110 protein-coding genes, 1 tRNA gene, 2 pseudogenes and 2 riboswitches (2 of these 115 running past the window's edge) are annotated in these 111519 nt (G+C 67.2%); of the genes and pseudogenes, 57 read left to right on the forward strand and 56 right to left on the reverse strand.

Annotation, left to right across the window (positions count from 1 at the left end):
* From Ga0080574_RS07060 to Ga0080574_RS07095, 8 genes are all read left to right on the forward strand, one after another.
* Positions 1-294 carry the 3' end of a transporter substrate-binding domain-containing protein gene (locus Ga0080574_RS07060; protein WP_076696469.1) on the forward strand. It extends 432 nt beyond the left edge of the window, so only the last 294 of its 726 coding nucleotides appear in the window; its start codon lies off the left edge, out of view; it ends in the stop codon at positions 292-294.
* Between the two features lie 50 nt (positions 295-344).
* Positions 345-1226 (forward strand): ABC transporter permease, encoded by an 882-nt coding sequence (locus tag Ga0080574_RS07065; protein WP_076696471.1) that lies wholly within the window; start codon positions 345-347, stop codon positions 1224-1226.
* An 88-nt stretch (positions 1227-1314) separates the two neighbouring features.
* Positions 1315-2121, forward strand: coding sequence for an ABC transporter permease (locus Ga0080574_RS07070; protein ID WP_076696474.1), 807 nt, complete (start codon positions 1315-1317; stop codon positions 2119-2121).
* Between the two features lie 114 nt (positions 2122-2235).
* Complete coding sequence (locus Ga0080574_RS07075) at positions 2236-3579, forward strand: glutamine synthetase family protein (protein WP_076696476.1); 1344 nt, start codon at positions 2236-2238, stop codon at positions 3577-3579.
* Positions 3580-3642: 63 nt separating this feature from the next.
* On the forward strand, positions 3643-4326 hold the full coding sequence (locus Ga0080574_RS07080) for a type 1 glutamine amidotransferase (RefSeq protein WP_076696478.1): 684 nt from the start codon (positions 3643-3645) through the stop codon (positions 4324-4326).
* Entirely contained in the window at positions 4323-5681 is a 1359-nt protein-coding gene (locus Ga0080574_RS07085; protein ID WP_076696480.1) for a glutamine synthetase family protein, read from the forward strand. The genes Ga0080574_RS07080 and Ga0080574_RS07085 overlap by 4 nt, the downstream gene beginning before the upstream one ends.
* 144 nt (positions 5682-5825) lie before the next feature.
* The gene (locus Ga0080574_RS07090; protein ID WP_076705759.1) at positions 5826-7127 is read left to right on the forward strand and encodes an NAD(P)/FAD-dependent oxidoreductase; all 1302 of its coding nucleotides are present in this window, start codon (positions 5826-5828) and stop codon (positions 7125-7127) included.
* A 120-nt stretch (positions 7128-7247) separates the two neighbouring features.
* Positions 7248-8459 carry a DegT/DnrJ/EryC1/StrS family aminotransferase gene (locus Ga0080574_RS07095; protein WP_076696482.1) on the forward strand — a complete coding sequence of 404 codons (1212 nt, stop codon included), beginning with the start codon at positions 7248-7250 and terminating at the stop codon, positions 8457-8459.
* Positions 8460-8500: 41 nt separating this feature from the next.
* Here the strand turns inward: Ga0080574_RS07095 and phaR are convergent, their stop codons facing one another.
* The 17 genes and pseudogenes from phaR to Ga0080574_RS07175 all read right to left on the reverse strand — a co-directional run bounded on the left by phaR (position 8501) and on the right by Ga0080574_RS07175 (position 24280).
* On the reverse strand, positions 8501-9049 hold the full coding sequence (gene phaR / locus Ga0080574_RS07100; RefSeq protein ID WP_076696484.1) for a polyhydroxyalkanoate synthesis repressor PhaR: 549 nt from the start codon (positions 9047-9049) through the stop codon (positions 8501-8503).
* 776 nt (positions 9050-9825) lie between these two features.
* Positions 9826-11091, reverse strand: coding sequence for an ATP-dependent Clp protease ATP-binding subunit ClpX (clpX, locus tag Ga0080574_RS07105; protein WP_076696487.1), 1266 nt, complete (start codon positions 11089-11091; stop codon positions 9826-9828).
* A gap of 153 nt (positions 11092-11244) precedes the next feature.
* Positions 11245-11877, reverse strand: a complete 633-nt coding sequence (locus Ga0080574_RS07110; protein ID WP_076696489.1) for an ATP-dependent Clp protease proteolytic subunit — start codon at positions 11875-11877, stop codon at positions 11245-11247.
* 110 nt (positions 11878-11987) lie between these two features.
* Positions 11988-12905 (reverse strand): cation diffusion facilitator family transporter, encoded by a 918-nt coding sequence (locus Ga0080574_RS07115; RefSeq protein WP_076696491.1) that lies wholly within the window; start codon positions 12903-12905, stop codon positions 11988-11990.
* Positions 12906-13055: 150 nt separating this feature from the next.
* On the reverse strand, positions 13056-13670 hold the full coding sequence (locus Ga0080574_RS07120) for a hypothetical protein (RefSeq protein WP_076696493.1): 615 nt from the start codon (positions 13668-13670) through the stop codon (positions 13056-13058).
* Positions 13671-13719: 49 nt separating this feature from the next.
* Positions 13720-14981: pseudogene (locus Ga0080574_RS07125) on the reverse strand (FCSD flavin-binding domain-containing protein).
* Between the two features lie 324 nt (positions 14982-15305).
* A complete protein-coding gene (locus Ga0080574_RS26720) occupies positions 15306-15440 on the reverse strand; it encodes a hypothetical protein (protein ID WP_257787899.1) in 135 nt (44 codons plus the stop codon).
* Between the two features lie 155 nt (positions 15441-15595).
* Positions 15596-16306: a c-type cytochrome gene (locus Ga0080574_RS07130; RefSeq protein WP_076696495.1), complete on the reverse strand. Its 711-nt coding sequence runs from the start codon at positions 16304-16306 to the stop codon at positions 15596-15598.
* 4 nt (positions 16307-16310) lie between these two features.
* Positions 16311-17516, reverse strand: coding sequence for a c-type cytochrome (locus tag Ga0080574_RS07135; RefSeq protein ID WP_076696497.1), 1206 nt, complete (start codon positions 17514-17516; stop codon positions 16311-16313).
* Entirely contained in the window at positions 17500-18777 is a 1278-nt protein-coding gene (gene soxC, locus Ga0080574_RS07140; protein ID WP_076696499.1) for a sulfite dehydrogenase, read from the reverse strand. Before soxC ends, Ga0080574_RS07135 begins: the two co-directional genes overlap by 17 nt.
* A 29-nt stretch (positions 18778-18806) precedes the next feature.
* On the reverse strand, positions 18807-20504 hold the full coding sequence (gene soxB, locus Ga0080574_RS07145) for a thiosulfohydrolase SoxB (protein WP_076696502.1): 1698 nt from the start codon (positions 20502-20504) through the stop codon (positions 18807-18809).
* Positions 20505-20604: 100 nt separating this feature from the next.
* The gene (soxA, locus tag Ga0080574_RS07150; protein ID WP_083716787.1) at positions 20605-21459 is read right to left on the reverse strand and encodes a sulfur oxidation c-type cytochrome SoxA; all 855 of its coding nucleotides are present in this window, start codon (positions 21457-21459) and stop codon (positions 20605-20607) included.
* 60 nt (positions 21460-21519) lie between these two features.
* Complete coding sequence (soxZ, locus tag Ga0080574_RS07155) at positions 21520-21849, reverse strand: thiosulfate oxidation carrier complex protein SoxZ (RefSeq protein WP_076696504.1); 330 nt, start codon at positions 21847-21849, stop codon at positions 21520-21522.
* Positions 21850-21882: 33 nt separating this feature from the next.
* A complete protein-coding gene (gene soxY, locus Ga0080574_RS07160) occupies positions 21883-22302 on the reverse strand; it encodes a thiosulfate oxidation carrier protein SoxY (RefSeq protein ID WP_076696506.1) in 420 nt (139 codons plus the stop codon).
* 37 nt (positions 22303-22339) lie between these two features.
* A complete protein-coding gene (gene soxX / locus Ga0080574_RS07165; protein WP_076696508.1) occupies positions 22340-22816 on the reverse strand; it encodes a sulfur oxidation c-type cytochrome SoxX in 477 nt (158 codons plus the stop codon).
* A 128-nt stretch (positions 22817-22944) separates the two neighbouring features.
* Positions 22945-23529 carry a thioredoxin family protein gene (locus tag Ga0080574_RS07170; RefSeq protein WP_076696510.1) on the reverse strand — a complete coding sequence of 195 codons (585 nt, stop codon included), beginning with the start codon at positions 23527-23529 and terminating at the stop codon, positions 22945-22947.
* A gap of 13 nt (positions 23530-23542) precedes the next feature.
* Positions 23543-24280, reverse strand: a complete 738-nt coding sequence (locus Ga0080574_RS07175; protein ID WP_076696511.1) for a cytochrome c biogenesis CcdA family protein — start codon at positions 24278-24280, stop codon at positions 23543-23545.
* Positions 24281-24355: 75 nt separating this feature from the next.
* Here Ga0080574_RS07175 and Ga0080574_RS07180 point away from each other — a divergent pair, with 75 nt between their 5' ends.
* From Ga0080574_RS07180 to Ga0080574_RS07190, 3 genes are all read left to right on the forward strand, one after another.
* A complete protein-coding gene (locus Ga0080574_RS07180) occupies positions 24356-24766 on the forward strand; it encodes a thioredoxin fold domain-containing protein (protein ID WP_076696513.1) in 411 nt (136 codons plus the stop codon).
* Positions 24767-24771: 5 nt separating this feature from the next.
* Complete coding sequence (locus Ga0080574_RS07185) at positions 24772-25116, forward strand: ArsR/SmtB family transcription factor (protein WP_076705763.1); 345 nt, start codon at positions 24772-24774, stop codon at positions 25114-25116.
* Between the two features lie 125 nt (positions 25117-25241).
* Positions 25242-26300, forward strand: coding sequence for a YeeE/YedE family protein (locus Ga0080574_RS07190; protein WP_076696516.1), 1059 nt, complete (start codon positions 25242-25244; stop codon positions 26298-26300).
* Positions 26301-26383: 83 nt separating this feature from the next.
* Here Ga0080574_RS07190 and Ga0080574_RS07195 read toward each other — a convergent pair whose 3' ends face one another.
* Complete coding sequence (locus Ga0080574_RS07195; RefSeq protein WP_076696518.1) at positions 26384-26971, reverse strand: riboflavin synthase; 588 nt, start codon at positions 26969-26971, stop codon at positions 26384-26386.
* A gap of 91 nt (positions 26972-27062) precedes the next feature.
* Here Ga0080574_RS07195 and Ga0080574_RS07200 point away from each other — a divergent pair, with 91 nt between their 5' ends.
* From Ga0080574_RS07200 to Ga0080574_RS07225, 6 genes are all read left to right on the forward strand, one after another.
* Complete coding sequence (locus tag Ga0080574_RS07200) at positions 27063-28355, forward strand: capsule polysaccharide biogenesis protein (RefSeq protein ID WP_076696519.1); 1293 nt, start codon at positions 27063-27065, stop codon at positions 28353-28355.
* Between the two features lie 96 nt (positions 28356-28451).
* The gene (locus Ga0080574_RS07205; protein WP_076705767.1) at positions 28452-29603 is read left to right on the forward strand and encodes a polysaccharide biosynthesis/export family protein; all 1152 of its coding nucleotides are present in this window, start codon (positions 28452-28454) and stop codon (positions 29601-29603) included.
* A gap of 2 nt (positions 29604-29605) precedes the next feature.
* The gene (locus Ga0080574_RS07210) at positions 29606-31636 is read left to right on the forward strand and encodes a capsule polysaccharide biogenesis protein (protein WP_076705765.1); all 2031 of its coding nucleotides are present in this window, start codon (positions 29606-29608) and stop codon (positions 31634-31636) included.
* A 95-nt stretch (positions 31637-31731) separates the two neighbouring features.
* Positions 31732-32076: a YbaB/EbfC family nucleoid-associated protein gene (locus Ga0080574_RS07215; protein ID WP_076696521.1), complete on the forward strand. Its 345-nt coding sequence runs from the start codon at positions 31732-31734 to the stop codon at positions 32074-32076.
* Between the two features lie 116 nt (positions 32077-32192).
* The gene (gene recR / locus Ga0080574_RS07220) at positions 32193-32786 is read left to right on the forward strand and encodes a recombination mediator RecR (protein ID WP_076696523.1); all 594 of its coding nucleotides are present in this window, start codon (positions 32193-32195) and stop codon (positions 32784-32786) included.
* Between the two features lie 96 nt (positions 32787-32882).
* Complete coding sequence (locus tag Ga0080574_RS07225; protein ID WP_076696525.1) at positions 32883-33332, forward strand: Dps family protein; 450 nt, start codon at positions 32883-32885, stop codon at positions 33330-33332.
* Positions 33333-33424: 92 nt separating this feature from the next.
* Here the strand turns inward: Ga0080574_RS07225 and Ga0080574_RS07230 are convergent, their stop codons facing one another.
* Positions 33425-34201: a DUF1013 domain-containing protein gene (locus Ga0080574_RS07230; protein WP_076696527.1), complete on the reverse strand. Its 777-nt coding sequence runs from the start codon at positions 34199-34201 to the stop codon at positions 33425-33427.
* A 142-nt stretch (positions 34202-34343) separates the two neighbouring features.
* On the opposite strand from Ga0080574_RS07230, the gene Ga0080574_RS07235 reads away from it, so the two are divergent.
* On the forward strand, positions 34344-34967 hold the full coding sequence (locus Ga0080574_RS07235) for a ribonuclease T2 family protein (protein WP_076696529.1): 624 nt from the start codon (positions 34344-34346) through the stop codon (positions 34965-34967).
* Positions 34968-35267: 300 nt separating this feature from the next.
* Here Ga0080574_RS07235 and Ga0080574_RS07240 read toward each other — a convergent pair whose 3' ends face one another.
* Positions 35268-35912, reverse strand: a complete 645-nt coding sequence (locus Ga0080574_RS07240; protein WP_076696531.1) for a sulfotransferase family 2 domain-containing protein — start codon at positions 35910-35912, stop codon at positions 35268-35270.
* 110 nt (positions 35913-36022) lie between these two features.
* Here Ga0080574_RS07240 and Ga0080574_RS07245 point away from each other — a divergent pair, with 110 nt between their 5' ends.
* The gene (locus Ga0080574_RS07245) at positions 36023-37648 is read left to right on the forward strand and encodes an AMP-binding protein (protein ID WP_076696533.1); all 1626 of its coding nucleotides are present in this window, start codon (positions 36023-36025) and stop codon (positions 37646-37648) included.
* A gap of 9 nt (positions 37649-37657) precedes the next feature.
* On the opposite strand, the gene Ga0080574_RS07250 is transcribed toward Ga0080574_RS07245, so the two are convergent.
* A complete protein-coding gene (locus Ga0080574_RS07250; RefSeq protein WP_076696536.1) occupies positions 37658-38746 on the reverse strand; it encodes an Acg family FMN-binding oxidoreductase in 1089 nt (362 codons plus the stop codon).
* Between the two features lie 170 nt (positions 38747-38916).
* On the opposite strand from Ga0080574_RS07250, the gene Ga0080574_RS07255 reads away from it, so the two are divergent.
* Positions 38917-39942, forward strand: coding sequence for a hypothetical protein (locus Ga0080574_RS07255; protein WP_076696538.1), 1026 nt, complete (start codon positions 38917-38919; stop codon positions 39940-39942).
* 69 nt (positions 39943-40011) lie between these two features.
* On the opposite strand, the gene Ga0080574_RS07260 is transcribed toward Ga0080574_RS07255, so the two are convergent.
* The 8 genes from Ga0080574_RS07260 to mutY form a co-directional block, all read right to left on the reverse strand.
* Positions 40012-41361 (reverse strand): SPOR domain-containing protein, encoded by a 1350-nt coding sequence (locus Ga0080574_RS07260; RefSeq protein WP_076696540.1) that lies wholly within the window; start codon positions 41359-41361, stop codon positions 40012-40014.
* Between the two features lie 66 nt (positions 41362-41427).
* The gene (upp, locus tag Ga0080574_RS07265; RefSeq protein ID WP_076696542.1) at positions 41428-42060 is read right to left on the reverse strand and encodes a uracil phosphoribosyltransferase; all 633 of its coding nucleotides are present in this window, start codon (positions 42058-42060) and stop codon (positions 41428-41430) included.
* Between the two features lie 150 nt (positions 42061-42210).
* Positions 42211-43209, reverse strand: a complete 999-nt coding sequence (locus Ga0080574_RS07270) for an adenosine deaminase (RefSeq protein ID WP_076696545.1) — start codon at positions 43207-43209, stop codon at positions 42211-42213.
* A gap of 11 nt (positions 43210-43220) precedes the next feature.
* Positions 43221-44426 carry a phosphopentomutase gene (locus tag Ga0080574_RS07275; RefSeq protein ID WP_076696547.1) on the reverse strand — a complete coding sequence of 402 codons (1206 nt, stop codon included), beginning with the start codon at positions 44424-44426 and terminating at the stop codon, positions 43221-43223.
* Positions 44423-45712, reverse strand: a complete 1290-nt coding sequence (locus Ga0080574_RS07280) for a thymidine phosphorylase (RefSeq protein WP_198039832.1) — start codon at positions 45710-45712, stop codon at positions 44423-44425. The genes Ga0080574_RS07275 and Ga0080574_RS07280 overlap by 4 nt, the downstream gene beginning before the upstream one ends.
* A complete protein-coding gene (locus Ga0080574_RS07285; RefSeq protein ID WP_076696551.1) occupies positions 45712-46104 on the reverse strand; it encodes a cytidine deaminase in 393 nt (130 codons plus the stop codon). Before Ga0080574_RS07285 ends, Ga0080574_RS07280 begins: the two co-directional genes overlap by 1 nt.
* 181 nt (positions 46105-46285) lie before the next feature.
* A complete protein-coding gene (locus Ga0080574_RS07290; RefSeq protein ID WP_076696553.1) occupies positions 46286-47428 on the reverse strand; it encodes an alkane 1-monooxygenase in 1143 nt (380 codons plus the stop codon).
* A 118-nt stretch (positions 47429-47546) separates the two neighbouring features.
* A complete protein-coding gene (gene mutY / locus Ga0080574_RS07295; protein WP_076696555.1) occupies positions 47547-48593 on the reverse strand; it encodes an A/G-specific adenine glycosylase in 1047 nt (348 codons plus the stop codon).
* A gap of 84 nt (positions 48594-48677) precedes the next feature.
* Between mutY and Ga0080574_RS07300 the strand changes: the two genes are divergently transcribed.
* From Ga0080574_RS07300 to Ga0080574_RS07325, 6 genes are all read left to right on the forward strand, one after another.
* Entirely contained in the window at positions 48678-49184 is a 507-nt protein-coding gene (locus Ga0080574_RS07300; RefSeq protein ID WP_076696557.1) for a DUF721 domain-containing protein, read from the forward strand.
* 41 nt (positions 49185-49225) lie between these two features.
* The gene (locus Ga0080574_RS07305; RefSeq protein ID WP_076696559.1) at positions 49226-49882 is read left to right on the forward strand and encodes a DsbA family protein; all 657 of its coding nucleotides are present in this window, start codon (positions 49226-49228) and stop codon (positions 49880-49882) included.
* A gap of 139 nt (positions 49883-50021) precedes the next feature.
* On the forward strand, positions 50022-50699 hold the full coding sequence (locus Ga0080574_RS07310) for an SURF1 family protein (protein ID WP_076696562.1): 678 nt from the start codon (positions 50022-50024) through the stop codon (positions 50697-50699).
* Positions 50700-52088, forward strand: coding sequence for a threonine synthase (gene thrC / locus Ga0080574_RS07315; protein ID WP_076696564.1), 1389 nt, complete (start codon positions 50700-50702; stop codon positions 52086-52088).
* Entirely contained in the window at positions 52085-53347 is a 1263-nt protein-coding gene (locus tag Ga0080574_RS07320) for a M16 family metallopeptidase (protein ID WP_076696566.1), read from the forward strand. Before thrC ends, Ga0080574_RS07320 begins: the two co-directional genes overlap by 4 nt.
* Positions 53347-53931, forward strand: a complete 585-nt coding sequence (locus tag Ga0080574_RS07325; RefSeq protein WP_076696568.1) for a GNAT family N-acetyltransferase — start codon at positions 53347-53349, stop codon at positions 53929-53931. The genes Ga0080574_RS07320 and Ga0080574_RS07325 overlap by 1 nt, the downstream gene beginning before the upstream one ends.
* 6 nt (positions 53932-53937) lie before the next feature.
* Here Ga0080574_RS07325 and Ga0080574_RS07330 read toward each other — a convergent pair whose 3' ends face one another.
* The gene (locus tag Ga0080574_RS07330) at positions 53938-54363 is read right to left on the reverse strand and encodes a helix-turn-helix domain-containing protein (RefSeq protein WP_076696570.1); all 426 of its coding nucleotides are present in this window, start codon (positions 54361-54363) and stop codon (positions 53938-53940) included.
* Between the two features lie 72 nt (positions 54364-54435).
* Here Ga0080574_RS07330 and Ga0080574_RS07335 point away from each other — a divergent pair, with 72 nt between their 5' ends.
* From Ga0080574_RS07335 to Ga0080574_RS07345, 3 genes are all read left to right on the forward strand, one after another.
* Positions 54436-54945, forward strand: coding sequence for a DUF2938 domain-containing protein (locus Ga0080574_RS07335; RefSeq protein WP_076696572.1), 510 nt, complete (start codon positions 54436-54438; stop codon positions 54943-54945).
* A gap of 129 nt (positions 54946-55074) precedes the next feature.
* The gene (locus Ga0080574_RS07340) at positions 55075-55899 is read left to right on the forward strand and encodes an MBL fold metallo-hydrolase (RefSeq protein WP_076696574.1); all 825 of its coding nucleotides are present in this window, start codon (positions 55075-55077) and stop codon (positions 55897-55899) included.
* A 123-nt stretch (positions 55900-56022) separates the two neighbouring features.
* A complete protein-coding gene (locus Ga0080574_RS07345; protein WP_076696576.1) occupies positions 56023-57438 on the forward strand; it encodes an FAD-binding oxidoreductase in 1416 nt (471 codons plus the stop codon).
* A gap of 88 nt (positions 57439-57526) precedes the next feature.
* On the opposite strand, the gene Ga0080574_RS07350 is transcribed toward Ga0080574_RS07345, so the two are convergent.
* On the reverse strand, positions 57527-58330 hold the full coding sequence (locus tag Ga0080574_RS07350) for a lytic transglycosylase domain-containing protein (RefSeq protein WP_076696578.1): 804 nt from the start codon (positions 58328-58330) through the stop codon (positions 57527-57529).
* 370 nt (positions 58331-58700) lie between these two features.
* On the opposite strand from Ga0080574_RS07350, the gene Ga0080574_RS07355 reads away from it, so the two are divergent.
* The 13 genes from Ga0080574_RS07355 (at position 58701) to Ga0080574_RS07415 (ending at position 70843) form a co-directional block, all read left to right on the forward strand.
* Entirely contained in the window at positions 58701-58913 is a 213-nt protein-coding gene (locus Ga0080574_RS07355; protein ID WP_076696580.1) for a Flp family type IVb pilin, read from the forward strand.
* 103 nt (positions 58914-59016) lie between these two features.
* Positions 59017-59226, forward strand: a complete 210-nt coding sequence (locus Ga0080574_RS07360; RefSeq protein WP_076696583.1) for a hypothetical protein — start codon at positions 59017-59019, stop codon at positions 59224-59226.
* 225 nt (positions 59227-59451) lie between these two features.
* Positions 59452-60309 (forward strand): Flp pilus assembly protein CpaB, encoded by an 858-nt coding sequence (cpaB, locus tag Ga0080574_RS07365; RefSeq protein ID WP_076696585.1) that lies wholly within the window; start codon positions 59452-59454, stop codon positions 60307-60309.
* 204 nt (positions 60310-60513) lie between these two features.
* Positions 60514-61932: a type II and III secretion system protein family protein gene (locus Ga0080574_RS07370; RefSeq protein WP_076696587.1), complete on the forward strand. Its 1419-nt coding sequence runs from the start codon at positions 60514-60516 to the stop codon at positions 61930-61932.
* A 23-nt stretch (positions 61933-61955) separates the two neighbouring features.
* Complete coding sequence (locus Ga0080574_RS07375; RefSeq protein ID WP_237219335.1) at positions 61956-62618, forward strand: OmpA family protein; 663 nt, start codon at positions 61956-61958, stop codon at positions 62616-62618.
* Between the two features lie 208 nt (positions 62619-62826).
* A complete protein-coding gene (locus Ga0080574_RS07380) occupies positions 62827-64062 on the forward strand; it encodes a CpaE/TadZ family protein (RefSeq protein WP_076696592.1) in 1236 nt (411 codons plus the stop codon).
* A gap of 15 nt (positions 64063-64077) precedes the next feature.
* A complete protein-coding gene (locus Ga0080574_RS07385) occupies positions 64078-65511 on the forward strand; it encodes a TadA family conjugal transfer-associated ATPase (protein WP_076696594.1) in 1434 nt (477 codons plus the stop codon).
* Between the two features lie 3 nt (positions 65512-65514).
* Positions 65515-66480, forward strand: a complete 966-nt coding sequence (locus Ga0080574_RS07390) for a type II secretion system F family protein (RefSeq protein ID WP_076696596.1) — start codon at positions 65515-65517, stop codon at positions 66478-66480.
* 13 nt (positions 66481-66493) lie between these two features.
* Entirely contained in the window at positions 66494-67468 is a 975-nt protein-coding gene (locus Ga0080574_RS07395) for a type II secretion system F family protein (RefSeq protein WP_076696598.1), read from the forward strand.
* Positions 67469-67472: 4 nt separating this feature from the next.
* Positions 67473-68030, forward strand: a complete 558-nt coding sequence (locus Ga0080574_RS07400) for a tetratricopeptide repeat protein (RefSeq protein WP_076696601.1) — start codon at positions 67473-67475, stop codon at positions 68028-68030.
* 30 nt (positions 68031-68060) lie between these two features.
* Complete coding sequence (locus Ga0080574_RS07405) at positions 68061-68921, forward strand: tetratricopeptide repeat protein (RefSeq protein WP_076696603.1); 861 nt, start codon at positions 68061-68063, stop codon at positions 68919-68921.
* A 4-nt stretch (positions 68922-68925) separates the two neighbouring features.
* Positions 68926-69423, forward strand: coding sequence for a prepilin peptidase (locus Ga0080574_RS07410; RefSeq protein ID WP_076696605.1), 498 nt, complete (start codon positions 68926-68928; stop codon positions 69421-69423).
* Between the two features lie 112 nt (positions 69424-69535).
* Positions 69536-70843 carry a DUF8689 domain-containing protein gene (locus Ga0080574_RS07415; RefSeq protein WP_076696607.1) on the forward strand — a complete coding sequence of 436 codons (1308 nt, stop codon included), beginning with the start codon at positions 69536-69538 and terminating at the stop codon, positions 70841-70843.
* Between the two features lie 35 nt (positions 70844-70878).
* Here Ga0080574_RS07415 and Ga0080574_RS07420 read toward each other — a convergent pair whose 3' ends face one another.
* A complete protein-coding gene (locus tag Ga0080574_RS07420; protein WP_076696609.1) occupies positions 70879-71280 on the reverse strand; it encodes a hypothetical protein in 402 nt (133 codons plus the stop codon).
* Positions 71281-71465: 185 nt separating this feature from the next.
* On the opposite strand from Ga0080574_RS07420, the gene Ga0080574_RS07425 reads away from it, so the two are divergent.
* From Ga0080574_RS07425 to cobJ, 8 genes are all read left to right on the forward strand, one after another.
* Positions 71466-71542: transfer RNA gene (locus Ga0080574_RS07425), tRNA-Met, on the forward strand.
* Positions 71543-71730: 188 nt separating this feature from the next.
* Positions 71731-71946, forward strand: a riboswitch (cobalamin riboswitch).
* Positions 71947-72041: 95 nt separating this feature from the next.
* Complete coding sequence (locus Ga0080574_RS07430; protein WP_076705769.1) at positions 72042-72455, forward strand: DUF1636 family protein; 414 nt, start codon at positions 72042-72044, stop codon at positions 72453-72455.
* Positions 72452-73507, forward strand: a complete 1056-nt coding sequence (cobW, locus tag Ga0080574_RS07435; RefSeq protein ID WP_076696611.1) for a cobalamin biosynthesis protein CobW — start codon at positions 72452-72454, stop codon at positions 73505-73507. The genes Ga0080574_RS07430 and cobW overlap by 4 nt, the downstream gene beginning before the upstream one ends.
* Before the next feature lie 47 nt (positions 73508-73554).
* Positions 73555-76860: a cobaltochelatase subunit CobN gene (gene cobN, locus Ga0080574_RS07440; protein WP_076696613.1), complete on the forward strand. Its 3306-nt coding sequence runs from the start codon at positions 73555-73557 to the stop codon at positions 76858-76860.
* Positions 76857-77990, forward strand: a complete 1134-nt coding sequence (gene cobG, locus Ga0080574_RS07445; protein WP_076696614.1) for a precorrin-3B synthase — start codon at positions 76857-76859, stop codon at positions 77988-77990. Before cobN ends, cobG begins: the two co-directional genes overlap by 4 nt.
* Positions 77987-78616: a precorrin-8X methylmutase gene (locus tag Ga0080574_RS07450; RefSeq protein WP_076705772.1), complete on the forward strand. Its 630-nt coding sequence runs from the start codon at positions 77987-77989 to the stop codon at positions 78614-78616. Before cobG ends, Ga0080574_RS07450 begins: the two co-directional genes overlap by 4 nt.
* Positions 78617-78630: 14 nt before the next feature.
* On the forward strand, positions 78631-79380 hold the full coding sequence (gene cobI, locus Ga0080574_RS07455; RefSeq protein ID WP_076696615.1) for a precorrin-2 C(20)-methyltransferase: 750 nt from the start codon (positions 78631-78633) through the stop codon (positions 79378-79380).
* On the forward strand, positions 79377-80126 hold the full coding sequence (cobJ, locus tag Ga0080574_RS07460; RefSeq protein ID WP_076696617.1) for a precorrin-3B C(17)-methyltransferase: 750 nt from the start codon (positions 79377-79379) through the stop codon (positions 80124-80126). The genes cobI and cobJ overlap by 4 nt, the downstream gene beginning before the upstream one ends.
* On the opposite strand, the gene Ga0080574_RS07465 is transcribed toward cobJ, so the two are convergent.
* Positions 80102-80857, reverse strand: a complete 756-nt coding sequence (locus Ga0080574_RS07465) for a cobalt-precorrin-6A reductase (RefSeq protein ID WP_076696619.1) — start codon at positions 80855-80857, stop codon at positions 80102-80104. The genes cobJ and Ga0080574_RS07465 overlap by 25 nt on opposite strands.
* On the opposite strand from Ga0080574_RS07465, the gene cbiE reads away from it, so the two are divergent.
* Genes cbiE through cobF form a run of 6 tightly spaced genes read left to right on the forward strand, consistent with a single transcriptional unit; the run spans position 80856 to position 85987 of the window.
* Entirely contained in the window at positions 80856-82052 is a 1197-nt protein-coding gene (gene cbiE, locus Ga0080574_RS07470; RefSeq protein WP_076696621.1) for a precorrin-6y C5,15-methyltransferase (decarboxylating) subunit CbiE, read from the forward strand. The two genes, Ga0080574_RS07465 and cbiE, sit on opposite strands and share 2 nt — an antisense overlap.
* The gene (locus Ga0080574_RS07475) at positions 82049-82417 is read left to right on the forward strand and encodes a cobalamin biosynthesis protein (protein WP_076696624.1); all 369 of its coding nucleotides are present in this window, start codon (positions 82049-82051) and stop codon (positions 82415-82417) included. The genes cbiE and Ga0080574_RS07475 overlap by 4 nt, the downstream gene beginning before the upstream one ends.
* Entirely contained in the window at positions 82414-83223 is an 810-nt protein-coding gene (gene cobM / locus Ga0080574_RS07480; protein ID WP_076696625.1) for a precorrin-4 C(11)-methyltransferase, read from the forward strand. Before Ga0080574_RS07475 ends, cobM begins: the two co-directional genes overlap by 4 nt.
* The gene (locus tag Ga0080574_RS07485) at positions 83216-84532 is read left to right on the forward strand and encodes a cobyrinic acid a,c-diamide synthase CobB (protein ID WP_076696627.1); all 1317 of its coding nucleotides are present in this window, start codon (positions 83216-83218) and stop codon (positions 84530-84532) included. Before cobM ends, Ga0080574_RS07485 begins: the two co-directional genes overlap by 8 nt.
* Positions 84529-85263 carry a uroporphyrinogen-III C-methyltransferase gene (cobA, locus tag Ga0080574_RS07490; protein ID WP_076696629.1) on the forward strand — a complete coding sequence of 245 codons (735 nt, stop codon included), beginning with the start codon at positions 84529-84531 and terminating at the stop codon, positions 85261-85263. The genes Ga0080574_RS07485 and cobA overlap by 4 nt, the downstream gene beginning before the upstream one ends.
* On the forward strand, positions 85256-85987 hold the full coding sequence (gene cobF, locus Ga0080574_RS07495) for a precorrin-6A synthase (deacetylating) (RefSeq protein ID WP_076696631.1): 732 nt from the start codon (positions 85256-85258) through the stop codon (positions 85985-85987). Before cobA ends, cobF begins: the two co-directional genes overlap by 8 nt.
* A gap of 255 nt (positions 85988-86242) precedes the next feature.
* Here the strand turns inward: cobF and Ga0080574_RS07500 are convergent, their stop codons facing one another.
* The 18 genes and pseudogenes from Ga0080574_RS07500 to trxB form a co-directional block, all read right to left on the reverse strand.
* The gene (locus Ga0080574_RS07500; protein ID WP_076696633.1) at positions 86243-86899 is read right to left on the reverse strand and encodes an energy-coupling factor ABC transporter ATP-binding protein; all 657 of its coding nucleotides are present in this window, start codon (positions 86897-86899) and stop codon (positions 86243-86245) included.
* Positions 86890-87678 (reverse strand): cobalt ECF transporter T component CbiQ, encoded by a 789-nt coding sequence (gene cbiQ / locus Ga0080574_RS07505; RefSeq protein ID WP_076696635.1) that lies wholly within the window; start codon positions 87676-87678, stop codon positions 86890-86892. Before cbiQ ends, Ga0080574_RS07500 begins: the two co-directional genes overlap by 10 nt.
* 3 nt (positions 87679-87681) lie before the next feature.
* A complete protein-coding gene (locus tag Ga0080574_RS07510) occupies positions 87682-88269 on the reverse strand; it encodes a NikL family nickel/cobalt ECF transporter subunit (RefSeq protein ID WP_076696637.1) in 588 nt (195 codons plus the stop codon).
* Positions 88266-88883, reverse strand: a complete 618-nt coding sequence (gene cbiM / locus Ga0080574_RS07515; RefSeq protein ID WP_076696640.1) for a cobalt transporter CbiM — start codon at positions 88881-88883, stop codon at positions 88266-88268. Before cbiM ends, Ga0080574_RS07510 begins: the two co-directional genes overlap by 4 nt.
* A 5-nt stretch (positions 88884-88888) precedes the next feature.
* The gene (locus tag Ga0080574_RS07520; protein ID WP_076696642.1) at positions 88889-89674 is read right to left on the reverse strand and encodes a DUF4198 domain-containing protein; all 786 of its coding nucleotides are present in this window, start codon (positions 89672-89674) and stop codon (positions 88889-88891) included.
* 143 nt (positions 89675-89817) lie between these two features.
* A riboswitch (cobalamin riboswitch) is annotated at positions 89818-90021 on the reverse strand.
* Positions 90022-90152: 131 nt separating this feature from the next.
* Complete coding sequence (locus tag Ga0080574_RS07525) at positions 90153-90455, reverse strand: SH3 domain-containing protein (RefSeq protein WP_076696644.1); 303 nt, start codon at positions 90453-90455, stop codon at positions 90153-90155.
* A gap of 86 nt (positions 90456-90541) precedes the next feature.
* On the reverse strand, positions 90542-92872 hold the full coding sequence (locus tag Ga0080574_RS26445; protein WP_237219336.1) for an amino acid adenylation domain-containing protein: 2331 nt from the start codon (positions 92870-92872) through the stop codon (positions 90542-90544).
* A gap of 323 nt (positions 92873-93195) precedes the next feature.
* Positions 93196-94404 (reverse strand): annotated as a pseudogene (locus tag Ga0080574_RS26450) (condensation domain-containing protein); the annotation flags it as partial.
* Positions 94368-94622: a phosphopantetheine-binding protein gene (locus tag Ga0080574_RS07535; protein ID WP_076696646.1), complete on the reverse strand. Its 255-nt coding sequence runs from the start codon at positions 94620-94622 to the stop codon at positions 94368-94370. The gene Ga0080574_RS07535 and the pseudogene Ga0080574_RS26450, both read right to left, overlap by 37 nt.
* A complete protein-coding gene (locus tag Ga0080574_RS07540; protein ID WP_076696648.1) occupies positions 94619-96250 on the reverse strand; it encodes a (2,3-dihydroxybenzoyl)adenylate synthase in 1632 nt (543 codons plus the stop codon). The genes Ga0080574_RS07535 and Ga0080574_RS07540 overlap by 4 nt, the downstream gene beginning before the upstream one ends.
* Positions 96251-96319: 69 nt before the next feature.
* On the reverse strand, positions 96320-97702 hold the full coding sequence (locus tag Ga0080574_RS07545) for a beta-propeller fold lactonase family protein (protein ID WP_076696650.1): 1383 nt from the start codon (positions 97700-97702) through the stop codon (positions 96320-96322).
* A gap of 184 nt (positions 97703-97886) precedes the next feature.
* The gene (locus tag Ga0080574_RS07550; RefSeq protein WP_198039783.1) at positions 97887-98810 is read right to left on the reverse strand and encodes an alpha/beta hydrolase; all 924 of its coding nucleotides are present in this window, start codon (positions 98808-98810) and stop codon (positions 97887-97889) included.
* On the reverse strand, positions 98810-99760 hold the full coding sequence (locus tag Ga0080574_RS07555; RefSeq protein ID WP_076696655.1) for a TRAP transporter substrate-binding protein: 951 nt from the start codon (positions 99758-99760) through the stop codon (positions 98810-98812). Before Ga0080574_RS07555 ends, Ga0080574_RS07550 begins: the two co-directional genes overlap by 1 nt.
* A gap of 12 nt (positions 99761-99772) precedes the next feature.
* The gene (locus Ga0080574_RS07560; protein WP_076696657.1) at positions 99773-101044 is read right to left on the reverse strand and encodes a TRAP transporter large permease; all 1272 of its coding nucleotides are present in this window, start codon (positions 101042-101044) and stop codon (positions 99773-99775) included.
* Positions 101038-101622 carry a TRAP transporter small permease gene (locus Ga0080574_RS07565; protein ID WP_076696659.1) on the reverse strand — a complete coding sequence of 195 codons (585 nt, stop codon included), beginning with the start codon at positions 101620-101622 and terminating at the stop codon, positions 101038-101040. The genes Ga0080574_RS07560 and Ga0080574_RS07565 overlap by 7 nt, the downstream gene beginning before the upstream one ends.
* 70 nt (positions 101623-101692) lie before the next feature.
* The gene (locus Ga0080574_RS07570; protein WP_076696661.1) at positions 101693-103990 is read right to left on the reverse strand and encodes a FepA family TonB-dependent siderophore receptor; all 2298 of its coding nucleotides are present in this window, start codon (positions 103988-103990) and stop codon (positions 101693-101695) included.
* 333 nt (positions 103991-104323) lie between these two features.
* Complete coding sequence (locus Ga0080574_RS07575; RefSeq protein WP_076696663.1) at positions 104324-106402, reverse strand: bifunctional sulfate adenylyltransferase/adenylylsulfate kinase; 2079 nt, start codon at positions 106400-106402, stop codon at positions 104324-104326.
* 205 nt (positions 106403-106607) lie between these two features.
* Positions 106608-107612 carry a thioredoxin-disulfide reductase gene (trxB, locus tag Ga0080574_RS07580; protein ID WP_076696665.1) on the reverse strand — a complete coding sequence of 335 codons (1005 nt, stop codon included), beginning with the start codon at positions 107610-107612 and terminating at the stop codon, positions 106608-106610.
* 191 nt (positions 107613-107803) lie between these two features.
* Between trxB and Ga0080574_RS07585 the strand changes: the two genes are divergently transcribed.
* On the forward strand, positions 107804-108304 hold the full coding sequence (locus Ga0080574_RS07585; protein WP_076696667.1) for an Lrp/AsnC family transcriptional regulator: 501 nt from the start codon (positions 107804-107806) through the stop codon (positions 108302-108304).
* 9 nt (positions 108305-108313) lie between these two features.
* On the opposite strand, the gene Ga0080574_RS07590 is transcribed toward Ga0080574_RS07585, so the two are convergent.
* From Ga0080574_RS07590 to lgt, 5 genes are all read right to left on the reverse strand, one after another.
* A complete protein-coding gene (locus Ga0080574_RS07590) occupies positions 108314-108994 on the reverse strand; it encodes a Hint domain-containing protein (RefSeq protein WP_076696669.1) in 681 nt (226 codons plus the stop codon).
* A 354-nt stretch (positions 108995-109348) separates the two neighbouring features.
* Positions 109349-109492: a hypothetical protein gene (locus Ga0080574_RS26195; protein WP_198039784.1), complete on the reverse strand. Its 144-nt coding sequence runs from the start codon at positions 109490-109492 to the stop codon at positions 109349-109351.
* Between the two features lie 158 nt (positions 109493-109650).
* The gene (gene pgeF, locus Ga0080574_RS07595; protein ID WP_076696671.1) at positions 109651-110406 is read right to left on the reverse strand and encodes a peptidoglycan editing factor PgeF; all 756 of its coding nucleotides are present in this window, start codon (positions 110404-110406) and stop codon (positions 109651-109653) included.
* On the reverse strand, positions 110403-111464 hold the full coding sequence (locus tag Ga0080574_RS07600) for a class I SAM-dependent methyltransferase (protein WP_076705774.1): 1062 nt from the start codon (positions 111462-111464) through the stop codon (positions 110403-110405). Before Ga0080574_RS07600 ends, pgeF begins: the two co-directional genes overlap by 4 nt.
* Positions 111461-111519: the end of a prolipoprotein diacylglyceryl transferase gene (lgt, locus tag Ga0080574_RS07605; RefSeq protein ID WP_076696673.1), read on the reverse strand. 829 nt of this gene lie beyond the right edge of the window; only the last 59 of its 888 coding nucleotides appear in the window; the start codon falls outside the window, past its right edge — the gene reads right to left on this strand; it ends in the stop codon at positions 111461-111463. Before lgt ends, Ga0080574_RS07600 begins: the two co-directional genes overlap by 4 nt.

Raw genomic sequence — 111519 nt, forward strand, 5'->3', positions numbered from 1 at the left:
CTGCTGGAATTCGCCACCGCCGACGAGATCGTCGCGGCGCTGCGCAACGGCGAGGCCGACGCGGTGTTCTTCGACACCGATTACCTGACGCCGATCGTCGAGGAATCCGCCGGCGAGCTGATCTTCGTGGGCGAGCCGGTGGTGCTGGGCCGCGGCACCGGCATGGGCATCCGCGAGAGCGATACCGAGCTCAAGGATACGTTCGACGCCGCGATCACCTCGATGAAGGAAGACGGCTCGCTGAACGAGTTGCTGGTCAAGTGGTTCGGCGAAGGCACCGACATCTACGAATGATGTGAGACAGCGGCGGCGGGCGCCCTGCCCCGCCGCCGCGGATCGCGCGCATGTTCTCCTTCTGCACCGACCCTTCGGTCCTTTCGACCCCGGCCTGGTTTGCCTGCTATTTCACCACGGGCAAGCTGATGCTGTTCTATGGCTCCTTCGGGACGGTGCTGCTGCTGCTGGCGATCACCGCACCGGTGGCGCTGGCCTTCGGCTTTGCCGGCGCCTCGGCGGCGCGGGCGCGGTTTGCACCGCTGCGCTGGCTCGGCAAGATCTATATCGCCATGGTGCGCGGCGTGCCGGACATCGTCTTCTTCCTGTTCTTCGTGATCGCGCTGGATCAGGGGCTGGAATATCTGCGGCACAAGATCAAATGCCCCGACTGGGATCAGCCGATCCGGCAGGGCTCGGATTTCATCGTCTGCCAGGCGGCCAAGCTGCCGCTGTCCACCGCGCCGCAGATCTGGCACGAGATCTACGGCTTCTCTCTGGCGGTGCTGACCTTTGCCATCGTCTTCGGCGCCTTTGCGGCGAATGTGCTTTTCGGCGCCATGCGCGCGGTGCCGCACGCGCAACTCGAGACGGCGGAGGCTTATGGCATGACCCATCGCCAGACCTTCTGGCGCATCCTCATCCCGCAGATGTGGGTCTATGCGCTGCCCGGCCTGTCGAACCTGTGGATGGTGCTGATCAAGGCGACGCCGCTGCTCTTCCTGCTGGGGGTCGAGGACATCGTCTACTGGGCGCGCGACCTGGGCGGCGCCAAGACCGCGCGCTTCAGCGATTACCCGCATGCGGACTGGCGGGTGTGGTATTTCCTCGGGCTGCTGATCTTCTACCTCGCCTTCACCCGGCTGTCCGAGATCGCGCTCGCCCGCCTCATGAAGAAACTCACCCACGGTCAGGCGACCATGGGCGGCGAAGCCCAGAGGAAAGCGGCATGATCCGGCCCCATCCCCCCGCCCCGGACCTGATCCGGGGCCTCAGCGGCGGCCAGGAGGCCCAGGGTCGAGCCCGGGTCGGGAGGCGCGCATGAGCTGCTGGGACGTGGTGGCCGATTACGGGCTGCGCTCGCTGGGCATCGGCGAGCGGCTGCTGCCGCGCGACGATTTCACCGTCTGCAAACAGGTGGTGCTGATCGGCTCTGGGATGATCTGGAACGTCTATTTCGGCGTGCTGGCGCTGGTCTCGGGCTTCTTCCTCGCCACGGCGGTGGCGGTGGGCAAGGCCTCTAAGATATTCTGGCTGCGCAAGCTCAGCGAATGGTTTATCTTCGTGTTCCGGGGCTCGCCGCTCTTTATCCAGTTCTTCTTTGCCTATTTCCTGTTTCTCAGCCTGAAATCGCTCTCGCCGATCTTCGATCCGTTCTCCTCGGCCTGGCTGGGGGCGCTGGTGGTGCTGTTCCTCAACACCGCCGCCTATTCCGGCGAGATCTTCTACGGCGCGCTGCTCTCGGTGCCCAAGGGCGATATCGAGGCCGCCGATGCCTATGGTTTTTCCGGCTGGCCGCGCTTTCGCAAGATCGTCTGGCCGACCATGCTGCGGCTGGCCTGGCCCGCCTATACCAACGAGGCGATCTTTCTGTTCCACGCCACGACGCTGGTGTTCTTCTCGGGCTTTCCCGCCTGGCAACAGCGCGGCGACGCGCTCTATTACGCCAATTACTTCGCCGACAAGACCTTTAACCCCTTCGTCGCCTACCCGATCCTCGCGGGCTATTTCATCGTGCTGACGCTGCTGGTCATCGCGCTCTTCGGCGCCATCAACCGCCGCCTCAACCGGCACCTGCCGCAGGCGCGGCAATCGCGGGTGCGCTACCGCCCCAACCTGATGCGCTGAGCCCGCCCTTTCATCTTTCCGTCAAATACTCCCCCGCCGGAGGCGTCCTGCCGCTTGCCAGCCGCGCGTGGCACCGTTACGCTGGAATTTGATCAAATTCCCAACTGGTGACCCATGAACGACCCCAAAAGCTGGCTGCGCAAGAACCCGCAGGTCCGCACCATCCGCGCGGCGGCCTCCGACCTCAACGGACAACCGCGCGGCAAACGCGTGCCGGCGCGCTTTGCCGACAAGGTGGTCGAGGACGGCACGCGCTTTCCGCTCTCGGTGCTCAATCTCGACATCTGGGGCGAGGATATCGACGACAGCCCGCTGGTCTTCGAGACCGGCGACCGCGACGGCGTGCTCTGGCCGACCGAACGCGGGTTCGTGCCGATGCCCTGGCTGGAGGCGCCCACCGCGCTGCTGCCGATCTGGATGTATCGCGAGGATGGCCGCCCCTTCGAAGGCGACCCGCGCCACGCCCTGGCCTCGGTGCTCAAGCGCTATCGCAAGAAGGGCCTGACGCCGGTGGTGGCGATCGAGCTGGAATTCTTCCTGATCGACGACAGCGGCAAATCGCTCCAGGTGCCGCTCTCGCCCCGTTCGCAAAAGCGGCGCAAGGCGGCGGAGGTGATGTCGATCCGGGCGCTGGACGCCTTCGACATCTTCTTCACCGATCTCTACGACGCCTGCGAGGATATGGACATCCCCGCTGATACCGCGATCTCGGAGGCGGGGCTGGGCCAGTTCGAGCTCAACCTGATGCACCAGCCCGACGCGCTGCATGCCGCCGACGACGCCTGGCTCTTCAAGATGCTGGTGCGCGGGCTGGCGCGGCGGCATGGCTTTGCCGCTTCCTTCATGGCGAAACCCTATGAGGACTACCCGGGCTCTGGCATGCATGTGCATTTCTCGGTTCTGGACGAGGACGGCAACAATATCTTCGACGATGGCGGCCCGAAGGGCACAGACACCATGCGCCACGCGGTGGCCGGGCTGATGGGGGCGATGCATGACAGCACGCTGATCTTTGCCCCGCATCTCAACAGCTACGACCGGCTGGTGCCCGAGAACCACGCGCCCTGCGGCATCTCCTGGGCCTATGAGAACCGCACCTCGGCGATCCGCATCCCCGGCGGCAGCCCCAAGGGACGGCGGATCGAGCATCGCGTCGCCGGCGGCGACGTGAACCCCTATCTGCTGCTGGCCACGCTGCTGGGCGCGGCGCTGATCGGCATCGAGGACGGGGTCGAGCCGCCGGCGCCGATCACCGGCAATGCCTATGCGCAGGAGCTGCCGCTGATCCCCGGAAGCTGGGGCGCCGCCATGGACGCGTTCGAGGCCAGCACGGTGATGCCGCGCATCCTGCCCGAGGGGCTGATCCGCAACCTGCTGCTGACCAAGCGGCAGGAGCTGCATTTCATGTCCGAACTCTCGCCCGCCGAACAGGTGGAAATCTATCTCGACACGGTCTGAGCCGGGCCTTGCCGCATGCGGGCGGCAGGGATAGGTTCGGGCCGACACAGCTATCGGTGCTTCATGAAAATCGGCATTCTGCAAACCGGCCTCGTGCCGGAAATCCTGGCGCAAGAGACCGGGCAATACCCCGCCATGTTCGAACGCCTGCTGGGCGGTCAGGGCTTTGACTTCCAGACCTGGTCGGTGGTCGAGGGGGAGTTGCCGCCGGGGCCGGACGCCGCAGACGGCTGGCTGATCACCGGCTCGCGCCACGGCGCCTATGAGGATCACCCCTGGATCGCGCCGCTGGAGTCGCTGATCCGGGCGATCTACGACAGCGGCCGCCCGCTGGTCGGGGTCTGCTTCGGCCACCAGATCATCGCCCAGGCGCTTGGCGGCAAGGTCGAGAAATTCGACGGCGGCTGGACTGTGGGGCCGACGCTCTACCGCTATCCCGACGGGGTGAAGCTGGTGCAGGCCTGGCATCAGGATCAGGTGACCGAGCTGCCGCCCGGCGCCGAGGTGGTGGCCTCTGCCGAGCGCTGCAAATACGCCGCCCTGCTCTATCCGGGCCATGCCTATACGGTGCAGCCGCATCCCGAGTTCGACGCGGCATTCGTGCAGGGGCTCATCGACCATCGCGGCCCGGGCGTGGTGCCGCAGGAGCAGCTCGACGCGGCGGCGGAGAAGCTGCCGCTGCAACTCGACAGCCCCGATCTCGGCGCGCAGTTCGCGCGGTTTTTCAAGGAGGGCCGCATCGCATGAGCGACTGGACCGAACAACTGCCCGACGCCGCTGCCGCCTATCTCGAAGGCCGCCGGCTCGACGAGGTGGAATGCATCGTCGCCGACCTGCCGGGCATCGCCCGGGGCAAGGCGGTGCCGGCGTCGAAATTCGCCCGCCAGGCCTATTTCCACCTGCCGGATTCGATCTTTTACCAGACCATCACCGGCGAATGGGGCGAGGCCGCCGGCGAAGAGGGGTTCATCGAGCGCGACATGATCCTGAAGCCGGACATGTCCACCGCCAGCGCCGCGCCCTGGACCGGCGACTGGACGCTTCAGGTGATCCATGACGCTTTCGACCGCCACGGTGAACCGATCCCCTATGCGCCGCGCAATGTGCTGAAACGCGTGGTGAAGCTCTACGAGGATCAGGGCTGGACCCCGGTGGTGGCGCCGGAGATGGAGTTTTTCATCGTCGCGCGCAATCTCGACCCGGCCAAGGATATCGAGCCGATGATGGGTCGCTCGGGCCGCCCGGCCGCCGCGCGTCAGGCCTATTCGATGACCGCCGTCGACGAGTTCGGCCCGGTGATCGACGATATCTACGATTTCGCCGAGGCGCAGGGGTTCGAGATCGACGGCATCACCCAGGAGGGCGGCGCCGGGCAGCTCGAGATCAACCTGCGCCATGGCGATCCGGTGAAGCTTGCCGACGAGGTGTTCTTCTTCAAGCGGCTGATCCGCGAGGCCGCGCTGCGCCACGATTGCTTTGCCACGTTCATGGCGAAACCCATCGCCAACGAGCCGGGCTCGGCCATGCATATCCACCATTCGGTGATGGAGACAGCGACCGGGCGCAATATCTTTTCCGGACCGCAGGGCGGCGAGACGGATGCGTTCTTCCACTTCATCGGCGGTTTGCAGACGCATCTGCCGGCGGCGGTGGCGGTGATGGCACCCTATGTGAACTCCTATCGCCGCTATGTGCGCGACCATGCGGCGCCGATCAACCTGGAATGGGGCCGCGACAACCGCACCACCGGCATCCGCATCCCGCTCTCGGGGCCGGACAGTCGGCGGGTGGAGAACCGGCTGGCGGGGATGGATTGCAACCCCTATCTCGGCATCGCCGCCTCGCTGGCCTGCGGCTATCTCGGGCTGATGGAGGAGCGGCGCCCGTCGAAACAGTTCCGCGGCGACGCTTATGAGGGCGAGGGCGATATTCCCCGCGTGCTGGGCTCGGCACTGGATCTCTGGGACGAGGCGGATGCGCTGCACGATGTGCTGGGGCCGGAGTTTGCGCGGGTCTATTCGATCGTGAAACGGGCGGAATACGAGGAATTCCTGGCGGTGATCTCGCCCTGGGAGCGCGAGCACCTGCTGCTGAACGTCTGATCTCGCGGAGCGCTTGCGCGCGCAGGGTGTCTCGGCGCCCGGGAGGCGCCTCGGAGCGGGTGGCGCGCTGACGCCTCGCTGAGAGCGCACGCGCATGTGGTGCGGCTGCGGTTGAGTATTTGAAGAAAGATGAAGGGGCTGGCTGTGGACCTGCTGTTTTCCAACGACCGGCGCGGGCATTATCCCCAGAGCTGGTATGCCGCGACCGCCGACGATCTGCCCGCCTTTCCGGCGCTGGAGGGGGCGCAGCGGGCGGATGTCTGTATCGTGGGCGCGGGCTTCACCGGGCTTTCGGCGGCGCTGCACATGGCGGAGGCCGGGCTCGACGTGGTGCTGCTGGAGGCGCATCGGGTGGGCTTTGGCGCCTCGGGGCGCAATGGCGGGCAGCTCGGGTCCGGGCAGCGGCAGGATCAGGTGACGCTGGAGCAGATGGTCGGGCGCGACGATGCGCGCCATCTCTGGGCGCTTGGCGAGGAGGCCAAGGATCTGGTGCGCGACCTGATCGCGCGGCACGGGATCGACTGCCACTATCGTGACGGCGTCGCCTGGTGCGGCTCGCGCCCGGGCGAGGTGGCGCATCTGCACGAGTATGCCGCGCATATGGGCCGGCATTACGGCTATGAGATCGAGGCGCTGGATGCGGAGGCATTTCACGCGCTCTGCCCCTCGCCCGATTACAGGGGCGGCGTGCTGGATATGGGCGCGGGCCATCTGCACCCGCTGCGCTTTTCGCAAGGATTGGCGCGGGCGGCGGCGGGGGCCGGGGCGCGGATCTTTGAGAACAGCCTTGTCACCGATGTGCAGGAGGGCGCGGAATGTACCGTGCAATGCGAACACGGCACGGTGCGGGCGGCGCAGGTGATCTATGCGGGCAATGGCTATCTCGGACGCTTGCAGCCGCAGGTGGCGCAGCGGGTGATGCCGATCAACAATTTCATCGTGGCCACCGAGCCGCTGGGGGAGCGCGCCGGGGACGTGCTGACCCGCGATGTGGCGGTCGCGGATTCGCGCCATGTGGTGAACTACTTCCGGCTCAGCCATGACGGACGGCTGCTCTTCGGCGGCGGCGAGAGCTATGGTTACCGCTTTCCGAAAGACATCGTCGCAAAGGTGCGCAAACCGATGCTGGAGATCTTTCCGCATCTAGAGGATGTGCGCATCGACTATGCCTGGGGCGGCACGCTTGGCATCACCATGAAGCGGCTGCCCTTTCTGGCGCGGCTGGCGCCGAACGTGCTGAGCGCTTCGGGCTATTCCGGCCACGGGGTCGGCACCGCGGTGCATGCCGGGCGGCTGCTGGCCGAGGCGGTGCGCGGGCAATCGGCAGGGTTCGACGCCATGGCCGCCCTGCCCGTGCCGGCCTTTCCCGGCGGCACCGCGCTACGCACCCCGCTGCTGACGCTCGCCATGACCTGGTACGCGCTGCGCGACCGGATCGGCCTCTGACACTGTCGTAACCTTGCGTCACATGCGCTGAAACCGTCCCGCGCCCGGGACGGTTTTCACTTGGCTGTCACAGAGCCGGTGTTTAAGCTTTCACAAAACCAATATTCGGGATTTTGAAAGATGAGCGCTCTTCCGAACATGCATCACGCCGAACCGATCCCCGAAGAGGCCCGCGCCGAGATCGAGCGCCTGCTGCAATCGGGCGATCTCTTTCGCTATACCGCGCCGGAAGATGCGCCCGTGGCGCTGCTCGAACGGGAATTCGCGGCGCTGATGGGCAGCAAATACGCGCTTGCAGTGTCGAGCTGTTCGGCGGCGCTGTTCCTGTCGCTGAAGGCGCTGGGGCTGCCGCGTGACGCGCGCGTCCTGCTGCCGGGCTTTACCTTTGCCGCCGTGCCCTCTTCGGTGGTGCATGCGGATTGCGTGCCGGTGCTGTGTGAGGTGGGTGACAACTACCGCGTCGATCTGGCGGATTTCGAGGCCAAGCTCGAGGGCGTCTCGGCGGTGATCATCTCCCATATGCGCGGCCACACCTCGGATATGGATGCGATCATGCGGCTCTGCGATGCGCGCGGCCTGCCGGTGATCGAGGACGCGGCGCACAGCCTCGGCACGGTCTGGGGCGGGCGCAAGATCGGCACCATCGGCAAGATCGGCTGCTTCTCCTTCCAGAGCTACAAGCTGGTGAATGCCGGCGAGGGTGGCATCCTGGTCACCGACGATGCCGATGTGGTGGCGCGCGCGGTGATCCTCTCGGGCGCATACGAGCATAACTGGAAGAAGCACATGGCGCGCGGCGACAACCGCGCCGATCTGGAAGAGGCCTTTGCCCGCTGGCAGAACCGGCTGCCGCTCTACAATCTGCGCATGTCGAACCTGTCGGCGGCGGTGATCCGGCCGCAGTTGCCGCAGATCGAGCGCCGGGTCGTGGAGGGGCGGCGCAACCACGATTTTGTCGCCGAGCGGATCAATCTCAGCCCCTGGATCGAGGTGCCGGAAAAGCTCGGCCCCGAAGAGCGCGCGCCGGATTCGCTGCAATTCAACCTCGTGGGCATGAGCCGCGACGAGATGCGCGCCTTTGCCGATACCGCCGAGGAGATGGGGGTCAAGGTGCAGGTCTTTGGCCTCTCGACCGACAATGCCCGCGCCTTCTGGAACTGGCAGTTCATGGGCGAGATCCCCGAACTGCCGCGCACCCGCGCCATGCTGGAGCGCGCCTGCGATACGCGCCTGCCCGCACGTCTGACGCTGGAGGAGTGCGCCGGCGTGGCCGATGTGCTGGTCGCCGCCGCCGAGGCGGTGATGGGCGAGACCCGCGCCTACGGCACCTGAGCAGGTGCCGGGAGGGGCGGAGGCCCCCCGCCCTCCCCCGCTTACTTGTCCATCTTCGACAGCTTGGCCTGAAGCTCGGCGAGCTGCTTCTTGATGGCGTCGAGATCTTCCTCTTCGGCCTCTGCGCCTTCGGGGCCGGACCACTGGTTGCCCATGCCGCCGGTCATCGCCTTGAGAAACGCCTCCTGCTGCGCCTGCATGGCCTCGAGCCCGGGGATCTTGGGCATCATCGGGTTCATGTGGCTCACGCTTTCGGCCCATTTCGACTGGCTGTCGCGGAAGGCCTCGAAACTGGCGGCGAGGAACTGCGGCACCACCGAGGTCGCCTGGGTGGTGTAGCTGCGCACGAGATCGGTCAGCACATTGATCGGCAGCACCGACTCGCCCCGGCTTTCATGCTCCGCGACGATCTGGAGCAGGTATTGCCGAGTCAGATCGTCGCCGGATTTCAGATCCACGATCTGCACGTCGCGCCCGTCGCGGATAAAGCCTGCGATGTCCTCCAGCGTGACGTAATCGCTCGTCTCGGTGTTGTAGAGACGACGGCTTGCATAGCGCTTGATCAGCAACGGTTTTTCTTTGTCAGCCACGTGTCGCCCTCCCTGGGATGCAGCGTTGCAGAAAAAGCCTATGCGAGCGCAGAAAAAAAGAAAAGCCTTGCGTTGAAGGATTTGAACCGCGCGGTTCAACGGTCTGGCGACGGGTGATCGTGTTGCGGCGCATGACGCCGTCAGCGTCATCAGGAGGCCGAGCGCTGCGCTACGCCGGGAGCTCCGCGCGCGGCCTCCTACACCAAGCGTTGGGACACTACCAAGTTGATATTTTTCTCGAACGTGCCATTCATGATGCATGGAAATCCAAGCGATCTTCGATAAGAGCTTTTCTGGCCCTCCACCCGATGCGGTGTGGATTGTGGAAAGCGCCTCCAACCGAAAGTGGTTTGCGTCGGCAAAGTCCAATCTTGATCCGGGCAGCGCACTTTTCTCGTTGGAGCGATATCGTTCGGTCGATACCGCTTTGTCACGTGGTTTGGGGCATCAAGGATCATTTTCCCCGGTGGCAACGAATACTCTTTCTCGGCTTGCCGCCCGCGCTTTTGGTTCCCTCCGAAATAGAGCAAGAAGGCTGCTGGCTACGGCGACCAAACGCGTCGTTTTAAATCGTACATAAAACTCCGCTCCGTCCGGCACAGCCGGCATTCCCGCCCCGACACCTCCAAAGGCCCCTCAGGTCGCGCTCACCCAAAATGGGCTCATATAGCGCTGCACCATTGATGTATGCCCCATGCCGAAAGCCTGCGCCACAAACGGCAAAGGGCGGGCCCTATGAGCCCGCCCTTCGATTCAATCCGTACCCGTGGCGGCGCTCAGCCGGCGGAGGTGCCCTCTTTCTTCTGATCGGCGTAGATCATCAGCGGCTTGGCGTCGGAGGTCACCGCCTCTTCGTTCACCACCACCTCGGTCACGTCGTCCATGCCCGGCAGCTCGAACATGGTGTCGAGCAGGATACCTTCGAGGATCGAGCGCAGGCCGCGTGCGCCGGTCTTGCGTTCGATGGCCTTCTTGGCGATGGCCGAAAGCGCATCGTCGGTGAAGGTCAGCTGCGTGTCCTCCATCTCGAACAGGCGCTGATACTGCTTGATGAGGGCGTTCTTGGGCTGGGTCAGGATGGTGACCAGCGCGTCTTCGTCGAGATCCTCCAGCGTCGCGATCACCGGCAGACGGCCGACGAATTCCGGGATCAGGCCGAATTTCAGCAGATCCTCGGGTTCGAGATCCTTGAAGACCTCGCCCACGCCGCGCTCTTCGGGGTCGCGCACATCGGCACCGAAGCCCATGGCCGAGCCCTTGCCGCGCTGCGCGATGATCCGGTCGAGACCGGCAAATGCGCCGCCGCAGATGAAGAGGATGTTGGTCGTGTCCACCTGCAGGAATTCCTGCTGCGGATGCTTGCGCCCGCCCTGCGGCGGCACGCTCGCAACCGTGCCCTCCATCAGCTTGAGCAGCGCCTGCTGCACGCCCTCGCCCGAGACGTCGCGGGTGATCGAGGGATTTTCCGACTTGCGGGTGATCTTGTCGACCTCGTCGATATAGACGATGCCGCGCTGCGCGCGCTCGACATTGTACTCGGAGGCCTGAAGCAGCTTGAGGATGATGTTCTCCACATCCTCGCCCACATAGCCGGCCTCGGTCAGCGTGGTGGCGTCGGCCATGGTGAAGGGCACATCGAGGATGCGCGCCAGCGTCTGCGCCAGCAGCGTCTTGCCGCAGCCGGTGGGGCCGATCAGCAGGATGTTCGACTTCGCCAGCTCGATATCCGCGGATTTCTGCGAGTGGTTCAGACGTTTGTAATGGTTGTGCACCGCGACCGAGAGCACGCGCTTGGCCATCATCTGACCGATCACGTAATCGTCGAGCACTTCGCAGATCTCGCGCGGGCTGGGCACCCCCTCGGAGGACTTCAGGCCAGCGCCCTTGGTCTCCTCGCGGATGATGTCCATGCAGAGCTCGACACATTCGTCGCAGATGAAGACGGTCGGCCCCGCGATCAGCTTGCGAACCTCATGCTGGCTCTTGCCGCAGAAGCTGCAATAAAGGGTGTTCTTGCTGTCGCCGCCGGAATTCGTCGCCATATCGCACCTTTCGGGGCCTGTTCTCCGCGTTGGCTGTGCCAGACTGCCAGCCAAAGGCCCATCAACTTCGCCAATTCTGCAAAGCTTAGGCTACAGCCCTGCGCTCTACAATCCGAAAAACGCCCCGCCGCCCGCAGACGGCGGGGCGAAAGATCACGATTTGGCCTCTTCCGCGGCGCCGCGGCTGTCGACGATATCGTCGATGAGGCCCCATGCCTTGGCATCCTCGGGCGCCATGAAGTTGTCGCGCTCCAGCGCCGCCTCGACATTTTCCAGCGTCTGGCCGGTATGTTTCACGTAAATTTCATTGAGGCGTCGCTTCAGCTTCAGCGTTTCCTCGGCATGAATCATGATGTCGGTCGCCTGGCCCTGGTAGCCGCCGGAGGGCTGGTGGACCATGATGCGGCTGTTGGGCAGCGAGAAGCGCATGCCGGCCTCGCCCGCCGTCAGCAGCAGCGAGCCCATGGAGGCCGCCTGGCCGATCACCAGGGTCGAGACCTTGGGCCGGATGTACTGCATGGTGTCGTAGATCGACAGGCCGGAGGTGACGACACCGCCGGGGCTGTTGATATACATCGAGATTTCCTTGGACGGATTCTCCGCCTCCAGGTGCAGAAGCTGCGCCACGATGAGGCTCGACATGCCGTCATGCACCGGACCCGAGACAAAGATGATCCGCTCCTTCAGCAGGCGCGAAAAGATGTCATAGGCCCGCTCGCCGCGGCTGGTCTGTTCGACCACCATGGGCACGAGGGTGTTCATGTATGTTTCGTAAGGGTCTTTCATATCCGCCTGCCTGCTGTTGTCCTGATTGGCCTATCCCGTCAGTCTTACCGGATTCTTAGTATCCGCCCCGGAGGGCCGCAAGGGCTCGTCGCGGAAATGGCATCGCGCGTTCAGCTTCCGCCCCAGTCCTGAGGGGCGGCGCAGGCGTGATGCGCGCATTCCATTTCCAGCACCACATGGGCGATTCCAAAGCGCGCTTTCATGCGCTCCTTTACCGCGGCCTTGATCGTGTCGGCCTGCCCCCAGGCGCCTTCGCGCACCACCAGATGCGCCTGAAGCGCCGCGTTGCGCTCGTCGATCTGCCACAGATGCGCCTTGTGCAGACCGTCCACGCCCTCGATCTGCGCCGCCTCTTCCAGCACCTCGCGCGGGGCGAGCTGCGGTGGGCTGCCGAGCATCAGGATGTGAATCACGTCGCCGATCTCGGCAAAGGCCATCCACAGGATGTAGCCGGCGATCAGCAGCGTCACCAGCGGGTCGACCCAGGTCCAGCCGAAGAGCAGAATCAGCGTGCCCGCGACGATCACCGCGACCGAGCCCAGCGCATCGGAGACATTGTGCAGAAAGGCCGCGCGGATGTTGACGCTGTCCTTCGCCATGCTCCAGGTCAGCAGCGCGGTGATCAGATCGACCGCCAGCGCCACCGCCGCGATGATCACCACCATCCAGCCGGCCACCGGCGCGGGCGAGAGGAAGCGCAGGATCGCCTCCATCACCAGATAGAGCCCGATGACGATCAGCGTGGTGTAATTGACCAGCGCCGCCACCACCTCGGCGCGGGCATAGCCGAAGGGCATGTCGGCGCTGGCCGGGCGGCGCGCGATGCGGCGCGCCACGGCGGCGATGATCAGCGAGATCGCGTCGGAGAAATTGTGCAGCGCGTCTGCGATCATCGCGAGGCTGCCGGAAAAGATGCCGCCCAGCACCTGCGCCACGGTCAGCGCCATATTGACCGCGATGGCGCCGATCAGCCGCGCGTCGCCGGCCTCGGGGTCGACATGGTGATGATGATGGTGATCGTGGGGCATGAGCGGAGGCTTTCAGGCGGAGGAGACCGGGCGGGCCGGCACCCTGTCCGGCCCGGGGGCAGAGTGGCCCCCTCCGCGCCGAGGTGCAAGGCCCGCAGACCAGCGGAATCGACGGGCCGCCGGCTCGATTCTCCATGCCCTCCTCCCCGCTCACGGCGTCAGCGGATCGGGTCGCAGGATGCGCCCGTCGAGCGGGTTGCGACCGTACCAGGGGCGGCGGCCCCAGCTCTGCTCCAGCAACACCTCGAGACGCGGGCGCCAGTCGAAAAGCCCGTCTTTCCCGGCAGCTGTCCAGTAGAGCGCGCCCTCGTCGCGGCAGGGATCGAGCAGAATGCCGGTCTTTACCGGCTGGCCCGGCACAGTCGCCACGACGGCGCTGTGTTCGACCGGGGCCAGCGCGCGGGCCGGCGAAATGACGAGCTGCACCTCCAGCGTGCGGAAACGCTCCTGCCGCAGCCGTGCCTCGAACCGTTCCGCCCAGTCGCGGCAAAGCGCCGGGGTCTTGAAATCGAACGCCACGCCGCGACGCTCCGCCAGCACCGAGAGCTTGCGCCCGTAATCCCGCGCCAGTTCGCGCGGATAGGCATAGGCGGTCACCGTGAGCTGCCGCGCCTCCTGCTCATCGACGCCGGGGCCGAGCAGCAGCAGCGCGCGGGTGAGGTCCGCCCGCTCCGATGGCGGAGCGAGCGGCGGCGGTTTCGGCGCGGGCGGTGCGCAGGCGGTCAGCGCCAGCGCGACCCACAGAAGGCAGGAGAGCCGTGACATGCGCCGCAACCTGCCACGAATCGCGCCAAAAGAGCGTTAACGCGCGCGCTCAGCCGAACATGTCGGCGGTGATCCCCTCATACCAGCCGAGACTTTCCTCATAGGTCGCCTTGCGCAGCGCCGCGTCCTCGCCGGTCTGGCTGACAAAGCTAGACACGCTGGCGATCTTCTCCTCTGTGGGCTCATAGGCGGCGCCCACTTTCACCCCGTCCTCCGGCGCGATGAGCGACCAGCAGGTGTTGGAGTATTTCGCCGGGAACACCCGCGATCCGGTCAGCGCGCCACGGATCGCCATCGCCGCCACCTTGGCCTGGGAATTGGCGGAAAAGCCGGATTTCGGCATATCCCCCTGCGCCGTGGCATCGCCCAGGATATGGATATCGGGATCGAGACGGCTGACCATGGAATGGCCGTCCACCGGCGCCCAGTTGCCCTCGGTCAGAGCGGCAGCGTCGCAGATATGGCCGGCCTTCTGCGCCGGGATCACATTGACCACATCGGCTTTCACCAGCTCGCCGTCGATATCGACCTCCATACTGTCCGGATCGACGCGCACATTGCCGCCGCCGAAATCCGGCCCCAGCCGCTCGATCATGCCGGTGTAGTGCCGCTGCCATCCCTCCTCGAAAAGCGCCTGCTTGGAAAAGCCGGGCTTGGGATCGGCGATGAGGATCTTGGCGGTGGGATTGGTCTGGCTGAGCACATGCGCCACCATCGAGATCCGCTCATAAGGCCCCGGCGGGCAGCGATAGGGGTTGGGCGGGGCCACCATCACATAGGTGCCGCCCTCGGGCATCGCCTCGATCTGCGCCTTGAGGAGCGCGGTCTGGGTGCCGGCCTTGTAGGCATGCGGCATGACATCCTGCGCGCTCAGATCCCAGCCGGGCACCGCGCCTTCCACAAAGTCGATGCCGGGGCTCAGCACCAGCTTGTCGTAGGGCAGGCTCGCGCCGCCGGCGAGGCGCACGGTCTTGGCGTCGCGGTCGATACCGGTGGCCCAATCATGCACGACATTGATGCCGTAATCCGAGGCCAGCGTGGCGTAGCTGTGCGCGATGCTGTCGAGGGTGCGGAAGCCGCCGATATAGAGGTTGGAGAAAAAGCAGGTGTAGTAGCTGCGCGTCGGCTCGACGAGGGTGACGTCGATTGCGCCGTCGCTGTCCTTGGCGAGATAGCGCGCGGCGGTGGCGCCCCCGCGCCGCCGCCCACCACCACGACGCGCGGCTTGCCCTGCGCGTGGAGCATCGGCGCCGAGAGCGTTGCCGCCGCTGCCGCGCCTGTGCCGATAAAGGCCCGTCTGTTCCATCTCATGTCCATTCCTCCCTAAGCTGGACAGGTTGCGAAACACGCGCATCCCGCCGCAGCGGTGCCGCCTTGGGTGGCGTCCGGTCTGGCGGGGAATGCGATTTCTTTGGAAAACAGGTGCATGGGCGGCACGGAGCCTTGGGCGCGGAACAAGGCGAAGCCGCCTCTCACACATCGCAAGCGATGTGTTGCCGGCAGGCGTTTGCAAGCAAACGCCGAGAGGCGCGCCATCGTCGTGCAGGAGGCATGCGTCAGGCATGCCCCGTCCCGGCGGGCCGGCAATGGCGCGGCTTATCGTAGGGTGGGCAATTTGCCCACCGTTCTGGCACCCTAAAGACGAAACGCCGGCGCCTTGGGGATGGCGCCGGGGGCGCGTTCCTCGGCATGGCCCTGCGGCAGCAGGCCGAAGGCGGCAGCGAGGGCGATCAGCCCGGCGAGCCAGAGAATTCTCGAACGAAAACTCATCACGAAATGCTCCGATACGGCACCGCGCGGCAGGCGGCGAAAAATCAGGTCTGGCCCGGGCCCATAAAACCGGCCCGCGCCGGGAGCGCATGGCCCCCGTGCAATCCTGTGCCTGTCTCGTCATACGAAGCAATTGCGGAATTCCTGACCTCCCCTCAGTCGAGTTTTTCAAAATACGCCGCCAGCGCCGCGATCTCCGCATCGGAGAGGCGTCCGGCCATCATCTGCATGACCGGGTGCGGACGGAGCTTGCGCTTGTAGGCGTGCATGGCCACGACAAAATCCTCAACCGGCCAGCGGGTGATCGAGGGGATGCCCGCGTCGGAGCCGTCCTGCCGGTGGCAGGTGAGGCATTCGGAGGCGAGATATTCGCCGTAATCCGCGTCCCCGACGATGGCCAGAATCTCGGGCGGCAGATCGACCTCGCGCGGCAGCGCGGTGGGGGCGGCTTCGGGAATGTCGCGCGGGCTGGCGGTGAAGTCGCGCAGATAGGCCAGTACGTCGTGGCGGTCCTGCGCGTCCTTGAGGCCGCGAAAGGACATCCGCGTGCCCGAAACCAGTGCCCGGGGGTTTTCGAGATAGGCGTCGAGCCGGGCGTAATCCCAGACCAGGCCATCGGCAAAGGCGCGGCTCATGCCCTTGGAATAGGGAAACGCCTCAAGCGCACCGGCGCGGCGTCCGAAGATCTCGTTAAGATGAGGCCCGATGCGATGTCTCGCACCGGGCCCGATCTCGTGGCATCCCCTGCATTGGCCGAAGATCTCCGCGCCGCGCGCGGCATCCCCGAGGCGCTCCGCCTCTTCTTCGGCAGGCGCCGCCCCTGGCGGGGCGAGCGCGAGGCACACTGCGAGACACCAGCGTTTCATGGCATCACTGGAAGCTCCGGAGATATTCCACCACCGCGTCGATATCCTCGGGCTTCTTGAGCCCGGCAAAGGCCATCTTGGTGCCTTTCACATAGCCGCGCGGATCGGCGAGATAGGCGTGCAGCGTTTCGTTATCCCAGGTGCCGCCGTGCTCGGCCATGGATCTGGAATATTTGAAATCCTCCACCGCAGCGACCGGACGGCCCACGACGCCGTTGAGCACCGGACCGGTGCGGTTCTTGGCACCGTCGCCGACCTGGTGGCAGGCCTTGCACTTGCGGAAGACCTTTTCGCCCTCGGCGGCCAGCGCCTCGTCGATGGGCGCGGCGGCGGCCATCTCTTCGGCGGGGGCCTCCTCGGCCGCGGGCGCAGCCTCCTCGGCCACGGCGGCAACCTCGGTCGCGGTCTCCTCAGCCGGCGCGGCGGCCTCTTCGCTGCCCTCCGCGCCGCCCTCGTCCGGGGTCACGTCGAGCACGGTTGCCCGCATGGTGATCTCGACGCTCTCCTTGCAGTTCTCCATGCAGGGCTCGCTGCGCCATTGCGTGTATTCAGTCTCGGCCCGGTCATCGACGATGAAGCCATCGGCATTGGGCATCTCGAACTCGGCGAAATTCTCGTTCGACAGCTCGAAATCGTCATCCACCAGATCGTTGGAGTAGAGAATATAGGCCGTGATCGCATAGACCTCGTCCGGTGTCAGCGTCTGCGCGGCGCCGAACGGCATCGAGCGGTGCACGTAATCCCAGACGGTCGAGAGATAGGGCCAGTAGGAGCCCACGGTCTTCAGCGGATCGTCATGATCGAGCGTGCCGTCGCCGCCCGCGAGCTTCGGCCAGTTGCCGACGCCCTCGGCAAAGGAGCCGTGGCAGGAGGCGCAGTTTTCCTCGAACACACTCTCGCCGGTCCAGACATCGCCCGAGCCTTCGGGAAGGCCGGTGCCGTCGGGGCTGACATCCACGTTCCAGGCGGCGACCTCTTCGGGCAGCGCCGCGCGGCCGAGGCCGAACTTGCCGTCGGCATCGGCGGTGGCGGCCTCGGCGACGCCCACCAGCAGGCCGGAGGAGGCCGGCTCGGGCGCCGGAAGCGCGGCCATGGTGGGCGGGTTCTCGGGGAACCCGGCAATATTGCGGTCGGCGAAATTCACCGACGCGGTCAGCAGCAGCGCGATGCCGACCGCCGTCCCGGCGTAGAGATTAAGAGACTTCGACATTTTCGGCCTCCCCGTTCGGTTTGACCCACCAGGTCTGGATGCAGTTGTTGTGATAGATCGAGTTCAGCCCCCGGACCTCGCGCAGCTGCGCCTTGGTCGGCTGGACATAGCCCGTCTCGTCCATGGCGCGCGATTGCAGGAACATCTCCTCGCCGTTCCACTCGGTGTCGAGATAGAAGCGCACCAGCGCCTTGTTGCCGGCATCGGCGGCGAGCCGCGCGGTTTCCCAGGTCTTGCCGCCATCCTTGGAGACATCGACGCGGGTGATGCGGCCATGCCCCGTCCAGGCCATGCCGGTGATCACCAGCGGGCCATGGCCATGGGTGATCGGCATCTGCGGGCTGGGCGAGGTCACCACGGATTTCGCATCCATGACCCAGGTCCATTTGCGCGAGGTGCCGTCGGCCAGCGTATCGGTATATTTGGAGGTCTCTTCGCGGCTCTCGATGGGGCCGTCGGTGATCTCCATCCGGCGGATCCACTTGACCCACATATTGCCTTCCCAGCCGGGAACGACCAGACGCGCCGGATAGCCGTGCTCCTTGCGCAGCGCCTCGCCATTGGCCTTGATCGCCACGAGGCAGTCGTCGAGCGCCTTTTCCAGCGGGATCGAGCGCCCGTTCGACGAAGCATCCGCCCCCTCGACATAAAGCCACTTGCCTTCGACCTCGCCGTTCCAGCCCGCTTCGTTCAGCAGCGTGCGGACCGGGATGCCGGAATATTCCATGTTGTGGATCATGCCATGGGTGAACTGCGCGCCATTGAGCTGCGCGCCGGCCCATTCCATGCCGGTATTGGCGGCGCATTCGCAGAAATAGACGTGGTTCTCGCGCGGGAAGCGCTCCAGATCCTCGTAGGAGAAGACCATCGGCGTATCGACCAGCCCGTTGATCATCAGGCGGTAGTCTTCCTTCTTCAGCTCGATCGCGCCCGAATGGTGCCGCTCGAAGGCGCAGCCGGTGGGGGTGATCGTGCCGTCGAGCGCGTGGATCGGGGTGAAGTTGATCGACGAGATGGTGTCGGCGGTGAGCCATTCCACATTGCGGCGGATCACGTCGTCTTCGTATTTGATCGGCAGACCATAAGGCGTGGCATCGACGCCGTCGCCAAAGCTGCTGGCCCATTCCTGCACCTCGGTGATCAGCGGATCGGGCTCCGCCGCGCGGGCCACGGTCGCGGCCACGGTGCCGGCGCCAACCGCCGCGGCGCCCGTCAGGAACTGACGGCGCGAGGCGGACATGCCTTTCTTTTCAGTCGTCATGGTTTGTCTCCTCTCGATGCGCAGCGGGCTCAGGCGCCCACCACCTCGACACTCGTGTTGGGCGCCACGGTGACGGTGCCCATCTTCTTGATGTGGCTTTCCACCACATCCCAGATCTGCGGGCCCTCGGTGCCCTCGTTCACAGAGGCCCAGCCGGCCACCACATAGGATTTCGCCGGGTCGATGGCCTCGCCGGTCTTGAGCAGCGTCATGTCCGAGATGCGCTCGCCCTGCGGTTTGGTGATGTCGATCCGGTAGCCCATGCCGCCGATGCGGACCATGTCCCCGCCCTGCTGGTAATAGGGATCGGGGTTGAAGATATTGTCGGCCACATCCTCCAGGATCACCTTGATGAATTCGCCGGTCATCTCGGAGCGGTAGGCCTCGCCATAGCTCATCGAGGTGACGTTCCAGATATCCTCGCGGGTGATCGGATCGCCGGGCAGCAGCGACGGCCCCCAGCGCACGCCGGGCGACATGGCGATATCGGCCTCGCGCTCGGAGATGAGCGCATCGCAGATCAGATCGTCCCAGGAGCCGTTGAAATTGCCCCGGCGGTAGAGCAGATCGTCGGTCTGGCCGATCACCTCTTCCAGCTCGGCTTTGAACGGCGCGCGCTGCTCGTCGATGAGCGCGGCCATGTCGGGATCGGGCGCGATCACGTCCGAGAAGATCGGGATCAGCTTGTGACGGAAGCCCATCATGCGACCGTCGCGCACATCCAGATCGACGCGGCTGACGAACTTGCCGTTCGATCCGCTGGCGATGAGGATCGTCTCGCCCACCAGCACCGGCTCGGGCAGCGCATCGTGGGTGTGGCCGGTCAGGATCACGTCGATGCCGGTGACGACGCTGGCCATCTTCTTGTCGACGTCAAAGCCGTTATGGCTCAGGCAGACCACCAGCTCGGCGCCCATGCCGCGCACCTCGTCCACCATCTCCTGCATATGCTCGTCGCGGATGCCGAAGCTGTATTCCGGGAACATCCAGCGCGGGTTGGCGATGGGCATATAGGGGAAGGCCTGACCGATGACGGCGATCTTCACCCCGCCCCGCTCGAAGAACTGGTACGGCTTGAAAAGCTCGGCAGGCTCGTCCCACTCGGCATCGAAGATGTTCTGCCCGAGCGCGGCAAAGGGCAGCCCCTCGACCAGCTCGTTCACCCGGTCCGAGCCCAGCGTGAACTCCCAGTGGAAGGTCATCGCGTCGGGCTTCAGCGCGTTCATGACATTGACCATGTCCTGCCCTTCGGTCTTGAAGCAGGTCATCGAGCCGTGCCAGGTGTCGCCGCCGTCGAGCAGGATCGCATCGGGGCGGTCGGCGCGGATGGCGTTGACCACGGTGGCCACGCGGTCCATGCCGCCGACCTTGCCATAGCCCTTCGCCAGCGAGGAAAAATCGTTGTAGGTCAGCGCATAGGCCGAGGGCGACCCATCGTCGATGCCATAGAGCTTGCGGAAGTCGGCGCCGGTCACATGCGGCACCTCCCCCTTGTTTTCGCCGACCCCGATATTCACCTCCGGCTCGCGGAAATAGATCGGTTTGAGCTGCGCATGGATGTCGGTCACATGGATCAGCGAGACATTGCCGAACGTGTCGAACTGCAACAGCTGGTCCTGCGTCAGGCTCTGCTGCGCGGCGAGCCGCGCCCAGTTGCCGAACCCGCTGGCGCCCACAAGGGCCGAGGCCGCCATGGACACCTGAAGAAAATCGCGTCTGGAGATCATGGGAGGGATCTTTCTCTGACTATCTCTAAACACACATGCGCATGTGTGAATGGGTTAGATCGGGAAGACCCCGCGCGTAAAAACGCACGGGGCAAAAGGCTCAGTTGCGGACCGAGGGGCCTTCGACGTCGAGACCGTTACCGCGCGAGGCGACATAGAGTTCGAGCGCCACGAATTCCGGCGACCCCGGGCTGAACGTCTCGGCGCGGGTGTCGCGGATGCAGCCCTTGAAGCGGCTGTGCATGCCGTTCAGCTTGGCGTTCTTCAGGCGATAGGTCGGAAAGGCGTTGATCTGGCCCTGAGACAGGTGGTCGGCACGGATATAGTTGCCGTAGTTCTGCTCGTGGCAGTTGGCGCAGGAGAGCTCCAGCATCCCGTAGCGGGTGTAGTAGATCTCCTTGCCCTTTTCCCAGGTCTCGGCGGCGGGGCCGTCTATCGCCACGTTCACCGGCATGCCGCGCGACACCGAGGCCAGCAGCGCCTCCATGTTGATGGCGTCGCCGGAATCGTATTTCCACGCCTCGGCGCCCATGCGCTCGGTGCGGCAGGCGTTCATCTGCATTTGCAGGGTGCGGACCTCGCCGGCCTCTTCGTTCCACTTGGGATAGACCGCGCGCACGCCGGCCATGCTCTCGGGTTCGTTGTGGCAATCGGCGCAGGATTTGCCCTCGCTGCCCTCGGCGGTGTTCCAGGTGTCGATGGCGACATCGACAAAGATCATGCCGGGATTGTCGAAATCGTCCATCTCCATGGCCTGGGTGTCGTCGTCGCGGAAGTGCCAGCCCGACATGACCTCGTCGAGATGCCCGTCGAGATGCGGTGCGGCGGCGGCCTTGGTGGTGATTTCGATATCGCCGTTGATGACAAGCGTGTCGTCATCCGCCCCGCCCGCGACAAGCACCGGAGCGGTCAGGGCCAGCATGGCGGCGGCAGCCGTCAGCGTCTTGAAAATCATGTAGGTTCCCTCCCTGGAAAGCCCCGTCCCGCACCTCTGCGGGACAGGGCGATTTTTGGCTCAGCCGATGGCGATTTTTTTGCTTTCTTCGTAGACCGACCCGTCATCGTCGTACCAGGTGAACTTGAATTCACCGGCTTCGGGCACGGTGGCCTCGAATTCGAAATAGGGGTTGGTCGAGATCGCCGGCTCCATCGTCACGTCGATCACGCTCTCGCCGTTGAACTCGCAGGTGAAGCGGTTGATGATCGAGCGCGGGATCACGTTGCCGCTGCTGTCCTTGCGCTGGCCCGATTCCATCGGGTGGCTGATGAGCGTCTTGATGGTGATGGCCTCACCGGCCGATGCCGATTTCGGGACCTTGACGCGGGGTTTGACACCGTCTGCCATGTGTTCTGTCTCCTGAAATTCTGGTTATGCCGATCAGCCGCCGCAGCCGCCGATGGTCACTTTCACGGTCTTGCTGGCGCGGGCAAAGGAGCCGTCGGCCAGTTTCGCGATGGCCACGACATCCTGCGTGCCGGCAAGCCGGATGCGGGTCGAGGCGTATTGCGAGGCGGCCAGCGGGCCAAAGGCGAACTTGGCCACGCCCGGGGTCGGGTTGCCGGTGGCCAGCACCAGGATCTCCGAGGCGCCGTCGGCGCTCACTTCGATCGGCACGGTGTTGCCGTTCTCGGCAATCTCCGGCGCGGTCAGGTCGAGCCCGGTATCGGCCATCTCGGCCCCGCCGGTGAACTCGGCGATCCATTCTTCCGTGGTGGCGGCATAGGCGCCTTTCGGCAGCATGGCGACCAGCGCGGCGGCGGCGCCCACGGCAAGGGTTTCACGACGTGTGAATTCCATGTTTCCGTTTCTCCTAAACTGTTTCGGGTCGCGTGCGTCAGTTGTCTTTCAGCGTCATGAGGAACGCGACCACGTCCTCGACATCCTGGGCCGACAGGATCGGCTCGATCGGATCCGGTGCCGCCTTGCCGGTGTAAGCGTCGCCCGGGCGGATGAACCCGCTGGTCTTGTAGAAGGCCGGCATCACCGTGCCGTCGAAGGTCTTCTTCGCGTTCACGAGAATGCCGCGCAGCTCTTCGGGGGTGCGATACTCGCCGATACCGTCGAGCACCGGGCCGACCTCGCCCTGAAACGGCACATCGGGCAGCGCCGCCACGGCGTGGCAGGACACGCAGTTGCCCATCGATTTCTCGGAAAAGATCTGACGCCCCTTGTCGACATCGCCGGCAGAGCCGGTCAGCGAGGCCTCGACCTCACCGTATTCCCCGAAGGCGACATCGTCGGGCGCGACCACATTGGCGAATGCCGCGCTCGCAGCCAACACGGCTGCCACTGTCAATCCAGTAAGCCTCATATTCCCTCCCTTGGCTCCTCAGACCTTGCTGGCCTGTTCCTCCTAGCTGTCGCATACCGTAGTCCACCGCGACCCATTCACGCAACATCAAATTCACAGAAATGAATTATTGATGATACCGCCGCAGCTCAGTCGGTCTTGCCGTTCGCGCGTTCCTGGATGCGGCGCGCGTGGTAGCGCTGGAAATCCTCGCCGTTATCAAGCTCGTACCGCTTCTCGTTCACCCAGGTGAACATATCGAGCGTGGTGCCCTTGCCGAAGGCGCCCGGCATCACCGCCACCGCCGACTCGATGGCCGTGGCGCCCTCCTCCACCTCTTCGGGCAGGAAGATGATGTTGGGGGTGAACAGCACCCGCCACTTCGCGGCGGCCTCCTTTTCCGACATCGATTCCCCGTCGAAATCGGTGATCTCGGTGTCGCCATGCAGGTTCACCTGCACGACAAAGAAATTCTCCTCGATATAGGCCGCCACATCGTCCTGGGAGAACACCTCCTCATGCATCTTGTGGCAGTAGATGCAGCCGCGCTGCTCGACAAAGAGCACCAGCCGCTTGCCCTCGTCATTGGCCTCCGCCAGATCCTCGCGCAGATCCTTGAAGGTGTCGCGCATCCAGGGCTCCTTGTAGAGCCCGTCATCGCCCATCGGGGCCACGTCGGCCCAGACCGGCAAGGCGATGGCCGCGGCAAGGGCGGCCCCGATCCATGCTTTCATTCTCTCCTCCTCCTCAGCTCAGCGACGTCCAGCTCGGGAACGTCTCGATCATCCACTGGGCGATGATGTTGACGCTGTCGGTCGCGATCAGCACCGCGAACAGGATCAGCATCGCGCCCATGAGTTTCTCGACATATTGCAGCTTGCTGCGGTGCCGCGCGGTCCAGCGCAGGAACGGCCCCGAGAACAGCGCCGCGATCACGAAGGGCGCGGTCATGCCGACGCCGTAGACAAAGAGCAGCAGCCCGCCCCGGCCGAGATCGCCCATACCGCTGGCGATCATCAGGATCGAGGCCAGCGCCGGGCCGACGCAGGGCGTCCAGCCGAACCCGAAGGCCAGCCCCATGACATAGGCGCCCAGCACCGAGGTCGGCTCCGCCTTCGACTCCATCCGCGCCTCGCGATAGAGCAGCGGCACCCGGATCACGCCGAGGAAATGCAGCCCGAAGATCAGCAGCACCGCCGCCGCCACATAGGAGAGCGGCCGCTTCCAGTCGGCAAAGGCCTGCCCCACCGCCGTCGCCCCCATGCCGAGCAGCACAAAGATCGTGGTGACGCCGGCGGCAAAGAACAGAGCTGAGAGCACCAGCCGCTTCTGCGCGCCGGGCGCGAGCCCCGAATCGTCGCGCAGCTCGGTCATCGAGATCCCGGCCATGTAGCAGAGGTAGAACGGCACCATCGGCAGGATGCAGGGCGTGAAAAAGCTGAGCAGACCGGCCAATGCCGCACCTGCAAAGGAAATCTCCAGCACGGTGCCTCCCCTCACCTTGAATAATTCATATATTCATATTACGTTGAATGAACGTCGCTCGTCAATCGGTGTGCCATGGCATTCATCAGAACTCTCGCCGGGGCTGCGCTCTCGGTGCTGCTGCTGGCAGGATCGGCCATGGCCGAAATCCGTCTGGTGATGGTCGAGCAGCCGGGCTGTGCCTATTGTGCCCAATGGGACGCACAGATTGCACCGGCCTACCCCAACACAGCCGAGGGGCGTTTCGCGCCGCTTTTGCGTGCAGATTTGCGACAGGGTCCGCCCGAAGGCGTGAGTTATAAGCGTAAAGTCTTGTTCACTCCCACATTTATTCTGATAGAAGACGGGGACGAACTGGCTCGGCTGGAGGGGTATCCGGGCGAGGATTTCTTTTGGCCACTGCTCTCGCAACTGCTTGAGCGACACACAGATTTCGACCCGGCAGCGGTTTTGGTAACGCCGGCGGAACCTCTGGAGGGTGGGTGATGAACATGGCGCTTCCCGTGATCCATGACGATCTGAGCGAGGAGGAGCTCGACCGGATCGTCGACAAGGCGACCACCGCGTCGGCCTTTCTGAAAGCGATCAGCCACGAAGGGCGGCTGATGATCCTCTGTCACCTGGTGACCGGGGAAAAATCCGTGACGGAACTTGAAGAGCTGCTGTCCGCCCGCCAGGCGGCCGTGTCGCAGCAGCTCTCCCGGCTGCGTCTCGAAGGGCTCGTGGTGCCGCGCCGCGACGGCAAGGCGATCTATTACCGCCTCGCCGATCACCGGCCCCGGCGCATGCTGGAATGCGTCTACGAGCTGTTCTGCAACGACGACGACGAGGCCTAGGCCCGCCACCCTGTCGCAGCTGCGGGAACCGCGTACCGCCTGACGTGACGCCCCACTTGAGAAATCCGGCATCCCCGGACATACTCCTGAGCCACGGCGTCACTGGCGCCCTGGGAGGATTCACGATGTTTGACGTGCTGAGCGAGCACCATCTGGTCGCCCTGATCGGGCTGGGCAGCGGCATATTGCTTGGGCTGGCGGCGCGGCTCGGGCGGTTCTGCACCCTCGGCGCCATCGAAGATCTGCTCTATGGTGGCTCCGCCCTGCGCATGCGCATGTGGGGCGTGGCGATTGGCACCGCGATCGTCGGCAGCTTCGCCCTGATGGCCGCCGGGCTGTTCGACGGCGGCGCGACCTATTACCTCTCGATCCGCTGGATGCCGCTGGCCTCGATCCTCGGCGGGCTGATGTTCGGCTATGGCATGGCGCTGGCGGGCAATTGCGGCTACGGCGCCATCGCCCGTCTCGGCGGCGGCGATCTGCGCAGCTTCGTCATCGTGCTGGTCATGGGCGTCTCCACCTTCGTGGTGCTGGCGGGCCCGCTGGCGCCGCTCCGCGCGATGGCCTTTCCGCAAGAGGAGGTGATCACCGCCACGCCGCCCGGCATCGCCCATCACCTCGCTGGCGCCACCGGCCTCGCCCCCCATGCCATCGGCATCGCGCTCGGCGCCCTGCTGCTGGCGGTCTCGCTGGCGTCGAAACCGCTCTGGGCCAAGCCCCGGCACATCTTCTGGGCCGCCATGGTCGGGCTCGGCGTGATCCTCGCCTGGGCCGGCACCGCCTGGGTGGCGCGCACCGGCTTCGAGGGGCTGCCGGTGGTCTCTCACAGCTTCGCCGCACCGCTGGGCGACACCATCCTGTGGTGGATGACCGGTTCCGTGCGTCCGCTCTCCTTCGCCGTGGGCTCGGTCGCCGGCGTCTGGACCGGCGCCTTCCTCGGCTCGCTGATCAAGGGGCATTTCCGCTGGGAAGCCTGCGAAGACCCGCGCGAGCTGCGCCGCCAGATCGTCGGCGCGGCGCTGATGGGCGCGGGCGCGGTCATCGCCATGGGTTGCACCATCGGTCAGGGGCTCTCGGCCTTCTCGGTGCTGGCCTTCTCCGCCCCGGTCACCATGGCGGCGATATTTGCCGGCGCCGCCTTCGGCCTGCGCCAGCTCATCGTCGGCTTCCAGCCCGCCGAATAACCGGGGCCGGGGGCATCAGAGCCGCCCCCTGCCGTTCATCTTTCTGCAAATACTCCAAAACACCCGTGCCACCGGCGCGGCGCTCAGGACATCTCCGCCAGCCGCGCCACATAGCGCGCCATGGTGTCGATCTCGAGATTGATCCGGTCGCCCACGGCCACCCCGCCCCAGGTCGTCGCGTCCTTGGTATGCGGGATGAAGTTGATGCCGAACACCGCGCCCTGCACCTCGTTCACCGTCAGCGAGGTGCCGTTCAGCGCCACCGAGCCCTTGGGCGCGATGAATTTCGCCAGATCGTCGGGCGCGCGGAACTGCACCCGGGTCGAGTCGCCCTCGTCCGAGATCGCCACGATCTCGGCCAGCCCGTCCACATGGCCCGACACGATATGCCCGCCAAGCTCGTCGCCCACCTTCAGCGCGCGTTCGAGATTGATCCGCTTGCCCTCGGTCCAGGTGCCGAGATTGGATTTCGACAGGGTCTCGGCGCTGATCTGCACATCGAACCAGTCCTCGCCCAGATCCACCACCGTGAGGCAGACACCGTCGCAGGCGATGGAGGCGCCGATATCGATGCCCGATGTGTCGTAGGACGTGCCGATCCGCGCCGTCAGATCGCCCGCCTGCGTGAGGCTCCGCACCTCGCCCATATCCGTCACGATACCGGTGAACATCGCATCCTCCTGACCTGCCCCAAAGAGGCCTTATTTTCGCCGAAAAACCGCGCTAAGCAGTCCGCGTATCTTTCTCCATTACCGGGGCGCCATGACCAAGGCAACCGCTTCCCCCCGCGTGTTCCTGTTCCTTCAGGGCCCGCACGGACCGTTTTTTCACCGGCTGGCAACCATGCTGCGCAAGGCCGGTTCGCAGGTCTGGCGGGTGGGCTTCAATGCCGGCGACCGCGCCTTCTGGTTCCATCCCGAAAGCTACATCCCCTTCACCGGCGCGCCGGAGGACTGGCCCGCGACGTTCGAGGCGCTGCTGGCCGAGAAGGGCGTGACCGATATCGTGCTCTATGGCGACACCCGCCGCATCCATGCCGAGGCGGTGGCGGCGGCGCGGGCGCGCGGGCTGGACGTGCATGTCTTCGAGGAAGGCTATATGCGCCCCTATTGGGTGACCTATGAGCGCGGCGGCTCGAACGGCCATTCCCGGCTCATGCAGATGAGCATCGACGAGATGCGCGGCGCGCTGGCGCAGTCCGACATGGAGGCACCGCTGCCCCCCGGTCATTGGGGCGACATGCGCCAGCACATCTTTTACGGCGCGCTCTACCACTGGTTCGTGATGTTCCGGAACGGCGATTACCGCAATTTCCGCCCGCATCGCGCACAGAGCGTCGGGCAGGAATTCCAGCTCTATCTCAAGCGGCTGCTGCTGATGCCGCTGCACCGCGCCGAGCGTCTCGCCGAGACCCGCCGCATCCGCCGCGGCGGATTTCCCTATCACCTCGTGCTGATGCAGCTCGAACACGATGCGAGCTTTCGCGAGCACTCGCCCTTCGCCTCCATGACCGAGTTTCTGGAGCTGGTGATCGAGGGCTTTGCCAGGGGCGCGCCCGGTCACCATCATCTGGTTTTCAAGGCGCATCCGCTCGAGGACGGGCGCGCGCCGGTGCGCCGCACCATCCGCGACATGGCGAAACGGCTGGGCGTCGCCGAGCGGGTGCATTTCGTGCGCGGCGGCAAGCTGGCGCGGCTGCTCGACGATGCCCGCACCGCCGTCACGGTCAATTCCACCGCCGGTCAGCAGGTGCTGTGGCGCGGGATTCCGCTGAAACTCTTCGGCAATGCGGTCTATGCCAAGCCGGAATTCGTTTCCGACCAGCCGCTGCCCGCCTTCTTCGCGCAGCCCGCCCGGCCCGACAACCGCGCCTATCGCGATTACCGCCGCTATCTGCTTGAAACCAGTCAGGTTCCCGGCGGTTTCTACTCCTCTCGCGGGCGCCGCCAGCTGCTGCGGCTGGTGGTCGACATGATGCTCGCGTCAGACGATCCTTATGACGCACTGCGTCACGGCACCGCGGCCCCACGGCAACAGTTGCGTCTGGTCCACTGAGGGTTTCTGCCCGCCGCGCTGGATTTTGCAGCCGGATTCCGATAGGTTACCGAAAAAACCTGAGGCAGAACAAGAACAGGTCGAGGAGACCGAGCAGTGAAACACTCCCCCAACCGATGGGTGAAGTCCGTCGCGTTACTGGCCGCGGTGTCCATTCTGGCATCCTGCGGCCTTCCGCGTTCGGGCCCCAACAAACGTGAAATCTTCGCAGGCTCGGTGATGCGCGAAGGCGACGCCTTTGTGATCTCGGTCAATGATCGCGTGACCCGTGCCACCGCCGTCGTACCCGCCCTCGGCTTTACCGAGGGCTTCCGCAGCGCCTCTGTCATGGGCTCGGACACGATCCGCCCGGGCGACACACTGGGCCTGACGGTCTGGGAAAACGTCGATGACGGGCTGCTGGTGGCCGAGGCCGCCAATGCCACGGTGCTCGAAGAGGTGCAGGTCGACGGCTCGGGCTATATCTTCGTGCCCTATGCCGGCCGCATCCGCGCCTCCGGGAACTCGCCCGAAGCGGTGCGCCGCATCATCACCGACCGGCTTTCCGAACAGACCCCGGATCCGCAGGTCGAGGTCCGCCGCCTCGCCGGCGACGGCTCGACCGTGAGCCTCGTCGGCGCCGTGGGCGGCCAGGGGGTCTATGCCATCGAGCGCCCCACCCGCACGCTGGCCTCGATGATCGCCCGCGCCGGCGGCATCACCATCTCGCCCGAGATCGCCCAGATCTCGGTGATCCGCGGCCAGCAGACCGAAAAGATCTGGTTCCAGGATCTCTACGACAATCCCAGCTTCGACATTGCGCTGCGCGGCGGCGACAAGATCCTCGTCGAAGAGGACACCCGTTCCTTCACCTCGCTCGGCGCCACCGGCGCGCAGGCCCGCGTGCCCTTCGAGAGCCAGACGCTTTCCGCCGTCGAGGCGATCGCACAGGTCGGCGGGCTGCTGCCCACCGCCGCCGATCCCACCGGCGTCTTCGTGTTCCGCAACGAACCGGCAGAGATCGCCAATCAGGTGCTGGGCCGCTCCGATCTCGTGGGAGCGCAGCGCATGGTCTATGTGCTCGATCTCACCCAGCCCAACGGCATGTTCATGGCGCGCGATTTCGTCATCCGCGATCAGGACACGCTCTATGTCACCGAAGCGCCCTATGCGCAGTGGAGCAAGACGATCTCGTCTCTGACCGGATCGCTGAGCGCGGTCAGCACGCTGGCCACCACTGCCACCGCCGTTCAGGGAAGCGGGGGCTGACCCTGCACGACACCGAGGGACAGCGCGGCGCCGGGGGAGACACCCCCCGGCGTCTTTATGTCTACAGTGCCGGCTTCCTGCGCCAGCGCCGACTGCGCCGCATCCTTGCGCTGGCGGGCTATCGCGTTTCGCTGGGCCGGCCCGGGTCGGGGGACATGGTTGGTGTCTGGGGCCAGTCGCCCTATGCCCATCGCGGCGAGGCGATGGCGGCGCGGCACGGCGTGCCGCTGCTGCGGGTCGAGGACGCGTTTCTGCGCTCGCTGCACCCGGGCCGCGCCGGCGAGCCGCCGCTTGGGCTGCTGCTCGACCGCACGGGGGTGCATTTCGACGGGCGCGCGCCGTCAGATCTGGAGACGCTGCTCGCCACCCACCCGCTCGACGATCACGCGCTGCTGGAGCGCGCGCGCGGCGCCATGGCGCGGATGCGCGCGGCGCATCTGTCGAAATATTCCGCCACCGATCCGGACGCAGCCGCGCCCGAGCCCGGCTATGTGCTGGTGGTCGACCAGACCGCCGGGGACGCCTCGGTGCGCGCCTCGGGCGCCGACCGCAACCGGTTTCTGGAGATGCTCTACTGGGCGCAGGAAGAGAACCCGGGCAAGCGCATCCTGCTGCGCACCCATCCGGAAACGCGGGCCGGTTTCCGTCCGGGACACTATACCGCCGATGACGCGCAGGGGCGGGTGGCGCTCTGCACCGATCCGATCTCGCCACAGGCGCTGCTCGACGGTGCGGTGGCGGTCTATACCGTGTCCTCGCAGATGGGGTTCGAGGCGATCCTAGCCGGTCATCGCCCGCGCGTCTTCGGCCAGCCCTTCTATGCCGGCTGGGGGCTGACCGACGACGAGGCGCCCCTGCCCCGCCGCCAGCGCCGGCTGACCCGGGCGCAGCTCTTTGCGGCGGCGATGATCCTCTACCCGGTCTGGTACGATCCCTATCGCGACCGGCGTTGCGAGATCGAAGACGTGCTGGGCGCTTTGGAGGCGCAGGCGCGGGCCTGGCGCGAGGACCGTCACGGCTGGGTCGCCGAGGGTATGCGGCTCTGGAAGCGCCGCCCGCTTCAGGGGTTTTTCGGCGGCCAAAGGCCGGTGATCTTTGCCAAAAGCGCCGAGGAGGCCCGGAAACGGGCCGAGGAGGGCCGCCGCCGCATGATCTGGGCCAGCAAGGCAGAGGAAACCGATGCGGTGCGGGTCGAGGACGGCTTCCTGCGCTCGCAGGGCTTGGGCGCCGCGCTCATCCCGCCGCTGTCGCTGGTGAGTGACGATCTCGGCATCTATTACGACCCGACCCGCCCTTCCCGGCTGGAGCAGCTCATCGCCGCGAGCGCGGCTCTTCGCCCCGACGAAGAGGATCGCGCCCGCCGGCTCATCGAGCGACTGGTCGCCGGCGGGCTCACCAAATACAATCTCGCCGGCCCCCCGCCCGCCCTGCCCGACGGTCACCGCATCCTGGTGCCCGGCCAGGTCGAGGACGATGCCTCCATCCTGCTCGGCAGCCCGCAGATCCGGCGCAACGCCGATCTCCTCGCCCGCGCCCGCGCCGAAAACCCCGGCGCCGTGCTGCTCTGGAAACCGCACCCGGATGTCGAAGCCGGGCTCCGCCCCGGCGCGGTCGAGCGGCCCGAGCGATGGGCCGACGCCACGCTTACACAGGCGGATATGGGCGCGCTGCTGCCGCAGGTGGCCGAACTCTGGACCCTGACCTCGCTCGCCGGCTTCGAGGCGCTGCTGCGCGGCATCCCGGTCACCACGCTCGGCGCGCCCTTTTATGCCGGCTGGGGGCTGACCCGCGATCTCGGCCCCGTCCCCGCCCGCCGCCTCGCCGGGCCGCGCCCCTCGCTGGAGGGGCTCGTGCATGCCACGCTCATCGCCTATCCGCGCTACCGCGATCCGCTGACCGGCCTGCCCTGCCCGGTCGAGGTGGTGGCCGACCGGCTCGAGGCCGGCGCCCTGCCCCGCCCCGGCCCGGTCAACCGGTCGCTGTCGAAGCTCCAGGGGCTCTTTGCCAGCCAGTCCCATCTCTGGCGCCGCTGAGCCGCGCCGCCCTTGTTCATCGCCGCCGCGACTGCGATATACTGACGGGAACGCCAGGGCCGCGATCCCCGCGCCCGCAACGCAGGAGAGACGACATGCTGAAAGGTTTGGGCGGTCTTGGCGACATGGCCAAGATGATGAAGACCGCGCAGGAGATGCAGGGCAAGATGGCCCAGCTTCAGGAAGACCTGCAATCCATGGAAGTGACCGGCGAATCCGGCGCAGGTCTGGTCAAGGCCACCGCCTCGGCCAAGGGCGAGCTGCGCGGGCTCGATATCGACCCGTCGATCTTCAATTCCGACGACAAGGAAGTGGTCGAGGATCTGATCCTCGCCGCGATCAAGGACGCCCAGGCCAAGGCGCAGGAGCGCTCCGAGGAAGAAATGCGCAAGCTGACCGAGGCGATGGGCCTGCCCGCCGACATGAAGCTGCCGTTCTGAGGCGACGGTCCGGAGCCTGTCGCTTCGGACAACCGCCGAGGCCCCGGGTCGCGCCCGGGACGCGATACACCCCGCCCCGGCCTTGCGCCGGGGCCTCTTGCCAAAGGGCAGACCGCTTGCCGGATCGCACCGAAATCGACGCGCTGATCGAGCTGATGGCCCGGCTTCCGGGCCTCGGGCCGCGCTCTGCCCGGCGTGCGGTGCTGCATCTCATCCGCAAGCGCGCGCTGCTTCTGCAACCGCTGGCCGACGCCATGCAGGCGGTGGCCAGCACGGCACGCGAATGCCTCAACTGCGGCAATGTCGGTACCGCCGATATCTGCCCGATCTGCGCCGATGAGAAACGCGGCAACGGTCAGCTCTGCGTGGTCGAGGATGTCGCCGATCTCTGGGCGATGGAGCGCTCGGGCGTCTTCAAGGGCCGTTACCATGTGCTGGGCGGCACGCTCTCTGCCCTCGATTCCGTCGGCCCCGAAGAGCTGCGCATTCCGCAGATGGTGACCCGCATCGACGCCGAATCCGTCACCGAGGTCATCCTCGCGCTGAACGCCACGGTCGACGGCCAGACCACCGCGCATTACATCGCCGACCAGCTCGAGCACCGGGTGGCGCTAAGCTCGTTGGCGCAGGGCGTGCCCATCGGCGGCGAGCTCGACTATCTCGATGACGGCACCATCACCGCCGCGCTCAACGCCCGCAAACGGCTCTGACCGCGCGCGTCGGCGTCGCCGGCTTGACCTGCGTCATGGCGGTAGGACCGGACACATGCAAGTATCGGCATGAGATTTTCCACAAGGAGAACAGCCATGCTCGACAATACGAATCGCCTCTGTGTCGATGCCATCGCCCGCGCCCTGGCCGACACGCATATGCTCTACATGAAAGCGCATAACTTCCACTGGAATGTCGAAGGCCCGCAATTCCAGGCCCTGCACGCCATGTTCGAAGAGCAATATACCGATCTGGCCGAGGCCTCCGACGAGCTGGCCGAACGCATCCGTGCATTGGGGGCCTACGCGCCCGGCACCTCTGCCGAGTTCGCGAAACTGGCCACCGTGCGCGAAACCGAAGGCCGGCTCTCCGCCACCGAGATGCTGAGCGAAACGGTGAAGGATTACGAGACCGTCGCCGAAACCCTGCGCGCCGGAATCGCTCAGGCCGATGACGCCGGCGACGATGTCACCGCCGGCATGCTCACCGACCGGCTGGAATGGCACGACAAGGCCGCCTGGATGATGCGCGCAATGCTGGCCTGAACCGCGACGCCCGCCGGCATATGGCAGGACAACAAAAAACGGCCCGGAGAGACATCTCCGGGCCGTTTGTACGTCTGGCGATGACGATTGCGTCAGCGGCGCGGATCGTCGCTGTCTTCGTCCTCGTCGTCGTCATCGCCGCCCGAGGGCAGGTTGAAGAAGCTGTCGGCATCCGAGAAATCGCTCGGCCCCTTGTTCTCTTCCTCGTCGTCCTCGCCGCGCGGATCGGAGAGCGAGAAGGTCTCCAGCCCCTCGATGGCCGAGGGCAGGCGCGGCTCGGGCTCCATGCCAAGGCTCTGCTCGGTCGAGACCAGCTTGCGGCGCTCGTCGTCGGTCATCACCTCGTCGAGTTTCTTGGCCGCCTTGGCCACCGCCGCGTCAAGCTCGGTCTGACGGCAGAGCCCCAGCGCCACCGGGTCGATGGGCTGCATGTTCTGGATGTTCCAGTGGGTGCGCTCGCGGATCGACTGGATGGTGGGCTTGGTGGTGCCCACCAGTTTCGAGATCTGCCCGTCGCTGAGCTCGGGGTGGAACTTCACCAGCCACAGGATCGCGTTCGGACGGTCCTGACGCTTCGACAGCGGCGTGTAGCGCGGGCCGCGGCGCTTGTCCTCGTCGACAGCGGCGGCGTTGTATTTCAGCTTGAGCTTGTGCAGCGGGTTCTTTTCTGCCTTGTCGATCTCGGACTGCTCGATCTGGTTGTTGCCCACGGGGTCGAACCCCTTCACCCCGGCAGCCACGTCACCGTCGGCGATGCCCTGGATTTCCAGCTCGTGCATGCCGGTGAAATCGGCGATCTGCTTGAAGGTCAGCGTGGTGTTGTCGACCAGCCAGACGGCGGTCGCCTTGGGGTGCAGCAGTTTGGCCATCGTTCCATCTCCTTGCAATGCGTCCTCCCCGCCCCCAAGCCATTTTCTGGCCGGGAGGTCCCGGATTTGATCCGGGACGGGCTACCGTTGTCGGGGAACTTGGCCGCTATATAGTGGTGACAAACCCAAGAGGGAAGAGAAAATGCGCTGGTTTCTGCTGCTGCTCGTCTCCGCCACCCTGGCCCGCGCCGAGGGCGAGACGGCGGGGAGGTTCGATTATTACGTGATGTCGCTGAGCTGGTCGCCAAGCTGGTGCGCGCTCGAAGGCGATGCGCGCCGCTCGCCGCAATGCGAGGAGGATCACGGCTGGATCCTGCACGGGCTCTGGCCGCAATACCATCGCGGCTACCCCTCCTATTGCCCGAGCTCGCAGCGCGCGCCCAGCCGGGCGATGACGGCAGAGATGGCCGATATCATGGGCACGGCGGGGCTCGCCTGGCATCAGTGGAAAAAGCACGGCAGTTGTTCGGGGCTGAGCGCCGAGACCTATTTCGCCCTCTCACGCCGCGCCTATGAGACCGTGACCCGCCCCGCCGCCTTCCGCAAGCTGGAAAGCCCGGTGAGCCTGCCGGCGGCGCTGGTGGAGGAGGCCTTTCTCAAGGCCAATCCGGGGCTGGAGCCGGATATGCTGACGATCACCTGCAAGGCCGGCCGCATCCAGGAGGCGCGGCTCTGCCTCTCGACATCGCTCGAGCCGGTGCCCTGCGGGCAGGACGTGGTGCAGGACTGCACCCTGCGCGACGCACTGCTCGACCCGGTGCGCTGACGGCACGGGCGGCTTTCGAGGGGCCAGCCCCTCGGACTCCCCGGGATATTTTGGGCCAATGGAAACATGAGATCCGGGAAAGAAACCGAATATTAAGGTTAACCGGCGATACCGGTCATGCGGTACAGGCGGGGACGCCGATGACCGCGCCAGTGGAAGCCCAGCGCTTCTGGCAGCCCGCCTCCACGCAAGGCGGGCTGCCTTCCCTCTTCCGGCTCTTCCATTGGCTGCAAATATCCCCGCCGGAGGCAGACCGCCCTGCCCGCCCGCGCAACGCCCGCAGCGCCGGGCGCGACGCTTTCAGAACGCATAGCCGAACCGGGCGATATCCTCGGCGCAAAAAGCCCCAACCAACGCCGCCGTCGCCTCGGTATAATAGCCCCGGTAATCCTCCGCCCGCGCCGAGGCGTTCTCGCGTCCAACCTCCGGGCGAAAGCCCAGATGCGCCTCCAGCGGCGCCAGATCCGCCTCCAGATGCTCGAGCCGCAGATAGAGATCCGCGCGCTCCCGCCCTGTCACATCACGCATGTAGCTGGCATAGGGGGCCGCGCTCAGGCTCGCGGCGATCTGCGGATGCGCGAGAAACCCGGCGAAATCAAGCGCCTGCGCCAGCCGCACCGCCGTGTGCTCGAAACGCTGCGTTTGCAGCCAGTGGTAATAGCTCACCATCCTGTCCCACGGGTTGCGCACCAGCGTGAAGGTGAACAGGGCGCCGATCTCCCCGGGGCTCAGCACCCCGTCGATATCCGCCAGTGTCGAATGTTTCCACAGCCGTCCGCGGGCGGAAAGCCGCGTCACCCGCCCCCGCCGCCTGCGCGCTTTCGGCGTATCGCCGATCAGGATATCGTCGCGATGCGCCCGCGCCTCCAGCGCCGCTGCCATCGAGGTGCCGCCGGTCTTGGGGATATGCACAAAGATATAGCGGCGGCCCGGAGAGATGATCATGGGCGCCAGAATAACCCTACGTTTCGAAGACGAAAATCCCCGATTCGGGGCTTTTCCACATCGCCACGACTGCGCATAGTCCGGGGCACGAGCTATCGAGGGAGGACGCCATGGGCTGGCTTGCCAATGAAACCGGACTGGGAAAATGCACGGCGAATTTCGTGCCGCTCACTCCGCTCTCCTTCCTGATCCGCGCCAGACAGGTCTATCCCGACCACATGGCGGTGGTCTACGGGCCGCACCGCAAGACCTATGCCGAGTATTACGAGCGCGTCACCCGGCTCGCCTCCGCGCTGACGAAAATCGGCATCGCCCCCGGCGATGTGGTGGCCACCATCCTGCCCAACATCCCCGCCCAGGCCGAGGCGCATTTCGGCGTGCCCGCCTGCGGCGCGGTGCTGAACACGATCAACACCCGGCTCGATATCGACACCATCGCCTATATCCTCGATCACGGCGAGGCCAAGGTGGTGCTCTGCGATCCGCAGTTCATCCCGCATCTGGCCGAGGCCATCGAGATGATGGAGACCGAGGCGCCCACGGTGATCGAGGTCGCCGACCCGCATGGCGGCGCGCCGCATCTGGGCGAATATCAGGAATACGAGGACTTCCTCGCCACCGGCGATCCCGATTTCGCCTGGATCCTACCCGAGGACGAATGGGAGAGCCTCGCGCTCAACTACACCTCCGGCACCACCGGGCGGCCCAAGGGCGTGGTCTATCACCATCGCGGCGCCTATCTCAACGCCATGGGCCAGGTGCTGAGCTGGCGCATCACGCTGCATCCGGTCTACCTGACCATCGTGCCGCTCTTTCACTGCAACGGCTGGTGCCACACCTGGATGATGCCCGCCGTGGGCGGCACCGTCGTGTGCTGCCGCGACATCGCCGCACATAATATCTACGACGCCATCGCCGACGAGGGCGTCACCCATTTCGGCGGCGCGCCCATCGTGCTGAACATGATCGTCAACGCCAAGGCAGAGGAGAAGCGCGCCTTCGATCATGTGGTCGAAGTCTTCACCGCCGGCGCGCCCCCTGCCCCCGCCACGCTCGCCAAGATCGAGACCATGGGCTTCAACGTCACCCAGGTCTACGGGCTGACCGAGACCTACGGGCCGGATGTGGAATGCGCCTGGCAGGGGAGCTGGGATCACATGCAGGGCGGTGACCGCGCCGCGATGAAGGCACGCCAGGGCGTCGGCATGCCCTTCATGCAGCATGTCACCGTCATGGACGAGCAGATGAACATCGTCGCCATGGACGGCGAGACCAAGGGCGAGATCATGCATCGCGGCAACGGCGTGATGAAGGGCTATCTCAAGGCGCCCAAGGCCACGCGCGAGGCCTTCGAGGGCGGCTATTTCCATTCCGGCGACATCGCCGTGCTGCATCCCGACAGCTATCTCCAGATCGCCGACCGGGCGAAGGACATCATCATCTCCGGCGGCGAGAACATCTCCTCGGTCGAGGTGGAAAACACGCTGATGGCGCATGAATCGGTGCTGCTCTGCGCCGTGGTGGCCAAGCCGGACGAGAAATGGGGCGAGGTGCCCTGCGCCTTTGTCGAGCTGAAGCCGGGCCACGAGGCCAGCGAGGCGGAGCTCATCGCCTTTTCCCGCGAGCGGCTGGCGGGGTTCAAGACCCCCAAGAAAGTGGTGTTCGAGGAGCTGCCCAAGACCTCCACCGGCAAGATCCAGAAATTCCAGCTTCGGGCGCGTGCCAAGGATCTCTGAGCACCCGCCTCAGACGAGAACGGACGCCACGGGCCGGCGCGGCGAGAAGGGCAGCGTCGGCCCGTAGCCAAAGCGCATGACGAGATCCGGGCGCTGGCCGGCGACACCGGCAATCCCCGCGAGTTCGGGGCGTAGTGCTGCGACCTCCACCGGCTGGTTGACATAAGAGCAGCGCATGCCGCGCGCCGTCAGCGCCAGCGCAAAGCGCAGCGACGCCCGGCCTACGGCGATCCAGTGCGCCTTGTCCTCACGCGCGCCGGTGAACACCGCGACGCCCGCCGAACTGTCGAGCTGACGGGCGTATTTCGCGCGTTCGGTCTCCGCCTTGAAGAACAGGTCGTAGGCCAGCCCGCCGAGCGGCTCCGGCAGCACCGGGTTGCCGCTACAGGCCGAGAACAGCCCGTCCCCGCGCGCCATCGCCTCGGCAGGGCTGAAGCGCAGCCAGTGTTTCAGCTCGGCCATGAAGGCCGGATCTGCCATTTGCCTGTCGTTCCCGGCGAGGACCAGATCACGCACCGCGCCAATCCGCGCGCGGTCGGTGTGCAGCGACAGATGCACCCCCGGCACCCGCGCCGCGGCCTCCAGCGCCGTCAGATCCGCCGCCGAAGCGACGCGTCCGTCGAAGGGCGCCCGGGTCGACTGCCGCTGCGGAATGGCCGCAAAGAGATCATCCGGACGGGCCGGCCCTTCCGCATAGAGATAACGCGGCGCGCCGGTCTCCGCGTCTTCCACGGAACCGGGCCAGCCCGTCGCCGTCGCGGCGATGTGCAGCACCTCGAGCGCCGATCCGAGGCTGACATAGAGATGGTGATCGTCGGGATCGACCGCAGGCGTGGCACGGGACAGGTCCGGCTCGATACCGATCTCGCCGTTGCCGATGCGGAAACGCCAGGGCTGCGTGTTGTGGCCGTTGGGCGCGAGCGTCGCATAGCGCAGGAGCGCCACCGCCTCCGGCCTCTGCGCCAGCGTCTCGCGCAGTGCCGCGCTGTAACGCGCATATTCTCCCATGGAGCCGGTCCACGCACGCCATCCCGCGACACCTGCCGCACCGGCGGCAGCCAGCCCCGCCGCGCCCAGAACAAACCTCCGCCTATTCATTTTCGCCTCCAGCCGCCGATCCGCGTGTGAGCGTAACGCCGCGCCCGCGACAGCGGTATGACGCATATCAAGGGCTCCACATCGGCCCGGCAGCCGCGAAATCAGCCACGCATTGCCCATGGCCGCGCGCCCATGCTACGTTGCACCGAAACGAGGCAGAGCAGCCCGCCATGACGGCACTCAAACAATATGAACGGCTGGAAGCCTCGGGCCTGTGGCGGCCCGAACCCGGCGCGCAGCGCCGGGAGGTGATCGTGTCGCTGGGCGACGCCTCGCTGACCATTTCCGAATTCTCCGGACGGGCGCTGGCGCACTGGTCCCTGCCCGCCGTGCGGCGCGCCAACAAGGGCCAGCGCCCGGCGATCTATCACCCCGACGGCGACCCCGGCGAGACGCTGGAACTCGCCGAGGACGAGACCACGATGATCGAGGCGATCGAGCGGCTGCTGCGCGCCATCGACCGCCGCCGCCCGCGCCCCGGCAAGCTGCGGCTCTACCTGATCGGAGGCGTCGCCACGGTGCTGCTGGCGGGCGCGCTGTTCTGGCTGCCCGGCGCGCTGCTCAAGCATACCGAGCGCGTCGTGCCCACGGTCAAGCGCGAGGAGATCGGCACGGCGCTGCTGGCCCGGATCACCCGCGTCGCCGGTCAGCCCTGCATGACCGAGGAAGCACGCCAGCCGCTGCGCCACCTGGCGCTGCGGATGCTGGGCGAGACCCGGCAGGACGATCTGGTTGTCTTGCCCGGTGGCGTGCGCGAGACGGCGCATCTGCCCGGCGGGTTGATCCTGATGAATCGCGCGCTGATCGAGGATCACGAAGACCCCGATATCGCGGCGGGCTATATCCTTGCCGAGGCGCTGCGCGCGCGCCGCGCGGATCCGCTGGCAGACCTGCTGGAACATGCGGGGCTGTGGTCGTCGCTGCGGCTGCTGACCACCGGCAGCCTGCCCGACGGTGCGCTGGATTCCTATGCCGAGACGCTGCTCACCCGCGACGCGGCGCCGCTGCCCACCGATGCGCTGCTGCGCGCCTTCGGCACCGCACAACTGCGCAGCTCGCCCTATGCCTTTGCCCGCGACATGACCGGGGAAAGCACGCTCGCGCTCATCGAGGCCGATCCCTATGCCGGCGAGGGCAGCCGGCTGGTGCTCTCCGACGCCGACTGGGTACGGCTACAGAGCATCTGCGGCGGCTGAGCCCGGAAACGGAAAACCCCCGCCACGTCTCCGCGGCGGGGGCCTGAGCTCAATCCGACAGCGCAGAATTCAGCGCGTATAGGCCTGCACGTACCCCGTCGCATGCACCCGGCTCAGCGCTGCATTCAGTGCCGACGCGCTGCGATAGGGGCCGACCACGACACGGCGCTGCTGCGGTGCATCGCCGCCCGCGCGGGCATAGCGCACCGGCAGGCCGGCGCCCTGCAAACGGCTTGCTGCGGCAGCCGCCTTGGCTTTGGTGGTGAAGAGGCCGATCTCCACATAGCGCGCTGCGCCGCCGGGCGCTGCGGTGCCGGAGGGCGCCGAGCGGGTCGAGATCACCGGGTTGCGCGTCGCGCGCTCCTGCGCCGGGCTGCGCCCGGTGGACGAGACCACCGGCGCGGTGACAGGTGCATCGGCCCGGTAAAGCACAACCGGCTCACGCGCCGGAATCCGACGTGCATAGGGCAGGTTCTGCCGTGGCACCGTGTTGGTCCAGCGCTTCTGCGTCGCATAGAACCCGTCCACCGTCTGCCAGGCGCGGTAGGGGTTCAGCCGGTCGTCCTCCCAGGCCGGGCGATAGCCCGCAGGCACCACCGGCGGCACCTCGGAGCGGCTTTCCCAGACCTGATCGGGCACGATCCGCGTGCCCGGTCGGCCCGCCAGGGCGACCGGGTCGTCCGAAGCCGTGCCAAGACGGCTGTCATCCCAGCTGCCGCGTCCGTTGCCGTAGTTGTAATAGACGTTCTTGCCCGCGCCGGGCGCCTCGCCACGGCGGATCTCGGTTACGAAGGGGCTAGATTGCGGGCCGCAGCGCACCTGCATGCCATCGCGCATAACCGTGCCTGTGTACCCGGTCGGACACCCCCGCCCCGGCGCAACCTTGACCACGCGCTGCGGTTGCGGTGCCCGCGCTGCGGGTTTCGGCACGGTCTTGACCACGGTTTTCGGCGGCGGTGCCGACGGCGGCTTGGAGGCCGGCGCCTTGACGACGCGGCGCTTGACCGCCGGTTTCGGCGCGGGCTTGGAGGCCACGGTTTCGATGGGTTTCGCGCTGCGGCTCACACGGGTCGGCGCGGGGGCCGGGCTCGGCTTCGCCGCCGGTTTCGGCGCGGGCCGAGCGGCGGGTTTCGGAGCAGGCGCCGCAGCGGTCCGCGTTGCCGATTTCCCGAAGGTCGGCGCATAGCCGCAAACCTGATCGCGGTCGCGGGTCACCCGGGGCACCCAGATCACCGCGCCGTCGAACCCGGCGCGCACGAACACGCAGCCCTGACTGTCGACATATTGCTTGCCGGAATAGCTCGACGGCGGCAGCTCCGCCGGCGTGTCGATGGTGGTGATGCCCTGCGCCAGCGAGGGTGCCGCGCCGATGCTCGGAGCCGCGGCCAAGGCAAGGATCGCCAGTGTTTTCAATCGCATGTCTGCCCCCAGATAAATGCGGCCAGCATGCAATATCCGCTTGATGCTGTAAAGCGTACGCACGGCTTATTTTGTGCCGAACATCCGGTCACCCGCATCCCCTAGTCCCGGAACGATATAACCCTTTTCGTTCAAGTGGCTATCGAGCGAGGCTGTGACGATGGGCACATCCGGGTGCGCCTCCTTCATCCGCGCCACGCCTTCCGGCGCCGCCAACAGGCAGAGAAAGCGGATATCCCTGGCGCCGGCCTCTTTCATCAGGTCGATGGCGGCGGCAGAGGAATTGCCCGTAGCCAACATCGGATCGACCACGATCACCGTACGGTCCTGCAAATTCTTCGGCACCTTGAAGTAATACTGCACCGGCTTCAGAGTCTCCTCGTCGCGATAGAGCCCGACAAAGCCCACCCGCGCCGCCGGCACCAGCTCCAGAATCCCGTCGAGCAGACCGTTGCCGGCGCGCAGGATCGACACCAGCACCAGCTTCTTGCCCTCGATCACCGGCGCCTCCATCTCGCAGAGCGGCGTCTCGATCTTTTTGCTGGTCACCGGCAGCTCGTGGGTGACCTCATAGGCGAGCAGCAGGCTGATCTCGCGCAGGAGCTGGCGGAAGGACGCGGTCGAAGTGTCCCTTTCGCGCATCAGGGTCAGCTTGTGCTGCACCAGCGGGTGATCGACGACGGTGAGATGCTGTTTCATGCGCGGGCGCTCCTTTTCGCGTATCGCCTTTTCCAATAACGACGGCGCCCTTTTCCCGCAACGCCGGGGACGCATGCGAAACTGAAACCGCCGCACGCCGGCCCGTAGGGTGGGCAATTCTGGCCCACCGCCCGCCGTGCCAGCCGCCGCTCAGCCCAGCCGCTTGAGCAGTGCCGCGCGGGTCTCCTCGTCGCAGAACGCGGCCTCGGCGGACGTGCGGGCGATCTCGGCAAAGACCTCCTCGTCCCAGCCAAAGACCCGCGCCAGCGCCTCGTATTCATCGGCCATGCTGGTGTGAAAGAACGGCGGATCGTCGGTCGAGACGGTCACCTTCACGCCGCGTTCGCGCAGTTTCTCAATCGGATGCGCCGAGAGCTTCGGGTAAACCCCGAGCGTCACGTTGGAACCCGGGCAAACCTCTAGGACAATCCCGTTCTCCACGATCTTATCCACAAGCGCCAGATCCTCGATGGATCGCACCCCGTGGCCGATGCGCGCAACCCTCAAATCGTCAATCGCTTCGGCCACTTCGCGCGGCCCGCGCCATTCCCCGGCATGGCAGGTGAGCTTCAGCCCCGCCTCGCGCGCCATGTCGAAGCTGTAGGCGAAATCCCTCGGGCTGCCCCGGTTCTCGTCGCCGGCCATGCCAAAACCCACCAGCCAGTCGCCCGCCGTCTCGGCGGCGCAGAGCGCGGCACGCTTGGCCTTTTCCGGGCCGAAATGCCGGATGCAGGTGACGATGCCGCGCAGGGTGATGCCTATATCGCGCTCCGCCGCCTCCGCCGCCTCGCGCATCGCGTGCAGATAATCCCGCCAGGCGCCGAGATCGCCGCCACCGCAGAAATCCGGCGACAGGAAGGTTTCCGAATAGAGCACACCGTTTGCGGCGCTTTCCTCAAGCACGGCGGTGACGAGGCGCGCGTAATCCTCGGGGCTTTTCAGAACCGATGTCGCGGCCTCGTAAACCTCAAGAAAATGCCCGAAATCCGTGTAGGCATAGCTGCCGTTGCCGGCAAAGATCCCGTCGAGCCGCACCGATTTCTCCTGCGCCAGCCCCCGGATGAAGGCCGGCGGCGCGGCGCCCTCCAGATGCAGGTGCAGCTCGACCTTGGGCAGCGCGCGGATCGCCGCCAGACGCTCTTCGTCCATCACAAAACCTCTCACAGAAAACTCCTCCCGGCGCCACGCGCCGCAACCCCGAGATGCGCCGCGACGCTGGCGGCAACATCGGCAAATCCCACCTGCCCGGCGCAGCCCGCGCCCTTTCCGGCCACCAGCACCGGCACCCGCTCGCGGGTGTGATCGGTGCCCCGCCATGTGGGGTCGTTGCCGTGATCGGCGGTGATCAGCAACATGTCGTCTTTGCGCAAGCGCGGCAGCAGCCGGCCAAGCTCGGCATCGAACCATTCCAACGCACGGGCATAGCCCGAGACATTTCGCCTGTGCCCGTAAAGGCTGTCGAACTCGACGAAATTCGCGAAGGTCAGCGAACCGTCCCCGGAGTTATCCACAAGGTCTCCGAGATGGCTCATCAGCGTGGCATCGTCGCCTTTGTGCAAGGCGTCGATCCCCTCCATCGAGAAGATATCGCCGATCTTGCCGACCGCATGCACCGTCCCGCCGGCCTCCTGCACCCAGTTGGTCAGCACCGGCTCGGGCGGGCGGATGGCATAGTCGTGGCGATTGGCGGTGCGGGTGAAGTGGCCCTCTTGCCCGACGAAAGGCCGCGCGATCACCCGCCCCACCTTCCTCTTATGCAGCAGCGGTGCGATGGTCTCGCAAAGCGACAGCAGCCGGTCGAGGCCGAAGCTTTCCTCATGCGCCGCGATCTGGAACACGCTGTCGGCGGAGGTGTAGCAGATCGGCCAGCCCGTGCGCAGATGCTCTGCCCCGAAGCGTTCCAGCATCACCGTGCCGGAGCCGTGGCAATTGGCCAGCGTCCCCTCGGTGCCAGCGATCTCGCAAACCTTCGCCATGAGATCCGCCGGAAAGGCCGGCTGGGTATCGGGGAAATAATGCCAGTCCCACGGCACCGGCAGCCCGGCCAGCTCCCAATGGCCCGAGGGCGTGTCCTTGCCCTTCGACCGCTCCGTCGCGGCGCCCCAGAGCCCGCGCGGCGCGGCCCCCAGCCCCGGCGGCAGCGTGCCGCTGGCCAGCTCCACCGCCCGGCCCAGGCCCAAAGCGTCGAGATTGGGCAGGTGCAGCTTCCCGCTGCGCCCGTCCTCGGCCTCGCCACGCGCGCAGGCCTCGGCGATGTGCAGCACGGTGTTGGCGCCGGTATCGGGATGGCCGTCGTTGAAATACGACCCGGCATCCGGTGCGCCGCCAATGCCCACCGAATCCATCACCACCAGAAAGGCTCTCATCCGACGCGCTCCCGGACCAGCGGCCCGGCCTCGGCGGGATCGCCCAGCGCGATGGCATTCTGCACCACGCGGATCGCCTCCTCGGCCTGATCCTCGCGCGCCGCGTGGATCCGCGCCAGCGGCGCCCCCTGCTCGACGCGCGCGCCCAGCCGCACCACATCCGAGAGCCCCACCGCCGGGTCGATCCGGTCGGTCTCGACCGTGCGCCCGCCGCCGAGCCGCACCACCGCAAGGCCCAGCGCCTCGCCGTCGATCGAGGCGACATGGCCGGACACAGGCGCCGGGATCTCGCGGATCACCGTCGCCTCGGGCAGGTAACGGCCCCAGTCCTCGACAAAATTCATCGGCCCGCCCAGCCCGTAGACCATGCGCCCCATGCGCTCGGCGGCGGCCCCGCCATCGAGCGCCGCGCGCAGCTTCGCCTCCGGATCGGCGATCCCCGCCCCCTCCAGCAGCGCCGCACCCAGCGCCAGCGTCAGCTCGTAGAGCGGCCCCTGCTCGCGCCCGGTCAGCACGCGCATCGCCGCGTCCACCTCCAGCGTATTGCCCAGCGCCGCGGCAATCGGCTGGTTCATATCGGTGACAAAGGCGGTGGTCGGGCAGCCGGCAGCGTTGGCGGTGGACACCAGCGCCTGCGCCAGCGCGCGCGCCTCTTCGTCGGTCTTCATGAAGGCGCCGGAGCCGACTTTCACATCCAGAACCAGCCCCTCCAGCCCCGCCGCCAATTTCTTCGACAGGATCGAGGAGGTGATGAGATCGAGGCTTTCCACCGTCGCCGTCACGTCGCGCACCGCATAGAGCCTGCGGTCGGCGGGGGCGATCTCGGCGCTGGCCGAGACGATGGCGCATCCGGCCTCGCGCACCACCTGGCGAAAGCGCGCCTCGTCGGGCGCCACCGCATAGCCCGGGATCGCGTCGAGCTTGTCGAGCGTGCCGCCGGTATGGCCCAGGCCCCGCCCCGAGATCATCGGCACATAGACGCCGCAGGCCGCCAGCGCCGGCGCCAGCACCAGCGAGACGCAATCGCCGACCCCGCCGGTGGAATGCTTGTCGACCACCGGCCCGTCGAGATCCCAGCGCATCACATGGCCCGAATCGCGCATCGCCAGCGTCAGCGCCACGCGATTCTCCTCGCTGAGCCCGCGCAGGCAGATCCCCATGGCAAAGGCCCCGGCCTGCGCCGCGCTGACCGAGCCGTCCGCCAGCCCGCTGGCGAACCAGCGCAGCCCTTCTGCCGTCGGTTCCTCTCCGCGCCGCAGCGCCGCGATCACCGCCCTCGCCTCCATCATGCGCGCTCCATATGCCCCGGATCGAAGGCGCCGGGCAGCAGTTCGGCCACCGTCGTGACCAGCTCGGCCCCGTCCACTGTGGCCAGCGTCACCTTTGCCTCCGAACGCGCGAATTCCGCCAGCTTTTGCCGGCAACCACCGCAGGGCGGCACCGGATGGGCGCTGTCGGCGATCACATAGGCCTCGGCGATCTCGGTCTCGCCGGCGGCGACCATGGCGGCGATGGCGCCGGCCTCGGCGCAGGTGCCTTCGGGATAGGCCACGTTCTCGACATTGCAGCCGACATAGACCGCGCCCGAGGGCGTGCGCAGCGCCGCCCCCACCTTGAAGCGCGAATAGGGCACATAGGCGTTCTCGCGCACCGCCCTCGCGGCTTTCTCAAGATCCATCGCTCTGCCTCCTGAACCGGAACCGGGCCTCATGTTTGCGAGGCCCACGCCCTGATTGCAAGGCCGCATTCCCCTGCCCGCACGGCAGGAGCGAGGCGCCGCCCCCGCCCCTTCATCTTTCTTCAAATACTCCCAAAAACACCGTGCCGCCCGCCCGACGCCCAGAGCAGCGCGCGGCCTCTCAGCTCGCCCGGCCCGGCATCGGGGTGCTGGCGCGATTATAGGGCTTCCAGTCCTCGATGTCGGGATACCAGGCCTTGCGCCAGGCCCTGACCTTCGGGTTCATGATCCGGCGCCAGAGCGGCGGCACCATCGCTGCCATGGTCATGATCGGATAGCCATAGGGCAGCTGCGGCGCCTCGCGCTCCTCGTAATTCTGCAAGAGCGGAAAGCGGCGGTCGGGCTTGTAATGGTGATCGGAATGGCGCTGAAGATTGATCAGCAGCCAGTTCGTCGCCGTATGTGCCGAGTTCCAGGAATGGTGCGGCTTCACATGCTCGTATCTGCCGTCGCCCAGATGGCGCCGGGTCAGCGCGTAATGCTCCACGTAATTGGTCAGCTCGAGCTGCCAGATCGCCACCCCTGCCTGCACGACAAAGAACAAGAGCCCCGACCAGCCGGCCAGCAATATCGCCAGTGCCAGCATCGCCAGTTGCAGGGCCGCGTATTTCCAGAACGGGTTGCGCCGGTGCCACCAGGGCAGCTTGCGCCGCGCCAGCATGGCCGCCTCGGCGCGGAAGGCCGAGGCCGGGCATTCGCGCAGCACGCGCGGATAATAGCGGTGGAACCCCTCGTTATAGCGCGCCGTCACCGCGTCGCGCGGCGTGCCAACCCAGACGTGATGCACCAGCAGATGCTCCGAGCGGAAATGCGAATAGAGCACCATCGCCAGCAGCCAGTCGGCAAGGTTGCGCTCCAGCCGGTTCGACTGATGCAGCAGCTCATGGGCATAGACGATGCCCACCGTGCCGGTCATCACGCCGGTGCCGAACATCACGCCGAATTTTTCCCAGCCGTTCAGGTGATCGCTGTGGCCAAGATACCAGATCAGCGCGTAGAGCGTCACGAACTGCACCGGCGCCCAGAGCATCACCCCCAGCCGGTACCAGAAGAGCCGGCTTTCCTCGGTCTGCGGATCGGCACTTTCCTTGTTGAGCCCCAGCGCAACGTCCAGCGCCGAGAACAGATACCAGGTCGCGAGCGGCGGCAGCAGCACCCAGAGCCCGCCCCTGACCGCGCCCAGCATTACCAGCGGCGGCAGGATATAGGTGAGCCAGAAGGGCATCGCCGCGGTGACGCGGGCGACCTTGTCCGAAGAGATCATGATCCGTCTCCGTTTGCGCGATCCGATGCGCGTTCCGGGGGGAGCTTACTCCTGCGACCGGAGCGCGTCACGAGACGATCCGCCGCATTTCCGAGGTTTTGAATCGGAAAAACCGCGCTCAGCTTCCGCGCGCCAGATCGTAGGCCTTGCGCATCACCGTCGGCAGGTCGGAGGGGCTGAACTCCGCCAGCTCGACGAACTCGCCGCGCGTCGCGGGGCGGTCCATCGGCACCAGCGCGGTCTTGACCGTCAGGCGCAGGTGGAAATGCGTGAAGGTGTGGCGCGCCTCGCCGGGGAGCGTCTTCCATTCGGCCCGGATCGGCGGCGCCTCCCCGGGCGCCTCGTTCCACTCGCTGCCGGGCCAGCCCAGCATGCCGCCGAGCAGCCCCTTGTCGGGGCGGCGTTCGAGCAGCCAGGCACCATCCACCCGGCGCACCAGATAGGCGATGCCGAGCCGCGTGGGCTTGCGCTTCTTGGGTGCCTTCTTCGGCAGTTCCGCCGCCGTGCCCGCCTCCCAGGCGGCGCAGGAAGGCCGCCACGGGCAGAGCCCGCAGGCCGGGTTGCGCGGCGAGCAGATCGTGGCGCCAAGATCCATCACCGCTTGCGCATAATCGCCGGGCCGTTGCTGCGGCGTCAGCGCGGCGGCCATGTCGGTCAGCACCGGCTTGGCCTGCGGCAGCGGCGTGTGCTCGTCATGCAGCCGCGCCATGACCCGCTCGACATTGCCGTCCACCACCGTGGCCGGCAGGTCGAAGGCGATGGCGGCGATGGCGCCCGCCGTATAGGGGCCGATGCCCGGCAGGCCCAGCAGCCCCTCGTAGCTGTCGGGAAAGACGCCGCCATGCTCTTCGGCCACGGCGCGGGCGCATTTCAGCAGGTTGCGGGCGCGGGCGTAATAGCCGAGCCCGGCCCAGGCGGCCATGACATCCGCATCCGCCGCCGCCGCCAGATCCGAGACCGTCGGCCAGCGCGCGGTGAAGGCCTCGAAATAGGGTTTGACCGCCGGCACGGTGGTCTGTTGCAGCATGATTTCCGAAAGCCAGACGCGATAGGGATCGGGGCGCATCCCCGCCGCGCGGGCGCGCGGTCCGACCCGCCAGGGCAGATCCCTTGCGTGGCGGTCGTACCAGTCGAGCAAATCCGTGGCGCGGGCGGTTTCACGCAAATCTGACATTCCCTTGATTGGATGATTCCGGGCTGGCGCCCGCAGGCGCGCCCACTAGAATAGCGCCACAGAGAGGGATTCAAGATGAAACGGCGCAGCACGACCTACGGCTTTGCCCAGACCGGGGGGCTTCTGAAACAGAACATCCGCCGCGCCAGCGAAAGCCGTGGCTTTGCGCAATCCCGTGTGCTCACCCATTGGGAAGAGATTGCCGGGGCCGAGATGGCCGCGATCTCGCGCCCGGTGGAGATCGGCTATGGCCGCGGCAGTCTCGGTGCGACGCTGACGCTGCTGACCACCGGCGCCAACGCGCCGCTGCTGGAGATGCGCAAGGAAGAGCTGCGCGAGCGGGTCAACGCGATCTACGGCTATAACGCCATCGCCCGCATCCGCGTCACCCAGACCGCCGCCACCGGCTTTGCCGAGGGCCGCGTCGCCTTCGAGCATCGCGCCAAGCCAAACACCAAACCCGCCCCCACGCCGGAGATCGTCGCCGAGGCGCATACCGCCACCGAGGGCGTGACCGACGAGGGGCTGCGTCAGGCGCTCGAACGGCTGGGCGCAAACGTGATAACCAAATCGCAACGCTGACGGCCCGCCGCGCGGGCGAGCGAAGACAAGAAGGAAGACAGATGAAGCGTATCCTGACCACCGCCGCGCTCGCGGCCGTTCTTTCCGCCGGCGGCTCCTGGCTCGCCGTCCCGGGCGGCGCGACCCTGCCCGGCGCCGCCAGCGCACAGGAGGCCGCCGAGGAGGTCACGGTCACCGACATGACCCTCGGCGATCCCGACGCGCCGGTCGAGGTGATCGAATACGGCTCGTTCACCTGCCCGCACTGCGCCGCCTTCGAAGACGAGGTGTTCCCGCAGATCAAGGAAAACTATGTCGATACCGGCAAGGTGAAGTTCACCTTCCGCGAGGCCTATTTCAACAAGTTCGACATGTGGGCCTCGCTGATGGCGCGCTGCGGCGGCGAGATGAAATATTTCGGCATCGTCGACATGATCTATAGCGGTCAGGACGACTGGGCGCGCAAGGGCAGCGAGGCCGAGGTCGCCGACGCGCTGCGCAAGATCGGCCGGCTCGCCGGCATCGAAAACGACGCGCTCGACGCCTGCATGAGCGATGGCGAACAGCTCAAGGCGCTGGTCGGCTGGTATCAGGCCAATGTCGAGAAAGACGGGTTCAACTCCACCCCGTCCTTCGTGATCGACGGCGAGCTCTACACCAACATGTCCTATTCCAAATTCGCCGAGATCCTCGACGAGCGCGTCGCGGCGGCGGAGTAAGACGACACTTCCGGACCGGCCCACCGGTCCGGTTTTGCCCAAAACACCAAGGGCGCGCGTGCCGCAGGGCATTCGCGCCTTGATACCCCCCACATCCCCGCGATAAAGCAGGCGTCACATTCACCCCTGCGGAGCCCGCGTGACCCGTTTCATCGCCCCCCTGCTTTTCGGCCTCATCGGCGCCGGCATCCTTGTCTGGCTCGGCATCTGGCAGATGCAGCGGCTGGAGTGGAAACAGGGCGTGCTGGCCGAGATCGAGGCGCGGATTTCCGGCGACCCCGAACCGCTGCCGGTGATGATTTCCCCCGAAGAGCAGCGCTATCAGCCGGTGGAGCTCAGCGGCGAGATCCTTCCCGGAGAGGTCCGCGTGCTTGTCAGCCAGAAACAGATCGGCGCCGGCTACCGCATCGTCTCGCCCTTCCGCACCGAAGACGACCGGCTGATCCTGCTCGACCGCGGTTTTACCCGCGACGAGTTCAAGGACACCCCGCGCCGTATCGGCCCGGCGGAGGTGCAGGGCAATCTGCACTGGCCCGACGACCGCAATTCCGCGACGCCCGAGAACGACGTGGCGGCGAATATCTGGTTCGCCCGCGATATCGGCGCCATGGCCGAAGAGCTGGGCACCGAACCGCTGCTGGTCATCGCGCGCGCCACCGATCCGAAAGATCCCGAGATCGACCCGCTGCCGGTGGACACCAGCGGCATCCCGAACGATCACCTGCAATATGCCATCACCTGGTTCTCGCTGGCCGTGGTGTGGCTGATCATGACCGCCTATTACATCGCGCGGCAGAGAAAGACCGGAGAGACCTGAATGCGCTACATCTCCACCCGCGGCCAGGCGCCGTCGCTGAGCTTCGAAGAGGCGATGCTGTCCGGGCTGGCCCGCGACGGCGGGCTCTACGTGCCCGAGACCGTGCCCGAGATGTCCAAAGACGATATCCGCGCCCTGCACGGGCTGAGCTATGAGGAAACCGCGTTTCGCGTGATGCGGCCCTTTGTCGGCGACAGCTTTTCCGACGAGACTTTCGGCGATCTGATCGCCAGGGCCTATGCGGGCTTTGGCCACAACGCCCGCGCGCCCATGGTGCAACTGGCGCCGGGACATTTCCTGCTGGAGCTGTTCCACGGGCCGACGCTGGCGTTCAAGGATTTCGCCATGCAGCTCATCGGCCAGCTCTTCGAAGAGGCGCTCACCCGGCGCGGCGAGCGCGTGACCATCGTCGGCGCCACCTCCGGCGATACCGGCTCGGCGGCGATCGAGGCCTTCAAGGGGCTGGACGCGGTGGATGTGTTCATCCTCTTCCCGCATGGCCGCGTCTCGGAGGTGCAGCGCCGCCAGATGACCACGCCGCCCGAGGCCAATGTGCACGCGCTGGCGCTCGACGGACATTTCGACGACTGCCAGGCCAAGCTCAAGGACATGTTCAACGATTTCGCCTTCCGCGACGAGGTGCGGCTGGCGGGCGTGAACTCGATCAACTGGGCGCGGGTGCTGGCGCAGGTGGTCTATTACTTCTCCGCCGCCGTGTCGCTGGGCGCGCCCGACCGCAAGGTCAGCTTCACCGTGCCCACCGGCAATTTCGGCGATATCTTCGCCGGTTACATCGCCAAGAAGATGGGCCTGCCCATCGACCGGCTGGTGGTCGCCACGAACCAGAACGACATCCTGCACCGCTGCCTCTCATCGGGCGCTTATGCCAAGGGCGAGGTCATCCCCTCGATCAGCCCGAGCATGGACATTCAGGTCAGCTCGAATTTCGAACGCGCCCTCTTCGACGCTTACGGGCGCGACGGCAATGCCGTGGCACAGCTCATGGACGAGCTGAAGGACGGCGGCTTCAACGTCAGCCAGGGTGCGTTGCAGGCCCTGCGCGAGCATTTCGAGAGCGGCCGCGCCTCGGAAGAGGAAACGCTGGCCACCATCGCAAAGGCGCATGCCGCCATGGGCGAGCTGCTCTGCCCGCATTCCGCCATCGGCGTGAAGGTGGCCGAGGAGCACCGGGTGCCCGACACCCCGATGATCACGCTGGCCACCGCGCATCCGGCGAAATTCCCCGATGCGGTGGAAAAAGCCAGCGGCATCCGCCCGCCCCTGCCCGAGCGCATGGCCGATCTCTTCGACCGCCCCGAGCGCGTCACCCGCGTCGCCAACGATCTCGGCGCGCTGGAAACCCTCATCCGGGAGCGTCTTGCCAAGTGACCGTAGAACTCACCACCCTCAAGAACGGCCTGCGCATCGTCTCCGAGCCGATGGACGGGCTGCAATCGGCCTCGCTCGGCATCTGGGTCACCGCCGGCGGCCGCAACGAGCGGCTCGAACAGAACGGCGTTGCGCATTTCCTCGAACACATGGCCTTCAAGGGCACCAAGACCCGCAGCGCCCTGCAGATCGCCGAGGCCATCGAGGATGTGGGCGGCTATATCAACGCCTACACCTCGCGCGAGGTGACCGCCTATTACGCCCGCGTGCTTGAGAACGACACCAGGCTGGCGATGGATGTGATCTCCGACATCCTGCTCAACCCGGTGTTCGACGGGCGCGAGATCGAGACCGAGCGCCATGTGATCCTTCAGGAGATCGGCCAGGCGCTGGATACCCCCGACGACGTGATCTTCGACTGGTTGCAGGAGCGCGCCTATCAGGGCCAGCCGCTGGGGCGCACAATCCTCGGCGAGGCGGCAAATGTGCGCGGCTTCGGGCGCGAAGATCTCGAAACCTTCGTCACCGAGCATTATGGGCCGGATCAGATGATCCTGTCGGCGGCGGGCGCCGTCGATCACGCGGCGCTGGTGGAACAGGCCGAGGCGATCTTTGGCGATCTCGCGCCGCGCCGGGCCGCCGAGCCCGAGCCCGCCCGCTTCATCGGCGGCGAGACCCGCCACGAGAAGGCGCTGGAACAGGCGCATTTCGCCCTCGCCTTCAACGGGCCGGGCTATCGCGATCCGGAGTTCTACACCGCGCAGATCTACGCCATCGCGCTCGGCGGCGGCATGTCCTCGCGCCTCTTCCAGGAGATCCGCGAGAAGCGCGGGCTCTGCTACACGATCTTCGCCCAGACCGGCGCCTATGCGGATACCGGGCTGACCACGATCTATGCCGGCACCAGCGGCGAGGAGCTGGCCGCGCTGGCGGGGCTGACCATCGACGAGATGAAGCGCGCCGCAGACGATCTCAGCCCCGAGGAAATCGCCCGTGCCCGCGCCCAGATGAAGGCCGGGCTGCTGATGGGGCTGGAAAGCTCGTCTTCCCGCGCCGAGCGCATGGCGCGCATGGTGCAGATCTGGGGCAAGGTGCCGCCCATCGAGGAAACCGTGGCGCGGATCGACAACGTCACCACCGGCGACGTGCGGCTCTTTGCCGAGGACATGGCGGCGCGCGCCCCGGCGGCGCTGGCGCTTTACGGGCCGGTCGGCGGCGCCCCGGGGCTGGAGGCGTTGCAGGCCCGCCGGGCGGCGTGATGCTGGCGAGGCGGCGCAAGCTCCGGCTCGACACCGAGCGGCTGGTGCTGCGCCCGCCGCAGCACGGCGATTTCACCCCCTGGGTGACGCTGCGCGTGGAAAGCCGCGGCTACCTGACACCGTGGGAGCCCTCCTGGGCGCCCGATCACCTCACCCGCCGCGCCTTCACCAACCGGGTCTACTGGGCCAACCGCTCCATCGCCGGCGGCACGGCCATACCGCTCTTCATCTTCCGCCGCGAGGACGAGCAGCTCCTGGGCGCCATCACCCTCGACAATATCCGCCGCGGCCCGGCGCAATCGGGCGTGCTTGGCTACTGGACCGGCCAGCCCTATGCGCGCCAGGGCTATATGCGCGAAACCATCGCGGCGCTGGTGCATCACGCCTTCGAACGGCTCGACCTGAGCCGGATCGAGGCCGCCTGCCTGCCGGAAAACGTCGCCTCGCGCGGGCTGCTGGAGCGCTCGGGCTTCAAATACGAGGGCGTGGCGCAGAGCTATCTCCAGATCAACGGGCGCTGGCGCACCCATGTGCTTTATGCGGCGCTGCGCGGCGACCGGCGCGGCAAGACCCAGGTGGGCTGAGCCCGCCTAGTCCACCGCCCTCGCCGCCGCCCGCCTGCGCCGCGCCGCATGGGCGAGCGCCACGCGCATCAGCCGGCGAAAGCTCGGACATTCCAGATGGCTGGGCGCGGTGCAGCGCGCGGTATGGCGCAGCCCGTCGCGCAGCGCGGTCAGCTCGCGGATGCGCAGATCCAGCGCATCGGCCTTGTCGAGCAGCCGCTCGCGCGCAATCGCCGGCGCCTCGTGATCGCGCAGGATCTCGGCGATCTCCGCCAGCGAGAACCCGGCGATCTGCCCGAGCGAAATCAGCGACAGCCGGGTGAGCACATCGGGCTCGAAGATCCGCCGCAGCCCCCGCCGCCCGGCGGAGCGGATCAGCCCCTGCTCCTCGTAATAGCGCAGCGTCGAGGCGGGAATGCCGCTCTGTCGCGCGACCTCGGCAATGTCGAGCATGGGCTTGACCTCAAGTTGACTTGAAGTGGCATATCGGCAGGCATCGCCTGATTCTGCAAGGAGCCCGTCACGATGCCGACCCCCGCCCCCAACCTTCTCACCCTGCTCTTCTCCGCCCTGATCCTGGGCATCGGCGCGACGCTGGTCATGGATCTGACCGCGCTTGTCCGCAAACGCGTGCTGGGCATATCCGGTCTCGACTACGCACTTCTGGGCCGCTGGCTGGGCCATCTGCCCCGGGGCCGGCTGATCCATCGCCCCATCGCGCAAAGCCCGCAGATCCCTAGCGAGCGCGCCCTGGGCTGGGCGCTGCACTATGTCACCGGTATCGCCTTCGCCGCGCTGTTTCTCTGGCTCGTCACGCCCGGCTGGCTCGCGGCCCCGACGCCGCTTCCCGCGCTCGGCTTCGGGTTGCTGACACTGGCCGCGCCGTTTCTGCTGCTCCAGCCCTGCCTCGGCGCCGGGCTCGCGGCGCGCAACACACCCGCCCCCTGGATCGCCCGCCGCCGCAGCGCGGTCAGCCATCTCTCCTTCGGCGCGGGCCTCTGGCTCACCGGCCTCGCCATGACGCTGCCCGGCTGACGCGGCCCCGGCCTTCATCTTTCCGAAAAATACTCCCCCTGCGGCGCACCGCGCCGCACCAACGCAAATGTCAGATGCGCGGCGCGGTTTCCCTGCTAGGCTGGACCCACGCAACAAGGAGACCCGCCCATGCTGCGCCTCGGCCTGATCCTGAGCCTGCTGCTGACCGCCACCCTGCCCGCGAGCGCACAGCAGCAGAGACGCCCCTCTCATTGCATCGCCATCGCCGATGCCGACCCCGGGCTGCGCTACTTGCACAAGGCCGCCTGGACCGATCCGGTGCCCGAGTACTCGGTGCGCATCCAGTATATCGCCCATGCCAGTTTCCTGATACAGACCCGCGGCGGGCTGGAGGCGGTGACCGATTACACCGGGTTCATCGGCAATACCGAGCTGATCCCCGATATCGTCACGATGAACCACGCCCACGGCACCCACTGGACCGCCAATCCCGACCCGGCGATTCCGCATGTGCTGCCCGGCTGGGGCGCGTTCGGCGAAGGCATCGAGCATCATCTGGATCTCGGTGAAATGCTGGTGCGCAATGTCTCGACCGATATCCGCTCGGCCATGGGCGGGGTCGAGGAGAAGGGCAATTCGATCTTCGTCTTCGAGGTCGAGGGGCTCTGCATCGGCCATCTCGGACACCTGCACCACGAGCCGAACGACGCGCAATACGCGGCACTTGGGCGGCTCGATGTGCTGATGGTGCCGGTGGATGGCGGCTATACCATGGGGCTCGACGCCATGGTGCGGGTGGTGGAACGGCTGAAAAGCTCGGTCATCCTGCCGATGCACTGGTTTTCCGGCCAGTCGCTGAGCCGGTTTCTCGACGATGTCTCCGATACATTCGCCATCGACCGGCGCAGCGGGGCCGAGCTGGTGGTCAGCCTGCGCGACCTGCCGCCGCGCCCGACCGTGGTGGTGCTGCAACCGGCCTGGGTGCGCGACTGATCCGGCCCCCGCGCCGCAAATTCTTTGAAAAGAATTTGCAAATCTTTTCATAAAAAGATTTGCGCCGCCCGCCCCTTGGCATCGCTACAAAACCGGACCACTCTGCCGCCGAGAGGACCGACCATGACCCTGACCCCCGCCGATGACGGCTTTGCCGAGCGTCTTGCATCCAGCCTGCCAGACAACACCCTGCGCCGCGCCGAGCCGCGCTATCTCGAGGAACCGCGCGGGCGCTGGCACGGCTGCTCAGGCTGGGTCGCCCTGCCCCGCAGCACCGATGAGGCGTCGACCATTCTGCGCGCCTGCAACGACGCGCGCGTTGGGGTCCTGCCCTTCGGCGGCGGCACCGGGCTGGTCGGTGGCCAGATCGCGCCGGAAGGCCCGGCGCCGCTGCTGATCTCTCTGGAGCGCATGAACGCGATCCGCGCCGTCTATCCGCAGGAAAACGTCGCGCTCGCCGAGGCCGGCGCGGTGCTTTCCGATGTGCAGGAGGCCGCGCGCGAGGCCGGGCGGCTGTTTCCGCTCTCCCTCGCCTCGGAGGGCACCGCGCGCATCGGCGGGCTGCTGGCGACCAATGCCGGCGGCGTCAATGTGCTGCGCTACGGCAATGCCCGCGACCAGGTTCTGGGGCTCGAGGCGGTGCTGCCGGACGGCACGATCTGGCACGGGCTGAAACGGCTGCGCAAGGACAATACCGGCTACGATCTGCGCAACCTGCTGATCGGCGCCGAGGGCACGCTGGGCCTGATCACCGCCGCCGCGCTGAAGCTGGCGCCGATCCCCGCCGCCACCGGCACCGCGCTCTTTACCGTGGCAGGCCCCGCCGCCGCGCTGGAGCTGCTGGCCATCGCCCGCGACCAGCTTGGCGAGGGCATCAGCGCCTTCGAGCTGATCTCGCGTCAAGGGCTCGACTTTCTGACCGAGGCGCTGCCGGAGCTGCGCCAGCCCTGGCCGGAGCCGCCGGACTGGTGCGTTCTGGTCGAGCTGGGGCTGGCGCGCGGTCTAGACCCGGAGGCAGCGCTGGAAGAGCTTTTCGCCGCCGGGCTGGAGGCGGAGCTGGTGAGCGACGGGATCGTTGCGCAGTCCGAGCAGCAGCGTCAGGATTTCTGGGCGATCCGCGAGCGTATTCCCGAGGCCAACCGGGTCATCGGCGCCATTGCCTCGCACGATATTTCGCTGCCGCTGGGCGCGGTGCCGGAGTTCATCGCGCGTGGCGCGCCGGTGCTGGCGCGGCTGGGGGAGTTCCGGATCAACTGTTTCGGCCATCTCGGCGACGGCAACCTGCATTACAATGTCTTTCCCGCGCCGGGCCGGCGCCGCGAGGAGCATGTCAACCAGCGCGACGAGATCAAGCATGCGGTGCACGATCTGGTGCATGAGATGGACGGCTCGGTGAGCGCCGAGCACGGCATCGGCCGACTCAAGGTCGAGGATCTGGAGCGCTATGGTGATCCGGCGAAGCTTGCCGCGATGCGCGCCATCAAGGCGGCGCTGGATCCGCGGGGCATCATGAACCCCGGCGCGGTGCTGCGCGGCTGACCGGCGCCTCTGCCCGGGCGTCCTGCCGGGATGGAGAGGGCGCTGGAGTATTTATAGAAAGATGAAAGCCCGGGCTGCGCGTGCCGGGTCAGTTGGCGGCGAGGCGAAACACGCAGCCGTCGGAGATCAGCTGCGGCGGGGTCAGGCAGAGGCCCCGCGCCACGCTGAAGGCGGCCAGCACCTTGGGCACGTAATCGCGGGTTTCCGCATAGGGCGGCACGCCGTCGTGTTTGGGGATCGAATTCTCGCCGGCATTGTAGCCGGCCAGCACCAGGATCGGGTCGCCGTCGAAGGTCTGCATCAGGAAGTCGAGAAACGCCACGCCGCCGCGGATATTGTCCGCCGGGTCGAAGGCATCCTGCACGCCGAACCGTTCGGCGGTGGCCGGCATCAGCTGCATCAGCCCCTGCGCGCCGGCGCCGCTCACCGCATCGGCGCGCCCGCCCGATTCCACCGACATCACCGCCAGCGCAAGCACCGGCGAGACACGGGTGCCCACGGTGGATTTCAGCAGCTCGATCCCGTGCGCCTGCGCCAGCCCCTGGAGATCCTGGAGACGCGGCGCGGCCACGCCGCGCCCCTGTGGCGGGGTCGAGAGCTTGACCAGCGCCGGCTCCAACCGCCCTGGCCCGCTGGCCGCGAGCGTCGGAGAGACCGTTTCCCAAAACCACGGGAAGGAGCCCTCGCCGCTGGCGCGGCCGGAGGGCGCGGCCGCGCTTGCCGCCGAGGCGGGCGTCGGCGCAGGCCCCGGGGCGATCTGCACGGTGATGCGCTTTTTTGTGCCCGGTTTCGGCGGCGTCACGCGCTTGGCGGAAAACTCCGGAAAGGGCGGCGGGGAGTCGGCCGGCAGCGCGCCGGCGCAGAAAACGGCCATCAGGGCCGTGAAACCCATCGTTCGGAACATCGCTTGACCTGCCTCTGGTCTGTTCTCTTTGCCCCAATCTGACACAAAGGCCGCTTTTGGCCAATATCGTTGCCGCAATCGGCACGCCGCCGTGCCATTTTCGCCGGAAAGCAGCGTCCAAAACGCAAATATTCCGAAAAGAAGATTTTTAAAATAATATTTTTCAAGGACTTGCAGGAAGATATCCGAAATTTCCGCCGAACTACAAAATCAAACCAATTGTGCCCAATTCCTGCCTGATTCCGGGGGCTATATCTGCTCATACCGCAGCGGGACGGGGCAATGAGAGAGGCCCACACAACGCTCCGACGCGGTGATGTGAGCAACAGAAGACAACATCTTACCTACGGAGAGAGACATGCTGAACTTCATCAAAAACTTCCGCAACGACGAAGACGGTGCTGTGACGGTTGACTGGGTCGTGCTGACCGCAGCCGTGGTCGCCATGGCGATCGGCGCCTACACCACCATCGCCGACAACTCCGAAGCGATGATCTCCGCTGCCGGCGGCGCCATCCAGACCGAAGGCACCAGCCTGTTCGGCACCGGCTACACCGCCCCGGCCGACTAATCGGCTACGAAATTCTCCGCCGGACCGGCCAGTGCCGGCCCGGCGGACAATAGCCCCAGCGGGCAGATTTGGCTCAGAGCTGATATCGGGAGAGCTGAACAAGATGTTTAGCGTTTTGAAGGCCTTCCTCCGCAACGACGCCGGTGCCGTGACGGTGGACTGGGTCGTTCTAACCGCCTCCATGGTGTTCATGGCAGCGATTTCGTTCTACCAGATCAGAGACAACAGTGCGGCGATGGATGCGGCAACGGGGCAAGCGATTGCCGCCGAGCAGACAAATCTGTTCCCGACCGGCACGACACCGGACGAATAAGACCGCCCATACCCGTAACGCCTGAAGGGACCGCTTCGATCACGAAGCGGCCTTTGTCGTTTTTGCGCCGCCGATTTGCACGCCAGCTTTCCCACAACCAGCGCACCGGCCCCGAAAGCGGCGCAGTGCGGACCAGAATTGGCCACATTCCCGCTGTAACGATGGGGCCCGAAAGCGCCTGGCAGCAAAAGGCGCGTTCCGAGGCGAAACCCGAGAGGTAAATACATGCGACTGGTATTCGGACTTGTGCTGATCGCGGGCCTTGGCCTTGCCGGCTTTGCCGTTCATCTCGCGCAGAAGCAGTTTGGCGCCTATCAGAACGCGCTGCAACACGAGCGCCAGAAGGCGGTCCAGGCGGTGCCGACCAAACAGATCTATGTTGCGACGCGCGCGCTGAAATACGGTGAGGTTCTGACCGAAAAGGATGTGCGCCTGGCGCCGTGGCCAACCGAAATCATGCCCGAGGGCGCTTTCGACGAGGAAACCCCGCTCTTCCCGGCGGGATCCGAACCGCGCGTGGTGCTGCATGCCATGGGCAAGTTCGACGCGGTGCTCGACACGCGGGTCAGCGAGCCCGGCGGAGATGCCGGTCTGACCTCACGGCTGAGAACCGGCGAGCGTGCCTTTGCGCTCAAGGTCGACGTGGCCTCCGGCGTGTCAGGCTTCCTGCGTCCCGGCGACCGGGTGGATATCTACTGGACCGGACGCATGCCCGGCGGCGACCCCAATCTGCCGCGCGGCGATGTCACCCGACTGATCGAGACCGGCATCCGGCTGATCGCCATCGACCAAACCGCCGAGGCCGCGTCCTCCAACGCGTCCATCGCGCGCACCGTCACCGTGGCCATCAGCCCTCAGCAGGTGGCGGGGCTCGCTCAGGCGCAAAGCACCGGCCGGCTGGCGCTCTCGCTGATGGGCAGCAACGACGAAACCGTCGCCGATGTCATTGAAGTCGATCAGCGCTCCCTGCTCGGTCTGGGCGAAGTCGAGCGGCAGGCCGAGAAGCAGGCCGCCGAGGTCTGCACCACCCGCGTGCGCCGCGGCTCGGAGGTTGTCCAGATCCCCATCCCCTGTACGAACTGAGCGAATTCAGAGACTTGAGCAAGGGGCGCCCATCGGCGCCCCATCTGCTGCGGTGCCCGGCGAAAACCGGCATGTTGCGAGATACCCACATAAGGGTCCGCGCCGAAGCCATTGATTCTTGCAAAAAAACCGAAACTGACGCAGAGTCGGCTGAAATGCAGGCGGCAAGACCTGCTTCCGAGGCGTGATCGAAAGGCAGGTCACATGACAATTGACAAGTTTCTCAAGGCGGCCCTTTGCGGGCTGACTCTGGCGGCGAGCCCGCTCGCCCTCCCCGCTCAGGCGGAAAACCTGCGAGTTGTCCGGACCGGCACCGAGAGCGTTCTGAGCGTACCGATGAACCGCGCGGTCGTCGTGGAGAGCGACTCTCCCTTCGCCGAGCTTTCGATCGCCAACCCCGCCATCGCCGATATCTCGTCTCTGTCCGACCGCACCATTTATGTGCTGGGCAAGACGCCCGGAACCACGACCCTGACCATCCTCGATGCCAACGGCCAGCTGATCACCAATGTGGATGTGCGCGTCGCGGCCGATGTCACCGAATTCAAGGAACGCCTGCGCCAGATCCTGCCCAACGAAAAGATCGAGGTGCGCACCGCCAATGACGGCATCGTGCTGTCGGGCACCGTGTCGAGTGCGCAGAAACTACAGCGCGCGCTCGATCTTGCGCAGCGCTACGCCCCGGAACGGGTGTCCAACCTCATGTCGGTCGGCGGCGTGCAGCAGGTCATGCTCAAGGTGCGCTTTGCCGAGATGCAGCGGTCGGTCTCCAAGGCGCTGCGGTCCTCGCTGGCCCTCGGCGGCACGATCTTTGGCGACGATGTCGATCTTGCCAGTGAAACCGGCACCTGGCTGAGCGGCGAAAACGGGCTCGGCAATCCGGTCGAGGTGAGCGGCGACGATCAGGGCGCCCTGCTCCTTGGCTTTGACGCGGGTGGGCTCGAAGTCGGAATCCTCCTCGAAGCCCTTGAAAGCAAAGGTGTTTCCAGAACACTCGCCGAACCGAACCTGACCGCGCTATCGGGACAGGAGGCGAAATTCCTCGCCGGTGGCGAATACCCCATTCCGGTGTCGCAGGGCGACGGTGTGGTGACCGTCGAGTACAAGCCCTTTGGCGTCGAGCTGAACTTCATCCCGCGCGTGGTCGATGGCGACCTGATCAATCTGGAAATGCTTGGCGCGGTCTCCTCGATCGACAGCGCCAACGGCGTCGTTCTGGAATCCCTCAGCGTCGATGCGTTCCGGCGCCGCGAAGTCTCCACCACGGTCGAGATGCGCGATGGCGAGAGCTTTGCCATTGCCGGCCTGTTGCAGGACGACTTCCGCGATCTCAACGGCCAGGTTCCGTGGCTCGGCGACATCCCGATTCTGGGCGCGCTGTTCCGCAGCGCCGAATACCAACGCGAACAGTCCGAACTGGTGATCATCGTGACTCCGCATCTGGTCACGCCAACGCGTGGCGAGGCGCTGGCCCTGCCGACCGACCGTGTGCGCCCGCCGACCGAGAAAGACCTCTTTCTCTACGGACGCACCGCATCCGATGAAAAACGCCCGGCATCCGGAGGCGCCGCAGAGGTTGCCAAGCAGGATTTCACCGGCTCTTATGGCTATGTGATGGACTGACGACGATGCGGGGGCGCAGCAAAATGATCAGGTATAGCGTGGCCGGGCTTGGCCTTGGCCTTCTTGCGGCCTGCGGCGGCCCCGGCTCCGATCCGGTGCGGAACCAGTTTTTCGACGAGGCGGGCTCTATCGCTGACAACGGCGATTTCGGCAATTCGACGATGAACAACACCCAGATCATGAATGGCGAGCGGGCCTATGTGTTCGATCTCGGCAAGCGCTTCGCTCAGGAAGTGCCCACGATGGTCAATTTCGCCTTCAACAGCGCCCAGCTCGACTCCGGCGCGCGCGACACACTGCGCGAACAGGCCAACTGGATCCGGCAGTTCCCCGAAGTGCGTTTCCGCGTCTATGGCCACACCGATCTGGTCGGCTCCGACAGCTATAACAAGCGGTTGGGCATGGCCCGTGCACAGGCTGTGGTGGCCTATCTCGCCAGCCAGGGCATTTCGCGCTCGCGCCTCGAAGCTGTGGTTTCATACGGCGAGTCGCAGCCGCTCATCGTCACCGAGGGGCGCGAACGGCGCAACCGGCGCACGGTGACCGAAGTGTCGGGCTTTGTGAAAGGCCATCCCAACGTGCTCGACGGCAAATATGCCGAGGTGATCTATCGCGAGTACATTCGCAGTGCCGCACAGGCGACCACCTTGTCGGGCACCGGCGATGCCGGCGGCGGCGACTCCTAACTCTGCAGCGCCGATACCGTCCGGCAATACCGTACAATTACGGTTTTTCGGCCCAAATGTTGCCTACATTCTGAAGGATCTTACCCAAGAAGGGAGAATTGTGCCGACGCGACTCGGCACAAGGGCCCTGGAAAGCGGGTAAAAGCCTAATCGACTGCCTTTGCCTTTGCCGCCCGGGACCGCCCTATAAGGTAAAGGATGAGAGGCAATGACGAGTACACCTGCGCTGCACAGCGATCCCAGCCCGATCGTGGCCTGCACAATCAGCCGGAACGTGCAGGATTTCGATCTTCTCATCGAAGACATGGAAGACCTGCTCGGCGAAGGCTGGGGCGATCTCGGTTTCGGCGAAGCGCTGGCCTTCCTGCGCCAGCCCGACGCGCAGGGCCTCGAATTCGTCGCGCTGGCCATTGACGAGGAGGACGAGGACGAGCTCGGCCTTCTCTCCGAGGTGATTGCGGCGGCCAAGGCGCGCGATGTCAAGGTGGTCCTGATCGCCGAGGACGTGACCCCGGCGGCGCTGCACCAGCTTCTGCGTGGCGGCGCCGATGAATTTGTCCCCTATCCGCTTCCCGAAGGCGAGCTTGCCGCCGCGGTAGAGCGGCTGCGCCAGCGCCCCGCGGTGCTTCAGACCGCACGCTCCGAAGGTGTGCAACTGTCAGGCGGCGGTGACGGGGTTTTGATCGCCGCGCAGGGCATGTGCGGCGGCTGCGGTGCGACCACCTTTGCGGTCAACCTCGCCTGGGAACTGGCCACGGTGACGAAAGAGCGCGCGCCGCGGGTCTGCCTGCTCGATTTCGGGCTGCAATTCGGCTCGGTCGCCACCTATCTCGACCTGCCCCGCCGAGAGGCGGTGCTGGAGCTTCTGAGCGATATCGACGCGATGGACGGCGACAGCTTCGGTCAGGCATTGGTGACCTTCGAGGACAAGCTCCAGGTCCTGACCTCGCCCGCGGATGTGATTCCGCTCGACATGATCACCCCCGAGGAGGTGAAAGCCCTGCTCGACGTGGCCCGCGAGCATTTCGACTACGTCGTCGTCGACATGCCGGGCACTCTGGTCCAATGGACCGAGACCGTGCTGCTCGAGGCACAGGTCTATTTCGCCCTGCTCGAACTCGACATGCGCTCTGCCCAGAACACACTGCGGCTCAAGCGCGCGCTCCAGGCAGAAGAACTGCCCATCGACAAGCTGCGCTTTGTGCTGAACCGCGCGCCGAAATTCACCGACCTCCAGGGCAAGAGCCGCGCCAAGCGCATGGCCGAAAGCCTCGGCATCCGCCTTGACGTGCATCTGCCCGATGGCGGCAAGGCCGTGGCCATGGCCGGCGATCACGGCATGCCGCTGGCTTCCAGCGCGCCCAAGAACCCGCTGCGCAAGGATATCGCGAAACTGGCGGCAGAGCTTCACAGCATCGGTCAGACCGATGCGGAAGCCGCCTGAGAAGGAGCCTGATCCATGTTCTCCCGCTACAAGAAAACCGCCGTCAAACAGGCCGTGCCGGTCGCCGAAGCGCCCCGGCCGGCACCGGCTGCCACGGCGACGAAACCCAGCTCGCGCCGCAAGCCGATGGCCAAGAAAGCCGCCGAGGTCGAGCCGCAGGACCGCGAAAAGAAACGCAAGGAGCGGTTGGGCGATATCAAGCTCGAACTGCACCGCGCGCTGCTCGACAATCTCAACCTCGCGGCCATCGACCAGGCCAGCGAAAAGGAGCTGCGCGAGGAAATCGGCGCCATTGTCGCCGAGACGCTGAACGAAAAAAGCATCGTTCTGAACCGCGAAGAGCGAACGACGCTGAACCAGGAGCTTTACGACGAGGTCAAGGGGCTCGGCCCGCTGGAAACGCTGCTTCAGGACGACACCGTTTCCGATATTCTCGTCAACGGTCCGCACCAGATCTTCATCGAACGCAACGGCAGACTCACGCTCTCGGACGTGGTGTTCAAGGACGAGCGCCACCTGATGCGCATCATCGACAAGATCGTCTCGGCCGTTGGCCGGCGCGTCGATGAATCGAACCCCTATGTCGATGCCCGCCTTGCCGACGGCTCGCGTTTCAACGCCATGGTGCCGCCCATCGCGGTCGACGGCTCGCTGGTGTCGATCCGGAAGTTCAAAAAAGACAAGCTGTCGATCGACGACCTGATCAATTTCGGCGCGTTCAGCGAGGAAATGGCGGTGTATCTGCAAGCTGCCGTCGCCACCCGGCTGAACGTGATCGTCTCGGGCGGCACCGGTTCGGGCAAGACCACCACGCTCAACGCGCTGTCCTCCTTCATCGACGACAGCGAGCGGATCCTGACCATCGAGGATACGGCGGAACTCCAGCTCCAGCAGACCCATGTGGGCCGGATGGAAAGCCGACCGCCCAACGTCGAAGGCAAGGGCGCCGTCACTCCGCGCGACTGTCTCAAGAACGCGCTGCGGATGCGTCCCGACCGTATCATCGTCGGCGAGACGCGCGGCGAGGAAGTGATCGACATGCTTCAGGCCATGAACACTGGCCATGACGGCTCGATGACCACGATCCACGCCAACTCCGCCCGCGACGGTATCAGCCGGATGGAGAACATGATCGCGATGTCCGGTGTGGAGATGCCGCTCAAGGCGATGCGGTCGCAGATCTCTTCGGCCGTGAACCTCATCGTGCAGGCCTCGCGCCTTCAGGACGGCTCGCGCCGGATGACCTCGATCACCGAGATCACCGGCATGGAGGGCGATGTGATCTCCATGCAGGAGCTGTTCCGCTTCCAGCGCGTGGGCCTGACCCCCGACAACAAGATCATCGGCCACTTCACCGCCACCGGCGTGCGCAGCCACTATTCAGAGCGCTTCAAGATGTGGGGCTACGATATCCCGCCGTCGGTATACGAACCTTTCCGCCCGGAGTAAGCCATGCTGTCCGCAGAACTGATCATCTACGGTTTGATCTTCGTCGGCGTCCTCGTACTGGTCGAGGGCGTCTATCTCGTGGCCTTCGGGCGCACGATCAGCCTCAACAGCCGGGTCAACCGCCGGCTGGAGATGCTCGACAAGAACGTCAACCGCGAAGAGGTGCTCGCCAAGCTCCGCAAGGAGATGGACCAGCACCTGGAAAGCCGCGGCATCCCGCTCTATTCGCTGCTCGCCGACCGGGCGCAGAAGGCGGCCATCGCCTTCACCCCGAACCAGCTCATCGGAATCATGGCGGGTGTCAGTGTCTTTGCCTTTCTGGGCCTCACCCTTGGCACCGAGGCCGGCCTGCCCGTGCGTCTGGTGATGGGCGTGGGCATGGGCGTCGGCGGCGTGTTCATGTGGGTCAACCACAAGGCCAAGAAACGCCTCGCGCTGATCGAGGAACAGCTTCCCGACGCGGTGGAACTCATGGTGCGCTCGCTGCGGGTCGGACACCCGTTCAGCTCGGCCATCGCTGTCGTCTCGCGCGAGATCAAGGATCCGCTGGCCACCGAATTCGGCGTCATTTCGGATGAATCCACCTATGGCCGCGATATCGGCGAAAGCCTCAAGCACATGGCCGAGCGGCTGGACATGCAGGATCTGCGCTTCCTCGCCGTGGCGGTCTCGATCCAGCAGCAATCCGGCGGCAACCTCGCCGAGATCCTCGACGGGCTCGCCAAGGTGATCCGCTCGCGTTTCCGGCTGTTCCGCCGGGTCAAGGCGATCACCGCCGAGGCGCAGTGGTCGGGCAAGTTTCTTTCGGGCTTTCCGGTCGCCGTGCTGCTGATCATCCAGCTGACCGATCCGCATTACTACGACGAGGTGATCGACCACCCCTGGTTCATTCCCGCCTGTTTCCTCGTGGCGATCTTCCTGGCGCTGAACGTCATCGTCATGCGGATGCTCGTGAACATCAAAGTCTGAAAGGCCGCGTTCCATGTTCGACACGCTCAATACCATGATCACGGAGGCGCTCGGCCCGGCAGGCCCGCTGATGGTTGTCGCGGGGCTGGCCTTTCTGCTGATCGTCGCCACCATCCCGATGCTTCTGAGACAGAAGCCCGACCCGATGGACAAGCTCGCCAAGAGCGGTCGCGCCCGGATGGATGCGGAAACCAAAGCGATTCTGCGCGACAACCGCCGCCACGCCAAGCTCAACAAATACGCCCAGTATCTCGAACCGCAAAGCGCCGAGGAGCTTGGCCAGATGCGGCTCAAGCTGTTGCAGGCGGGCTATCGCACCAAGGATGCGGTGCGGCTCTATTTCCTGGCGCAGATGGTGCTGGGCATCGGGCTGCTGATCGTCGGCACGGTCTATTACTTCCTTTTCAAGGACGGCCCGGACGCCACGCTGCAAACCAAGCTGATGTATATCATCGGCCCCGGCGCCATTGGCTACCTGGCCCCGAAATACTGGGTCACCAAGCGCGTCGAGGAACGCAAGAAACAGATCGAAGAGGGCTTTCCCGATGCGCTCGACATGATGCTGGTCTGCGTCGAGGCGGGCCAATCGCTCGACCAGTCCATCGTGCGCGTGGCACGCGAGATTCGTGCTTCCTATCCCGCCCTGGCCGACGAATTCGAGATCATCAGCCACGAGATGAAGGCCGGTAAGGACAAGCGCAGCGTGCTCAGCGACATGGGCGAGCGCTGCGGCGTGCAGGACGTTGCCTCTTTTGTCACCGTTCTCAACCAGGCCGCGAGCTTCGGCACCTCGATTGCCGACGCGCTGCGGGTCTACGCATCGGAAATGCGTGACAAAAGGGTCATGCGTGCCGAAGAAAAGGCAAACAAGCTGCCGACAAAGATGACGCTGACCACTATGATGCTCACGGTGCCGCCGCTGCTGATCATCCTTGTGGGTCCGTCGGTGATGAGCATCACACAGCTTGGGAATCTCAGTTTCAACTGACGCGATGAAATTCGGCCTGACCGCCTGCCTGACACTTCTGCTGCTGGCCGCCTGTTCCACGGGCGGCCCGTTCGCAACCGACGACCCGATCTACGCTCCCGCCATCGACCCCCGCGGCGAGGCGGTGGACGGGCTGGTTGTGGGCCATCAGCTCATGGAGGCCGGCGAATACGAGCTGGCGCTCGAAGCCTATACCCGCGCCGCCGGCCGGCACGGGCTGACCGGCGAGGTCCTTACCTCGCTCGGCTCGGCCAATCTCGGGCTTGGCCGGCTCAATCAGTCGGAGCGGCTGCTGCGCCAGGCGGTGGAGGCCGAACCCGAATGGGCCGAGGCCTGGAACAATCTCGGAGTGGTGCTGCTCGAACGCGGCAAGACCGCCGAAGCGGCGGAGGTGTTCCGGCGCGCCTATGCGCTCGACAATGGCGAAAGTGACGCAATCCGCGACAATCTGCGCTTGGCGCTCGCAAAAATCGAAAATCCCGGCTATGCTGGCTCCGAACAACAAGATTACAGGCTCGAGCGGCGGGGGAGCGGAACCTATCTGATCCGTCGCATCGGCTGATGAGGCAAGAGCAGTAAAAGGACGCAACAAATGCGCCACCCTATCCTTGTGATCCTCTGCGCCGCAGGGGTCGTTACCCTTTCCGCCTGTGAAAAGACGATAGACAAGGACGCGGTCGACCGCGAATTCGCTGGTGTGAACGCCATCGACGGCACCGGCCTGAACGACGTCATGCTCAAGGCGGCAGACCCCACGGAAGCCGCCGCCTATTTCCAGCGCGCCAACAAGATCGACCCGGGCCGGATCGACCTGATGCGCGGGCTGGCGCAGTCTCTGGTCCGTGCCAAGCGCAGTCAGGAAGCCACCATCGCCTGGGGCCGCGTCGTGGATCACGAGGACGCCACCAACGAGGACCGCGTGGCGCTGGCCGATGCGCTGATCCGCAACAACGACTGGGAAAAGGCCGAGCAGGTCCTGACCTCCATCCCGCCGACACACGAGACCTATCAGCGCTACCGGCTTGAGGCGATGATCGCCGACAGCCACAAGGACTGGAAGAAGGCCGACAGCTTTTACGAAACCGCCGTGGGGCTCACCACCCGTCCCGCGCCGGTGCTCAACAACTGGGGCTATTCCAAGCTGAGCCGTGGCGAGTACGCCAGCGCCGAAAAGATGTTCTACGACACGCTGCGCCACGACCCGTCCATGTTCACCGCCAAGAACAACCTGGTTCTGGCGCGCGGCGCCCAGGGCAACTACACCCTTCCGGTGATGCAAATGACCCAGATCGAGCGCGCCGAGCTGCTGCACACCCTCGGCCTGTCCGCGATCAAGCGCGGCGATGTCGAGATCGGCAAGGGGCTGCTGCGCGATGCGATCGAAACCCATCCGCAGCACTTCGACGCGGCATCGACGGCGCTGGCAGCGCTGGAAACCAGTATCTCCAACTGATCCGATGCTGTCGATTTCCGCCGCCTCCGCGATCTGGTTTGCCCCTTTCGTGATTCCGATCTGTCTCTATGTCTGCTTTACCGACATGCGCGAGCTGCGGATCACCAACCAGGCCAACCTGGCGCTGTTCGTGATCTTTGTCGCGGTCGGGCTGATCGCCCTGCCCTTCGACGCCTATCTCTGGCGCTATACGCATTTCGCCGCGGTTCTGGTTGCCGGCATCGCGCTCAATGCCGGGGGGGTGATGGGCGCGGGCGATGCAAAATTCGCCGCCGCCGCCGCGCCGCTGGTGCATGTCGGCGATCTGCGCTTTCTGATGGCGCTCTTCGCGGTGACGCTGCTGGCCGCCTTTCTCAGCCATCGCATTGCGAAATGGTCGGGGCTGCAACGGCTCGCGCCCGAATGGAAAAGCTGGTCGAGCGGCAAGCGCTTTCCCATGGGCCTCGCGCTTGGCGGCACGCTGGCGCTCTATCTGATCCTGGGGATCTTCTACGGAAGCTGAGGATTTCGGCGCGGGCCGTCACAGGCCGCTGCATTTCCCAAGCCCGGCCCATCTCTTGCCACAAAGCTGTTGTTTCTTCGGCGGCAACAGATCCGAACAGGGCCTTGCAGAGATGAATATGGAACCCAGCGCCGTCATGGCGCCGCCGCCGCCGAAACGCCTGGACGAGATGAACCTCTCGCCGATCTTCATGCGTGACATCATGCTGAAGACCATCTTCCGCAAGAACGCCAACACGGTCACCGATCTGTCCAAGGCGGTCTGTCTGCCGATGGGCATCACGCAGGAGCTGATCGACCTGGGGCGCTCGCAGGGGCTGCTCGAGGCGATGGGCACGCTCAGCGCCAATGCCGGCAACGAGATGAGCTATCAGCTTACCGATTCCGGCAAGGCGCGCGCGCTCGACGCGCTGTCGCAGTCGGAATATTTCGGCCCGATGCCGGTGCCGCTCGATCTCTATGCCGAGCAGGTCAAGCGCCAGTCGATCCGCAATATCCAGATCACCCGCGACCAGCTGCTCGGCGCCATGGGCCATCTGGTGCTGCCCGAACATCTGATCTCGCATCTCGGCCCCGCCGTCGGCGCCGGGCGCTCGATCCTGATGTACGGCCCTCCGGGCAATGGCAAATCCTCGATTTCCAATGGCATCCGCGACGCCATCGGCGACAAGATCTACGTGCCGCGCGCCATCGAATATTCCGGTCAGGTGATCTCGGTCTACGACCCGATCGTGCATTCCGCCGCCGAAACCGCCGAGGACGACCCCACACGCCTGCGCCGCAACAACCGGTTCGACACGCGCTATGTGCTCTGCGAGCGCCCCACCGTGATCACCGGCGGCGAGCTGTCGCTCGACATGCTGGATCTGGTCTATAACCCCACCGCACGGACCTATCAGGCGCCGCTTCAGCTCAAGGCCACGGGCGGCATCTTCATCGTCGACGACCTGGGGCGTCAGGCGGAACCGCCGCAAAAGCTGGTGAACCGCTGGATCGTGCCGCTGGAGGAAAACAAGGATATCCTCGCGCTGCAATCGGGCGAGAAATTCGAGGTGCCCTTCGACACGCTTGTGATCTTCTCGACCAACTTCCACCCCAACGAGATCTTCGACAAGGCGGCGCTGCGGAGGATCTTCTTCAAGATCAAGATCGACGGCCCGAACCAGGAGGATTTCCTCAAGATCTTCGCGCTGGTCGCCCGCAAACGCAAAATGCAGCTCGACGAGGCATCGCTGGTGCACCTGCTCAAGACGAAATATCCCTCGATCGACAATGTCTACGCCAACTACCAGCCGCTGTTCCTGATCGACCAGATGATCTCGGTCTGCGACTTCGAAGGCCTGCCCTACAAGATGACGCCCGAGCTGGTGGATCGCGCCTGGGCGAACATGTTCGTGCGCGACGAGACGATCGTGAAATAACGCGGCGCCGGCGCTGCCGCGCCGCGCGCCCCTGTTCACTGGATCGACAGGTCGAGCTCGTATGCCACGGTCTTGCCGGCGTCCTGGTCATTGCCCATGAGATAGACGCGAATGGTGTAAGTGCCCTTCTCGGGCAATTCGACCGTCGTCGCGTTGCCGTTGATCGAGCTGTTATAAATCGCCACGTTGTCGCTGCCGGGCGGCAGGATGTTGAAATAGGCCGAGCCGGAACTGTCGAGCTCGACGAACATCTCCTGCCCCTGCCCGGCGCCCAGCCTGTAATCGTGGTAATCGTGCCCCGTCACCTCGCCGCCGACATGCGTGCCGTACTGCCCTTTCGGGAAATGCACATCGCTGACCATCTGCGCCGCCGCCAGCGCCGGCCATGCCGTAACCAGCGCCATGCCGAGCGCCAAAGACCTGATATTGCGTTTCATCCTGTCTCCTCCCCTTCCGTTTCGGAAGCCGATCATACCCCGTTTCGGCGCCGTCACGAACGAAAATCATCGGCACGTATCGGGACGAGCAGCACCTCTGGCGACTGGCGGCGTTTTGGCGCGGAAACCCGCATTTTTCCGCTTGACGGTTCGCCCCCGCTATCATACCCACCGCTCCACGGTTTGGCGGAGTAGCTCAGTTGGTTAGAGCAGCGGAATCATAATCCGCGTGTCGGGGGTTCAAGTCCCTCCTCCGCTACCATTTCCCCCCCGAAAATCTTTGTTCGCGAGCTTCGCAAGTCGCGCTGTCCGGCGCCAAGTCGGTCAAATCGCCTTTTGCGGACGCGATCACGCTTGCCCGATGCCCGTGCTCGCGCCGACACCCGGATGCCGCAACCATGCCGCAGGTGTCCACAGACCCCACCGGCTTGACAATGCGGCGCAATCGGGCGCAACTGCCGGCACGCTGGTGCCTGTGAGAACAGGTGAAAAGGGAATGTGCCAGCCCGGGCAACCGGGTCAAGCACAGCCGCCCCCGCGACCGTGACCGGAGAGGTCGCCCAAAGCCACTGGCATCGTGCCGGGAAGGATGGGCAACCGCAGGAGAGGCCGAAAGGCGCTCTGAAATCCGCAAGCCGGGAGACCTGCCAGCGTAAGACGACTTGCAACCGGACGGGGTGTTCCGGTGTCGGGAACGCTGTTCGCGAACGGACTCCTCCCGCCATCTGACCCGCGTCCCATGATACATGGGACCGAACAACATGACAGACGCGGCCCTATCGCCGCCCGCGCAGACCGAGCTGCTGGTCTGCATCAAATGCCGCCGTGGCGGCGCGGCGCCGGCGGATGCGCGCCGGCCCGGACGCCGGCTCTATGACAGGCTGAGCGACGCAACGCTGCCCGAGGGCGTCACGCTGCGCGCCGTCGACTGCATGCAGAACTGCGATCACGGTTGCAGCGTCGCCCTGCGCGGCGGCACGCGCTGGACCTATCTCTACGGCAATCTCGACGAGGGCGGCCCGCTGGAGCCGCTGCTCGACGGGCTGGAGCGCTACCACGCCACGGCTGACGGGCTGATCCCCTGGCGCCAGCGTCCGGAGCATTTCAAGCGCAACTGCATCGCCCGCATTCCCCCCGCCGTCTTTTCCGATCCGCTTCAGGAGGCCGACCAATGAGCAATCTCGCAAAACTCCCCGTCACCGTCATCACCGGCTTTCTCGGCTCGGGCAAGACCACGCTCGTGCGCGAGCTGATGCGCAACCCCGGCGGCAAGCGGCTCGCCGTGGTGGTCAACGAATTCGGCGATGTCGGCGTCGATGGCGAGATCCTCAAGAGCTGCGCCATCCCCGACTGCCCGGCGGAGAACATCATGGAACTGGCCAATGGCTGCATCTGCTGCACCGTGGCCGACGACTTCATCCCCACCATCGAGGCGCTGATGGCGCTCGACCCGCGCCCCGATCACATCCTGATCGAGACCAGCGGGCTGGCGCTGCCGAAGCCGCTGCTCAAGGCTTTCGACTGGCCCGATATCCGCTCGCGCATCACCGTGGACGGGGTGATCGCGCTGGCCGATGCCGAGGCGGTGGCGGCGGGGCGCTTTGCGCCGGATGTGGCACGGGTCGATGCCCAGCGCGCCGCCGATGACAGTCTCGACCACGAGACCCCGCTTTCGGAGGTGTTCGAGGATCAGATCTCCTGCGCCGATATCGTGCTGCTGACCAAGCCCGACCTCGCCGGCCCCGAAGGCGTGGCGCAGGCCAAGGCGGTGATCGCCGCCGAGGCGCCGCGCCCGATCCCGGTGGTCGAGGTGGCCGAGGGCGTGGTCGATCCGCGGGTGATCCTGGGGCTGGAGGCCGCCGCCGAAGACGACATGGACGCCAGGCCCAGCCATCACGACGGCGCCGCGCCCCACGACCATGACGATTTCGATTCGGTGGTGGTGGAGATCCCCGAGCTGGCCGATCCGGCGGCGCTGGTCGGCGCCATCGAAACCCTGGCGCGGGAACGCAACGTCCTGCGCGTCAAGGGTTATGCTGCGGTCGCGGGCAAGCCCATGCGGCTGCTGGTGCAGGCGGTGGGCGCGCGTGTGCGTCACCAGTACGACCGCCCCTGGGGGTCAGACGAGCCGCGCCGGGGCCAGCTTGTGGTGATCGCAGAGCATGACGATATCGACCCGGCGGCGATCTCCGCCGTGCTGGGCGCGATCTCCGAAGCGGCGGAATGACCTGAGGGCGCCGGGGGCCTCCCCCCCCGGCGCGACCGGAGCCAGCGATGCACATCCTCTTTCGCGAAAGCCACGGGCTCGAAGAAACCGAGACCCCGACCGACCTGGGCCAGAGCCCGGCGGATCTGGTGGTGCTGTCCTTCTCCGACAGCGATCTCGGCGCCTTTGCCGGCGCCTGGCATCGCGGCGGCGGGCGCGAGGGACGGCTGCCGACGCTGCGGCTGGCAAGTCTTGCGGCGCTGAAACATCCGCTCTCGGTCGACACCTATGTCGAGCAGACGCTGGAGGGCGCCAAGGGCATCCTGATCCGGCTGATCGGCGGCATGCCCTACTGGGCCTACGGGCTGCAACAGGTGCGCGCGCTGGCCGAGCGCAGGGGCATCGCGCTGGCGGTGCTGCCCGCCGACGGACGCCCCGATCCGCGCCTCGATGCGCAGTCCACCGTGCCGGTCTCGACCCTGCGGCGCCTCGCCCAGCTCTGCGATGCGGGCGGCGTGGTGGCGGCGCAGGCGGCACTGGCGCAGCTCGCGCTGGCGGCGGGGCTCTATGCCGGGCCGGTGCGCGGCGCCAAACATGTGCCCGAGGTCGGCGCCTGGCTGCCCGAACACGGGGTCTGCTGCCCGCTGCTCCTGCCCGCGCGCGCCGAAAGCGACAACGCGCCGCGCGTGCTGCTGGTCTTTTACCGCTCCTATCTCGTCGCCGACGATCTCGCGCCGCTGGAGACGCTGGCGGCGGCGTTCCGGGCGCGCGGCTATGGTGTGATGGGGCTTTTCGCGCCCTCGCTCAAATCGCCCGACGCGGCGGGCTGGCTGCGCCGGCAGGTGGCGCAGCTCGCTCCCGATGCCATCGTCAACGCCACCGCCTTTTCCGGCATCGGCAGCACGGGCAGCTCGCCGCTCGACGCCGGTGGCGTGCCGGTGTTTCAGGTGGCGCTGGCGACCTCCGACCGCAAGGCCTGGTCGGAGGCGGCGCGCGGTCTCTCGCCCGCCGATCTCGCCATGCATGTGGTGCTGCCCGAGGTCGATGGGCGGCTGAGCGGCGGCGTGATCTCCTTCAAGGAGCCCGCCCCCCGCGACCCGGATCTGCAATTCTCCCGGCAGGCGCACCGCCCCGCGCCCGAACGTGTGGCGGCGACGGTCAACCGTGTCGATGGCTGGCTGCACCTCGCCCGGACGCCGCGCCACGAGCGGCGCGTCGCGCTGATCCTGTCGACCTATCCCGGCAAGGACTGGGCGCTTGGTCACGCGGTCGGGCTCGACGCCCCGGCCTCCGCCCGCGCCATCCTGAGCGATCTCGCGACCGAGGGCTATGACGTGGCACCGGCGGAGAACGACCTGCCGCAACGCCTGCTGGCACGCGAGACGGGCTGGGATCTCGACGCCTACAAGACCGCACTCGCCACCCTGCCCGAGCCGCTGCAAAACGACCTGCACGAAACCTGGGGCGCGCCCGAGGACGATCCCGACATCACCGACGGCAGCATCCGCTTCGCCGCGATCCGGCAGGGCAAGGCGCTGGTGGCGCTGCAACCGGAGCGCGGCCTGCCCGGCGCGCGCGACGACGAGTATCACGATCTCGCCCGGACGCCGCGCCACGCCTATGTCGCCTTCTATCTCTGGCTGCACCGGCAGGCCGACGCACTGGTCCATATCGGCGCCCATGGCACGCTGGAATGGCTGCCGGGCAAATCCGTCGCGCTCTCTGCCGAATGCTGGCCCGAGGCGCTGACCGGCGCGCTGCCCGTGCTCTACCCGTTCATCGTCAACGACCCCGGCGAGGCGGCACAGGCAAAGCGCCGCATCGGCGCGCTCACGCTGGGCCATATCCCGCCGCCGCTGCGCCGCAGCGGCACGCCGCAGCGCCTGTCGCGGCTCGAAGCGCTGCTCGACGAGTTCTCCAATGCCGACGGGCTCGACCCGAAACGCCGCGACCGGCTTCAGGAGGACATTCGCGGCGAGGCGCAGGCGCTTGGGGTCGAGCGCGATCTGGGGCTCGACCGCGCCTCTTGCCCACATGAGGCGATCACCCGCATCGACCGCTTCGTCTGCGATGTGAAGGACAGCCAGTTCGGCGAGGGGCTGCATGTCTGGGGCCGCGACGCGCGCCCCGGCACCGGTTTCGAGACCGGCCCCTCGACCCGCGCCGAACGGCAATCGCTGCTCGACGCGCTCGACGGCAGGCGGATCGCGCCCGGCCCCTCGGGCTCGCCCTATCGCGGGCGCAGCGACGTGCTGCCCACCGGGCGCAACCTCTTCACCACCGATCCGCGCTCGGTGCCCACACGGGCGGCCTATGCGCAGGGCGGCAAGCTCGCCGAGGAGCTGATCCGCCGCCACCTTCAGGACGAGGGCGATTACCCGCGCGGGCTGGTCGTCGATCTCTGGGGCTCGGCCACCATGCGCACGGCGGGCGAGGATTTCGCCATGGCGCTGCATCTGCTGGGGGTGCGCCCGGTCTGGGACGAAGGCTCGGAGCGGGTGAGCGGCATCGAGGTGCTGCCCATCGCCGAGCTCGACCGCCCGCGCATCGACGTGACGCTGCGGGTCTCGGGTCTGTTCCGCGACGTCTTCCCGACGCTCTCGGCGCTCTTTGCCCAGGCGGTGCGGGCGCTGGCGGCGCGCGACGAGGCGCCGGACTGGAACCCCTATGCCGGGCGCGCCGATCTCGCCCGGGTCTACGGGCCGGCGCCGGGCAGTTTCGGGCTCGGCATGGGCGCATCGCTGGAGGATTACAGCGACGCGGCCCGCCGCGCGGCGGGCGAGGCCTGGCTCGCCGCCAGTGCCTGGGCGCTCGACGGAGACCAGGCGCAGCGCGACCTGCCGGGCATTCATGCGCGCGTCAAGCAGGCCGAGGGCTTTGTCCATAGCCAGGATCTGCCCGAGACCGATCTGCTGCTCGCCGCCGATTACGCCGGGCATGAGGCGGGCTTTGCCGCCGCGCAGGCCGTCGCCGGGGGCGACGCCCAGCTCTATCACCTCGACAACACCGATCCCGACCGGCCCCGCGCCCGCGCCCTGCCCGAAGAGATCGCCCGCGTGGTGCGCGCCCGCGCCGCCCACCCGGGCTGGATCGCCGGCATGCGCGACCACGGCTTTCGCGGCGCCGCCGAGATTGCTGCAACGCTCGATCACATGGCGGCCTTCGCCCATCTCTCGGGCGCCGTCGCGCCGCATCTCTTCGATCTCTACTACGCCGCAACGCTCGCCGATCGCGACACCGATCGCTTTCTGCAAGAGACCAACCCCGAGGCGCGCGCCGCGATGCTCGCGCGCTTCCGGGCACTGCTTGACGCCGGGCTCTGGCAGACGCAAAGCAACTCGCTCCGCATGCAACTCATGGAGGACGACGCATGAGCGAGCCACAGGTCAAGGGATGGTGTCCGGGGGCGCTGCGCCCGATGATGTCGGGCGACGGGCTGGTGATCCGCGTGCGCCCGCGTCTGGCCCGGCTGGAGGCGGCGCAGGCGCTGGGGCTCTGCGATCTGGCGCAGCGCTATGGCAATGGCAGCCTCGATCTCACCAGCCGCGCCAATCTCCAGATCCGGGGCGTTGCGCCAGACGACCATGAGGCGTTGATGGCGGCGCTGGGCGGGCTCGACCTGCTCGACACCGATCCCGAGACCGAGCGCCGCCGCAATATCCTCGTCACGCCGTTCTGGCAGCGCGGCGACCGCAGCGCACGGCTGGCGCGGGCGCTGACCGAGGCTTTGCCGGAGCTGCCCGAGCTGCCCGCCAAGGTGGGCTTTGCCGTCGATACCGGGGCGCAGCCGGTGCTCGTCGATGCCCCTGCCGACTTCCGTTTCGAGCGCAGCCAGGGCGGGCTGCTCCTGCGCGCCGACGGCTGGGCGCTGGGGCGCCCGGTGACCGATGACAGCGCGATCCCCGCGCTGATCGAGCTGGCGGAATGGTTCGACGCCCATCGCAGCCCCGAGCGCCGCCGCATGGCGCAGGTGCTGGCCGCGACACCGCTGCCCGACGCCTGGGCCAGCACCGCGCCAAAGCAGCGCGCAGCACTGCCGCAGCCGGGCGCGCATGCGCTCGGCGCACTGCTGGGCGCCCCCTTCGGCCAGATCGGCGCCGAGCCCCTCGCCCGCCTGCTGCACGAGACCGGCGCCCCGGCACTGCGCCTCACCCCATGGCGGCTTTTCCTGCTGGAAGGCGCGGCCATGCCGGAAACGGATGATTTCGTCACCGACCCCGGCGATCCGCTGCTGCGCGCCGATGCCTGCGCCGGCGCGCCCTTCTGCCCGTCCGCCAGTGTCGAGACCCGCGCGCTGGCGCGTGCGCTCGCCCCGCGCGTCCCGGGCCGGCTGCACGTCTCGGGCTGCGCCAAGGGCTGCGCCCGCGCCGCCCCCGCCACGGTCACCCTCACCGGGCGTGACGGCGTCTTCGACCTCATCCGCGACGGCTGCGCCGGCGACACGCCACAGCGGACCGGCCTCACCTCATCCGATCTTCAGAGCAACAGCGAATGGCTGCGATGACCTATACATATGAAACCGACGGCGCGGCGATCTACCGGCAGTCCTTTGCAACGATCCGCGCCGAGGCCGCGCTCGGCGGCTTCGCCCCCGACGAGGAACAGATCGCCGTGCGGATGATCCACGCGGCGGGCATGGTCGGGCTGGAGCGCCATATCCGCTTTTCGCCGGGCTTTGCCGAGACGGCCCGCACGGCGCTCGAAGACGGCGCGCCGATCCTCTGCGACGCGCGCATGGTGAGCGAGGGCATCACCCGCCCGCGCCTGCCCGCCGGCAACGCGGTGATCTGCACGCTCCAGGACAAGCGCGTGCCCGACCTCGCCGCCCGCATGAGCACCACCCGCTCCGCCGCCGCGCTGGAGCTGTGGCGCCCGCATCTCAGCGGCGCGCTGGTGGCCATCGGCAACGCGCCCACGGCGCTGTTTCACCTGCTGAACATGCTCGAAGACCCGGATTGCCCGCGGCCTGCGGCGATCATCGGCTGCCCGGTGGGCTTTGTCGGCGCGGCAGAGAGCAAGGCGGCGCTCTGGGCCGACCAGCCCGAGCCCTGCTGCATCGTCGAGGGCAGGCTCGGCGGCAGCGCCATCACCGTCGCCGCCATCAATGCCATCGCGAGCCGCGCCGAATGAACGCGCAGGAGGAAATGTCCGCAAAGACCGGCACCCGCGTCCAGGGCACGGTCTGGGGTGTCGGCCTCGGCCCCGGCGATCCGGATCTGATGAGCGTGCGCGCCGACCGGCTGATCCGGGGCGCGCGGCACCTAGCCTATTTCCGCAAGGCCGGGCGCATGGGTCGGGCGCGCCAGATCGTCGACGGCATGCTGCCCGACACCGTCTCGGAAGTGCCGATGGACTATCCCATGACCACCGAGATCCCCTTTTCCGATCCGCGCTATGTCGCGGCGCTCTCGGGGTTTTACGCCGATTGCACCACCCGGCTGCGCAGGCTCGCCGAGGCGGGCGAGGATGTGGTGGTGCTCTGCGAGGGCGATCCGTTCTTTTATGGCTCCTTCATGCATCTCTATACGCGGCTGAAACCGGTCGTGCCGGTGCGCGTGGTGCCCGCGATCACCGGCATGTCGGCGGCCTGGACCGCCACGGGCCTGCCTGTCACGTGGGGTGATGACGTGCTTTCGGTGGTGATGGGCACCCTGCCCGAAGAGGCGCTCTCCACCCATATGGCGCAGGCCGATGCGCTGGTGGTGATGAAGGTGGGTCAGAATCTCGGCAAGGTGCGCCGGGCGCTGCAAGCCGCCGGCAAATACGACGCCGCCTGGCTGGTCGAATATGCCTCCATGCCGCAGCAGACGGTGCAGCGGCTTTGCGAGACCGAGGCCGAGACCGCCCCCTATTTCTCCATCGTCGTGGTGCATGGGCAGGGGCGGCGGCCATGAGCGGCTCTGTCGTCATCGCCGGGCTCGGCCCCGGCGCCGAGGCGCTGGTCACCCCCGAGGTGCAGGCCGCGCTCGACGATGCCACCGATGTGGTGGGCTATATCCCCTATGTGGCGCGGGTGGCCGAGCGTCCGGGGCTGGTGAAACACGCCTCCGACAACCGGGTGGAGCTCGACCGCGCCCGCCACGCGCTGGAGCTGGCCGAGGCCGGGCGGCGCGTGGTCGTGGTGTCCTCTGGCGATCCCGGCGTCTTTGCCATGGCCTCGGCACTTTTCGAGGCGGTGGAGGCCGGGCCGCGACACTGGCGCGATCTCGACATCCGTGTGCTGCCGGGCATCACCGCGATGCTGGCGGCGGCGGCGCGGGCGGGGGCGCCGCTGGGGCATGATTTCTGCGCGATCAACCTCAGCGACAACCTCAAGCCCTGGGAGCTGATCGAGAAACGCCTGCGCCTTGCCGTCGAGGCGGATTTCGCCATGGCCTTCTACAACCCGCGTTCGAAGGCGCGGCCTGAAGGCTTTGCCCGCGTGCTGTCGCTGCTGACCGAGGCCTGCGGCGATGCCCGTCCGGTGATCTTTGCCCGCGCCGTCTCGACGCCCGAGGAGGAGATCCGCGTCGTCCCCCTGCCCGAGTGCCGCCCGGAGATGGCCGACATGCGCACAATGGTGATCGTCGGCTCCTCGGCCACACGGATCATCACCCGCGACGGCGCGCCCTTCGTCTACACCCCGAGATCGGCGGGATGATGTCCGATCCAGTCCAGAACCGTGGCGATCTCGTGGGTCTCGCGCCGCGCGGGCAGCGCGGGCCGGTCGATCATGATCACCGGCAGCCCCAGCGCTCGTGCCGCTGCGAGCTTGGCGCTGGCACCGCTGCCGCCCGAGTTTTTCGAGACCACCAGCTCGGTCCCCTGCGCCCGCATCAGCGCGAGGTCGCCCGCCTCGGTGAAGGGGCCGCGCTCCACGACGACCCGATGGTGCGGCAAGGGCAGCGGCTCTGCGGGCGGATCGACGAGGCGCAGCAGGTAGTGATGCTGCGGCGCAGCGGAAAAGGCCGCCAGATGCTGCCGCCCCACCGCGAGAAACACCCGCGCCGGCGCGCCGGCAAGCGCCGCGACGGCGCCCGCGATGTCGGGCACATGGCGCCAGTCGTCGCCCGGCCCCGACTGCCATGGCGCGCGGGTGAGCGCGATGAGCGGCACGCCGGCCAAAGCGCAGCCCGCCACCGCATTGGCGCTCATCCGGGCGGCAAAGGGATGGGTGGCATCGACCACATGGGTGATCTTCTGCGCGCGCAGATAGTCCGCCAGCCCCTCCGGCCCGCCGAACCCGCCCACCCGCTGCGGCAGAGGCTGCGGACGCGGGCGCTCGACCCGGCCGGCCAGCGACACGGTTCCGGCGATGCCGGCACCGGCAAGGCGGCGGCAGAGCGCGGTGGCTTCGGTCGTGCCGCCGAGAACGAGGAGATTGGGCGCCATGGCTGAAGACCCTTGGGTGACGATCATCGGTCTGGGCGAGGATGGACCGGCGGGGCTCTGTTCCGCAAGCCGGTCGGCGCTGGAGGCGGCAGAGGTGATCATGGGCCCGCCCCGCCACCTCTCGCTGCTCCCCGGTCTCGCGGCGGAGCGGGTGGCATGGCCGGTGCCCTTCGCCGATGGCATCGAACGGCTGCTGGCGCTGCGCGGGCGGCTTGTGGTCGTGCTGGCCTCGGGCGATCCGTTCTGGTTCGGCGCGGGCGCGGTGCTGGCGCGGCATCTGGCGACGGAGGAGTGGCGCGCCTTGCCCGGGATCTCCACCTTTGCCCTCGCCGCGAGCCGCCTCGGCTGGCCGCTGGAAACCACCGGCTGTTTCGGATTGCACGCGGCGCCGCTCACCCGGCTCCGCCCGCATCTGGCGATGGGGGCGCGGCTGATCGTGCTGCTGCGCGACGGCGAAGCGGTGACGGCGCTGGCGGATTATCTCTGCGAAACCGGGTTCGGGGAGAGCCGGCTGACCGTGCTGGAGGCGTTGGGAGGCCCGCGCGAACGGATCACGCGGGCACGCGCCGACGCGCTGCCCGAGGCGGAGTTCGCGCATCCGGTCTGCGCCGCGCTGGAGCTTGCGGGCGGGCCTGCCCTGCCGCTGGCCAGCGGGCGGGCGGATGACTGGTTCGAAAGCGACGGGCAGATCACCAAGCGCCCGGTGCGCGCGCTGACCCTCTCGGCGCTGGCGCCCCGTCCTCATGAGCATCTCTGGGATATCGGCGGCGGCTCGGGCTCCATCGGGATCGAGTGGCTGCTGGCGCATCCGACCCTCGCCGCCACCGCCATCGAGCCCCGCGCCGAGCGCGCCGACCGCATCCGCGCCAATGCCGGCCGGCTGGGCATGGACCGGCTGCACGTCGTGACCGGCGCAGCCCCCGACGCACTCGCCGGGCTCACCCCGCCCGATGCCGTCTTTGTCGGCGGCGGGCTCGACACGGCACTGCTGGGCTGGCTGGAGACCCACCTGCCGCAAGGCACCCGCCTTGTCGCCAACGCGGTGACGCTGGAGACCGAGGCGCTGCTCACAAACGCGCAGGCCCGGCTTGGCGGCGACCTGCTGCGCATCGAGCTGTCGGAACCCGCCGCCATCGGCCCGCGCCGGGGCTGGCGGGCGAGCTATCCCATCGTGCAATGGAGCGTGGTGCTGTGATCGTGGCCGGGTTCGGATTTCGCGGCGCGGCCACGCCGGAGAGCCTGCGCGACGCCTATGACCGCGCGCGCGCGGGCGACACCGCGACCCGCATCGCCACCGCCGCCGACAAGGCCGAAAGCCCCGCCTTCCGCGCCTTTGCGCAATCGCTCGGCCTGCCGGTTGTGCCGGTGCCGCCGCAACGCCTGACACATCAGGCCACCCTCACCCGCTCCGCCGCGTCGCAAACCGCGCGCGGCACCGGGTCGGTGGCCGAAGCCGCCGCCCTCGCCGCCGCCGGACCGCAGGCCCGGCTCGTCGGCGCGCGGGCGATTTCCGAAGACCGTCTGGCCACCTGCGCGCTGGCCTGGGGAGAGACCACATGACCGTTCATTTCATCGGCGCCGGCCCCGGCGCCCCCGACCTGCTGACCCTGCGCGGCCGCGACATCATCGCCGCCTGCCCGGTCTGCCTCTATGCCGGCTCGCTGGTGCCCGAGGCGATCCTGGCGCATTGCCCCGAGGGCGCGCGGATCGTCAACACCGCGCCGATGGATCTCGACGCGATCCTCGACGAGATCCGCGCCGCCCATGACAAGGGGCAGGACGTGGCGCGGCTGCATTCCGGCGATCTCTCGGTCTGGTCGGCCATGGGCGAACAGATGCGGCGGCTGCGCGAGCTGGACATCCCGGTCTCCGTCACCCCCGGCGTGCCCGCCTTCGCCGCCGCCGCCGCCGCGCTCGGCACCGAGCTGACCCTGCCGGGTCTCGCGCAATCGGTGGTGCTCACCCGCACGCCGGGCCGCGCCTCCTCCATGCCCGAGGGCGAGACGCTGAGCAATTTCGCCGCCACCGGCGCGACGCTGGCCATTCACCTCTCGATCCAGAACCTTTCCCGCGTGGTGGCCGACCTCTCTCCCGCCTATGGCACGGATTGCCCCGTCGCCGTGGTCTACCGCGCGAGCTGGCCCGACGAGCGCATCGTCCGGGGCACGCTCGGCGATATCGAAGAGGCGCTCGGCGAGGGCATCTCGCGCACCGCGCTGATCCTCGTAGGGCCGGCGCTTGCCGGCGAGGGCTTTGCCGAAAGCTGCCTCTACGCGGCGGGATACGACCGCCGCTACCGCCCGCAAAGCGCCGAAAGCCCGTGGTCGGGCTGGCGCCCCGAAGGCGAGGAGCGCAACAATGGCTGAGATGCCGGGCCTGCTGATCTCGGCGCCCTCTTCGGGCACCGGCAAGACCACCGTGGTGCTGGGGCTTTTGCGGGCGCTGGCCGAGGACGGGCTGCGCGTGCAGCCCTTCAAATCCGGCCCCGATTACATCGACCCGGCCTTTCACCGCGCCGCCAGCGGGCGGGCCTCGTTCAACCTCGACAGCTGGGCGATGGGAGACGGTCTGCTTTCCTCCATCGCGGCGCAGGCGGCGGGCGCGGATCTTTGCATCGCCGAGGGCTCCATGGGGCTCTATGACGGGGTGGCGACACGCGGGCAGAGCGGCTTCGGCAGCAGCGCCGAGACCGCGCGCCGCATGGGCTGGCCGGTGGTGCTGGTGCTGGATGTGGGCGGTCAGGCGCAATCCGCCGCCGCCACAGCGCTCGGCTTTGCCAGCTACGACCGCGAGCTGCCCTTTGCCGGGGTGATCCTGAACCGCGTCGCCTCGCCCCGCCACGAGCGGCTGATCCGGCTGGGGATGGAGCGCGCCGGTCTGCCGGTGCTGGGGGTGCTGCCAAGGCGCGGCGACCTCACCCTGCCCGAGCGGCATCTGGGGCTGATCCAGGCGGTGGAACATCCGGATCTGGAAACCGCCATCGCGGGCTATGCGGCCTTCCTGCGCGCCCATGTGGATCTGGGCGCGCTCAAATCCGCCGCGCGCGGTCTGCCCCTGCCCGCAGAGCCGGCGCCACTGCCCCGCCCGCCCGCGCAGCGCATCGCGCTGGCGCAGGACGCGGCGTTTTCCTTCACCTATCCGCACCTGCTCGAAGGCTGGCGCGCGGCAGGGGCCGAGATCCTGCCGTTCTCGCCGCTGGCCGACGAGCCGCCCGCGCCCGAGGCCGATCTGGTCTGGCTGCCCGGCGGCTATCCCGAGCTGCACGCCGGAAAGCTGGCGGCGGCGGAACGGTTCCGCGCCGGGCTTTGCACCCATGCCGAGACCAAGCCGGTGCATGGCGAATGCGGCGGCTACATGGCACTCGGTGCGGCGCTGATCGACAAGGAAGGCGTACGTCACCAGATGGCCGGGCTGCTGGGGCTGGTGACGAGCTATGAACGCCGCAAGTTCCATCTCGGCTATCGCCGGGCGGTGCTGGAGGCGCCCCTGCCCGGCCACGCCCCCGGCGCCGCGCTGCGCGGGCACGAATTCCATTACTCGACCATTCTGGAACAGCCCGACGCGCCGCTCGCCCGCGTCGCCGATGCGGATGGCAACCCGGTGCCCGAGACCGGCTCGCACCGGGGCCATGTGAGTGGTACCTTCTTTCACCTGATCGCGGAGGCGCCGGCATGAGCGGTTTCGTCAGTTTCGTGGGCTCCGGCCCCGGCGACCCGGAGCTTCTGACGCTGAAGGCGGTGGACCGGCTGAAGCGCGCCGATGCGGTGCTGTTCGACGACCTGTCCTCGGGCCCGGTGCTGAGCCATGCACGCAAGGGCGCGGATCTGGTGGGCGTCGGCAAGCGCGCCGGGCGGCCCTCGCCGCGCCAGCATCATGTGAGCCGGCTGCTGGTAGATTATGCGCAGACCGGCCAGCGGGTGGTACGGCTGAAATCCGGCGATGGCGGGCTCTTCGGTCGGCTGGAGGAAGAGCTGGTGGCGCTGCGCGAGGCGGGCATTCCCTATGAGATCGTGCCCGGTGTGCCCTCCGCCGTGGCCGCCGCCGCCTGCGCCGGCATACCGCTGACCCGGCGGCTAACCGCGCGACGGGTGCAGTTCGTCACCGGCCACGATGCCGGCGGCGCGCTGCCCGAGGATCTCGATCTGGCCGCGCTTGCGGATCCCGGCACCTTCACCGTGGTCTTCATGGGCAAGCGGACCTTTCCCGCGCTTGTCGAAAAGCTGGTGGCACACGGCCTGCCGGGCGACACGCCGGCGCTGCTGGCCGAGGCGGTCTCGACCCCCGAGCAGCGGCTGCACCGCAGCACGGTGGCATCCCTGGCCGATGAGCTCGCCGCCGGGCGCAGCGAGCGGCCGGCGCTCATCCTCTACGGGCCACTGGCCGAGCTGGGGGTGGGGTTTGACTGAGCTCTGGCTGATCGGCATCGGCACCGGCAACCCCGCCCATGTGACGCTGGAGGGCCAGCGCGCGCTGCGCGAGGCGGCGGTCGTGCTCATTCCCCGCAAAGGGGCGGGCAAGGAGGATCTGGCGCATCTGCGCGAGGGTATTCTGGCAGAGGCCGGCGCCACGGCGAGGGTGATCCATTTCGACATGCCGGTGCGGGACGAAAGCCTTCCCTATGGCGACCGCGTGGCGCGCTGGCATGACGAGATCGCGCGGCGCTGGCAGGCCGCGCTGGCAGGCGCCCCCGAGGGGCCGGTGGCGCTGCTGGTCTGGGGCGATCCCGGGCTCTACGACAGCACGCTGCGCATCGCCGAGCGGCTGGCGCCGCGCCCGAAGCTGCGCGTGATACCGGGGATCACCGCCTTGCAGGCGCTGACGGCGGCGCATGCGATCCCCTTCAACACGGTAAACGGCGCGGTGACGGTCACCACGGGCCGCCGCCTGCGCGATGAAGGCTGGCCCGAGGGCGCCGAGACGGTGGTCGTGATGCTGGACGGCGCCTGTTCGTTTCAGGCGCTCGACCCTGACGGGCTGCATATCTGGTGGGGCGCCTATCTCGGCATGGCGGAGCAGCTTCTGGAGAGCGGTCCGCTGGCGCAGGTCGCGGAGCGGATCGTGGCGCGCCGCGCCGAGGCACGGGCGCGGCATGGCTGGATCATGGACACCTATCTGCTGCGGCGGGGCTAAAGGAGCGATGCCTCAAGCGCAACAGAAGCCGGGCCCGGCGGCGGCCCGTGGGATGCCGCACAGAGCATAGAATCCCTTGATTTATCCCGACCAGATCCGAAGGACCTCTCAGCGATGCGCAAACGTCACCCAAGCGGCAGCCCGCACGGACGGGCCGCCGCTGGGCCCGGCGGCCTTCGGCCTTGATTCCGGGCCAAAGGCTCGGGGATTGAGCCAGCCATGTGCGGATCGACCGCATCACCCTGATCGACCACCTCACCCAGCCACCGGCACCAGCCGCCCGTCGCGCAGATCCAGCGCCCCGGGCGCGAGCTTTGCGCGGAAGGCCGGGTCGTGGCTGACCAGCAGGATCGCCTGCGGCAGCCCGCGCAGGATCTCCAGCAGCCGCGCCTCGTTGGTCTGGTCGAGCGCATTGGTCGGCTCGTCGAGCAGCAGCACCTCGGGCTCCATCGCCAGCACCGTGGCCAGCGTCACCAGCCGCTTCTCCCCGCCCGAAAGCTTGTGCGTGATCCGGTCGCGCAGATGCATGAGGTCCAGCTCGCCCAGCACCCGGTCGACGATCTCCAGCGCCTCGGCCCGCGACTTGCCGAGGTTCAGCGGACCGAACGCCACGTCCTCGGCGACGGTGGGGCAGAAGAGCTGGTCATCGGCATCCTGAAACACCAGCCCGACGCGGCGGCGCACCTCGTGGAAATCCGCCTCCTGCACGCGCGGCGTGCCAAACACCGTGACCAGCCCGCGATCCGGACGCTGAAGCCCGAGGATCATCCGCAGGAGCGTCGATTTCCCCGCCCCGTTGGGGCCGGTGAGCGACAGGCGCTGCCCGGCTTCCAGCCGCAGCGAGGCGCCGCTCAGCACCGGGTCACGGCCGGGATAGGCGAAATGCAGATCGTCGAGCGCAATCAGGGCCATGTCAGATCCACCGCGAAAAGGCCGAGGCAGACGCCCAGAAGCGCCGCCCCGAAGAGATGGTCCCGGCGGCTCAGCGCGAACTCCTGCAACAGCAGGATGCGCCCGGAAAAGCCCCGGCATTTCATCGCACCGAGGATGCGCTCGGAGCGTTCGATGGCCCGCACCAGCATCATGCCCACGAGATAGCCAAAGCTGCGATAGCTGTGCCAGTTGGTGCCGGGCCGGAAACCGCGCACCTTCATCGCGGCGCGCAGCCGCAGGTATTCCTCGCGCAGCACCTCGATATAGCGGATGGTGAACATCAACAGATGCACCAGCGTCTCCGGGCAGCGCATCCGATAGAGCGCATGACCCAGCGTCACCGGCTCCATCGTGCCGACCAGCGTCATCACCGCGAGGATCACCGCATTGGCGGTCAGCGCGATCTCCACCGCCTGGATCAGCCCCTGCCAGCTCGCGGTGAGGCCCCAAAGCGTGAAGAACGGATCGCCCGGCACGGTGAAGGGCAAAAGCGCCAGCATGAAGAAGATAAAGCCGTCCATCATCGCCATGCGGCGCAGGGTCGGCCCCACCGGCAGGCGCGAGACGCGCAGGAAGACCAGCGAGACGCACAGCGCGGCGATGAGCGCCGGCAGGCCCGACAGCGCCACCACGGTCACGCCGAAGAGGCAGGCGGCGGCGATGCGCGCGCGCGGATCCAGCCTGCCGACCGGGCCGGGGTCGAAACGCACCCCGGTCCCGGCGAGGGTTTTTTCACGCTGTGTCAGCGCGTGCCCCACGGCCTAGCCCGCCAGCTTGCGGCGCGCCGCGATGTAGAACCCCAGACCGAAGAGCCCGGCGATATAGCCGAGCCCGCCAAGGATGGTCTGGAAATCGTTATGCTCGCGATAGGCGGCGATCTCGCGCCGCAGCGGGCGGACCTCGGCGCGCACCGCCTCGGCGATCACCTGACGCTCCTCGCCGGTGAGCGCGGCGACGGTCACGCCGCCACCGGTCGCGGCGGGCGCCGGCGCGGCGGCGGTTTCCTCGGCCTCGAGCGCGGTCTCCCCCAGGATCGCGGCAACCTCGGCGGCGGGCATGGTGACCTCGGCCACATGCCCCGCCCCCAGATCGGCGCGGAACGTATGCGCCACCGGTTGCTCCGGCACGAAGGTAAAGAACCCGTCCGCGTCGGTCACCGCCTCGCCCAGCGACGCGCCCTCCGGCCCGAAGACCGAGACGGTCGTATCCGCTGCCATATCGCCGTTGGAAAAGCCGATCTCGCCCTCGATGGCGCTGCCCGAGGGAAACACCCCGGCGATGACCTTATGCGCCAGCGCCGGCACCGGTGCGGCAAGGCAGAGGGTCAGCAAAAGCACGATCCGTTTCATGCCCGCGCCCCTTTCAGCGAGGTGAAGAGCTCCGGCTTGACCTTGCGCGCCAGCAGCACGGCAAAGCCCGTCAGCAGCCCCTCGATGGCCATGACCGGAATATGCGCGAAGAAGACGAGTTTCGCGGCGGGCAGGAATTCGTCGCCCGAAAGCGCCAGCGCGAGCCCGACCATCACCGTCGTCGCGGCGATGGCGAAGGCGCCGCCGATCCCCGCCCAGACCGCACCGGCGAGCGGCGTGCCGGAGGCGGCAAGGCGGCCAAAGAGCATCCAGGCCAGCACGGCGGGTAGCGCGATGTTGAGCGTATTGACCCCCAGCACCGTCAGCCCGCCGAAGCCGAAGAACACCGCCTGCAACAGCAGCCCGACGAAGAGCGCCGGAAAGGCGGCCCAGCCGAGGACGATCCCGGCCAGACCGTTGAGGATGAGATGCACCGAGGACGGGCCGATCGGCACATGCACCAGCGAGGCGACGAAGAAGCTCGCCGAGAGCACGCCCGCCGCCGGAATACGCTCCAGCGGCAGCGCGCGCAGGCCCAGCGCGATGCCCCCGGCGGCGGCAACGGCCCCGCCGATCACCACCGGGTTCGAAAGGGCGCCGTCCACGATATGCATGGCGCTTACTCCAGATCCCAGGCGCGGATCCAGATCACCGCGTCCTGGCTGAGCTCCTTGCCCTCATGCTCGGTCGCCGGGCCCGAGCCGAGCGCGGCAAAGCCCCAGTAGCCGGCTTCCGGAATGCCGAAGGTGAAATAGCCGTTGGCGTCCGACACCGCGACCACCGCGCCGCCCGGCGGCGGCGAGACCGCCGGATCGGTGGAGGCGGCGCTGTCCATGTCGGGCTCGGCGGCCATGTATTCGATCTCGATCTCGACGCCCGCAACCGGTTCGCCCTCTGCCAGAACCTGGCCGGTGAAGGTCGAGCCGGCGAGCACGTTATAGGGTTTGTTCAGCGGCAGGATCTCGGTCGGCAGGCCGGCGGGCTGCATCCAGTCGGTGGGCAGTTCACTGCGGTTGAGGAAGGCCTTGGTGATCTGCTGGATATAGATATCCTCGGATTCCTCGTAATAGGGCACCGGCACCGTCACCAGCACGTAATCGCCCGAGCGCTTGACCGGCACCGAGCCGAGAAAGGCCGCGCCCTCGTTCTCGCCACCCGTAAAGCGCACCGGCTCCAGCGTCTCCTTGAGGTCGGTGCGTTCGCCGTTATGGATCATGAAGAACTCTTCCGGCATCTCCAGATCCATCACATGGCCATTGTCGAACGGGTGCCAGAAGATCAGCTTGACCGGCACGTCGCCGGGGCGCTCGATCATCGTGTCGGTGGTGTATTCCAGAAGGAAATGGGCATTGGCCATCGCCGGCAGGGCAATGGCGGCCGCCGCCGCGAGCAGGGTCTTTTTCATAAGGGTCGTCGTCCTTGTCCATCTGCGCCACACCCGGCGCAATCCTGTGCTGGACAACGGGAGCCATCGGACCAATGCGCGACGGGGCAATGTCCGGCGCACAAGGCCAGACGCGCACCCCGGCGTCCGGTGGAAGCGCCCCTTCCAAGGGCGCCTGTCCGGCAGGTCTCCTGGCTCGCGGGTCTATGCTCTGGCTGGCCTTCCCGGATCGCTCCAGTGGCGTGATCAGCCTCGCTCGCCGCTTACAGTTGCGGGGGCAGCTACAGATTTGGACGCGAAACGCGCCGCACTGTATTCCCTCTTTCCTCCGGGGGGCAAACCCCGGAACCGGACATGCCACATGCATGCCAGAAAAGCGCGGGCCGGGTCAATCGCCATATGCGGCGCCCCTGCCCTGCCGCGGAATCGCCAGAGGCTCTGCCGGTTTGCGCGGCAGAGCCGGCGGGAAAGCCCCCGCCCACGGGCGAGCGATGAAAGATCAGAGCTCGCGCAGATAGGCCCAGGAGACCCAGCCCTTCAGGCTCCGCGCGCGGTCGAGCGAGACCTCGCACCAGCGGGTGCCGCCGGTCTGGGTGCATTCATGGACGCGCAGCACCGTGCCGTTCGGCAGGCCGACATAGACGTCGAAGCCGGTGCCGGGGCCGCCGCGCAGCTTCAGCATGTCGCCCTCCGCCACCCCATAGACCTCGTACCGGTCGCGCCAGCCCGCCGCCGCGGGGCCCGCGCAGAATACCGCTGCCAGCACGCCGGTTGCCAGCGCCTTGAAGACGAGTGCGCGCATGTTCTCTCCTGCTTCTTGTGCTTTCTGCCTCGCCCGCAAGTCTACCGCGTCCGGGCGCCAAAAGGAACGCCCGGATGCAGCGTCGTTCAGGTCGTGAAAGCGGAGGCACGCTCGTCCCGCGCCATGGCGCGCATGAGCCCCTCGGCCAGCGCCGGGCGCAGCCGGGCCGAGAGCAGCTCGCCATGCAGGCAGGGCAGAGACAGGGTTTCGAGCCGCGCGGCAAAGGGGTGCCAGAGCTCCGGGCGCAGCGCCGTGCCGGCGTGATCGCGCGCCGCGCGCACATGCAGGAGCGTACCGCCGAAACGCGCCTCGCGATGGCCGCGCACCAGCCGGTTGGTCTGCTGCACCGAGCGGATGACCCCGTCGAGCGCGCGCTCTGGCAGTTGCGCCAGCGGCTCGCCCCGCGCCCGCAGGAAGCCGAGGATCGCGGCGCGGTCGGTAAGCTCGGGATGCGCCTCAGGGTCGTGCCCGGCGATGGCGAGCAGCGCCCGTAGCGCCGCGTCGGGGCCGGGCTCCGGCTCGTTGCGCCAGCATTCGGACGGGTAGGAATCGAGCAGCGCCACCATGCCGCAGACCCGCCCCTGCCGCTCCAGATGACAGGCGGCGGCCTGCGCGATGAGCCCGCCCAGCGACCAGCCCGCCAGATGCAGCGGTCCCTCGGGCGCCAGCTCGGCGATGCGCGCGGCATAGGCCCGCGCCAGCGCGTCGAGCGTGGCCGGATCGGGCGCTGCGGCATCGAGCAGCGGCGATTGCAGCGCGATCAGCGGGCGGTCCTCCAGCGCGGCGGCCAGGCCGCGATAGCACCAGCCGATGCCGCCCGCCGGATGGATGGCAAAGAGCGGCGGGCGGCTGCCCCGCGACAGGCGCAGCACCGGGCCGAGCCCGTCATCGCCGGGGGCATCTTCGGCAATGCGCCGCGCCAGATCCGCCAGCACCGGCGTTTCGAAGATCGCCGCCAGCCCCGGCGCGCGCCCGGTCTCCTCCTCGATCCGCAGGGTCAGGCGCACGGCACGCAGCGAGTCGCCGCCCGCGAGAAAGAAATCGGTCTCCGGCCCGATGGCCGTGGCCGCGCCCAGCAGCTCGGCATAGAGCCGCGCCAGCAGCGCCTCGGTGCCCGGCGCAAGCGGGCGCCCGGCGGCCTGCGCGCGCGGCTCGGGCAGCGCGCCGCGATCCAGCTTGCCGTTGGGGGTGAGCGGCAGCGCCTCCAGCGGCACGATGGCGGCGGGGATCATCGCGGCGGGCAGCCGCGCCGCCAGCGCCGCACCGAGCGCCTCGGTTCCGTCACGCGGCACCACCCAGGCGATCAGCCGTGCGCCGTCAGCGCCCTCGCGCGCCATCACCACCGCCTGGCGCAGCAGCCCGGTATCCAGCAGCGCCGCCTCGACCTCGCCGGTCTCGATGCGAACGCCACGGATCTTCACCTGCCCGTCGGCGCGGCCCTCGAAGGTGATCGTGCCATCCGCCGCCGCGCGCACGATATCGCCGGTGTCGTACATCCGCCCGCCCGGCACGAAGGGATCGGGCAGAAAGCGCTCTGCCGTCAGTTCCGGCTGGCCGAGATAGCCGTCGGCGAGCTGCCGCCCGGTGAGAAACAGCCGCCCGGCCACCCCGTCGGGCACCGGCCTCTGCCACGCGTCGAGCACATAGCAGCCGGTATTCCAGACCGGCCGGCCGATGGGCACGCTGGCGCCCTCCTCCTCACCGCTCGCCTCGTGAAAGGTGACATCGACCGCCGCTTCGGTGGGTCCATAGAGATTGTGCAGCCGGATCCGCATGCGCTCGAGACAGCGCCGCGCCAGCGCCACCGGCAGCGCCTCGCCGCTGGCAAAGACGTGGCGGATGGCGAGGCCCCGCGCCTCCGGCGTGTCGGCGAAGAGCGCCAGCATCGAGGGCACGAAATGCACCGCCGTCACGCCATGCTCGCGGATCAACCCGGCGATGGCACGCGGGTCGCGATGCGCGCCCGGCGGCGCGATGACCAGCGCCGCGCCGGAGATCAGCGGCAGGAAGAATTCCCAGACCGAGACATCGAAAGTGGCAGGCGTCTTTTGCAGGATCCGGTCCCGCGCGCCGATGCCGTATTGCGCCCGCATCCAGAGCAGCCGGTTGACGATGGCCCGATGCGGCACGCTGACCCCCTTGGGTCGCCCGGTCGAGCCGGAGGTGAAGAGCACATAGGCCGGATCTTCGGGCGCCGCGCCATCCGGGGCCGCGCCCTCTGCCGGCCAGTCGTCGGGGGGCAGCACTCGCGCGGCGGGAAAGCCGCGCCCGGCCAGCACCAGCACCGGCGCCGCGCGCTCCAGCATATCGGCACGCCGCGCGCTGGCATCCTCGGGATCGAGCGGCATGAAAGCCGCGCCCGCGCGCAGCACCGCCACCAGCGCCACCAGAAGCTCGGTCGAGCGCGGCAGCGCCACGGCGACCCGCGCGCCCGGCCCGCGCCCAGCGCCCGCAGCCGCGCCGCCAGCGCCGCGCTGCGCCGGTCGAGCGTGGCGTAATCGGTCGTCTCGCCCTCGAAGTGCAGCGCCGTGGCTTCGGGGCTCGCCGCCATCTGCGCCTCGATCAACGCGCTCAGCGTGGTCTCCGGCACCGGGTGGGCGGTGGCGTTGCGCGGCGTCACATGGCTGCGGGTCTCCGCCTCGGTCAGCGTCGGCAGATCGGCGAGCCGCCCGGCATCACAGGCGCGGGTGAGGAATACCGTCAGCCGGTGCAGATGCGCCTCGGCGTCGTCGCGGGAATAAAGCGCCGGGTTGGCATCGACCTGAAGGCGCAGCGGCCCGCGCCCGTCGCCGCGAAACGCAAAGGTGATATCGTCCACCGAGCCGGCGCCGAGGATTTCCAGCCGCGTCTCCAGCCCCGGCATGCGCGGCGTCGGCTCGAAGGGCAGCACGTTGATCAGCGGCCCGTGCAGCCGCCTTGCACCGCCGACGAGCCCCAGCTCCCGACGCAGATGCTCGCCCCGGTAGCGCCCGTGCCGGCGCATCTCGCCGAGGGTCGCGGCGGCGCCTGCCAGCCACTCCGCCAGCGGCGCGGCCTCGTCGACCGGATGCCGGAAGGGCAGCACATTGACCTGGGTCGAGGGCACCGAGCCGACGCCGCCGCCCATGCGGTTCATCAGCGGGATACCGGGCACGCTTTCGCCCTCGGTCAGCCGGGCGCAATAGGCGGCGGTCAGCGCGGTGAGCGCATCGGCCCAGGAGATGCCGGCGCGCTCGGCCAACGCCCGCAGTGCCGCCGGCAGCCCGGGATCGGAGGGGTGCTCGGCCCTCAGAAACCGCTCGGACGCGGCGGCGCGCCCGGGCGCGAGGCTGCCCACCGTGCCCAGCCCGTCGAGCTGCGCATGCCACCAGTCGCGATCCCCGGCCCGGCCCGGCGCGGCGCGATAGGCCGCATCGGCATCGCGCGCCGCCTGCCAGGGCGCCAGCGGGCGCGGCGCCGGGGCGCCTTCGGCGTAATGCGCGTAAAGCGCGGCGATGCGGCGGGTGATCAGCGTATTGGCATAGCCATCGGCGGCGAGGTGGTGAATGCGCTGGCTGAGCGCGTGCCGGGTGTCGTCCAGCCGCCAGAGGGTGAGATCCGCCACCGGCCCGGCGGCCAGATCCATGCGGGTAAAGGCATCCTCGCGGATCGCCGCCTCTGCCTCGGACCGGGACGCGCCCGAGAGGTCGCGGCGGCGCAGCGCGGGCGCCTCCCCCAGCCATTGCACCGGCTGGCCCGCGCGCAGGCCGAAACGCAGGCGCAGGCTTTCCGCCTCTTCGCAGAGATGCGCCACCGCGCGTTCCAGCGCCGGCAGGTCGAGCGCGCCGTCGATCCACAGCACCTGCCCGGTGTTGAAGGTGGCACGGCCCGGCGCCTGGGCCTGGGCGTACCAGATACCCTCCTGCGCCTCGGTGAGAGGCCAGCTCTCGCCGCTCACGCCCGCCTTGTCCGTTCCACCACGGCCCACCACTCGTCCAGCGTCTCGACCTCGAAGAAGTCGATATAGTCGAGATGCGGCACCCGCGCTTCCCAGCGGGTCACCAGATCCATGGCGCGCAGCGAATCCAGCCCGTGATCGAGCAGGCTGTCGCCATCGGCGATGCTCTCGGGCGCGACATCCAGAACCTGCGCGATATCGGCGCGCATGTCGTCCTTGGTCAGCGGGGTCATCGGGCGATGCAGGGTCATGCGGCCCCCTCCTCCATATGGTCTTTCCTGAGCGCCGCGCGCAGGGCGCGGCGGCTGATCTTGCCCACCGCCGTGGTGCCGAAGCTGGTCACCAGGCGGATCTCGTCGGGCACCTTGAACGCGGCGATGTCGCGGCCCCGGATAAAGCGGCGCAGCTCTGCCGGCGCGGGGGCCGTGCCGTCGCGCGGCAGGATGAAGGCGCAGCTCTTTTCGCCCAGATGCGGGTCGGGCACCGAGACCACCACCGCGTCCAGCACCTGCGGATGCGCCAGCAGATGGTCCTCGACCTCCTCGGCGGAGATCTTCTCTCCGGCGCGGTTGATATGGTCGGTCGCCCGCCCGCGCACCTCGAGATGGCCCGAGGGCAGCCGGCGCACGATGTCGCCGGTGCGATAGAACCCGTCTTCGGTGAAGCTGCGGGCATTGGCGCCGGGCTCGTCGTGATAGGCGCGGATCGTGTAGGGGCCGCGTGTCAGCAGATGGCCGGGTTCGCCGGGGGCGACCGGGGTGCCGTCGTCGTCAAGGATCAGCACCTCGTCATCGGGCGAGATCGGCCGACCCTGAGTGGTGACGATGATCTCTTCCTCGTCGTCGAGCCGGGTGTAGTTTACCAGCCCCTCGGCCATGCCAAAGACCTGTTGCAGCGTGCAGCCCAGCACCGGGCGCACGCGCCGCGCGGTCTCGGGCAGGAATTTCGCACCGCCGACCTGGAGCACCTCCAGCGTCGGCAGATCCGGGCGCAGGCGCTCGGCGGCATCGAGCCATTTCAGCGCCAGAGGCGGCACCAGCGCGGTGATCGTCACGCCCTCCTCGGCGATGCGGCGAAAGCCGGTCTCGGGGCGCGGATCGGGGCAGAGCGCCACCCGCCCACCGGCATAGAGCGCGCCCAGAACGCCGGGCGAGCTCATGGTGAAGTTATGCGAGATCGGCAGCACCGCGAGATAGACCGAGCCGCCGTCAAGACCGCTGATCCGGGCGCTTTCGCGCACCGAGTAAATATAATCGTCATGGGTGCGCGGAATGAGCTTCGACAGGCCGGTGCTGCCGCCGGAGATCTGGAGGAAGGCCACCGCCTGCGGATCGGGATCGCCGGGCAGCTCGCGCTCTTCCGGCGCGGCCTCGAGCCCGGCCAGCCCCTCGCCACCCTGTCCCGGCTCGCAGATCAGCACATGGCGCAGCCCGGCGATCTCGCCTGCCAGCGCCGAGGCCAGCGCGGCGTGATCGTAGCCGGCGATGCGGCGCTCGGTCAGGATCGCCACCGCCTCGCTCTTGCGCAGCAGGTGGTCGAGCTCGATCCGGCGATGCGCCGGCAGCGCAAAGACCGGCAGCATGCCGGCGCGAAAGATGCCGAACACGGCGGAGAGATATTCCGGCACATTGCTCATCTGCACCAGCACCCGGTCGCCCGGCACCAGCCCGCGCGCCAGCAGCCCCGCCGCGAAACGCTCGGCGCGGCGCGCCAGATCCGCATAGGACCACGTCGCGCCACCGCCCGACACGGCCAGCCTCTCGGGATGGCGCGCCGCGCGGTCGCGCAGAAGCGCGGGGAAGGTTTCCCCGCGCCAGTAGCCTTTGGCCCTGTATTCGGCCGCGACGTCCGGCGGCCAGACCTGCTCGACAGGTTTCATTCTGTATCGCTCCTGCCCGGGACGTTGCGATGAGGGAAATCAATCGCCTGCCTATCCCCGTGCCTTGCGTCAGCCCTCGGGCGTGACGCGGGTGATATGGTCGCCGGTCGGGTCGTCGGCGCCCTTGCTCTTGTTCACGACGAGGACACCGCCCTTGCCGTCGAGTGCCAGATGGTTCGGGAAGGAGCCGATCTCGATATTGCCGGCGATCTCGCCATCGGGGGTCACCGCCACCAGCGTGCCGGAGCCGCGCAGGGTCACATAGGCAAGATCGGCCTCGGGATCGAAGACGATGTTCAGCGGGTTGGCGCCCACCATCACCTCGTGCAGCACCTCGCCGGTCTCGTCGTCGAGGATCATCACATTGTCGCTGCCCTGCCCGGCGGTAAAGATCCGGCCGGTTTCGGCATCGTGGCCAACGCCGATGGTGCCGCGCGACAGGTCCACCGGCCAGACGCCGGTCTGTTCGCCCGAGGCGAGGTCGATCGCCGCCACCTCGTTGGTACCGAGACTGACCACGTAGAGCGTGCCGCTCTCCTCATCCAGTTGCAGGCTGGCGGTGCCGAACTCGGCCCGGCGGCGCGAAGAGCGCAGCTCGATGGTGCCGGTCTCTTCCAGCGTTTCGGTATCGAAGACATGCACGAAGGGCTCGAAGGTCGCGGTGACATAGACCTTGCCGTCATGGGCGACGGCATCGCGCGAATGGCTTACGGTGCCCGAAGGGAACTGCTTGATCAGCGACAGGTCGTCGGCATCGTAGACCGCCACGGTGTCCTGCCGCGTGTTGGTCACCCAGACCTGCCCCGCCTCCTCGGCGACACCGATGCCATAGACCGCAAAGACCCCGCCATCGCTGCCGTCTGCCCGCGCCGGCGCGGCGCCGGGCGCTGTCTGCGCGACGATCTCAAGCGTCTCGGGATCGAGCTTCATCAGCGCGCTCTGCTTCACCGGCGGACGGCCCACGGCGGAGGTCACATAGACCGCCTCGTCGGTCGCCGCGACCTGGTAGAGCCCCGGCTCCAGCGGCTGCGACTCGGTGGCAAAATCGCCCGACGGCGCAAGCACCGGCGAGACCTTGATCTCGAAGGTGGTGGCGTAGTCCGGGCCGGAAACCTCGGCCACCACTGGGTAGATCCCCGGTGCGGTGCCTTCGGGAATGGCGATCTCGGCGCTGATTTCGCCCTTGTCGTCGGCCTCTACCGCCGCGCCGTCATTCAATGCGGTGCCGCCCTGGCGGAAGGTCACGCTCTGGCCGGGGGTGAAGCCGCGACCGGTGATCAGCGCCACGCCGCCGGCGGCGATGGGGGCACGCTCGGCCCCAGCGGCGCGCAATTGCGCGTCAAAACCGCGTGCGAGATCTGCGAAGGGATCGGAAAGCGCGGGGGTTGCGATGAGCGCAACGGCGGTTGCGGCGGCGCAGACACCGCTGCGAAGGACGGATGGCAGGGACACGTCAGCCTCTCCTGTCTGGCGGGCGCGAGGCGCCCGGCGGTTGGATGTCGGATTGGCTGCGGACCCAGATAAGCCGGTCCTTGGCTTCGATATTTCCGCGCCCGTGCAGCGGTGCCGTACGGGCGCACGGGTGTCGATATTGTATCCGAGTAAATTCGTCAAGAACACAAATCGCTCCGCGGGCTCACAACTCTAGCGCGGTCTCCAGAAGGGTCGTGCGGGCAGAGCTTGCAAAGCTCTCGCCATGGCTGAGCCCGTCGAAGACCAGCGTCTCGCCAGCAACGCCATGCCCGCGCAGCGCCTCAGACAGCCGATCGAGCGCACCCTCGGGCAGCGCGTCGCGCATGCGCAGCAGATCCTGCGCGTCGGGATTGGAGGGCCGGCTGGCGCGGGCGCGTTCGGCGCTGCCGGAATGCAGGTCGAGCACCGGCATAGGGCTGAGCCCCCGCTCGACGCTGGCGAGCACACGGGCATAAAAGCGCGCGTCATCCCACCAGAGTGCCGGGCTGGCGGCGACGAAACGGGCAAAGGCGCCGCCAGCGGCCAGCGCCGCCTGCAAGACGAAGAGCCCGCCATAGGAATGCCCCCAGAGCAGCCGGCGCGCCGGGTCGAGCGGCGCCCGGGTCTCGACGCGCGGCAGGATCTCGCCGGTCAGCAACGCCAGATAATCAAGCGCGCCGCCGCCCGCACGGCCGCGCGGATCGGCGACCGGCCGGCCTTCGGCATCGGGCGGGGTGTAGTCCTGCGCGCGTTCCAGCGTGGCAAAGCGGGTCGCGCGGGCATGGCCATGCGCCACGATGGCCGGACCGCCCCGCGCCGCCAGCCGGGCCAGCAGCGGCTCGTCGAGCAGCGCCGCAACCGCGCGCCCGTCGAGCATGTGCAGCGCCGGAAACCCGCCCTCGGGCACCGGCCCGCGCGGCCAGGCGATGCGGATGCGGTGGTCGGCGAGTCCGGGCACAGGGTGCGGCAGACGCAGCTCGGCGGTGTGGTAATGCGCCGAGCCGGTTTCCAGAACCGTGGGCTCGGCCACCGCCTGCATCGGCTGCGCCAGTGTCGGGCCGCCGGTGCCGATGGCCGCGAGCCCCGCGAGAAAGTTCCGTCGCCCCATCATCGCCGCGCCTCGGCTTCGAGCGCCTCAAGCAGCGGCGTCTTTTCGCGCCAGGCCGCATACCAGTCCGAGACCGCAGGTTCGAACCAGTCCGCATCCACGCGGGTGATCGGCACACCGGCGGCCTCCAGCTCGCCCAGATAGCGCGCGTCGATCTCGCCGTAGCGCGCGACCATGGCATCGATCTGTTCGGCAAAGACCTCCTCGACCACGGCGCGGTGCTCGGCGCTCATGCCCTGCCAGCGGCGGCCCGAAGCGACGGCGGCCATGGGGAACATCATGTGATCCGAGACGATCACCTGCCCGGCATGTTCGTAATAGCCGGAATTCCAGGTGCCCTCGAAGTCGATCTGCATGCCGTCGACCTGGCCGTTGGCGAAGGCGTTATAGAGCTCGGGTAGTGGCATGGGCGTCGGCGCGGCGCCGATCTGGCGCCAGAAATCCAGCTCGGGCGCCAGCGGCACGGTGCGGATCTTCTGCCCGGCCAGATCGGCAAGCGTCTCAGCAGGCTCGGCCAGCACGATTTCGCGCATGCCGGCCATGCCCCAGGCCAGCCCCTTGAGCCCGAAATGCCCGAACCCGTCGAGCAGCTGCCCCGCCACCTCGCCGCGCAGGAGCGCCCGGGCCTGCTCCACATCGCGGGCGATGAAGGGCGCGAGGAAAACGCCGTAATCGGCATCGCGGTTGGAGAACTCGCCAACGGTGAACATGCCGAAATCCAGCGACCCCGATTGTAGCTGTTGCAGCATCCGCGCCTCGCTGCCGAGCTGGCCCGAGGGCATCACAAGGATCTCGACCGCGCCATCGGTGCGCTCGGCGATCTCGGCGGCGATGATCTCGGCGGTCCTGGTCCACTGATGCGGCGGCGGCGTGATCAGGCCGAGCCGATACTGCTCGGCCCCGGCATGCGTGGCGGTCAGGGCGAATACACAGGCGATAAGGTGTTTCATGTCGTCTCCATCTCAGAACAGGCTGCGGACAAGGCCGGTCGTCAGGACCGGGAACAGGCTCAGGGCGGCCAGCACCAGCGCTGCAGCGGCCAGATAGGGCGCCAGCCGCAGCACCAGCCGTTCCGGCGCGATGCCGTTGAGCTTGGCCGCGGTGAACAGCCCGGTGCCCACCGGCGGGGTGAGCAGGCCCAGCGTCAGGTTCACGCAGACCACCAGGCCGAATTGCAGCGGATCGATGCCATAGCTCTCCACCGCCACGGGCAGAAACACCGGCACCACCAGGATCAGCGCCGGCATCGGGTCGATCACCATGCCGAGCAGCAGCAGGCCGAGGTTGAGCAGCAGCAGGAAGAGCAGCGGATCGGCGGTGAGCGCGGTGAGCGCATCGGCGGCGCGCGCCGGCAGGTTCTCCCACGCCGCGATCCAGCCCCAGAGCGCCGCGACGGCGATCAGAAACAGCACCATGGCGCTGCCCGAGGCGGCGCGCAACAGGGCGTCGCGCAGATCCGCAAGGCCGAGCGCACGATAGACCGCGCCGCCCACCACCAGCACCGCCAGCACGCCGAAGATCCCCGCCTCGACGGCGGTGGCGAGCCCGCTGACGATGGCGCCGATCATCACCGCCGGGATCGCCATGGCCGGCAGCGCGCCCAGCAGCGTGCCGGGCGCGACGCCAGGGCGGCGCGGCTCCGCCGCCAGCCCCTCGCGCCGGGCGATCCAGGCGGTGACGGCGATCAGTGCCGCCAGCAGCAGTGCGCCGGGCAAGAGTCCCGCGACAAAGAGCCGGCCCACCGGCATCTGCGCGATCACCCCGAAGACGATGAGCAGCATCGAGGGCGGCAGCACCGGCGCCAGCAGCCCGCCCGCCGCGACCGTAGCGGCGGCGGCCTCGGGCGGGTAGCCGGCGCGGGTCATCGCCGGCACCGCCAGCCGCGACATCAGCGTGATCTGCGCCACCGAGGAGCCGAGGATCGCCGCCAGAAGCGCGTTGGCCACCAGCGTCACATGGCCGAGCCCGCCGCGCACCGGCCCGACGCAGAGCGCCGCGACGCGCATCAGCCGCTCGGCGGCGCCGCTGGCGCTCATCAGCTCGCCGAGCAGCAGAAAGACCGGCAGCGCCAGGAGCCCGTAGCTCTCGACCCCGGCAAAGACCTGCGCGGGCGCGTCGGTGAGCAGCGCGGCATTGCCCGACAGCGCGATCTGGAGCATCGCCGCGCCGAGGATCGCCACCGCAATGGGCAGGCCCAGCAGCAGCAGCAGCGCGAAGGCGGCGAGGCTCAGCATGCCAGCCCCCGCAGCGCCCGGCCCAGCCGCACGGCCATATGGCAGAGCGCGCCGAGGCAGAAGACCGGCAGCGCCAGCCAGAACCACAGCTTGCGCAGCCCCAGCGTCGCCGTCGGCTCCTGATAGAGGAAATTCGGCAGCACGAAGGCGCCCGGTTCCGGCGGCGGGCGCAGCGGCGCCAGCGGATCGAACCAGCGCCAGACCAGCAGCGCAAAGACCACGATCACCGCCATGAGCAGCGCCTCGCGCGCCAGCAGCGCCCAGGCCCGCGCCCGGCGCGGCAGCCGGTCGGTGAGCGCGGTGACCGCCACATGGCCGTCGCGGGCGAGCAGCGCCGAGGCGCCGAGGAAACAGGCCATCGCCATCAGCAGCACCGCCAGCTCATCCGCCCAGATCAGCGGGCGCGCCATGGCCCGCGCCAGCGCCGCCGCCGCCAGCACGCCCGAGAGCCCCGCGACCAGCGCCGCCGCGGCGGCCATCTCGATACGAGCCAGAACGCGGTCGGCCCGCGCCAGGGCGCGGGCGATGCCGGAGCTTTGGCCCGCCTTCGGGCCGGATGCGCGATGCGCGGCGGTCATGGGTCGGCTTTCGGAAACAGACACCGCCCGGCGGAACCGGGCGGCGTGGTTTTCAGGAACAGAGCCGGGCTCAGAAGGTCTTGGTCAGACCGAAATAATAGGCCCGCCCCGGCTCGTTATAGGTGTTGGCCCCATCGCCCGAGCGCTTGATCGACTCGTCGAAGATGTTGGTGACCCCGGCCTTGAAATTGAACCCGTTGTCAAAGGCGTAGGTCATGCCGAGATTGACCAGCGTGTAGGGATCGCGGCTTTCGGTGTCGCCGTTCTCGGTCCCCATGAAGGAACTGTATTCCGCCGCTTCGATCTCGCCATAGTGGGTCAGCGACGGAATGAGGGTCAGCCGGTCGTTGACGTTCCAGGTCAGAGCCGCGTTGATCGTGTAGTCCGGCACCAGCGACAGCGGCACCTCGATATTGCGGTCGCCCGAGGTCTCGCCGCTGCTGTTGGTGCCGCCCTTGATTTTGATCTTCTGGCTGGAATTGATCATGTAGGTGCCGTTGACCGACAGCGAGACCCGCTCGCCCAGCGGCATGGAGAAGCTGCCCTCCAGCCCCTCGACCTCGGATTCCGGCACGTTCTGCCACTGGAACAGGCGCGCGGTGCGGCCGTCGGCCAGGGTGGTGGTGCCGATCTGTTCGGTCCCGGCCTGGATCTTGTCGCGGTAATCGTTGTGGAACCAGGTCAGAGTCGCGTTGATGCCGTTGTCGCCGTTATAGGCCACGCCGATCTCGGTATTGACCGAAGTTTCCGGATCGAGATCGTCATTGCCAAGCACATAGCACGGCCCGTCGACATAGTAGGGATAGGGGCAGCCCCGGCCCCGGGTCGTATACACATAGGTGTCGGAGAGCTGGTAGAGGTTCGGCGCCTTGAACGCCTTGGCCACGCCGCCCTTGACCGTCCATTCCGAGGTCAGCTCATAGGAAGCGTTGAGCCCGCCCGAAACATTGGTGCCGAAGGTGTCCGCCCAGTCGACCCGCAGCGCCGGCGTCAGCGTCAGCCGGTCGGTCCATTCGATATTGTCCTCGAGATAGAGCCCGATGGTCGTCTGCTCGGTGATGCCGTCCGCATCGGTGGAATCGATGCTGCCATCGGCATTGGTGATATCGACGAAGGCGCTGTAATCGGTCAGGTCGAGCTTTTCCCAGCGCACTTCCGCGCCGAGTGTCAGCGCCGAGGGCCGGCCAAAGACGGTCTGGTCGATATAGGCCTCGCTCTTGGCGGCGATGGCTTCGAGAATGGCGGTGTCCCAATCCGAGGTGGAGTTGATCGCCCCTTCCCCGCCGCCGGCAGCGCCCTCGCTCAGGCGGGTGTTTTCGGTGTGCTCGTATTGCAGATAGCTCTTCGTCTCGCCCCAGCCATAGGTGCCGGTATGGGTAAAGGCGAAGGTGCCGCGCTCCATCACATTGGTCTCTTCACCGTCATCGGCGAGATCGTCGATGATCGTGTCTCCGTCCGAGCTGAGCCGGCCACCCAGCTGCGTGTCGCCGGCAAACAGGTTGCCCTGCCGCGACCAGCCGAGTTCGAAATCGAACTTGTTGCGGTCGCTCGGCTCCCAGCTCAGCAGCAGCGTCGCGTCCTTGTTGACCACACCCTCGTTGCCGGCGTCGTAGGAACAGGTCTCGGTGCCGGTATCGGGATCGACCTCGCAATCGCCGACCTCGGCGTTGAGATCGGGGTCGTCGGCCTCGCTCTTGTTGTAGCTGCCGGTAAAGCGCAGCGCCACGTCGTCGCTCAGCCGTTTCGCCCACAGCACGTTGTAGCGCTGGGTCATGCCCTCCTTGCCGCTTTCGGGCACATCGTAATGCACGCCGAGCTGCAACAGATCCTCTTCGGGCTGCTTGGTGATGATGTTGACGACACCGCCCGCGGCGCCCGAGCCGTAGCGCGCCGCCGCCGGCCCGCGGATGACTTCGATGCTCTGGACCATCTCGGCGGGCACCCAGTTGGTGTCGCCGCGCGTGTCGCGTTCGCCGCCCCGGCCCATCTTGACCGAGGTGCGCGACAGCACCGGCTTGCCGTCGATCAGGATCAGCACGTTCTCCGGCCCCATGCCGCGAATGTCGACCTGGCGCTGGTTGCCGCGCTGCCCGGAGGGCGAGGAGCCGGTGAGGTTCACACCGGGCATCCTGCGGATGATATCGGCCACGTCATTGACCACGGGCTGCCGCTCGAGGTCCTCCTCGGTGATCGTGGAGACGCCGAGCGCCTGCTTGATCTGTTCTTCCGCCGTCAGGACGATGGTGCCGAGATCGTAAAAATCGTCGCTCTGGCTCGACAAGGTCTGCGCCAGGGCGGCAGGAGCCTGAGAAATCGAAAAAAGGAAAAGCGCCGTGCCCAGGGGCAAGCGCGCGTTCACTGTCGCCATGAGAGTAACCTTCTGTCAGCCGGGTCTGTTCTGGATGCTGGCGAAGGCTTGCTGAGATGCGGTCTGCCCGATGACGCAGGAGATGTACAATAGAATATTAAAATAGTCGGGAATTTTGTGCCTGAATCGCAACACACGGATTTTTCGCGTGCACTCCGGCTTGGCAGGCGCCCCCAACGCCCCATGAGCCAGCAGGGCGCAACCTGCCCGCAGAGGCCGTGTCACTCCCGCCCCGGCCCGCTGCCGGGCCCCCGCAGATCCGGCGCCGCACACAGGAAAAAGGCCATGCACGACGCGCGCGCATGGCCTCTTTGTTTCCGGGTCGGTCGCAGCTCAGTGGCCGGCGATCAGCCCCATGCTTTCCAGCTTCAGAATGACCTGATGCGCGCAGTTGTCGACATCGACATTCTCGGTCTCGACGCGCAGCTCGGGGTTGGCCGGCACATCGTAGGGGTCGGAGATCCCGGTGAATTCCTTGATCTTGCCCTCACGCGCCAGCTTGTAGAGCCCCTTGCGGTCGCGGCGTTCGCATTCCTCGATCGTGGTGGCGACATGCACCTCGACGAAGGCACCGTACTGCTCGATATCCTCACGCACGGCACGGCGGGTGGCCGCGTAGGGCGCGATGGGCGCGCAGATCGCGATACCGCCGTTCTTGGTGATCTCGGACGCGACATAGCCGATGCGGCGGATGTTCAGGTCGCGGTGCTCTTTCGAGAAGCCCAGCTCGGAGCTGAGGTTCTTCCGCACGATATCGCCGTCGAGCAGCGTGACCGGACGCCCGCCCATCTCCATCAGCTTGGTCATCAGAGCGTTGGCGATGGTCGATTTGCCCGAGCCCGAGAAGCCGGTGAAGAACACGGTGAAGCCCTGCTGCGAGCGCGGCGGCTTGGTGCGGCGCAGCTCGGCCACCACCTCGGGGAAGGAGAACCACTCGGGAATCTCGAGACCTTCCTGAAGACGACGGCGCAGCTCGGTGCCCGAGATGTTCAGGATGTTGACCTTGTCCTTGTCGGTGATCTCGTCATTGGGCTCGTACTGGGCGCGCTCTTCCACATAGACCATGTGTTTGAACGGCACCATTTCGATGCCCATTTCTTCCTGGTGCTGCTTGAACAGCTCCTGCGCGTCGTAGGGGCCGTAGAAATCTTCGCCCGCCGAGTTCTTGCCGGGGCCGGCATGGTCGCGGCCGACGATGAAATGGGTCACGCCGTAGTTCTTCCGGATCAGACCGTGCCAGACCGCCTCACGGGGGCCGGCCATGCGCATGGCGAGTGGCAGCAGCGACATGGTGGTGGTCGAGGCCGGGTACTTGTCGAGAACCGCCTCATAGCAGCGCACGCGGGTGAAGTGGTCGACATCGCCCGGCTTGGTCATGCCGACGACCGGGTGGATCAGCAGGTTGGCCTGGCTTTCACGCGCGGCGCGGAAGGTCAGCTCCTGGTGGGCACGGTGCAGCGGGTTGCGGGTCTGGAAGGCCACGACCTTGCGCCAGCCGAGCTTGCGGAAGGTGGCGCGCAGCTCGTTGGGCGTGTCGCGGCGGGCGCGGAAATCATAGTGCACCGGCTGCTGGATGCCGGTGACGGGGCCGCCCAGATAGACCTTGCCGGCGGTGTTGTGCAGGTAGTTGACCGCCGGGTGCGCATCGTCATCGGCGCCAAAGACCTTTTCGGCCTCGCGCGACTTGTTCGGCACCCATTTGTCGGTGACGGTCATGGTGGCGAGGATCACGCCTTCCTGGTCGCGCAGCGCGATATCCTGGTCGATCTCGATCTTCTCGGCAAAGGCCTCGGTCACGTCGAGCGTGATCGGCATCGGCCAGAGCGACCCGTCGGCGAGGCGCATGTTCTCGACGACGCCGTCGTAATCTTCCTCGCTCAGGAAGCCCTTGAGGGGGTGGAAACCGCCGTTCATCAGCAGCTCGAGATCGCAGATCTGGCGCGGGGTCAGGTCATGCGAGACGAGATCCCCCGCCTCGACCTTCAGCTTCTGGGCGCTGTCGTAGGAAACGAACAGCTCCGGAATGGGAGCAAGGTAGTTTTGCATCAATCTGTTCCTGTCAGTGGGTGGAATGTAGCTGCTGGCAGAGCCGGTCAGTTCTGCATGGAGCGCCTGGTATTCCAGGAATTTCCTCGCGAGAAACCGGTCCGTCAAACGGGCCTTTTCCGCCGCTCCGCGCGAGGTCAACGTATAAGCGAAGCGCTGGCGCCGATCCGGCCCGGCACGTTCGCTGATTTTGATGAACCCGGCTTCGGCAGCGGCACGAAGTTGCGCATTGAGCCGCCCGAGAGATACGCCGATCGCCGAGGAAATCTGCCGCTGCGAGGCATCCGGCGACAGATCGAGCTGTCGCAGAAGCTGGAAGAGCGGCCCTTCCTCATCCGTGATCGGTTTCGCACCAGGCGTTGACATAGCAAGCGACTCAAAGTGTGTTCACAGCTGAACACATCGCACGAATGCTGCAAGCGCGAAAGCCCAAACCGCCCGCTCGGGCCGATTCCCGCCGACGTGGCGGTTTTGCAACGACGCTCTGCCCTTAGATCCGGCACCGTCAGCTCACAAAAAAAGGGGCGCACCCCAGGCGCGCCCCTTTCGATCAACAGCACCCAGGCCTGCGTTACCCGGCCACCGGCGTTTCGGCACCATAGCCCAGCGGCTCGGAGACATCCTTGCCCTCGTCAATGCCCTGCTCGGCCAGCCAGCGCTCGGCCTCGAGCGCGGCCATGCAGCCCATGCCGGCAGAGGTCACCGCCTGGCGGTATTTGTGATCGGTCAGATCGCCGGCGGCGAACACGCCCGGAATCGACGTCGCAGTGCTGTCGGGCTGTGTCACCACATAGCCGCCCATATGGGTTTCCAGCACATCCTTGACCAGCTCGTTCGCCGGCGCGTGGCCGATGGCGACAAAGACACCCTTGCACGGGATCTCGGTGATCTCGCCGGTGCGCACATCCTTGGCCCGCACAGCGGTCACGCCCTTCGGGTTATCCTCACCCACGACCTCCTCAAGCTGATGATGCCAGAGCGGCACGATCTTTTCGTGCTTGAGCAGGCGATCCTGAAGGATCTTTTCCGCGCGCAGCTCGTCGCGGCGGTGGATCAGCGTCACCTTCGAGGCGAAATTGGTCAGGAACAGCGCCTCTTCCACGGCGGTGTTGCCGCCGCCGATCACCACGATCTCCTGACCCCGATAGAAGAACCCGTCACAGGTGGCGCAGGCCGAGACGCCAAAGCCCTTGTAGGCGTCTTCCGAAGGCAGCCCCAGCCATTTCGCCCGCGCGCCGGTGGCGAGGATCACCGCGTCGGCGGTATAGGTGGTGCCGCTGTCGCCATGCGCGACGAAGGGGCGCTTGTCGAGCTCCAGCTTGCTGATGATGTCGCCGATGATCTCGGCCCCCATGGCGCGTGCATGCGCCTCCATGGTGACCATCAGTTCGGGGCCTTGAATCTCGGTCTGGCCGGGCCAGTTCTCCACCTCGGTGGTGGTGGTCAGCTGGCCGCCGGGCTCCAGGCCCTGCACCAGAATCGGCTCCAGCATCGCGCGGGAGGCATAGACCCCGGCGGTGTAACCGGCCGGGCCGGACCCGATGATGAGAACCTTGGTGTGGCGGGTGTCGGACATGGTGGCGCCTCGCAAGCTGTGACATTCGCGTTCCGCCCTGCATATAGACACCCGGCGGGGCGGCGCAAACCCCGGGCGTAAACTGGCGCGACAAAACACCCATTGATTAACAATGTTTCGCGAATATGAAACATTATTGCGCAGCGCGCTGGGGGTGGTATAACAATCGCGAATTCACATGAGGAACGACTATGCCTGGGAACCGGCTCGATCCGATCGACAGAAAGATTCTGGCCGAGCTGCAAGCCGACGGTCGCATGACCAATGTCGAACTTGCCAAACGCGTGGGCATCTCTGCCCCGCCCTGCCTGCGCCGTGTGCGCACCCTGGAGGAGCAGGGCTTCATCCGTGGCTATCACGCCGATGTCGACCCGCGCGAGCTGGGATTCGAGGTGCAGGTGTTTGCCATGGTCGGGCTGCAAAGCCAGGCCGAGAGCGACCTGCGCGCCTTCGAGGAGCGCTGCCGCGCCTGGCCGCTGGTGCGCGAGTGTCACATGCTGAACGGCGAGGTGGATTTCATCCTGAAATGCGTCGCCCCGGATCTCTCGACCTTCCAGAGCTTCCTGACCGGAGAGCTGCTGACAGCCGAGAACGTCGGCAGCGTCAAGACATCGCTGGTGATCCGTGGCGCCAAGGACGAGCCGGGCGTGCCTTTCGACGTGCTCGAGGAGCGGCTCAGCCGCTCCGCCTGAGCGGCCGGATCACACCGCCGTCAGGCTCTCGATCACCTCACGGGAGGTGCGGGTCATGGTGAGCTCGCCGAAATCCTGCACCGCGTCGATATTGGGGAACATCGACATAAAGAAGGCTCGCGTGTTCTCGCCGGTGATCTGTGACAGCGCCTTGCCCGGGTGGTAGGATTCCATCTCGATCCCGCCGACGCGGATGGTCGCGTGCCGGCCCAGCATGACATGGAAGAGCTGCACCGCCCCGCCGGGGCGGACGCGCACGATGCGGTCGCCATCGGCGAAATCGGACACCGGCACCAGTACCTTTTCCTGCCCGATCAGCGATTTCAGCCGCCCACGCCGGAGCACCATGCGCGCGGCCGGGCCGACCAGCACGTCGCCCATCGGGCGGCCCGGCCCGAAGGCGTCGGAGGTGATCCGCACCATCGAGGCCAGTGTGGTGGCGTCCTCGTCGACACCGGGCACATAGGTGGTGGAGCCGATCCAGGTGACGGGCTGCGCGCCCTCGCTGGTTTCGAGATAGTCGCCGGGCAGCAGATCCTCGATCGCCACCGGGCCGCGCACGGTCGGCATCAGCGTGCCGCGCGCAAAGGCGGTCGCGGTCTCTTCGAAAAGCGGCGAGGCCGGCGCGATATGGCTGTTGAAAGCGATGGAGAGATCCGGCGACAACGCGGCGACCTCGTATTTGCGCATGAGAGAAGAGGCGCGACGAGGCCGCCCGTCCCGAAGAGACCCGGCGTTACGGGAAATTTGCAGAGAAACCGCGCGGTCGACGGAACGGAAGGACTCGTGAAGGCTAGACATGTGAACACCCCTCGAAGGCTGGTCACATCCGTGTTGGCCCCCACCAACAACGACAGAAGGACATTGCGATTTCGTTGAACACGACTACGCCGCAATGCCCCGGATCTGTCAAAATTAAACCGGATTTGACCGATTTTTTGCGGTCAATCCGGCTCATTCTTGAGGATTGTCAGGTATTTCTGAACTTTACCGCCACAATCCGCCGAATCTCCGGCGAATCGAGAGCGGTTTTCAGGTGCTTTCTCAGGCGCGTTTGAGAATCGCGGCTTGCCCCTTGCGGCGCGCGATGGTCTCGGCACGGCGGGCGCCGCGCGCGAAGGGAAGCGTCACCTCGGCGCTCTTGGCGGTTGCCACGACCGACTTGATAAAACGGCTTTGCTTTTTCATGGTCCTGCTCCTTGGTCTTTTTGGTCTTATTGGTTTGCCTGTCAGCGCAGGTGCCCCCTGCGTGCCTGACGCAACCATGCCGCCGAATTGAGGCGGGTTTTTGACCAATGGCGGACAATTTCAGGCAGCAGGCCCGTTTGTTTCCGAAATAGCTGCGCTCAGAGCCGGATGACCGAGATCAGCCGCCCGTAATCGGCCTCTTTCTCGTGGCAGGAGCGGCGATAGGAGAAAAACCGCTCCGGGTCGGAATAGGTGCAATGCCGCGTCCACTCCGCCTCGATCCCGGCCTCGCGCATCTTGTGCAGCCCGTAGCCCGGCAGATCGAAATGCAGCCGGTCCCCTGCCCCGCCGGCAAAGAACCGGGCATTGCCGGGATCCTCGCCCATGAAATCGTCGAAGAATTCGGGGCCCACCTCATAGGCGCGCTGGCTGATCGCCGGGCCGATCACCGCCTTGATGTTCTCGCGCACCGCGCCGAGCTTCACCATCGCCGAAATCGTCTCGTCCAGCACCCCGTCGATGGCGCCGCGCCAGCCCGCATGGGCGGCGCCGACCACCCCGGCCTGCGCATCGGCGAACAGCACCGGCTGGCAATCCGCCGTCAGCACCGAGAGCGCCACGCCGGGCGTCGCCGTGACCAGCCCGTCGGCCTCGGGCACCGGGCCGTCATGCGGGCCGTCGACCGTGACCACGCGGGCGGAATGGGTCTGATGCACATTGACCAGATGGCTGACCGGCACGTCCATCGCCTCGGCGACACGGGCGCGATTGATCGCGACGATCTCCGATTGATCGGACGAGCCGGCGCCGCAATTCAGCCCGGCGAAAACCCCCGAGGAGGCGCCGCCCTTGCGGGTAAAGAACCCGTGCCGCAGCGGCGAGAGGCTTTGGGAGGTGATGATTTCCAGCATCATGTCAGCAATCCGGGCGGTGGCGTCGCACCTTCGGGGAAGAATCCGAGTGTCTTGAACAACGAACCCATTTCAGCGGGATGCGTCAACCGGCGATGTGCCGCGACATGGGTCTCGAGCGCATCGCCCGAGAGCTTCGCCGCCAGCGCGCGGGCGCGGTCGGTGATGCCGAGGCGTTCGAGAAACAGCCCCTGCGGGGTAAGCTGCGTATGGGCGCAGGGGGCCGCGTCGGCCAGCGCGCCGAAATCCACATGCGCGGTCAGATCGGCCTCTCCCGGTGCTGCCAGCGGGTCGGCACGTTCATGCCGCCGCAGCGCCTGGAACGTGTCGCCAAGGCTGCGCTCGGCGCCGTAATCGACGATCATCGCCGCGCCGCCATGCGCGGCGATGCGGCGGCCCAGCTCTTCGGCGATTCCCTGTGCCGGGGCGCAGGTCTCGACCAGATCGCCCTCACTCGTATCCGCCAGCCGGTGCGCCAGCGCCGCCTGCGCCACCGGCTCGGTCAGCCCGAAGCTCAGCGCGCCGTCGCGCAGCCCCACCACGCGCTCGGCCCAGGCATCGCCCGCGCGCAGGAACTGCCGGATCGGCAACGCGTCGAAGAACTCGTTGGCGAGCAGGAAGAGCGGCGCCTCGGGCAGATCGGCAACGCTCTCGTGCCAGACCGGCATCAGCGGCCCGAGCCGCCGCCGCTGTTCGTCGCGCAGCCGTGGCGAGGTCTCGACCAGATGCAGCCGCGCCGCCTCCAGCATGCCGGGCACCCCGCGCATGGCGCGGGTGGCGTCGGCCATCAGCGTGCCCCGGCCCGGCCCCAGCTCGGCCAGCACAAAGGGGTCGGGCCGGCCCTGATCCATCCAGCATTGCGCAAGGCAGAGCCCCAGCAGCTCGCCGAACATCTGGCTGACCTCGGGCGCGGTGATGAAATCGCCCGCCGCGCCGAGCGGATCGCGGGTCGGGTAATAGCCGTGCTGCGGATGCATGAGGCAGAGCGACATGTATTCCGCGATGCTCATCGGCCCCTCGGCGGCGATGCGCTTGTGCAGGACCTCCTCCAGCGGGGTCATGCCCGGCGCCCCGCGCGGATCGCCAGCCACAGGCCGATGGCGATCATCGGCAGCG

The organism is Salipiger abyssi, from assembly GCF_001975705.1.
GTDB lineage: Bacteria > Pseudomonadota > Alphaproteobacteria > Rhodobacterales > Rhodobacteraceae > Salipiger > Salipiger abyssi.

Excerpts from the sequence above, each read along its gene's own strand:
- Ga0080574_RS07275 (WP_076696547.1), bottom strand. The coding sequence starts at position 44,426 with ATGAGAGCCTTTCTGGTGGTGATGGATTCGGTGGGCATTGGCGGCGCA.
- Ga0080574_RS07110 (WP_076696489.1), bottom strand. The coding sequence starts at position 11,877 with ATGAAAGACCCTTACGAAACATACATGAACACCCTCGTGCCCATGGTG.
- Ga0080574_RS07500 (WP_076696633.1), bottom strand. The coding sequence starts at position 86,899 with ATGGCCCTGATTGCGCTCGACGATCTGCATTTCGCCTATCCCGGCCGT.
- Ga0080574_RS07385 (WP_076696594.1), top strand. The coding sequence starts at position 64,078 with ATGTTCTCCCGCTACAAGAAAACCGCCGTCAAACAGGCCGTGCCGGTC.
- Ga0080574_RS07430 (WP_076705769.1), top strand. The coding sequence starts at position 72,042 with ATGACAGACGCGGCCCTATCGCCGCCCGCGCAGACCGAGCTGCTGGTC.
- Ga0080574_RS07375 (WP_237219335.1), top strand. The coding sequence starts at position 61,956 with ATGATCAGGTATAGCGTGGCCGGGCTTGGCCTTGGCCTTCTTGCGGCC.
- cbiE (WP_076696621.1), top strand. The coding sequence starts at position 80,856 with ATGGCTGAAGACCCTTGGGTGACGATCATCGGTCTGGGCGAGGATGGA.
- soxX (WP_076696508.1), bottom strand. The coding sequence starts at position 22,816 with ATGAGGCTTACTGGATTGACAGTGGCAGCCGTGTTGGCTGCGAGCGCG.
- Ga0080574_RS07510 (WP_076696637.1), bottom strand. The coding sequence starts at position 88,269 with ATGAAACGGATCGTGCTTTTGCTGACCCTCTGCCTTGCCGCACCGGTG.
- Ga0080574_RS07355 (WP_076696580.1), top strand. The coding sequence starts at position 58,701 with ATGCTGAACTTCATCAAAAACTTCCGCAACGACGAAGACGGTGCTGTG.
- Ga0080574_RS07130 (WP_076696495.1), bottom strand. The coding sequence starts at position 16,306 with ATGAAACGCTGGTGTCTCGCAGTGTGCCTCGCGCTCGCCCCGCCAGGG.
- Ga0080574_RS07245 (WP_076696533.1), top strand. The coding sequence starts at position 36,023 with ATGGGCTGGCTTGCCAATGAAACCGGACTGGGAAAATGCACGGCGAAT.
- Ga0080574_RS26195 (WP_198039784.1), bottom strand. The coding sequence starts at position 109,492 with ATGAAAAAGCAAAGCCGTTTTATCAAGTCGGTCGTGGCAACCGCCAAG.
- Ga0080574_RS07255 (WP_076696538.1), top strand. The coding sequence starts at position 38,917 with ATGACGGCACTCAAACAATATGAACGGCTGGAAGCCTCGGGCCTGTGG.
- Ga0080574_RS07185 (WP_076705763.1), top strand. The coding sequence starts at position 24,772 with ATGGCGCTTCCCGTGATCCATGACGATCTGAGCGAGGAGGAGCTCGAC.
- Ga0080574_RS07395 (WP_076696598.1), top strand. The coding sequence starts at position 66,494 with ATGTTCGACACGCTCAATACCATGATCACGGAGGCGCTCGGCCCGGCA.
- cobI (WP_076696615.1), top strand. The coding sequence starts at position 78,631 with ATGTCCGCAAAGACCGGCACCCGCGTCCAGGGCACGGTCTGGGGTGTC.
- Ga0080574_RS07345 (WP_076696576.1), top strand. The coding sequence starts at position 56,023 with ATGACCCTGACCCCCGCCGATGACGGCTTTGCCGAGCGTCTTGCATCC.
- Ga0080574_RS07065 (WP_076696471.1), top strand. The coding sequence starts at position 345 with ATGTTCTCCTTCTGCACCGACCCTTCGGTCCTTTCGACCCCGGCCTGG.
- Ga0080574_RS07340 (WP_076696574.1), top strand. The coding sequence starts at position 55,075 with ATGCTGCGCCTCGGCCTGATCCTGAGCCTGCTGCTGACCGCCACCCTG.
- Ga0080574_RS07270 (WP_076696545.1), bottom strand. The coding sequence starts at position 43,209 with ATGGACGAAGAGCGTCTGGCGGCGATCCGCGCGCTGCCCAAGGTCGAG.
- Ga0080574_RS07560 (WP_076696657.1), bottom strand. The coding sequence starts at position 101,044 with ATGCTGAGCCTCGCCGCCTTCGCGCTGCTGCTGCTGCTGGGCCTGCCC.
- Ga0080574_RS07290 (WP_076696553.1), bottom strand. The coding sequence starts at position 47,428 with ATGATCTCTTCGGACAAGGTCGCCCGCGTCACCGCGGCGATGCCCTTC.
- Ga0080574_RS07350 (WP_076696578.1), bottom strand. The coding sequence starts at position 58,330 with ATGGGTTTCACGGCCCTGATGGCCGTTTTCTGCGCCGGCGCGCTGCCG.
- Ga0080574_RS07195 (WP_076696518.1), bottom strand. The coding sequence starts at position 26,971 with ATGTTCACCGGTATCGTGACGGATATGGGCGAGGTGCGGAGCCTCACG.
- Ga0080574_RS07600 (WP_076705774.1), bottom strand. The coding sequence starts at position 111,464 with ATGACCCCGCTGGAGGAGGTCCTGCACAAGCGCATCGCCGCCGAGGGG.
- Ga0080574_RS07170 (WP_076696510.1), bottom strand. The coding sequence starts at position 23,529 with ATGAAAGCATGGATCGGGGCCGCCCTTGCCGCGGCCATCGCCTTGCCG.
- Ga0080574_RS07370 (WP_076696587.1), top strand. The coding sequence starts at position 60,514 with ATGACAATTGACAAGTTTCTCAAGGCGGCCCTTTGCGGGCTGACTCTG.
- Ga0080574_RS07180 (WP_076696513.1), top strand. The coding sequence starts at position 24,356 with ATGGCATTCATCAGAACTCTCGCCGGGGCTGCGCTCTCGGTGCTGCTG.
- soxZ (WP_076696504.1), bottom strand. The coding sequence starts at position 21,849 with ATGGCAGACGGTGTCAAACCCCGCGTCAAGGTCCCGAAATCGGCATCG.
- Ga0080574_RS07565 (WP_076696659.1), bottom strand. The coding sequence starts at position 101,622 with ATGACCGCCGCGCATCGCGCATCCGGCCCGAAGGCGGGCCAAAGCTCC.
- Ga0080574_RS07135 (WP_076696497.1), bottom strand. The coding sequence starts at position 17,516 with ATGTCGAAGTCTCTTAATCTCTACGCCGGGACGGCGGTCGGCATCGCG.
- Ga0080574_RS07300 (WP_076696557.1), top strand. The coding sequence starts at position 48,678 with ATGAAACGGCGCAGCACGACCTACGGCTTTGCCCAGACCGGGGGGCTT.
- Ga0080574_RS07250 (WP_076696536.1), bottom strand. The coding sequence starts at position 38,746 with ATGAATAGGCGGAGGTTTGTTCTGGGCGCGGCGGGGCTGGCTGCCGCC.
- Ga0080574_RS07120 (WP_076696493.1), bottom strand. The coding sequence starts at position 13,670 with ATGTCACGGCTCTCCTGCCTTCTGTGGGTCGCGCTGGCGCTGACCGCC.
- cobA (WP_076696629.1), top strand. The coding sequence starts at position 84,529 with ATGAGCGGTTTCGTCAGTTTCGTGGGCTCCGGCCCCGGCGACCCGGAG.
- Ga0080574_RS07535 (WP_076696646.1), bottom strand. The coding sequence starts at position 94,622 with ATGACCCTGCATCGCCCGATGACCCCGCTGACCAAGGACGACATGCGC.
- Ga0080574_RS07390 (WP_076696596.1), top strand. The coding sequence starts at position 65,515 with ATGCTGTCCGCAGAACTGATCATCTACGGTTTGATCTTCGTCGGCGTC.
- Ga0080574_RS07540 (WP_076696648.1), bottom strand. The coding sequence starts at position 96,250 with ATGAAACCTGTCGAGCAGGTCTGGCCGCCGGACGTCGCGGCCGAATAC.
- soxC (WP_076696499.1), bottom strand. The coding sequence starts at position 18,777 with ATGACGACTGAAAAGAAAGGCATGTCCGCCTCGCGCCGTCAGTTCCTG.
- Ga0080574_RS07260 (WP_076696540.1), bottom strand. The coding sequence starts at position 41,361 with ATGCGATTGAAAACACTGGCGATCCTTGCCTTGGCCGCGGCTCCGAGC.
- cpaB (WP_076696585.1), top strand. The coding sequence starts at position 59,452 with ATGCGACTGGTATTCGGACTTGTGCTGATCGCGGGCCTTGGCCTTGCC.
- Ga0080574_RS07070 (WP_076696474.1), top strand. The coding sequence starts at position 1,315 with ATGAGCTGCTGGGACGTGGTGGCCGATTACGGGCTGCGCTCGCTGGGC.
- clpX (WP_076696487.1), bottom strand. The coding sequence starts at position 11,091 with ATGGCGACGAATTCCGGCGGCGACAGCAAGAACACCCTTTATTGCAGC.
- cobM (WP_076696625.1), top strand. The coding sequence starts at position 82,414 with ATGACCGTTCATTTCATCGGCGCCGGCCCCGGCGCCCCCGACCTGCTG.
- cobN (WP_076696613.1), top strand. The coding sequence starts at position 73,555 with ATGCACATCCTCTTTCGCGAAAGCCACGGGCTCGAAGAAACCGAGACC.
- Ga0080574_RS07280 (WP_198039832.1), bottom strand. The coding sequence starts at position 45,712 with ATGGAGGCGAGGGCGGTGATCGCGGCGCTGCGGCGCGGAGAGGAACCG.
- Ga0080574_RS07450 (WP_076705772.1), top strand. The coding sequence starts at position 77,987 with ATGACCTATACATATGAAACCGACGGCGCGGCGATCTACCGGCAGTCC.
- Ga0080574_RS07080 (WP_076696478.1), top strand. The coding sequence starts at position 3,643 with ATGAAAATCGGCATTCTGCAAACCGGCCTCGTGCCGGAAATCCTGGCG.
- trxB (WP_076696665.1), bottom strand. The coding sequence starts at position 107,612 with ATGTCCGACACCCGCCACACCAAGGTTCTCATCATCGGGTCCGGCCCG.
- Ga0080574_RS07525 (WP_076696644.1), bottom strand. The coding sequence starts at position 90,455 with ATGCGCGCACTCGTCTTCAAGGCGCTGGCAACCGGCGTGCTGGCAGCG.
- Ga0080574_RS07400 (WP_076696601.1), top strand. The coding sequence starts at position 67,473 with ATGAAATTCGGCCTGACCGCCTGCCTGACACTTCTGCTGCTGGCCGCC.
- Ga0080574_RS07405 (WP_076696603.1), top strand. The coding sequence starts at position 68,061 with ATGCGCCACCCTATCCTTGTGATCCTCTGCGCCGCAGGGGTCGTTACC.
- soxA (WP_083716787.1), bottom strand. The coding sequence starts at position 21,459 with ATGATTTTCAAGACGCTGACGGCTGCCGCCGCCATGCTGGCCCTGACC.
- Ga0080574_RS07085 (WP_076696480.1), top strand. The coding sequence starts at position 4,323 with ATGAGCGACTGGACCGAACAACTGCCCGACGCCGCTGCCGCCTATCTC.
- Ga0080574_RS07235 (WP_076696529.1), top strand. The coding sequence starts at position 34,344 with ATGCGCTGGTTTCTGCTGCTGCTCGTCTCCGCCACCCTGGCCCGCGCC.
- Ga0080574_RS07585 (WP_076696667.1), top strand. The coding sequence starts at position 107,804 with ATGCCTGGGAACCGGCTCGATCCGATCGACAGAAAGATTCTGGCCGAG.
- soxB (WP_076696502.1), bottom strand. The coding sequence starts at position 20,504 with ATGATCTCCAGACGCGATTTTCTTCAGGTGTCCATGGCGGCCTCGGCC.
- Ga0080574_RS07190 (WP_076696516.1), top strand. The coding sequence starts at position 25,242 with ATGTTTGACGTGCTGAGCGAGCACCATCTGGTCGCCCTGATCGGGCTG.
- Ga0080574_RS07415 (WP_076696607.1), top strand. The coding sequence starts at position 69,536 with ATGAATATGGAACCCAGCGCCGTCATGGCGCCGCCGCCGCCGAAACGC.
- Ga0080574_RS07075 (WP_076696476.1), top strand. The coding sequence starts at position 2,236 with ATGAACGACCCCAAAAGCTGGCTGCGCAAGAACCCGCAGGTCCGCACC.
- Ga0080574_RS07305 (WP_076696559.1), top strand. The coding sequence starts at position 49,226 with ATGAAGCGTATCCTGACCACCGCCGCGCTCGCGGCCGTTCTTTCCGCC.
- Ga0080574_RS07410 (WP_076696605.1), top strand. The coding sequence starts at position 68,926 with ATGCTGTCGATTTCCGCCGCCTCCGCGATCTGGTTTGCCCCTTTCGTG.
- Ga0080574_RS07200 (WP_076696519.1), top strand. The coding sequence starts at position 27,063 with ATGACCAAGGCAACCGCTTCCCCCCGCGTGTTCCTGTTCCTTCAGGGC.
- thrC (WP_076696564.1), top strand. The coding sequence starts at position 50,700 with ATGCGCTACATCTCCACCCGCGGCCAGGCGCCGTCGCTGAGCTTCGAA.
- Ga0080574_RS07575 (WP_076696663.1), bottom strand. The coding sequence starts at position 106,402 with ATGTCAACGCCTGGTGCGAAACCGATCACGGATGAGGAAGGGCCGCTC.
- Ga0080574_RS07465 (WP_076696619.1), bottom strand. The coding sequence starts at position 80,857 with ATGGCGCCCAATCTCCTCGTTCTCGGCGGCACGACCGAAGCCACCGCG.
- upp (WP_076696542.1), bottom strand. The coding sequence starts at position 42,060 with ATGAAACAGCATCTCACCGTCGTCGATCACCCGCTGGTGCAGCACAAG.
- Ga0080574_RS07555 (WP_076696655.1), bottom strand. The coding sequence starts at position 99,760 with ATGAAACACCTTATCGCCTGTGTATTCGCCCTGACCGCCACGCATGCC.
- pgeF (WP_076696671.1), bottom strand. The coding sequence starts at position 110,406 with ATGATGCTGGAAATCATCACCTCCCAAAGCCTCTCGCCGCTGCGGCAC.
- Ga0080574_RS07225 (WP_076696525.1), top strand. The coding sequence starts at position 32,883 with ATGCTCGACAATACGAATCGCCTCTGTGTCGATGCCATCGCCCGCGCC.
- Ga0080574_RS07360 (WP_076696583.1), top strand. The coding sequence starts at position 59,017 with ATGTTTAGCGTTTTGAAGGCCTTCCTCCGCAACGACGCCGGTGCCGTG.
- cobJ (WP_076696617.1), top strand. The coding sequence starts at position 79,377 with ATGAGCGGCTCTGTCGTCATCGCCGGGCTCGGCCCCGGCGCCGAGGCG.
- Ga0080574_RS07240 (WP_076696531.1), bottom strand. The coding sequence starts at position 35,912 with ATGATCATCTCTCCGGGCCGCCGCTATATCTTTGTGCATATCCCCAAG.
- Ga0080574_RS07285 (WP_076696551.1), bottom strand. The coding sequence starts at position 46,104 with ATGGATCTTGAGAAAGCCGCGAGGGCGGTGCGCGAGAACGCCTATGTG.
- Ga0080574_RS07380 (WP_076696592.1), top strand. The coding sequence starts at position 62,827 with ATGACGAGTACACCTGCGCTGCACAGCGATCCCAGCCCGATCGTGGCC.
- Ga0080574_RS07115 (WP_076696491.1), bottom strand. The coding sequence starts at position 12,905 with ATGCCCCACGATCACCATCATCATCACCATGTCGACCCCGAGGCCGGC.
- Ga0080574_RS07335 (WP_076696572.1), top strand. The coding sequence starts at position 54,436 with ATGCCGACCCCCGCCCCCAACCTTCTCACCCTGCTCTTCTCCGCCCTG.
- Ga0080574_RS26720 (WP_257787899.1), bottom strand. The coding sequence starts at position 15,440 with ATGAGTTTTCGTTCGAGAATTCTCTGGCTCGCCGGGCTGATCGCCCTC.
- Ga0080574_RS07570 (WP_076696661.1), bottom strand. The coding sequence starts at position 103,990 with ATGGCGACAGTGAACGCGCGCTTGCCCCTGGGCACGGCGCTTTTCCTT.
- Ga0080574_RS07230 (WP_076696527.1), bottom strand. The coding sequence starts at position 34,201 with ATGGCCAAACTGCTGCACCCCAAGGCGACCGCCGTCTGGCTGGTCGAC.
- soxY (WP_076696506.1), bottom strand. The coding sequence starts at position 22,302 with ATGGAATTCACACGTCGTGAAACCCTTGCCGTGGGCGCCGCCGCCGCG.
- cobG (WP_076696614.1), top strand. The coding sequence starts at position 76,857 with ATGAGCGAGCCACAGGTCAAGGGATGGTGTCCGGGGGCGCTGCGCCCG.
- cbiM (WP_076696640.1), bottom strand. The coding sequence starts at position 88,883 with ATGCATATCGTGGACGGCGCCCTTTCGAACCCGGTGGTGATCGGCGGG.
- Ga0080574_RS07590 (WP_076696669.1), bottom strand. The coding sequence starts at position 108,994 with ATGCGCAAATACGAGGTCGCCGCGTTGTCGCCGGATCTCTCCATCGCT.
- Ga0080574_RS07420 (WP_076696609.1), bottom strand. The coding sequence starts at position 71,280 with ATGAAACGCAATATCAGGTCTTTGGCGCTCGGCATGGCGCTGGTTACG.
- Ga0080574_RS07485 (WP_076696627.1), top strand. The coding sequence starts at position 83,216 with ATGGCTGAGATGCCGGGCCTGCTGATCTCGGCGCCCTCTTCGGGCACC.
- Ga0080574_RS07330 (WP_076696570.1), bottom strand. The coding sequence starts at position 54,363 with ATGCTCGACATTGCCGAGGTCGCGCGACAGAGCGGCATTCCCGCCTCG.
- cobW (WP_076696611.1), top strand. The coding sequence starts at position 72,452 with ATGAGCAATCTCGCAAAACTCCCCGTCACCGTCATCACCGGCTTTCTC.
- Ga0080574_RS07325 (WP_076696568.1), top strand. The coding sequence starts at position 53,347 with ATGCTGGCGAGGCGGCGCAAGCTCCGGCTCGACACCGAGCGGCTGGTG.
- Ga0080574_RS07520 (WP_076696642.1), bottom strand. The coding sequence starts at position 89,674 with ATGAAAAAGACCCTGCTCGCGGCGGCGGCCGCCATTGCCCTGCCGGCG.
- Ga0080574_RS07215 (WP_076696521.1), top strand. The coding sequence starts at position 31,732 with ATGCTGAAAGGTTTGGGCGGTCTTGGCGACATGGCCAAGATGATGAAG.
- Ga0080574_RS07095 (WP_076696482.1), top strand. The coding sequence starts at position 7,248 with ATGAGCGCTCTTCCGAACATGCATCACGCCGAACCGATCCCCGAAGAG.
- Ga0080574_RS07550 (WP_198039783.1), bottom strand. The coding sequence starts at position 98,810 with ATGGGGCGACGGAACTTTCTCGCGGGGCTCGCGGCCATCGGCACCGGC.